A 115343-nucleotide genomic window follows, 5' to 3' on the forward strand; every position below is an offset into this window, starting at 1 on the left:
ACGAGGTAGATCGGTCCGGGGTGGAAGTGCAGCAATGCATGGAGCTGACGGATACGAATCGGTCGACCCCTTAACCATAGAGGAGCAATCTTCGCTCTTTCCTGATCCGGTTTTGAGGGAATAGCCGCCGGTGTAGCTCAAGTGGTAGAGCAACTGACTTGTAATCAGTAGGTTGGGGGTTCAAGTCCTCTCGCCGGCACCACCTGCTCATTCCGCAGTAGCTCAATGGTAGAGCAACCGGCTGTTAACCGGTAGGTTACAGGTTCGAGTCCTGTCTGCGGAGCCATAAAAAAGCTGACGGACGAGATTCCTTTGTAATGGCCCGTTGGTCAAGTGGTTAAGACACCGCCCTTTCACGGCGGTAACAGGGGTTCGAATCCCCTACGGGTCACCATTTTCACGGACGATTAGCTCAGTGGGAGAGCGCTTGCTTCACACGCAAGAGGTCGACGGTTCGAAACCGCCATCGTCCACCATCTTTTTTTCTTTATAAGGCTTTTTTCAATGAGAGATGCCCTCCTATTTGCAAGGTGGGGAATTCCGATACTTGAAATTAGACAGATTGTGGTGCTGTGGTGTAGGGGTCAACATGCCGGTCTGTCACACCGGAGATCGCGGGTTCAAATCCCGTCAGCACCGCCATGTTTAAATCCATGAGCCATTAGCTCAGTAGGTAGAGCACCTGACTTTTAATCAGGGTGTCACAGGTTCGAATCCTGTATGGCTCACCATATCATGCGGGTGTGGCGGAATTGGCAGACGCACTAGACTTAGGATCTAGCGCCTCGTGCGTGGGGGTTCAAGTCCCTCCACCCGCACCATCAAAAGCCTTGATAAATAAGGCTTTTTTATTTTGTCTTTTTTCACTCTAGTGGGACATGGTTCTAATTGGGAGCAGTTTGGGGGTAGTCAGCTAGATGGGGGCAGGCGATATTTCCGATAGTGTCAAGGCACCGAAAACATGCATCTTCATTTTGCCCCCAATTTGCGCCTTCAACAACCATGAGTACATAAAAATCTTTTCATTTAAAAGTGTTTCATTGAGTTTTTTTCCGTTTATGACTTCTGTTAAAAGTTGATCACAGTCTAAAAATAATAGTGTACCGTCAAGTGATGAAAATTACATTCGATTCTTACTACGTAACATTTTAAGTTTTGGAATTAAATATCTTAGCCCATAAGGGCTTTCACTGCTGTTAGAGTTAGAAACTTCGTTTACGATCTCTAACAAAAGGCAAAACTTATTTCTGCAGTATCGTCCCTTGTGCTAACAAAAGATGTTCATTTCAAGTTAACTTGGCCATCGATTCAAGATTAAATATCTCCGGATACACTCCATTCACATGCTTTCTGACATGAGGCTCCACCCACTTCAAAGTTTAATAGGATGTAAATCAAAAATTTTTTTGAAAAAGAAGGAAAAAGCTGATAAATATCGAAATATAAAATATAACTAGTTGAAACTGGTAAAATGTAAAATATCATATGTCGTTTAGAAGGAGAAAAACTCAGTTGGCACATCGTCATTACGTCTTTTTTACGTCTAAAGTCATCTTATGGTCTTTATTTAAGACCAACTATAGTTGAGTGGATGATAGGAAAAACATTTGAACCTCAATGATTTGAATGAGATTGCTCGTTATTTTGGCAATTACTATGTGCATGATCGCATTTCCCTTTCTATCAAGGATAGAGATTCATTTTATGCCGAACATGCTGTCATTCACTGGTAGATTGCTGAGGGGAACTAAGGTGGGAATGAAAAATGGAAAATTTCTATGCTCATACACCTTCTGAAGAAGGGCGGAAGTGGCACGATCTCAACGATCATTTGCTGAACGTCGCCCGTTTGGCGCGTGATTTTGCCAATCCCTATCAGGGTGGAGATGCAGCATATTTGTGTGGGCTTTTGCATGATATTGGCAAGTTTCATCCTGAGTTTCAGGAATATTTGGAGAAGCAGGCAAAGGGAGAGAATGGGATGAGTGTGCCGCATGCCATATGGGGAGCAGCTTTGGCATATCAAATTATTTGGAGAAAGATGAGGCATCCCGAGCTATGGAAACCTTTTGCGCTTCCTGTTGCCGGTCACCACGCTGGATTAAATTCATCGGGCAGCTTATCTCTCATTTTGGAGGAGCGGATCGAGAAGCAGAAGTCGCATTTTCTTGAAGTATTAAAACATGCCGAGCCTTTTTTGCGCGAGTATGTGTTTCCGTACATACAAAAGGAATGGGAGCTGCCGGCGTTGGCCAAAACGGAACGGGAGATGTGGATCCGGATGGTGTTTTCAGCTCTTGTCGATGCCGATTACCTGGATACGGAACGTCATTTTCAGCCCACACTTGCTTTGGCGCGACGACAGCTAAATTCTGTGGAAGATTTATGGAACCGCTTTGCGGCTGATCAGCAACAATTGATTGACAAAGCGGAAAATACGCTCGTCAATCGGGTACGGAAGCAGGTTTATGAGGCGTGTGTCGAATCGGCGGCAAAACCACAAGGCGTGTTCAGGTTGACGGTGCCAACCGGTGGGGGAAAGACACGAAGCGGCCTGGCTTTTGCGCTCAAGCATGTGGCAGAACACCAGTTGGATCGCGTGATCGTGGCAATTCCGTACACCAGCATTATTGAGCAGACGGCAGGTGTGTACCGCGAGATTTTCGGTGACGAAGCGGTGCTTGAGCATCACAGCCAAGTAGATATGGAAGATGACGAGGAGCAAAACGAACATGTGATCAGACAACGTCTTGCGACTGAAAACTGGGATGCACCGCTTGTAGTCACGACAACGATGCAATTATTCGACAGCCTGTTCAGCAATCGCCCCGGAAAAGTGCGCAAATTGCACAATTTATCCCGGAGTGTCATTTTATTGGATGAAGTCCAAACATTACCCCCTGAACTGTTAAGACCGACGCTGGATGCGCTTGCGATGCTGGTGAAGCACTGTCGTTCCACGGTGGTTTTGTCGACTGCCACGCAACCGGTTTTTGAAGAAAGCCGTTTCCTTGAGGCATTCTCCGATTTGGCGGTAGAAGAGATTCTTCCCCAGGAATTGGTGAACGATCACTTTAGACAACTAAGGCGAGTCGAGTATGAGGTATGGAAAGGACCTGCTTTATTGGAGGAATTGGTGGACTTTATTCGTGAGCAGCGCCAGGTTTTGGTGGTATTTAACACGCGAAAGGAAGCAAAGAAATGTGTCGATCTTCTCAAGGAAGATGGGGACGTATTGCATCTTTCATCCCTTCTATGCGGTGCTCATCGCCGCAAAATTCTTGCTGAGGTGCGTTCGCGCCTGACCGAAAACCGTCCTGTGCGATTGATTAGCACACAGGTGGTGGAGGCCGGGGTGGATCTGGATTTTCCGCTTGTTATGCGACAAATCGGACCGCTGGATCGCATGGTTCAGGCGGCTGGCCGCTGCAACCGCGAAGGCAAATTAAACCGAGGCCGGGTGATCATTTTTGAAACGCAGGAGGGTGGAAGTCCGCGCGGACCATACCGGGTGGCACTGGAAGTGGCCCGCGCCATGCTAGCGCGCATACAGGCGGAGGATTTGCACCAGCACCATCTCTTTCGAGACTACTTTCAACAACTTTTTGCTTCGGTTGATCTGGATCAGAGGAAAATTCAGACTGACCGGGAGGTGATGGATTATCCACGTGTGGCAGAGAAGTACAGGTTGATTGATCAGGATACGGTTCCGGTGGTGGTTCCATATGAAGACAGTCAAAAGTACCTGCGTAACTGGGAAAAGGAGCCTTCGCGAAAGAACCTTCGCCTCCTGCAGCCATACATCATCCAATTGTATCAGTGGGAAGTGCAGAAAAAGGAAAGGGAAGGATGGTTGCGATGGGTGTCAGGGAATTTGTATCAGTGGCTGGGGGGATATGACGAGTTGGTGGGGATGACAGAAGAATTTTATGACCCATACGATTTGATGGGGTAAACAAATGTGTGAGTTTTGTAGGGGAATGGAGGGTCAAGATGCAACAACGCGCGCGCGTGCAGGTGAAGATTTGGGGAGAATATGCTTGTTTTACCCGGCCCGAGTTTAAGGTGGAACGGATCAGTTATCCGCTGATCACGCCTAGCGCAGCAAGGGGAGTGCTGGAATCCATCTTTTGGAAGCCCGAATTTCGCTATGAGATCCGTAGAATCGGCGTGCTGCAACTTGGCAAACAGGAAGCCATCTTGCGCAATGAGTTGATGAGCAAGCAAGGCAGAAACCCGATTTTGATAGAAAATGACCGCGCGCAGAGGACAAGCCTGATTCTAAAGGATGTAGCTTATCTGATCACAGCGGATATTGTTCTCAAGCCGCGGGCGGCCGATCCGGTATTTAAATACCGCGATCAGTTCAACCGGAGGGTGGAGCGAGGGCAGTATCATCACACGCCCTATTTGGGAACACGCGAATTTGCCGCTTATTTTTCCCCGGTGGAGGCTGATACCGCAACACAATCAATTGACTTAGACGTGGGAACCATGCTGTTTGATTTTGCTTTCATTGAGGATGAGTCGCGAAGGGAGGTGGATTTCCTACGGCATGATGGAACAGGAACGCGAGTAGCTTCCGGGTTTGCGCAACCGCTGTTTTTCGAGGCGCGGGTCGAAGAGGGCTGGCTGAATGTGCCGCAGGATAAATATATGGAGTTGTACCGATTGGAGGGAAAAGATGCTTTATGAACTGATCGAATTGGCTACAAAACTGCAGAAGGATCAAAAGTTGCCACCCGCCTCTTATAAATCGAAATCAGTAACCTGGGTGATTGATTTGAGCGGGGACAAGCCTTACCTTAAAGGGCCATTTAAGAAAGGAGAGTATCGGAGCGTTGAGGCACCGGATCGTCAGCGCTCAGGAAGAGTATCATTGGATAATTTGAAGCCTTACTTGTTATTAGACGATGCCCGGTACGTGTTGGGCATTCCGGAAAATCCGGAAAATAAAACAAAAGTGGATGAATCGGAGTTGATGCATCAAGGATATGTCCAGCTTCTACAAGAGGCTTATGCCAAAACCGGTGTTGGAGAGCTGGCCAAGATCTTGGAGTTTTTAAACCAACCGCTTCCAGAGGAGTTTCGACAGAAAATCAAGGCAAAAGATATCGTTACATTTCAGACAAACCAAGAGATGCTTCCTTTTGAAAGGCCGGATATACAACGATTTTGGTCGGAATACCTGGCAGAGAATCTGCTTTCCGACGATGAAGCTGAGTGTTCCATCTGTGGTAAGAAAAAGGCATATGTGCGCTATATACCTAATCCTGTTATGGTGTTTGGTCAATCGTGCCAACTGACTTCGTTTAACAGCGCATCTTTTAAATCAATGGGTAAAGACCAGACGAACAATGTGCCTGTCTGTTTTTCCTGTGCCACTCTAACCGTGGACACATTCAATTATTTATTGCGAGAGACTCATCATCACACGGTCCTACTTCGAAATGAAAGAGATCCTTTGCGATCGCAGATCGCGGTGTATTGGTTGAAGCAACCAACAAAAATGGATTGGAACGGGATCGTCGTAGACCAGAAGTTATTGGCAGCCCCGATCCAAAACCTGGTTTTTGACGAAGAAGTAAAGCGGCGGGTTCCTCCACCGGAGCTTGGCCAATTGCAAGAGTTGGTCAAAATTCCTTGGACAAGCCGTGAGCAAGCATTACGAATTGATGAAGCCTCTTTTTATATGGCTATCCTCTCTGCCAACAAGGGCCGCCTTGTGGTCAGGGAATGGATTCATACGTCGGTCTTGCGATTGTTGGACAGCTTGGGTCAATACTTGGACGCGATACGCATCATTCATCCAAATGGGGAGCAGGATAAGTTGCTGCCGTTGCCTGCTATTCTTCAGGCGTTAGAGGTTTCTGACGCCAATCTGGTCAGGCAATTTATGCATACAATTTATCAGGGATACGCCCCTCCAAATCAATTGTTGATTGCCGCTCACCAGCGCTTTCGTTTGCCGCAAGTCTTGACAGATAAAACGGAAACGTGGAGATACCACGCTCTGGCCAGTGTTTTCAAATTGGTACTCACATACGGAAAGGAGGAAGCGAAAACGATGGAATCTCTCAACCCTGGGTATTTGAAACCGTCCTATCTTTGCGGTCGCCTGTTGGCTGTCCTGGAGGAAATCCAACAGAGGGCTTCTGGTTTTAAAGTGGGTTCTACCATTGTCCAACGCTTTTATGGTGCGGCATCCACCGCGCCGGCGTCCACTTTTGGTCCCCTCTTGAGGCTTGCGACAACGGCGCATTTGCCGAAAGTGTCATCCGAAATGGCGCGATTGTTGGAAGAGGTGATCCGGCATCTGGATGAAGCGGGGGGTTTTCCTTCCACGCTCAGTATGAAACAACAGGCGGAATTTGGGCTAGGCTTTTATCATCAACGGGCAGAGTTTAGCAGCAAAAGGAAAAAATAAACTCATAAGCATGGAGGAATCTGTAATGACGAAACATTATTTGGACCCGAAAAAGCGACATGAGTTTGTCTTGTTTTACGATGTCAAGGATGGAAACCCGAATGGCGATCCCGACGCGGGGAACCTGCCGCGCGTAGATCCCGAAACGATGCATGGTATTGTCACCGATGTGGCGATCAAGCGGAAGATACGCGACTATGTGGCCAATGTTCTTAACAGGAAGATCTTTATCCAAAGCCAATCAGCACTAAATTCGCTCATTTTCAAGGCTTATCAAGAAATTGGTGTCGAATTGGCAGAGATATCGCTTAGTGAGGAAGAACAAGAGAATACGTTGCTCATCGAGTGGTTGTTCGGTTTAGAAGAGGCTGGAATTACATTGGAAGAGGATAAATTGATTTATGCGGCTGAAGATGTCAAAGAAAAGGATATCCGGAATAAATTGCTTGAAGGACTTGAAGAGGCAGGCTTTAAGCAGGAGTTAGAATCGATCTTGAAAAATATTGCGAAACGTTTGGCACAGGCAGCCAATAACATGAAAATTGACGAGGAAACACGACGAAACGCACAAAACACATTGTGCAAAAAATACTTTGACATTCGCGTATTTGGGGCTGTTATGTCGACAGGTCTCAACGCGGGACAAGTTCGAGGGCCTGTGCAATTGACTTTTTCCCGATCCATAGATCCGGTTTTCCCTTGGGATTTGACAGTTACCCGGATTGCCATTACCAAAGAGTCGGATCGTCGCAGAAAGAAAACGGAGATGGGGAGAAAGCCTTTGATCCCATACGGATTGTACCGCACCCATGGTTTTTTCAATCCATTTTTGGCGGAGAAAACAGGTGTCACTTCGGAAGACTTGGAGGACTTGTGGGATGCTTTGACAAATTTATTTGATTTTGACCGTTCGGCGGCGCGTGGAGAGATGAATGTGCGCGGGTTGTTTATATTTACACATGAGAATGGAAAAGGAGCTGCTCCGGCACACCAGTTGTTTGAGCTGGTAAAGGCGGAACGTCGTATGGATGTACAAGTACCGCGTTCTTTTGAGGATTACGTGATCCAGGGACCTGTGTCCAAAAGGGAGATTGATGTCCCGTTGGAAGGATTTCCTGGGATAACAGTGACTCGGCTGGTATAGGTTTAAAGCAGAAGGAGAAAAGGGAATGGATTGGGCGGATGATGGGTGGATCATGCTTTCTGCTTTGCAGCATTACGTGTATTGCCCACGACAGTGTGCTTTGATCCATCTGGAACAAACTTTTGAAGAAAATATTTTTACATTGCGGGGCAACCGAGTACATGAGCGGGTAGATACCCCAGACGATGAACAGTTGCCCGACAGGCGAGTTGAGCGTGCGTTGCCGATTTGGTCCGAACGGCTAGGGCTTATCGGCCGTGCCGATTGTGTTGAATTCCTCTCGGATGGAACGCCGTATCCGGTAGAATACAAAATAGGGAAGCGGGCATCCAAACAAGCGGATCAGGTACAACTTTGTGCCCAAGCGCTTTGCCTAGAGGAAATGTTTGGATTACCTGTACCGAAAGGAGCTTTATACTATTACCAGTCAAGACGGCGCTTGGAAGTGGAAATGACAAGAACTCTTCGAAATTTGGTGGAGCAGACAGTCAGCCATGTGCGGGAGATGTTGCAGATGCAGCATCTTCCTCCGCCGGTCAATGATACCAGGTGCCGTGACTGTTCGCTGCAAGAGGTGTGTCTGCCGCAAGTATCTGCTTCCTTGAATATTTCCGCGTGGTTAAGTGAGGACGGATCATGATCAAAACAATACTCAATACCTTATATGTCCAGACACAGGGATCCTATTTGCATCTAGATCATGAAACGGTGATTGTTGAACAAGAAGGAGAAAAAGCATTGCAAGTACCTCTACACCATATTGGTACAATTGTGATGTTCGGAAATGTTTTGATTAGTCCATATTTGCTGGGTAGGTGTACTGATCAAGGTATTAGTGTGATTTGGTATGACGTTTATGGACGTTTTTCCGCTCGTGCGGTTGGGAGAACTAATGGGAATGTGTTGTTAAGACGAGCACAGCATCAGGTTTTGAATGATGAAAAGCGGGCATTAAAACTCGCATCACGTTTTGTTATTGGCAAACTCAGAAACAGTCGGTCAGTAGTGCAACGAGCGATCCGTGATTATCCGGATAGCAAAACGTCGCTAGAGAAAGCAGCTAAGCAGTTGAACCAATGTATACGCGATGTGGACAAGCAGGTTACAATAGACGAATTACGAGGGGTGGAAGGGTACGGTTCTTCTGTTTACTTTGAAGCTTTTTCCTCTTTGCTAAGGACGGATGATGATTTTTTCGTTTTTGAACTTCGCTCTAGACGCCCGCCTCGTGATCCGATCAATGCCTGCTTATCTTTTGCGTATAGCATGTTGACCCAGGATTGTATTTCAGCCTTGGAAGGGGTGGGATTGGATCCTCAGATTGGATATCTGCATACGCTTCGTCCGGGCAGGCCGGCCTTGGCCTTGGATTTAATTGAAGAGTTTCGGGCATATTTGGCAGATCGTTTCGTACTCACTTTGATAAATCGAAAGCAATTGTCAAAAAGTGATTTCGACATGCGCCCTGGTGGCGCTGTACTTTTAAATGAAAAAGGACGCCGAACTTTTTTGGCGGCATATCAAAAGCGTAAACAAGAAGAAATTCATCATCCAATTATCAATCAAAGGGTACCATTGGGGCTTCTTCCTCATGTACATGCTCGTTTGCTTGCAAGGTATTTGCGAGGAGATGTTGCCGATTATGTACCATTTATCATGAGGTGAGTAGCTTGGATATTCTGGTTACTTATGATGTTGAAACCCAGGAGAAAAGTGGACAAAGAAGACTTAGGAAAGTGGCAACTATTTGTCAAAACTATGGACAAAGAGTACAAAAATCGGTGTTTGAGTGTAGGGTCACACAATCGCAACTTGAAGATATGGAGCACCAACTGTTAAAAGTTATTGATAAGGAAAGAGACAGTTTGCGGATCTATCTGCTATATGGGGATCGGAACAGGGTAACCCGAGTCTATGGTAGGGATGACTACATTGATTATGATGCTCCTATTATTTTATAATCGTAAACATTGTAGGAGACTTGTAGAAGATGATTCTTGGCGTTTGGAAATCGACATATGTGCGAACGTGGAGCAATGATGAAAGAAGGGGGGGTTCGCAATGGCGCAAAATACTAGTAATTATGCATTGGTTATTATGCGTGTCTGTTTAGATGCCAACAATATTATGAGCAGAAAATTGAGTTTCGCGTTTTTGTCTTGTAAGTTCCAGACCTGTTAAAGGATTTGAACGCGAGTGTTGCACCCAGCCAACAGGCTGGGTGAGGATTGAAACAGAAAGAGATTAGCTAAACGTTATGATACAATGCAAGTTGCACCCAGCCAACAGGCTGGGTGAGGATTGAAACAGCAGAGTTTGCACCAACAAATACAACAGAACTAACGTTGCACCCAGCCAACAGGCTGGGTGAGGATTGAAACTTCCACTACCGGGAGTGCCCGTATAACACACGATGTTGCACCCAGCCAACAGGCTGGGTGAGGATTGAAACAAAAGGAGATCCTCCCAAACGGTTAGGGAGACAATGTTGCACCCAGCCAACAGGCTGGGTGAGGATTGAAACTTCTATATCTGTTTTAATACTATAGAAACATTTGTCGTTGCACCCAGCCAACAGGCTGGGTGAGGATTGAAACAGTTGCACCAGGATGGTGAGAGGGAATTAATCACGTTGCACCCAGCCAACAGGCTGGGTGAGGATTGAAACCTAAACTGGCTAATAAACGCTCTTGCGGTTGTTGTTGTTGCACCCAGCCAACAGGCTGGGTGAGGATTGAAACAATTAAGGACCTTATCTGACGATCGACCATTCTCGTTGCACCCAGCCAACAGGCTGGGTGAGGATTGAAACAGTTTCAAGGTATTCACGGAGTTTCTTTTTTGATTTGTTGCACCCAGCCAACAGGCTGGGTGAGGATTGAAACCCCATACAGGGTGGAGTATACCACATCCGGTGGGCGTTGCACCCAGCCAACAGGCTGGGTGAGGATTGAAACGTGAGAACCTGGAAGGTGTGCTGCGGGCAAGACGCGTTGCACCCAGCCAACAGGCTGGGTGAGGATTGAAACAGTTAGGCACGCAAGAAGAATGACATCTAGCCTGGTTGCACCCAGCCAACAGGCTGGGTGAGGATTGAAACCGTATACTCCTGAAAGAAGCGTAACTGATTTAAATGTTGCACCCAGCCAACAGGCTGGGTGAGGATTGAAACAATCCGTGTCTAGTAAATCCGCCTGATCAAGAAGGTGTTGCACCCAGCCAACAGGCTGGGTGAGGATTGAAACCATCATCAAGATACCAATCCACTACATCTAATTGGTTGCACCCAGCCAACAGGCTGGGTGAGGATTGAAACACTATATACTAAAGTCAGGAGGTGAAATCAAAGTGTTGCACCCAGCCAACAGGCTGGGTGAGGATTGAAACATCAACAAATCCTTGAGTGCTGCTGGGTGTAAATCTGTTGCACCCAGCCAACAGGCTGGGTGAGGATTGAAACCAGATGGAAAAGTGATGACGGGGAGAAATATCAACGTGTTGCACCCAGCCAACAGGCTGGGTGAGGATTGAAACAGAAGGAAAACGTCTTGCACGACAAAGATAATAAGTTGCACCCAGCCAACAGGCTGGGTGAGGATTGAAACATCACCACCTCACTCATTGGCTGCAAACTCCATGAGTTGCACCCAGCCAACAGGCTGGGTGAGGATTGAAACTTCAATCTCAGTGGACAGCGCTTTTCCGCGAAGGGTTGCACCCAGCCAACAGGCTGGGTGAGGATTGAAACTTCAATCTCAGTGGACAGCGCTTTTCCGCGAAGGGTTGCACCCAGCCAACAGGCTGGGTGAGGATTGAAACAGTTATCAATTGAAAAGGGGTTTTATGGCAAAGAGTTGCACCCAGCCAACAGGCTGGGTGAGGATTGAAACATAATTGGGATGACCTTTAACGATGGTTTCTATGGGTTGCACCCAGCCAACAGGCTGGGTGAGGATTGAAACAATACCAGTCGATTGGCAACCGATGCAGTCGGTTGCGTTGCACCCAGCCAACAGGCTGGGTGAGGATTGAAACATGTATCACGCACAGGATAAGACGATCAACACCCCCGTTGCACCCAGCCAATAGGCTGGGTGAGGATTGAAACTCTAAAAGAAGTGTGGCAGCAGCGGGATCGTATCATTGCACCCAGCCGACTGGGCAGGTTCAATTGTTTCGATTTTTCGTTCAATTATGACTACACATCATGTTATTTTTATACCAAATATTGGTATGCATGAATATTAGGTTTACAGAAACTACCGGGAAAAAGTGATTGCAAAACGATAGAAGTCATGATACAATACCTATCGTCGCCAAAATCCACACCTGAATTACACCATATATTTTGATCAATCATCGAAGATGACTGGTGCCTCCCCAACTTGCGGGCGTAGTTCAATGGTAGAACTCCAGCCTTCCAAGCTGGTAGCGTGGGTTCGATTCCCATCGCCCGCTCCATTTCGATATGTCGGGATTTAGCTCAGCTTGGTAGAGCGCTTGGTTCGGGACCAAGAGGTCGCAGGTTCGAATCCTGTAATCCCGACCATGTTTATGGCGGTGTAGCTCAGCTGGCTAGAGCGTACGGTTCATACCCGTGAGGTCGTGGGTTCGAGCCCCTCCACCGCTACCATCTTAACTGAAGCGTTGACCCACTTCATTTGTCAGGTCACATTTTATGGCTCGGTAGCTCAGTCGGTAGAGCAGAGGACTGAAAATCCTCGTGTCGGCGGTTCGATTCCGTCCCGAGCCACCATCAAAACGACAGATTTTATCCTTTCTGACATCTTGTTTCTGATGTCCGGTTTTATTGGTATTCGGAGGGGTAGCGAAGTGGCTAAACGCGGCAGACTGTAAATCTGTTCCCTCTGGGTTCGGCGGTTCGAATCCGTCCCCCTCCACCATTCCCATGGCGGTCGTGGCGAAGTGGCTAACGCACCGGATTGTGGCTCCGGCATTCGTGGGTTCGATTCCCATCGACCGCCCCATGTAACGAAGGCAGATAAAGATGATATACAAACTGTGCAAGATGTCAGGCAAGAAGAACCTTAATGCGAGGTTCTTTTTTTATGCTCTAAATTGCACATTGGCCCAAACTCCCCAGAAAGAACATTTTATTTGAAGGATAGCGACCAACGAGAAGTACTCCAAGGGAGTTTACGGTTTCTCCAAACCCCGAAGTTCCCCTGAGGATCTTCGGGCTTCTTTATGATTTCTTTAGAATTGCCCTCTATCGTGTGAGTGTAGACGAGATTCAAATATTCACACATGAATGGAGGGGCTGAAAAGGATGCCGGAGGTTATTCTGGAAACGAAAGGCTTGAAAAAATATTATGGGCGTCAGCTTGCGGTGAATCAGGTTTCATTACGAATTCCAAGGGGTTCCATCTATGGACTGCTTGGTCCCAATGGAGCCGGGAAATCAACGATACTAAAGATGCTTACAGGATTGTTACGCCCATCGGGAGGCGAGATCTACGTGTTTGGGGAGCCCTGGCAGCGAAAGCATCTGGAACGAATCGGTGCACTCATCGAGTCCCCGGCCTTGTATGGCAATCTGACGGCGGTTGAGAATCTCCTCGTTCACACCCGATTGATGGGCCTTCCCAAGGAAAGGATTAAGGAAGTTCTGGAGACGGTCGATTTGAAAGATACGGGGAAAAAACCGGCTTCCCGGTTTTCCATGGGCATGAAACAGAGGCTGGGAATCGCCATCGCTCTTCTGGGAAATCCCGAATTATTGATTCTGGATGAGCCCACCAATGGTCTCGATCCCGTAGGGATTCAGGAATTGAGGGAATTGATTCGTTCCTTCCCCGAGCGAGGGATGACCGTCATCTTATCAAGCCATATCTTGTCGGAAGTGTCACAGCTTGCGGACCATATCGGCATCCTCAGCGATGGAGAGCTCAAACATCAGAGCAAAATAAGCCATGATATCAACCTTGAGGAATTATTCATGGACGTGATTAGGGGGGAGAAGAGATGATGAAGATCCTGCGGGCGGAGAGCGTGAAATATAGGCGGACTTTTACCAGACGTCTGGTCTTTTTTGCTCCCCTCTTTTTTATCCTTATCGCATTATTACAAAAATTATTCATGCCGGTGAATTATTTAAAACCATGGCGGCTTCTTCTCGTTCAGGCTTATAATTGGTGGCCGGTTCTATTTATTCCCCTTGGGATCGCGCTCTTTGCCGTCTTGGTGGCGTCCCAGGAAAAAAGGGCGGGCAACTATCGCAATGTAAAAGTGCATCCGCTCTCTCCTTCGCTGATCTGGGCAGGTAAAATGATCATGATGGCCTTTCACACCTTGCTGGCAACCCTGGTACTGATCGCAGCCGTTCTCATCTCCGGTCTGATCACCGCAGAAGGAGAGGTGCCATGGACGGAGGTTTTTGCCGGAGGGTTCATCCTATGGGTTACCTCGCTCGTGCTCATACCGATTCAATTATGGGCGGCTACTTGGAAAGGGACTCTTCTCAGCATGGGCGTCGGATTGATCGGAATGATCGCCGGAGTAGTGGCTGCACCGGAAACGTATTGGATCTATGTCCCATGGAGCTGGCCGACGAGGCTTATGGCTCCGATCATTGGGGTTCATCCCAACGGAGTTCCCTTGGAAGCGTCGGACCCCCTGCGTGATCCTTCCGCCATCCCCATCGGGATCGGTTTGTCATTGGCGGCTTTTATTCTCTTTACGCTTATGACTTCCATGTGGTTTCACAGGAGGGAGATTCGATGATGGAAATCATGATATCGGAGTGGATGAAGACGAAACGAACAACCATACGGTGGCTAACATTTTTACCCCCTTTTCTTTTGTTTGCCTCGTTTTTATGGTATTTTTCTCGAAGGGTGATCACCTTAGAAACGCAAATTTCCATGTTTCAAGCCTTTTTTCAGGTTTGGACCGCTCTGGTGATCCCGCTGGGCGCCGGATTGCTATCCGGGCTTTTGGTCCATCAGGAAGAACTGGCCGGCAGATTCGTCGGCTTTCTCATCAATAAGTATCCGCGACGGGATCTCTACCTTGGGAAGCTCACCTTGATCGTCTTATTGGCATCCGTGAGCACTCTGCTGGCAACATTGATCCTTGTCATGGGATTCGATCTCATATCGGATATACCGATCTCTTATTCACCTTTTTTCGCAGCCGCGATCATGGCGATCATCGGTAGCCTTCCGCTGCTGGCTTTTCATCTATGGGTCAGCTTTGCGTGGGGCATGGGTGCCTCGATCGGAATAGGCGGTGGGGGAATGCTCCTCTCCGCACTGATGGCGACCAATCTGGGCAATTCGATCTGGCCCTATGTGCCTTGGGGATGGCCCATACGGTTAGCGGGTTTAACGGGAGCCTATCTACTCTATGTCCCCGGCATGAAATCCCCGCCTGAAATGATCTCTTCCGGTTTTATACGGGATCAAATGATCAAAGGATTGGTTCCGGCGGTTCTGGTTCTCATCGCGATGGTGGTGGGCGGGGTCATCTGGTTTCAAAGGTGGGAAGGCAGAAAAGCATATGAATAGAGGAAAATTGAAGTGAGCGTGATTCTATGAGTCGGATTCTTATCATCGATGATGAGGAAGATCTGGTCCATTTGTTGAAAGATTCCTTGGAGGGGAAAGGGCATCAGGTATTCACAGCGTACGATGGGGAGACCGGGGTTAAAAAGGCCCGGGTACAACAACCGGATCTCATTATTCTCGACATTATGATGCCCGGCATGGACGGATATGAAGTATGCCGGAAAATAAGGGATGAGGTTCTTTGCCCAATCCTATTTTTAAGCGCAAAACAGTCGGAGGCCGATAAGCTGAGGGGGCTGGCCCTTGGAGGAGACGACTTTTTAATCAAGCCCTTCAGCCTGAAAGAACTGATGGCTAGAATTGAAGCCCATTTAAGAAGAGAGATGAGGGCCATTTTCCTGAATCAATCCCATCAAAGGGTATGGATACACATCGGAAAGCTCTCGGTCGATTTGAAGTCAAGGCAAGCGAAGATCGATGGGAATGACCTGCCGCTCACCAGACGGGAATTTGACATTTTGGAGTTGTTGCTCATGCATCCGGGTCAGGTCTTTTCAAGGGAGCAGATTTATGAGAAGGTGTGGGGATGCGATGCGGAAGGGGATTCATCCACCGTCACCGAACATATGAAAAACTTGAGGGCAAAGATTGCGGCTTTTGATCCCGATACGGAGTATATCTCCACGGTGTGGGGCATTGGGTATCGATTTGAGAAGGTGATGGGATGATTGTATACAAAATCAGGTATGTTGCGGGTGAATCATCATGTTGGAAAAAATGTCGCTCAAGTCCCAATTTATCCTCTCATTTGTTTTAATCATGACATTAAGCCTCATCGCCACCATCGTCACGTATTTTGGGGGCTATCTTCTTTTTTTAAAATTGCAATATGAAAAAATCTATCCGGCCAACTACTATGAGAAGCAAATCCCCGCCATGGAAGAGGAGATCAAGAAAAAAGGAGTATCCCTTTTCAATGAAACGGAAAAACCATCCCTGGAAATGCTGATCCCTTCCGAAGGAGTTTTGTATCAGATTATGGATGAAAATGGAAGTCGGCTTTATGGGACAGAGGAGGGAAAACTGATAAAGAGCAAAGAGGATCTCTATGATAAAATCAACACGACCTTTGCGATGAACGGGAGGTATGTGAAAATCGTCCCCATCTTCGATTCCCAGGGTACGTTAAAGGGAGCCGCCTCCTTTTCCTACACGTTAACCCCTCACTACGCAAGGGAACAGGATAAAATGTGGATCATGCCTCTCTTTATTCTCATCGCGTTTTCTCCGTTCCTTTATATCCTCCTCTTTACATGGCTCTTTTCCAAAAAATTATCCGAAAATATCCGCAAACCGGTGATGATGCTGATCGATGCCTCCCGAAAAGTGAGGGAAAAAGATCTCGACTTCCACATCGAGTATACGGCAAATAATGAAGTGGGCAGGCTTTGCCAATCGTTTAATGAGATGAAAAACGAGCTTAAAAACTCTTTACTCGCCCAATGGAGAGCGGAGCAGGAAAGGCAGGAGATGGTTCAGGCACTCGCCCATGATTTGAAAACCCCGCTCTCGGTCATCCAGGGTTATGCGGAATCCCTTCTTGATGAACCCTCCGGGGACTTACGGAAGAGGGAGAAATATTTGCGGATCATAACGGATCATGCAAGGAAAGGGTTGAAGCTGATCCAAGAGATGCTTTACGCATCTGAGATGGAAAGGCCCACGGCAACCCTTCGCATCACCCCCGTAGACCTCTCCTCTTTTTTAATGGAGAAGAAGGAGAGTTATGAGATGATCGGAAAAGGGAAAGAGATCCATTTCAACGTGGAGGTCGTCTATGAAAAACCGGATCAGGCGATCTGCCCGGTTGATGTGGAGAAACTGGATCGCATTTTGGACAATATTGTGGGGAACAGCATTCGGTACACGCCGGAAGGTGGAACGATTACCATTCGTGCCCAGGTTACCCATGATCATGTCCGATTTACGATTTGTGATACAGGAAAGGGGTTCAGTAAGAAAGATCTTTCCAATCTCTTTCAGAAATTTTACCGAGGCGATCAATCCCGTTCTACCAAGGAAGGGCATGCGGGCCTCGGTCTTTATGTGGCCAAGAAAATGGTCGAAATGCACGGGGGGAATATGACCGCCTTTAATGCAGACAAAGGAGGGGCATGCGTCGAATTCGAACTGTATTTTAACGGGGGGCTATACACAAGCAAAAAGTTGCCGAAGACATGACGAACATAACGAATGCGGGTATAATGGGCGGAGGGAGTATTCACCATGATGGGATCATACGAATCAGAGCAATGGAAGGGTGTGAGAGGATGAACCGATGGGAGGAGAGGGCTTTAGAATTGGCGAAAAGATGGGGGGAAAGGGCGGGGGAGTATGACCGCACCGGTTCTTTCCCCTTTCAGAATTTTGAGGAACTGAAAAAGGAAGGTTTCCTTACCCTTACCGTTCCGAAAGAATATGGCGGGGAAGATTTCTCCCTGTCGCAATTGATTCGGATTCTGGAAATATTGGCCCAAGGGGATGCCTCCACCGCCCTTGGGCTGGGTTGGCATTTGGGAATCATCATGAAACTGAGGGATTCCCGCCTGTGGCCGGAAGAGAAATTTCAGCGGCTTTGTCATGAAGTGGTAGAATCCGGTGCGATGATCAATTCCATCGCCACCGAACCGGCGACGGGCAGCCCCAGCCGGGGAGGAAAGCCAACCACCAAGGCGGTGAAGGATGAAGGGGGATGGCGGATTATCGGGCATAAAACCTGGGGAACCTTAAGCCCCATCCTTACCTATTTCATCATTACCGCCTCCATTGAAGGAGAAGAGGAGGTGGGAGAATTTCTCGTTCATCGGGACCGGGAGGGATTGATGATTGAAGAGACCTGGGATAGCTTAGGCATGCGGGCGACAGGTAGCCATGACCTCTTCTTCCGGAACCTTTTTCTTCCCGATGAGGACCTCGTGTTCCGTAAAGGACCGAATCGTCCTTCCCCAGGAAGAGAGGATTACGGGGGATGGCTTTTGCACATACCGGCTACGTACTTGGGAATTGCGGAAGCAGCCCGGAATTTCATCCTTCAATATGTTAAGGAATATAGACCGAACAGCATCGGTCAGCCGATTGCAACGCTCCCATCCGTCAGGGAGAAAATCGGAGAGATGGAGCTTAAGCTCTTTACGGCCCGGACGGTTCTTTATGCCACGGCCCGGGAATGGGATGAGAATCCGGAAGAAAGGAAAGGACTGGTAGGGAGGCTTTCCGCCACGAAGATGGTTGTTACCAACGCGGCCATCGAAGGGGTCGATTTGGCGATGCGGATCATGGGGGGGCATTCCCTCTTGAAGAAATACCCCTTGGAGAGGTATTATCGGGATGTCCGGGCAGGATTGCATAATCCTCCCATGGATGATTCGACGATTCGGTTATTGGCCCAGGAGGCATTGGGGGATTAGGCAATTTTTAAAAAGACTGTTTAGCTGAGAACCCAAGGAGGGATAGAACGTGAGCTTGTTATTTACCCCGTTTGCCATAAGGAATGTGACGTTAAAGAACCGCATCGTGATGTCCCCCATGTGCATGTATTCCTGCTATGCGAAGGATGGGAAGGTGACGCCGTTTCACATCACCCATTATGTGAGCCGAGCCGTGGGACAGGTGGGACTCATCGTGCAAGAGGCGACCGCCGTACTTCCGGAAGGGAGAATTTCTGAGGAGGATTTGGGGATTTGGGAGGAGGATCAACTGCCGGGCCTCACCCAATTGGTAGAAGAGATTCACCGATATGGAGCAAAGGCAGGAATTCAGCTTGCCCATGCCGGGAGAAAGGCGGAGGTCAGGGGGACCATCTATGCCCCCTCGGCGATTCGTTTTAATGAGAGATATGCCGTTCCCGAGGCGTTAACCCTTGAGGGGATTCAAAAGGTGATTGATGCGTTCCGGGCAGGAGCGGAGCGAGCGAAGAGGGTAGGCTATGATGTGATCGAGATTCATGCCGCCCACGGGTATCTGCTCAATCAATTTCTTTCCCCGTTAGCCAATCGTCGGGAGGACGAATACGGGGGAAGCGCGGAAAACCGCTTCCGCCTCCTCGGAGAGGTGATTACGGCGGTGCGTGACGTATGGCAAGGTCCCCTTTTCGTCCGCGTCTCCGCCGACGAGTATCATGAAAAGGGAAACCGGGTGAAAGATTGGGTCCGTTTCAGCGGCTGGATGAAGGAGAAAGGGGTTGACCTGATCGACGTAAGCTCCGGAGGGGTGATTCCCGGAAACGAGGCGAAACCGATTCCCCTAGGCCCCGGGTATCAGGTGCCTTATGCCAGGGAAATCAGGGAGAAAGGGGAGATTCCCACAGGGGCGGTGGGACTCATCACCTCGGGCCGGCAGGCGGAGGAGATTTTGGAGAAGGGAGAGGCCGATCTTATTTTCATCGCCCGGGAGCTTTTACGGGATCCCTATTTCCCCCGGAGAGCGGCCCTCGAGTTGGGGGAGAGCATTGAAGCGCCTGTGCAGTATAGGCGGGGCTGGAACTTTTAAAGGCAACCGCTTCGTTTTCCTCGGGATAAGGGACACCGATTCTGAAAATGGCCGTCCCTTGGGGTGGCACTTACATCGGTTCGACTTTTTTGCTCGCGGCAAAAGCGGGCTCCATGGGGTTTTTGGCATGACGTGTGGCCATGCCATAGGCCTTGGCAGGACACTGGACCTACAGCGTGTTATAGATGAAGGGGATTGGACAAGGGGGCTTACCGACCGGTCCGCCCCTTCTTTTTTCTTTTTCGTTTAGAGGTAGACGGAATGCCCAGCTCCTCCCGGTATTTTGTGATGGTCCTCCGGGAAATCTCAATCCCTTCCGATGCCAATTGATCCGCAATGTGTTGGTCGGAGAGGGGTTTTTCTTTATTTTCTTTCTCGATCAGTTCCTTGATCTTTTTCTTTACAGAGTCGCTGGTCAGAGCAATCCCTTCTTTGCTCGTAAAACCGGAAGGGAAGAAGTATTTCAGCTCAAAGGTTCCAAAGGGGGTCTCCACATACTTCCCCTGAGTCGCCCGGCTTACGGTGGACTCATGAACACCGATCTCTTCCGCAATCTCTTTTAGGGTGAGGGGGATTAGGTTTCGCCCTTCGAAGAAGGCGGACTGACGGGAGAGAATCGCCTTCATGACCGCATAGAGGGTGGTTTTTCGCTGCTCCAGGCTGCGGATAATCCCCTGAGCTTCCTGGAGCATCGTCGAGAGATAACGTCCCGTCTCCGGATCGGGTATGCCTTCGTGGAGAAGTTTTTCATATTCCCGATTGAGGTGTATCCGGGGAAAGAGTCTCTCGTTTATCTGAAGGACCCATTCTCCTTCGATCCTTTGAAGGAAAAGGTCCGGATAGATGTAATGGGGAGGTTCGGCGTAAGCCCCCGTCAAGGGGCGGGGACTTAGGTTTTCTTGGATATATTTGGACCACTCTTCGATTCTTCGAACAGGTAGATGCAGAGATTGGGCGATCTCCTCATACGCGTGCTGAGCCAAGTCTTCCAGATGTTCGGAAACCAAGCGGTAAAGGCCCTCTTCCTCCACGCCCAAACGCTTTAGCTGAAGGAGGAGGGATTCTTTTAGATTCCTGGCCCCTACCCCCGGAGGCTCCAAGCTCTTAAGGAGGATTACCGCTTCTTCCACCTTTTCTTCCTCAATCCCCAGGCGGGAGGCGATCTCATCTGGTTCTAAACGAAGATAGCCCCCTTCTTCCAAATTGCCGATCAGATAGAAAAGGATCTTCTCTTTTTCAGGAGGAAGACGCAGGAAACGTACTTGCTCCATGAGATCGAACAAAGGGGAGTACTCTCTTTCGGGAATCCTTTCCCATACGGGGACTTTCTCTTCGTCCCATGCAGCGTGTGAACGAAGCTTCCTTTCAGGAGATCGAAGGGGAATCTCGATTCCACTCACCCAGTGCTCCACCTCAAGCAGGGGATTCTCCGCCGCCTTTTGGGATAGATATTGAATCATCTCAACCGCAGGGATTTGCAGGAGGTTGATGGTGGTGAGGATCTGGGGAGATAACGTCTGTTTTTGGGCAGGAATTTGGCTCAATCCTTGTTGATAGCGCATACATGACTCCCTCCCTCCCCTCTTTTCTTTATATCTTATCATATGGCGGAGAGATCGTGGAGCTTCCCCAGTTTTGTAAAAAGGACAAAGGGGATGACAAATTGACATGCCTATGCGTTCGAAAAATGACAAAAACCATCCGAACGCGCGCGAGGAACGCTTTCATAGGAGAAGATTTGTGTTTTGGCATGAAACTTGCATGGGAGAGGGGTGAGAGAAAAATGATGGCAAGGGAGGATCCGTGATGAAATGGGAATTGTCGAAAGAGGAGCATAAAATCAGTCGAAGGCAATTCTTAAAAGTTTCGGGGGTGATCGGCTCACTCAGTATCTTCGGCTTGGGATTGGGGAAGGTGGTGACCGACAAAACTTTCTCCCCCCTTTCCCGGCGGGTTGAAAACTCTACGAAGACGAGCCAGGAGCCGGAGGCCCGGGTGGATCTGGTCACCGGGAAGGTGGAACAAAACCCGAACTATGTGATGCGGAACAGCGTCTGCCTAGGCTGCTTTAGCAACTGCGGGAATCGGCTTAAGATCGACAAGAGAACGGGGAAGATTGTGAAAGTATTTGGCAACCCTTATCATCCCAATTCGGCCCAGGAGCCCCTTCCCTATGAAACCCCTCTCCTTGAAGCTTATCTTGCCGGAAGCCGTTATCAGGATAAAGGCATAACCCATCGGGCCACCGTCTGTCCCCGTGGAAACAGCGCCTTTGAGACCACCTACGATCCCCAGCGCATCCTGGTTCCCTTAAAGAGAAACGGAGAGCGGGGTTCGGGGAAATGGAAACCGATCTCCTATGAGGATCTTCTGAACGAAACCGTAAATGGGGGCGTGCTGTTTAAGGAGTTGGGAGAAGAGCAGGTGATCGAAGGATTTAAGCAGGTGCATGATGTAAAAAACCTCATCGATCCCACCCGGCCAGAACTGGGGCCGAAGGCAAACCAACTTGTGGTGCTTAGCGGAAGATATGACGGGAGAACGGAATTCCTGAAGCGGTTTCCCTCTGCCTTCGGAACGGTCAACCTATACGGCCATACAGGGATCTGCGGGGGATCGAGAAGGGTGGCCTATCAAGCCTTTACCGACGAGTGGCGGAAGAGTCCCCACATGAAGCCCGACTTTGATGAAGCCGACTTTATCCTCTTTTTTGGGACAGCCCCAGGCCAGGCGGGAAACCCTTATCAACCCATTTCCCGAAAGACGGGAACGGCGGCAGCGGACGGCAATCTGCAATTTGTGGTGATTGATCCCGTCCTTCCCAACCTGGCGGGGACGAAAGGAAAATGGATCCCCATCCGTCCCGGAACCGATGGCGCCCTGGTGATGGGGATGATGCGCTGGATCTTTGAAAAAAAGCGGTATAATGAAGCCTATCTTTCTGCTGCCAATCCGAAGGCGGCCGCTGCCAAAGGCTATCCCAGTTGGACCAATGCCACTTATTTCATCGTGGATGATCCGAAACATCCACTGTACCGTAAGTTCCTGCGGGCCTCCGATGTGGGATTGGGGGGAGAGGAGGAGTACGTCCTTTTGGACAAAACGAGCCACACCCTGACCACTTCCAAGAATGGAAGTGTTGGAGAGATCCTGTATAAGGGGGAGATCGAAGGAGCAAATGGCGCCAAAATCTTGGTGAAAACGGCCCTCATGGCCCTGAAGGAAAATGCGGAAAAGAGGACGTTGAAGGAATATAGCGACATTTCCGGAGTTCCGGTGGAGAAAATGATCTGGCTCGCCGATCAGTTTACCCGCCATGGGACCCGGGTGGGAACCGACCATCACGGCGGGGTGATGCACCCCAACGGCTTTTATACCAGTTACGCGGTGATCCTCCTAAACGCTTTGGTCGGAAATGTGAACAAAAGAGGGGGAATGAGCAAGAGTGCAGGAGGCTATCTAACTTTTGACCCGGGCCCCCGCTATGACCTCCTCAACATCCCGGGCAGTCCCAAAGGGAAAGGGATGCGGATCTCCAGGGACAAATTCGCCTATGAAAAGACGCGGGAGTATAAGGAGAAGGTGGATAGAGGAGAGAATCCTTATCCTGCCGAGGCGCCTTATTATCCCTTCGCCCAAGAGATGATGCAGGAGGTCCTCCCCAACGCGCTAAGAGGGGATCCCTATCGGGTGAAGATTCTCCTGAATCACCAAATGAATCCCCTTTACACCGTCCCGGGTCTTTACCAAAAAGATGTGATCGAAGCACTCAAGGATCCGAAGCGACTTCCCCTCATCATCTCCATTGATGTGGTGATGGGGGAAACGACCTCTTTCGCCGATTATATCCTGCCCGATACCGTCTTTTATGAAAGCTGGGGGATGCCCAGCGTCTGGAACGGGATGGTGAATAAGGTTTCGGCGACCCGCTGGCCGGTGGTTGCTCCCAGGACGCCGAAGCTGGCCGATGGCCGTTATGTCAACATGGAAACCTATCTCATCGATGTGGCCAAACGGTTGGGCCTACCAGGGTATGGGGAAGGGGCCATTCCGGGGAGCGACGGAATGCGTTATCCCCTGCACCGGCAGGAGGATTTCTACCTCCGGGCGGCGGCCAATATCGCTTACGACGGTGAACCGGTTCCCGATGTGGATCCGGCTGAGGTGAAGCTTACCGGCATTGACGAGATGCTTAAGGGAGCAGAGGGGGTTTTATCCCAGGAGGAATGGCGCAAAGTTCTCTATGTCCTGGTGCGGGGTGGAAGGTTTGAACCCAGGGAAGCGGCTTACGTAGGGGATGATCTGAAATATAAATTTCCGCGCATGCTTCACATTTATAACGAAGCGGTGGCGATGACCAAAAACGCCATCACCGGAGAGTTTTTTGAGGGGACGGCCACCTATGTAGAACCGGCCTTTATCGACGGGAAACGGATCACCGACCATTATTCGCCGACGGAGTGGCCCTTTACCCTCATATCCTACAAATCCCGCTACCGGAGCGTCTCTACGCTGGCGAACATCAGTCGGCTTCAAGATCTGAAAGAGGCGAACCATATCGAAATCGCCGGGGAAGATGCCCGCCGCTTGGGAATTAAGGATGACGACCCGGTAAAGCTCATTACCCCCAGCGGCGAGGCGACAGGTCGGGCAAAGGTTCGGGAAGGACTGATGCCCGGAACCGTGGCCATTGCCTTCGGATATGGGCATTGGGAATATGGTGCGAAAGATCGGGAGATTGGCGGGAAGATACTTCCAGGGAATAAGAAAATCGCCGCAGGGATCGCTTTAAATCCCCTCGTCTTCCGGGATCCCCAGGGAAGGATCGTTAACGATCCGGTAAGCGGCGCCGTCTCCAGAAATGATACCCGGGCAAAGCTTGTGAAACTGTGAGAAAGGAGTGGGGGCGGGTGCTGAACCGAAGTGAAATTACGATGCGCGAGGAGATGTATCAATTTTTTGCTTCCTTTTTTTTGAAGGAGCCTAGCGAAGGGTTGTTGGAAGGGCTGCGCATCGTTCTTCCTTCATTGAAGGAAGATTTCCAGGGGGAGGAGGCGATTCTTCAATTGGAGCGATTGCTTACCACCTATACCGAAAAAGGGAGGAGACTGGAGGATTTTCAACAAGACTTTTATGATCTTTTTTTCGTTCCCATATCGGGACGGTATGCCCCTGCGGTAGAGTCGGTGCTACTCCATCATCAGTTTTGGGGTGAAGCGGAAAGGGATCTGGCGGAGAGATATCGGCGGGCTTGGTTTTACCCGGATGATTTGGAGATTTACCCTCCCTTGAAACAATTGGGAATGGCCGATTATCTCGGCTTTGAGCTGGCCTACATGGCGCATCTTTGCAATATGGAGACTTATTCGGGGATGGGGATAAGAAAACGGGTGGAGCAGGAAGAGGCGGAGATCCTGGATCTTCATCTTCTCCTTTTTGTAAACCGGTACCTCCCGAAGCTTCAGGAAGCGGGAGAGGAGACCCTCTATTTTCCCATGCTTCAGCTCTTGCAGCGGTTTATCGAGAAAGATCGACAACTCTTATCATGCGACGGAGGGATGTAGGATGGAAGAAAACGGGACGGAGACCAAAAGGAAGAAACGATATGCCATGGTGATTGACCTCCGGAAATGCATTGGGTGTGGGGCGTGTACCGTGGCATGTAAAGTGGAAAATCAAGTGCCCGATGGGGTTTACCGCACTTGGGTGAAGGAGATGGAGGTGGGTCTATTCCCCGATGTGAAGCGGGTAAAGCTGCCCAGGATGTGCAACCATTGTGAGGAAGCCCCTTGTGTGAAGGTTTGCCCCGTCCAAGCGACATGGCAGGCGGAGGATGGAACGGTCCTCATCGATTATGACCGTTGTATCGGCTGCAAGTATTGTATGGCAGCCTGTCCCTATGAAGCCCGTTATGTTAATCCGGTCACCCGGACGGCCGATAAATGCACCTTCTGCTACCACCGGGTGGAGGAGGGATTGGAACCGGCCTGCGTCGCCACCTGTGTGGGAGGAGCACGAGTATTCGGGGACCTGAACGATCCGAAGAGCTTGGTTCATCAATTGGTCGCCACCTGCAACACCCAGGTTCTGAAGGCGGAGATGGGAACGAAACCGCAAGTTTATTACATCGACGCCGACGGAACCCTCATGAGCAATGATTATGATCTTTTGAAGAGAGGAGAGAAATAGTATGGGTGAATATGTGCCGCTTCACTATCTCTATAACGTCCAACATGAAGTTCCCCTAGGATATCTCATCGCCGTCTATTTCTTCTATACGGGGCTTAGCGCCGGTTCTTTCCTTCTATCCAGCCTAAGTTCCGTCCTGGGCATGAAGAAGTATAAGCCGATTTCCAAGATCGGCACGGTGATGGCCCTTACCCTCCTCGCCATCGCCCCGCTCCACCTCATCGTCGATCTGGAGCAGCCGGCTCGGTTCTGGCACCTTTTCGTATACTTTAATCCCAGTTCCCCCATCACGTACGGGTCGTTTCTCCTCACCCTCTATCCCCTCATGACGGCCATCTACGGTTGGTTCATGTTTCGGAAGGATTTCGCGTTAGGGGCGAAAAGCTTAACCAACTGGCGGGGAAAGCTATACCGTTTTCTCTCCTTCGGATTTCAGGAGACCAGCGAGGAATCCTTTAAGAAGGATGAAAAGAGGGTGAAACAGCTGGGGATGATCACCGTCCCCCTGGCCCTGATGGTGCACGGCTATACCGGTTTCATTCTGGCCAATGTTCAGGCCCGGGGGTTATGGAACACCGCCCTCATGCCCTATATCTTCCTGATGTCGGCGGTGGTCTCCGGGACCGGCCTCCTCCTCATCCTTACCATGATCGCCGAGCGCTTTTTTAGCACCAAGAAGAAAATTACCCCGGAGAGGAAAGCTTTAATCGTAGAGATCGCCGGAATGATGGTCTGGTTTATTTTGATCGATGCGGTTCTCCTGATCACCGCCTTTATTGTCCTCTACTACGCCGGAACCAATGCCCATGAGACGGCTTGGCAAATGCTTTATGGCGAACATCAAATTTCTTTCTTGGTCTATGAGGTTCTGATCGGCCTCCTTCTCCCCTTTATCCTTTTTTCCATCCGCAAGGTACGGGAGAGTTATGCGGGGATTACCATCGCTTCGCTCATGACCCTCTTTGGGGTGATGGCCATGCGGATGAATTTCGTCGTCGGCGGACAGCAGCTGCAATTGGACGGGAACGGATGGACCGAGTATATTCCCAAGGTTTCACATCTCCGGTTTATCTTTGGTTTTGCGCTTCTCGAGATTTTACTCTTGTTCCTCCTCTTCTATCTCTTGCCGGTAACTGATGAAAAGGAGCGCTATTCGTCGGAGAAAAGGGAGGAGTCCTCCATTCTTCAAGGAACACATCCCGTACAGGGGTAAGGAGAGCGGAAAGGGGCTAAGATCGATGCTTACGACACTCTTCCGGTTGGGCATCATCTGGTCGAAGGAGCAAGATCCCATCCTTTTTCATCCGGAGCGATGTACCCATGCCCGCCATCAGGCCTCCACCTGTACCCGCTGCATTGAAAGCTGCCCCCATGGGGCGATTACCCTTGCGGGGAGAGGGGTGGAGATCTCCCCCGCTTGCCGGGACTGCGGATTGTGCGTTTCCTCCTGCCCTGTTGATGCCTTGGAACGAAGAGAAAGGGGACTGGAGCAGTACTACAGCCGCCTAGAGGAATCGTCAAAAGGGAAAAAAGAGCTTCTCTTCGTCTGCTCCCGGGCAAAAAAGGGAGGGGGAGGATTTCCCCTCCAATGCTTGGGGGAATTGGAGGAAGTTGCGATCCATGTGGCGATGGGGGAAGGAGTGTCGGAGTTCCTCTTCCTTGGCGGGACGTGTGAGGGGTGTCCATGGCGGAAAGGGGGAGAGAGGCTGAAGGAGAGAACGAAAGCATGGGAAAAGAAGTATCCGAAGTGCCGTTTTGTCTGGATCGAGGATGCGGAACGTAAAAACGAAGGTGGGAAAGGGGGCGAGTTCGGCAGGGAGAAAAAAGGGCATGATAGGCAGTCGGAAGTAGAACGGATGGACCGGAGAACCTTTTTTAAGCGCATGGCTGCGGGGACGAAAGACCTGGTCCTGAAAAGCATCGCCCCGGAAAAAGAGATTTTCCCGTGGGAAAAGGGGGAACTGAAACGAACGGATCTCGTGCGGTTAAAAGTGAGGAAGGATGAACCGAAGCTTTCCATCACCGAAAAATGCACCTTTTGTGGAATCTGTGAGAAGGTATGCCCTACCGGGGCGATTCAATTGAACCGGGAGCATGGAACGGGGGAAATCAATCCGGCTCTATGCGTAGACTGCCGTCTTTGCCGGGATGTCTGCTACCGGGAGGCGGTGGTGGCAAGGTGAGCTATGTTAAACAATTGTAACAAGTGGCGCTCAAACCCCGTGGTAGAATAGAAGGAGAAGAATTGAAATTTTCGGAGGCGTGATGAAACAAAAACCGGGCTTACTCTTCTTCATAGGACTTCTCCTTCTCTCCCTTTTTTCCTTTTTTTTGCTTTCTTTTCTCTTTAAATCTACCATTCCACAGGGGGAGATGTATCGAATCGGGATCTTATTGAGCGGACCGGAGAGGTTGGATAAGGTTAGAGGATTTATTGATGGGATGAGGGCATTAGGATTCGTAGAGGGTGTAGACTACCGGGTGATTTTGAGAGATTCGCAGAACGACCAGGAAAAGATGAAGGAGGATGCCGACGAACTGGATGGCATGGGGCTTGATCTCATCGCGACCGGCGGGGCGATCGAAACCCAGGCATTTCAAGGGAAAAAAGAGGGGAAGACGCCGATCCTCTTCATGGGTGCAGCCGATGCGGTCCAGCTGAAGTTGGTCGAACGGTATGGGTGCCCGGGGGGAAGGATCACGGGGTTGGAGAACGGCCATGTGGATCTATCCGGGAAACGCCTGCAGCTTCTAAAACTTCTCCTTCCCTCCGTACGGCGGGTCGTCGTCCTCTATGATAAACGGGTTGATGCGAGTCTTCTTGCCCTCAAAAAGGTACAAGAGGTGGCGGAACGGGAAAGCATTCCCCTCTTCCCCATTTCCATTTCTAACGAACAACAGTTAAAACGTTTCCAAGATGACACGTTCAAAAATGGAGATGCTCTTCTCCTCTTACCCAGCTACTATTTGGAGGAGATCAGCCCGCAATTGGCGGAAATCGCCCTGAAGAAAGGTCTTCCCCTCTTTGGCCTCTACGAGAACGACGTGAGAAACGGCTTTCTTCTCTCCTACGGCATCTCCTATTACGATCAAGGGTACCAATGTGCCAGGATGGCGAGCCAGCTCCTTCATGGCCAAGATCCGTCCACCCTCCCGGTGGAGACTCCGGAGACGGTGAAACTTTTGGTCAATCCGGAGACGGAACAAGCTCTCCATCTCACCTTTTCCCCAGCCGGGGAGGCTTTCGTAGAGCGAATCCGGATGGATCAGGAAAAGGGAGGGGAGTAGATGGCTTGGTGGAACCGCATTAAAATCCGACTCCTCCTTTTCGGGGTAACGATGTCGATCCTCCCGATTTTGATCATCGGCTGGTATAACGTAAGCGTGGTAAAGGGATGGTTAGAGGAAGGGGTGAAAGAGAAAGAGGTTACGATCGTGGAACGGGCGGCCGGGGAAGTGGAGCGGAGGATCGAGGGTCTGATGCAACGAATGAAATTCCTGAGCGATTTAAACGGAAGAATAGGCGAGGAACCCTTAAATCTCTCCCGCTGGGAAGTGGCCTTTTACGCCTTTCTAAAGCAGAATCAGGAAGTGGAGAATCTCTATCTCTTTGATCTAAAGGGAAGGGTACTCCTTCATGCCCAACGGTTTGAAGTGATACCTCCCCAGGAGATCTCCCCTATTCTTCTCCAGCGACTTCGAGAAAGCCGCTCGGAGGAACCTCAAATCGGCAGTCTCCACTATGCCAAGGATGGGACTCCTTATCTCTATGTCGCTCTTCCTTACTTTTCTAAAACAGGGGCATTCACCGGGGGATTCCTGGTAGAAGTAAATTTCAAAGGTACTTTTAGTCGGATTTCCGCCATCCATATGGGGGAGACAGGCTATCTTTATCTGATCGACGGTGATCGCCATCTCCTGGCCCATACGGAACATAGCCAGGTTTTGCAGAAAAGGGAAGTGATACAGGCGAAAGCGCTGCAAGACATGGTGAATAAACGCTGCAACATTCCTGTTCCTGCCGTTTATACCAGCTATACCGGAGAAAAGGTCATTGGCGTATATGCTCCCATCTCCATCTCCAGTTGGGGGGTGGTGGTGGAGCAACCCCTGCAGGAGGTGTATACCCCCATCCGGCGTCTCCTCCAACGCCTTCTTTTGGTGATGCTCATGATCATGGGCGCGGTGGCGGGAACCAGCATTTTCTTCGGCATCCGGTTTACTCGCCCCATCGAGAAGATGGAAAGGGCGGTTCGGAAAGTAACGGATGGAGAGCTAACGACGAAGATCGAGCATCCCTCCTCCGATGAATTTGGGCGATTGGCCAAAGCCTTTAACCGCATGATGGAACAGCTGAAAGAGAATCAAGAACGGTTGGAACAGGAAAAGGAAAGGCTGGATACCATCATCAATGGGAGCGGAGCAGGATTTGCCCTGGTTCGGGATGATTTCTCCGTCACCTGGATGAATGATCGGTTAAAAGAATGGCTTGGAAGGGATGAGGGGACCTTCCCTTGTTATCATCTTTTCGCCGGGGGAAACTTACCTTGCCAGGATTGTCCCCTTCTCCCCGGAGAGATCGTTCCGAAGCAGAATGAAGTTGTCACCAAGTTGGAGAAGGGAAGAGAGACCTCCATTTATCGCCATCGCATCTATCCTCTGGAGAGGGTGATGGAAGGGGACCCCCAATTCCTGGTGGTGGTAGAGGATATTACGGAACAGAAGAAGATGGAGGAGATGGTGATCCAAGCGGATAAGCTTTCCGCATTGGGGATGATGGCTTCCGGGTTTGCCCATGAGGTGAATAACCCCCTCGCCTCCATCAGCGCCTATGCGGAAGACCTGAAAGAGCGATTGGAGTCTGAAGGGGAAGGGGCCATTTCCTCACAAGAGGTGGGTAGATATCTTGGGATCATCCAGCAAAATGTGGCCCGCTGCAAGAAGATTATCGACTCCCTTCTCCATTTTTCCAGGAAGTCCTCCTTGGAACAGGGAGAGGTTGATCTGGAAGAGCTCATTCAGGAGAGCCTCCTTCTCATGGGACATGTGCTGAAACGAAAAGAGATTAAGGTGGTGAATCGGGTGGAGGAGGTCCCCCTGCTTCAGGGGGATCCCCTTCAGATTCAACAGGTTTTCATGAACATTTTCCAGAATGCCGTTGATGCCATGGAACCGGGAAAGAAACTTCTCCTTCAATCTGATCTCGATGGGGAGCACCTGAAGATCCAGGTGATCGATGAGGGGACGGGGATGAGTGAAGAAGAAATGAGCCGGGCTTTCGATCCTTTCTATACCACGAAGCCTGTGGGGAAGGGAACAGGATTGGGGCTCTATATCGCGTATCAGGTGATGAAGAAGATGGGCGGGGAGATTCGATTGGCCAGCAAAAAGGGAGAAGGGACGACGGTTACTCTTCTTTTCCCCTTGTTTAAAAGCGGTGAGAAAGAGGAGGGCACAGGATGAATGAGGAAGCCCATGTCTTGATCGTAGACGATGAAACGGATCTCTTAGGCCTGTTGGTGGAACGTTTGCAGAGAAAGAAATACCGGGTGGAAGGCTATGCGTCCCCTTTGGAAGCCCTGGAGAAAGCCGATCTCTCCTCTTGTGATGTGGGGATATTCGACATTAAGATGCCTGGGATGGATGGGATTGCCCTCTTAAAGGAAGCGAAGCGGCGAAATCCTCTCATGGAGATTATCATGCTTACAGGTCACGGAACGATAGAAACGGCGATCGAGGCGATGAAGGGGGGAGCCTATGATTATTTGACGAAGCCTTATCACTTGCAGGAACTGGAGGTCATCCTGCAAAAGGCGATGGAGAAAAAACGCCTTTTCGAGGAAAATCAGAGATTAAGAGAAGCCTTGCAGATGGAAGGGGCTCAGTTCCAAATCATCGGCGAAGATCCGGCCATGAAACGGATTCTCCACATGACGAGGCGGGTGGCGCAAAGCCAGGCTTCCGTCCTTATCGAGGGGGAGAGCGGGACAGGGAAAGAGTTGATCGCCCGGGCGATTCATGCTTGGAGTGATCGGAATGGGCAACCTTTTATTGCCATCAACTCCGGTTCCTTGATGGAGAGCTTACTGGAGAGTGAACTCTTCGGCCATTCGAAGGGGGCCTTTACAGGAGCGACGTCGGAGAAAAAGGGATTGGTTGAGATGGCGCATAAGGGAACCCTCTTCCTCGATGAGATCGGGGAAATGCCTTTCTCGCTGCAAGTTAAGCTTCTCCGCTTTTTGGAAAGCGGGGAGTTTCGTAGAGTGGGGGAAACGAAGCTTCGCACCGTCGATGTCCGGGTGGTGGCCGCCACCAACCGGAACCTGGAGGAGGAGATTGGAAAAGGAAATTTCCGGGAGGATCTCTATTACCGCTTAAATGTATTGAAGCTCACCGTTCCTCCCCTTCGCGAACGCCTCTCCGATATCCCGCTCCTTGCCCAATATTTTCTGGATCGCTTTCAAGCCAGCTATGGAAAGAAATCATTCACCGAGGAGGCCTTCCACCTTCTCCTCTCCCATTCTTATCCTGGAAATGTCCGTGAATTGGCCCATATCGTGGAGCGGGGAGTTCTCCTCTCCCAAGGCGAGTGGATCCGGGGCGAGGACCTCTTTCCCCAGGGGATTTCCTCCATCGGATCGGCTCAACGGAAGACGGGAGGAGAGAAGATGGGAGAGAAAGAGAGTGGAGGGAGAAAGAGGGAAGAAGGGACCGGGTTGGGAGGAGAAAAGGTGCCTAAGGAGGAAGAAGAGTTGGAAGAGAGAGGGGAGGGAAGCGCAATCGGAGAGGGTGGAGCGAAGGAAGAGGAGGTAGGAAAGAAAAGAGAACCGGAAGAGCATGCAGGGGAAGATCTTCTCCTCCCCTTGGAGGAGATGGAAAAACGACATATCCTCCGCGTTTTAAAAGAGTGCCGCGGGAATAAAAGCAAGGCGGCCCAGATCCTCCGCATCAGCCTGCGAAATCTTTATCGGAAGTTGGAGGCTTATGGGGTGAAGGAGGAGAGGTGAATCTCCTCACCCCCATTTCATGATCCGTATATCCCCATTGAGATTCCCTTTTGACGTGGAGAGGGAATAGGAGAGACGATGGGTCAGGTCCACCAGAGTAAGACGTAAGCCGTGCTTAGCCCCGGTATCGATTCCCAATTTTCCAGGGACATGCCACAACTCCCCCGGTAGAGCTCCCAGATGATGGGTAGGCGTATGGCCAAAGACCACGGTATAGGGCATGTGCTCTGAGCTGTTCCAGAAATCCTCTCGAATTCCCGTTAAATCGGAGATCCTCTGATTTTCCAACGAGATTCCAGGTCTGATCCCGGCGTGGACAAATAAATAGGAATCTTGCAGAAGGTAGAAAGGTAACGATTTTAGAAAGTTAAGATCAGCCTGTGAAATGAAGGAAGAATTCACCTTGTCCAATTTATTTATCAGCCAAAGTTCCATATTTCCCGCAATTGCTTTGGCGCCATGCTGAAACAAATCCCGGATGTATGTGATTCCTTCCCAGGTGGAGGGAGAATAATCAATAAAGTCTCCTAACAGATATAAATCATCGGTTCCAGGGAGATACCCTGCTTTTTCCAGCAGGATACGCACTCCTTCTGAAAACCCATGAATATCGGAAATGACTAAGATGCGTCTCATAAAATCGACCTTTCATCATCAAGGGAATAGAGAAATGCGTTTTTTGGTGGGATCCATATCCACCCCTTCTGCTCCGTTTCTAAGGGATGGAGATGGAAAAAGGAAAGGGACTGCCCATCTAGGGTTTCGGCGAGGATCCGATAACGGCTCCCTTCGAAAGCGCTCAAGACCACCCGAACGGGTAATCGATTACTATTCAAGGGCTCTCCGCCAAAAGATGCGTTCTCTTTTCCCTCCTCCACCCAGACGACATCGTCAGGGCGAAAGAGAAGCTGAAGGGAGCGGGGAGACATGTTTCCGTTTAAACCGGGCATCTTCCCAAGAATGGTTTCCTCTCCGACACGGATTCCGGTTCCTTCATGGAGGGATACTCTCCGACCGGTGAGGTGATTGCTCGCTCCCAGGAGAGAAGCGATGGAAGGTGTGGATGGGTTTGCATAACAAATCTCCGGGCGATCCATCTGATCGATTTTTCCTTGGCCCATGATGATGAGCCGGTTTGCCATGGCGAAGGCTTCCGCAGGGTCATGGGTGACATGTAACACGGTGGTTTGCAGCTTACGGAACAGATAGGCCATCTCTGTTCGCATCTCGATGCGAAGGCGCATATCCAAATTGGATAGGGGTTCATCCAGCAAGATGAGATCCGGTTGAGTGGCCAAAGCTCTGGCGATGGCGACCCGTTGTTGTTGCCCGCCGGATAATTGTGAAGGAAGCCTGTTCTCCAGTCCATCGAGATGAAGCAGGGAGACCAATTCGGAAACTCTTTTTTTCATCTCGAGAGGGGAGACCTTTTGCCGACGCAGTCCATAGGCAATATTCTCATACACATTCATATGCGGCCAAAGGGCGTAGTCCTGGAACACCATATTGATTCTCCGCTTTTCGGGAGGGATAAAACGAGAGGGCGAGGAAACGACCTCTCCCCGAAAGCGAATGGAACCGGCATCTGGTTGTTGCAATCCGGCGATCAGTTGTAGTAGCGTAGATTTTCCACAACCGGAAGGGCCAAGGACGCTGATGATTTCCCCCGCATGAACCGAGAAACTTACCCCTTTTAATGCGTGAAAAGAACCGTATGACTTATGAAGATCTTCAACCTCTAAGAAAGGATTCATTCCATTCCCCTTCCTCCGTGGAACCTATTTTCTTTGAAAATGAGTTGAACGATAAGGATGATGAGGATGACCAATCCTCCCCCCGTTAACGTCACTGCGGAGGCATATCCGAATTGTAAATTTTCAAAGGCTTTATTGATCGATACCGGTAATGTGATGAAGTTAGGGGGATAAAGTATGGAAGTGATCGCAAGATCAAAAACAGTGGTTCCAAAGGCTGCCAGGACGGAAGAAAGAAATGCTGCTCTTAAAAGCGGAAAAAGGATGGAAACCATACGTTGAATGCCCCCTGCTCCCTGAACCTGTGCCGCATGGAGCAATGTTTTAGGAATTTTGGCCATCCCTCCGACCATGATTCGAGTGGTGATCGGAATCGCACCGGCAATACCGGCTAAAACAAGGATCCAGGGAGTGCCGTAGAGAAGAAGTCCCACGGATTTAAGCCACGCTTGGTTCCAGATAAAAATATATCCAATTCCAAGGACAACACCGGGTACAGCGAAGGAGATCAAGGAGATCACATCGATCACCTGTCGGTACGGAAATAGGGAATAGGTTAATACGTAAGCCACAAGAAAACCTAAAATTACGCCCACAAGAGCTGCGATCGAAGCGATGCCTATGGAATGTTGAATGCTTTCCAAAAGAGGGCCTCCGTTTCGGAACAACTGTTCATAATGCTGTAGAGTGAGCCCTTTTATGCCGGATGTCGTCGTTGAATCGGACAAAGACATCAGCAGATTAGATCCAAATGGGATGCCCAATACAATCGCCAGGAAAAAAAGATTTCCGGTAGTGAGCAGCATGGCGAACCGTTTTGGTTTTTGCGGTTCGTATCGGGTTGCCCGAGCGGTTAAAAAATCGTAGCGGGATTTACGCAATACATAGAATTGCAAACCCATTGCCAGAGCAATCAGGAGAACCAGATAAAAGGATAAAACGCCTGCCATATCGAAGCGAATCGGCGAGGTATAAAGGGCCGTGTAAATCGAATAGGGAAGCGTAGGGAAGCGAAATACCGCCGCAATCGAAGCGGGCATACCAAAGTCTCCGACCGTATCCATGAAGATGAGCAGGGCGCCGGAGAAATAAGCGGGAAGAAGTAAGGGCATATCCACGGTCCTTAATACCGCCCAAGCTGAACCCCCATTGAGCCGAGCCGCATCATGTAAACGCTTCTCCTTCCATTCCAAGGCGGCATAGACCGTTAAATAGGCGAGTGGGAACTTACTCAGCGTCATGATGGCAATAAGGCCTAGAGGATTAAAAACCAGGGAATGGAACCATCCCCAACCGAACCACTCCGCAGCAATTCCTCCGGAGGAGGCGAACATCACCCACCCTTGAGCCAAAATGAAGGAGGGGGTGATGATCAGTAACCAATTGGCCACATCAAGCCATCTTGCGGTGGGAAAAGACCACTTGGCTCGTACCATGGCCAATGCACCGCCCAATAACGCGGCGAATAAAGTGGTGCCGATCCCAAGCAATAGGGAATTTTTAAGGGATAATAACCAAAGGGGTCTGCGAAAGACCTCGAACAGAAGGGAAAGATCACCTACCGTCAGTTTCCCAAAGAAGATTCCAGGCAATAAAACTTGGAGGATCACTGCAGCCAAGGGAAGAAGAATAAGAAGGAACAGGATGGCCAGCACAAACCAGCCCATCCTATCCTCTTTTCCGGATACTCTACACATGGCATTACTTCACCGCTTGATCGGCAAACCATTGTTTGATTTCTGCTTCATGCTGTGCGGCCCAATCGGCTTCCGCCACGACCAGCTTGGCTTGACCGGCCCGATCTTTTTTAGGCGTTGCCCCTTTTGCTGAGGGCTCGAAGTAAGCTTCTTCTCCTTGGTCGATCAGTTTTTGTTGCGTTTTTGGGTCGAGGAGAAATTCAACGAAGGCTTTGGCCGCCTCCAAATGCTTCGTTTGTTTTTGAATGGCCACCACCCGAACGGATGCCGGTGCGCCTTCTTCCGGCCAGACGATCTCCACCGGTTCATTTTGATTTTTTAGGGTATAGGCGTTGCTTTCTTGAAGAGCCGCCACTTTAATCTCCCCGCCGGTTAAAGCCTTAGCAACATTGGGGTTTTTCGGATAAACTTTGGCACCATTCTTAAAAAGGGCATCGAAATATGCTTTTCCACCGTCCATTCCTTTGTTTTGAAAAAACCAGGCCACGAACGGGTAAGCCGGGGCAGCGACCGCTGGGTCGGCCATGCCAAGACTTCCCTTAAACGCAGGTTTTGTTAAGTCATCCCACGATTTAGGCGCCGTTTCACGGGTAAAGGCTTTTGTGTTGTAAACCAGAACGGCTGCGGCATGGGCACCGGTCGGATAATAGGAATGATTTTCCGGAACGAAGGCTTTGGCGAAGTCGGTTAAGTTTTCATAGTTTTTCGGGATCCAACCCTCCAACAATTGTCCGGATTTACCCAATTGATGAATGGAGGGCATCGCATCCATCCAAACCACATCCCAATGCGGATTTCCCTTTTCCGCCTCGATGCGGGACATGATCTCGGCGCCGTTTCCGGTGACGAGTTCCAGCTTATACCCGGTGGCTTCTTCAAACAAGGGTTTGATCATTTCATCAAAGTCATTCAGGTAAACCACAAGAGGCTCGTCCGATTGGGGTTTATCCTTAGTAGACCCGTCAAGTGACGTTGTCTGCCCGGATTGGCCGGTTCCGGTGGACCGGGCCGGCGTGGCTTCAGAACTCGAATTCTTTCCACAGCCGACGGTAAGAAACAAGAGACTTAGAACCAGAGCGAACAGCATAAACAGATTCCGGCTTCTATTGATCATCCATACACCCTCCCAATTTCAATTTGTACATTTTCTATTCTAAGGGAGGATTGTGAGAGGAACGTAAACCGGGAGTAAAGGTTATGTTAAATAATTTATATAATTATTGATGTTTATATAGATAAAATCTATAGTTGAAAGGGGGGGATGTTGGGATGAATCTTCAACAATTGCGCGTTTTCGTAACCCTGGCACGGAAGAGATCATTGACGGCGGTTGCCGCCGAGTTACATTTGAGACAACCAACCGTGAGCTTCCATGTAAAAAAATTGGAGGAAGAACTGGGCGTCGCATTGTTTCAGAGAAAGAACCGCTATTTTCGCCTGACGGATGCGGGAGAGGACTTGCTTCCTTACGCCCGGCGGATGATCGCTTTGGAGGAGGAAGCGGAACAACGGATGAAAGAGTATCGGGAGCAAGGGAGGGGAAAATTAAAGATCGGGGCAAGTTATACTCCGGCTACCTATTTCTTACCCACCTATTTAGAGTCCTTTCAGAAACAATTTCCAAACATTCTTCCTTTGCTAACGGTGAAAAAGGCGGGAACGATTCTGGAGATGTTGAAGGAGTATGAGGTCGATGTGGCCGTAATCTCGCTTTCGGATGAAAAGAGGGAAGGAATGGAAATCATTCCCCTCATTGAGGACGAATTGAAGCTCCTTCTATCAACTCAACATCCTTTGGCAGAGAAAGAAAAGATCACTATAGAAGATTTGCAGGATGAGTCGTTCTTAATTCATGAAAAAGGCTCTACATCCCGAGAACTTTCCGAAGCTTGGGCCAAGGAGAATGGGCTTCAATGGAACGTTCGCATGGAATTAGGAGCCATTGAAACGATCAAAGAATCGGTAAAACATAACATAGGCATTGGGATTCTGCCCAAGCGAAGCGTGGAGCGTGACATCGCCCTGGGTGAATTGGTGATGCGGGATCTTCCCGGCTATGTGAATCGACGTTATATTAGTCTGGCCTATCGTAAAGGAGATGAAACGGTCTTTCCTGCGAAGAAATTTATAGAGTTTTTGAAAAAAAGTGTGGAGAACGGAACCTTCTCGCCTTGACAAGGGGAAGAGGGGAAGGATATCCTTTTAGTGCAAATACCCAAGCTGGTATGATGGATGAATCGATTTGAACGGGACAATATTAGGAGTAAAGGAGGAAGGATGAGATGATTGACTACACGGTGACCACCACGAAGACGGTGGATGAAGCGGTCAACGCCTTGGCGGAAAGCTTAAAGAAGCGGAAGTTCGGTGTGCTCTGGGATCTCAACATGACGGAGACCCTGCGGAATAAAGGGGTGGAATTTGAACACCCATACCGGATTTTGGAGGTATGTAACCCTCAGGAGGCGAAGAGGGTTCTCGGCGAAACCCTGATGGTGGGTTATTTCCTTCCCTGCAAAATCGTGGTCTATGAAAAAGATGGGATGACCCATATCGGAATGCCGAAGCCGACGGAAATCATGAAGATGATCGGAAATGAGCGGATTGCGGAGACAGCGGCAAAGGTTGAGGCCGAACTAGTGGCTGCCATCCAAGAGGCGAAATCGTAAATCGGGGAGACGTTCCACCACTTATATGCGCCGCCGGTAGCAGAGGGAGGATCATGATCCGTTTCATCCATTTAGGATAAAGTAAATAGAAAAAGAGCGGATCAAACGGTTTAGGCGTTTATCCTGAAAAGAAAATGTCCATAATTGTGCTAGACGAGCCCAGATCCACCAGCATAAGAGGCATGTATGGAAAGGGGGGAAAGAAGTGAACAAAAGCGAATTGGTCGCACGCGTAGCCGAGATGACGGGATTTACGAAAAAGGATTCCTCAAAGGCTGTAGATGCGGTTTTAGATGCGATCACCGATGCGCTAAAAACCGGAGAGAAGGTCCAACTGATCGGTTTCGGGAATTTTGAGATTCGGGAGCGCTCCGCCAGGAAAGGGCGGAACCCCCAGACCGGCGAGGAAATCATGATCTCAGCTTCTAAAGTTCCTGCCTTTAGACCGGGAAAGGGTTTGAAAGAACAGATTTATCGCAGGACAGTGAGATAAGATATTTGCTCCATCCGGAAGATGAATGGGAAAGACAATTTTGAGGAAGGCGCCTGAAGAGGAAGTCGGCAGCCTTCCTTTTCTGTTGCCGATGCCGTGGTTTGTATGGAATGATGAGGGGCGGTATACTTTAAGGGGAGCCCATATCCCTTTCCAAAACATAAAATGGGCGAGAAAAAAAGGGATACGACGGGGACCGAAAGCATTGGGCACGAACATGAGAAAAAAGAGAGGAGAAGTAGACTATGGAGAGACTCCGTTCCATTCTCACCCGCATCGATGGGAGAGGGTACAAAGCCTATAAAGAGATGGAAGGAAGATATGAGGGAAAGGGATATACCCTCTTGATTGACCACGTACAGGGGGATCCTTTCGCCGCTCCTTCCCGCATCCGACTCCTTCTCCCTCGGGAGCGGGCCAGGCTATCCAAGGAGATGGATCAAACCCCCTGGAGGAAAGTTGCCCTCGCCGATTTTCTCAACCGCTCCGTTCTCATGGCTATACGCCAAGTGGGAAAGAGGAGGGGATCGGGTCGCAGCGGTCTGATCCGGATCGATACTCCCGGACAGGAGATGCTCATGCGGACGGCGGTTCGGCTCACGGAGGAGCAGGTTGAATTCCGGCTCTCCGTGGGTCTTCCGGCCCGGGGAAGGACGGTGCTGGGGAGGGAAGCGATCGAGATGTTCCTGGAGGATCTGCCGGAGATTCTTCAAAAAGGCGTATTGGAGAGAGATGAGGCGGCCCTTCGCCGCCAACTGGAATTGTCGGATCAGCAAGAAGCCATTTATCGCTATCTCGAAGCCCATAAGCTCGTTGCCTTCGTCGGAGACGGAGCCGTTCTTCCCCGGGAGAGCGGGATTAGCGACAGACCGATGCAAGGGAAAGGAGTGATCCCTTTTTACTCCCCTCCCTCTCTAGCGGTGGAAATTCCGATCCCCCATCGGGAGAAACCGATTCGTGGCATGGGAATTCCCCAGGGAGTCACCTTAATCGTAGGGGGAGGGTATCACGGGAAAAGCACCCTTCTTAAGGCGATTGAGCGTGGCGTTTATCCCCACATCCCCGGAGATGGGCGGGAGTACGTCCTCACAGACACTACCGCCGTAAAGATTAGGGCGGAAGATGGGCGTAAGATCACCGGAGTCAATCTGACTCCCTTTATCCACCAACTTCCATATGGGAAGGAGACCACCTTCTTTACCACGGAAGATGCTTCGGGGAGCACGTCCCAAGCAGCCAATATCCTGGAGATGCTGGAGGTAGGGGCACGTCTCCTCCTCATCGATGAAGATACAAGTGCCACCAATTTCATGATCCGGGATGCCCGGATGCAGGCTCTGGTAGAGAAAGAGAAGGAACCGATCACTCCCTTCATTGACCGAGTTCGAGAGCTTTACGAGGAACAAGGGGTCTCTACCCTTCTCGTCGTAGGCGGAACCGGTGATTATCTCGATGTGGCTGATACGGTCATCTTGATGGACGAGTACAAAGCGTATGATGTGACACAGAAGGCAAAAGAGGTGGCGGGACGGTTAAAGAGTACTCGTAAACCGGAGACAACCTCCCCTCTCCATCTCACTCCCCGCATCCCTCTCCCAGAAAGTTTCTCTGCTTTAAGGAAAGGGAGGGAGAAGGCGGAGGCAAAGGGCATTTTTACAATTCTCCTGGGAGAGGAGAGGATTGACCTCTCTTACTGTGAGCAGTTGGTGGATGAAAGCCAGACCCGAGCCATCGCCAACCTTCTTAGGCTGCTGGGGGAAGAGAGGGAGGTGGGCAGGTGGGAGATGAACCGGCTCCTCGTAGAGGTGGAAAAAAGGCTTCAGGAGAAGGGTTTAGAAGTTCTCTCTCCCTATCCGCCGGGAAAACATCCCGGCGATATGGCCCTTCCCCGTCGTTTCGAGATCGCGATGGCGGTCAACCGACTCCGCTCTCTTCGCATAAAAAATCCTTAATGAGCGATTGACAACATTTGCTACTCCTTTTACAATAATTGATGAAATAGGATATATTTCGAACCGATTCGACTTTTTTTGTTTATTCCTCAATCGTAATCCGGGTCAGTAGGCTTTTACAGAAGAAACGGGGGAGGGGAGAGGGATCATGGGTTCATCTGAGGTTGAGGAGAAACTTCCTGCTCTCATTCTGGACCATTTGGAAGAAGGGGTTCTTCTCACCAATCCCAAAGCAGAAATCATCTATGTAAACACGCATTTTACTCGCGTGACGGGATATGGGAAGGAAGAAGTAACGGGCAAAAACCCGAACATCTTAAGCTCCGGGATTCATGGAGAAGATTTTTATCGCCAGATGTGGCAAAAGATTCTCACCCTTGGAAGATGGGAAGGGGAGATTTGGAATCGAAGGAAAAATGGCGAGCTTTATCTGGAAGGAGCCATGATTCAATCGATCCAGGATATGGAGGGAAATCCCCGCTATTTTATGGCTGTCTTTCGGGACATCACCGAAAAGAAACGACTGGAAGAGAAGATTCACCAATTGGCCCATTACGACCCGGTCACTCATCTACCCAATGAATCTTTTTTAACGATGACCTTAGATCGTCTCATTCAGGAAAGAAAGGATACCGGGCAGAAGATCGCTATCGTCCATCTCAGCGTTCTCCAGTTTAAACAAATTGCCGAATCGCTGGGCCGTATATCCGGGAATAAGCTCCTCCGCACGATTGCGGACCAATTAAAGGAAATCATCGGCCAGGAAGGTTTTCTGGGGAAGTGGAACGGATCGCAATTTATTCTTCTTCTTCCTATCTCCGATTATGATGAGGTGATTTCCCTCGTTCAAAAAGTATTGGGGGAGTTTCATCGCCATTTTAGTCTCGATCATCATCATTTTTACCTCACCCTTCGAGCGGGAATCAGTCTTTATCCCCAGGATGGAGAAGAACCTGAGCTCTTGTTTCAAAAGGCGGAACAAGCTTCTTCCTTCACCAGAGAAGTTCGAGTCCCTTACCTTCTCTACTCCTCCCAGTTTGAGGAGAAGATCCACATCCGTTTGACGGTCAGAGAGTACCTCAGGAGGGCTTTGGAAGAAAAACAGTTCTACCTGCATTATCAACCCATTGTTGATTTGCATACAGGGAAATGGATGGGGGCAGAAGCTTTGGTCCGCTGGAACCACCCTGTCTTAGGTCCTTTGGCTCCGGGTATCTTTATTCCTGTGGCTGAAGAAATGGAGTTCATCGGCCTTCTCGATGAAGAGGTAATGCGTTTGGCTTGCTTAAAACTGAGGGAGTGGGAGGAGAGGGTTCCTCCCTCTTTCCGGATGGCGATCAATCTCTCTGTTCAGGAATTTCAGGTGCGGGATCTGGTGGCGAGCGTCGATCGGATTCTTCAGGAGACCGGAGTAAGCGGTGAACAGATCGATTTGGAGATCACAGAAAGCGCCTTAATGCAGGATGCGGAGAGCTCTTTACAAAAGCTTCATGCTTTGAAGGAGCGGGGGATCCGCATCAGCCTCGATGATTTCGGCACCGGTTACTCCTCTCTCCAATATCTGCATCGTCTACCACTGGACAAGCTAAAAATCGACCGATCTTTTCTTAAGAATATTAACGGGGATGATCGGGATCGGACGATTGTCAAATCGGTTATTGATCTGGGCCATAATCTGGGATTAAAGGTACTGGCAGAGGGAATAGAGGAGGAAGAGCAGTTCCAACTCCTTAAGCGGCTTGGAAGCGATGAGGGGCAGGGAAACCTCTTTAGCCCTCCCATCCCCGGTGAAGAATGGGAAACCCGTTTCATGCGCCGGTAAGGCTCCAAAGCCACTTTAACCTTAAAAGGTGCTGTTCCATAAGTCATCATAAAATATTGCACAAAAACATACATCCCGTTCCACTTTGATGGTGGTTCGGGATGTTTTTTTATAAAAATTGGGATCGGTTATTCGATTATACTCTTTTGAGACAGTCCTTTTTCCGATGATCGGTCAATTTCTAAGTTTTGCCGTGAAGAACCATTCGTTTCCTACAGGATGGTTTCATTCAGGAGAGATGTTGAATTCGTGGCCGTCTCCGAAACTTTCTCCACCTTTACGGCGCAGGCTTTATACTGGGCTGTTCCCGAAATGGGGTCATATTCATTTAACGTAAGTTGGTTGGTAGGAACCTCGCGCCAATGGAAGCTCATGAAGAGAAGACCAGGCGCCGATTTCTCGGTAATCTGGGCTTTTACCCTAACCGATCCCCGACGGGAGGAGACCTGTACGAGATCGCCATCCTGAATACCGAGGCGAGACGCGTCTTCAGGGTGAATATCCAGGCGCTCCTCCGTCTGTTTTAATTTCACGCCGCTCGCATAATGACGGGTCTGAGTGTGGGTGTTGTATTGTTCATATCGCCTCCCCGTGGTAAGGATGAAGGGATACTCTTCGTCGGCAGGTTCCGGAGGGGGAAGATAATCGACGGGGACGAACTTTCCTTTCATTCCGGTAAAAGTTTCCTGATGGAACCGTTCATGGAGATAGCCGGTGCCTGGATGATCCTCCGTAGGGCAGGGGTATTGAAGCCCCCCCTCCCGATCCAGACGTTCATAGCTCATCCCTCCATACATCTCCGGAACAAGGGAACGGATTTCATTCCAAATCTCTTCGGCATGGGTGTAATGCATCGGATATCCCAGACGGGTGGAGAGGTCACAGAGGATCTCCCAATCTTCCCGCGTTCCCGGGGCGGCCTCCACCGCTTTTCGTACCCGCTGCACTCGACGTTCCGTGTTGATAAATGTACCTTCGCTTTCCGCCCAGGAACGGGCAGGCAGCACCACATGGGCTAATTCAGCCGTCTCATGCATGAAAATATCTTGTACCACGAGAAGCTCTAATTGTTCAAAGAGGTGCCTTGTATGGCTCTTGTAAACATCGGCCTGAATGGGATTTTCTCCGATGATATAGACGGCCTTCACCGTCCCTTCTTCAATGCGCTGGAAGGTGCGGGTCTGGGTATCTCCCACGTGGGGATTAAGCCTTACTCCCCATCTCTCTTCAAACCGTTTTCTCACCGTCTCGTCATAGAGGGGTAACCCCCCGGTCAACATATTGGGTAAGGCCCCCATATCCCCGGCCCCTTGCACATTATTCTGTCCCCTTAAGGGCATGATTCCGTTGCCGGGTTTTCCGATATGGCCTGTGAGAAGGGCGAGATTGGCGATGTCGAAAACATTATTCACCCCATGTACATGTTCTGTGATCCCGAGGGTATAGGCGATCATCCCGTTTTCTGCGGTGGCGAAGGCACGAGCCGTTTCAATGATTTTCTCCTCCGGGATTCCGCAGATCTCAGAGACATGGTTAGGGGTATAAGCCGCCACCTTTTTCTTTAATTCTTCAAACCCCGTCGTCCGTTCGGCGATGAAGGTGGGGTTGTAGAGCCCCTCTTCGATGATGACATGAATCATCCCGTTGATGAGGGCGATGTCGCTTCCGACACGGATTTGAAGGTGATCTGCCGCCACCTTGGTCATCTCAATCTTTCGCGGATCGACGACGATGATCTTAAGACCTTTTTTCACCGCTGCTTTCATGCGATTCGCGATGATGGGATGAGCCTCCGTCGTATTGGAACCCATGAGGAGTAGGAGGTTTGCTTTCTCAAAATCGGCGATGGATCCTGTGGGGAATCCGCTGCCCAACACGGTCGCCAGACCGGCGACGCTGGGAGCGTGTCAAGTCCGATTACAGCCGTCGATATGGTTGCTGCCTATGGCTGCCCGCAGGAATTTCTGGGAAATATAGTTGGTTTCATTGGTTGACCGGGCGCTGGCAAAAAGGGAGATCGCATCGGCCCCCCAGCGTTCTTTGATGCTCTTTAGTTTCGTCGTGACATAATCCATCGCTTCTTGCCATGAAACCGGAACCAATTTTCCCGCTTTGCGGAGGAGGGGTTCTTTCAGTCGATTCTCCGCATGGACGTAGGTGTAGGCAAAGGCCCCTTTAACGCAAGTTTGTCCTCGGTTTACCGGAGCTTCACGGTCTCCTCGGACTTTCACGATGCGGTTATTTTCCACCTCTAGAACAAGACCGCATCCTGTCCCGCAATAGCCGCAGATCGTTTTCACTTCCGTGGGCATCGATCATTCCCCCTTTGTAAATTGTAAACTTTCTCTGCAAGTCTTATGACTCGTCTCTCCTTTGCAACGGCCACTATATCCATTTTACTCCATACTCCCCATGTTGTCATAGGTGAAACGGTTTGAAGGTCCATTTCCCGGTTCAGTGGATGCAAGAAACGGGGGATACGAAGGAATTCTCAGTGGATGGGCTCATTTGGATTGAGTTTGCAAGGGAGGCAAGACTTCCTCCTTCTTTTTTTCAAAGGAGTTCCGAATTTCCAGTGACCTTTTCCAAGCAGAAAGGACGGCTCCTTTTACCGCCTCTTGAAATTTGGACTGATTTAAGAATTCGATGCCTGCGACCGTTGTTCCACCGGGAGACATGATTTTAGTACGCAGGATCGAAGGTTCTTCACCGGTTTCGATCAACATGTGGGCGGCTCCCAGGAGCGTCTTTAGGGTGAGTTCCCGGGAGATTTGCGGACTAAGGCCTACCTCTATCCCTGCTTGTTCCATGGCTTCAACCAAATAATAAATGTAGGCGGGGCCGCTGCCGGAGAGAGCCGTGACGGCATCCAGATCCTCTTCCTTCACCCATGTAACGGAACCAATGGCTTTAAAGATCTCCTCCGCATCTTCCACATTCTCTTGGCTGCAATGGGGGCCTACGGCGATGGCGGTGGCAGACAAGCCGATGGCGGAAGAAGTATTCGGCATGGTCCGGATGATCGGTAAACGGAAACCCACCAGTCGAAGGAGGTAATCCATCGATACCCCTGCCATCATGGAGATCATGAGTTGCTTCCGATGGAGATATGCCTTAATAGGAAAGAGTGCTTCCGCCGCATCTTTCGGTTTTATGGCCAGGATGAGGATATCCATCTCCTTCAACACGGAGTTATCCGTAACGGGCTCAATTCCATACCTGTCGGACAACTCTTTTAGCCTCTCCTTTCGGGAGCGGTTCGTGACATGGATTTGCCGGGGAGAGACCTTCCCCTCCTTAACCAGACCTTGAATGAGCGCCTCCGCCATCGACCCTGCACCGATCATGCCGATTTTCTTTTGACGGACCATGGTGATCCTCCTTCCTCTCAAGGAATTTTTCCATACATATGGAGTTTAAATTGAAAGAAATAAAAAAGCCTTCCATCCTCGAAGGACGAAAGGCTTGCTTCCGTGGTACCACCTTACATGACTGCGGGAGCAGTCACTCATTCTCCTTTTTTAGCACGCTAAAAAAGGTTCTCCAAGATAACAGGGGGGTCTCCCTGGCCAAGTCATCCCTGGCAGTTCATGGGTGGGTTCAGAAAGGGTTGGGGCGAAGCTTCCAGCCAAGGCTTCGTTCTCTAGAACCTCATTCCTCTCCTACTCTTCCCAATCATCACTACATAAACATCCATTTTATGTTCCTTATTATGCATCGTGGGGAGGCCGTTGTCAAGAGATCAACGTGTTTATTTCAACATGATCCGTAAAAAGGCGGCTTATTTTACCAGAAAGATGGATATGAATCTATGCTATGATGGGTCCAAGGGGAGAAACCAAAAAAGGAGAGTGATGAAATGCATTTAAGGAATCGAAAGAATCCCTTCGTTGTTGCTTTAACCCTGATGCTATTCGCCGCTTCTTTTCTCATTCCGGTGCATGCTCCCTCGGCTGCCCCATTATCGAAAGCAGATCAGGTCGTCCAGGTGGCCAAAAGCCTTTTGGGGAAGCCATATAAAGCGGGCGCAACCGGCCCGTATGCCTTTGATAACTGGGCGTTTACCAAAGAAGTTTTTTCCCGCGTGGGCATTTTATTAAACGACTCCGTTACGGCTCAAGCAAAACAAGGGATCCTAATTCCAAAGGGAATATCCCCGAAACCAGGGGATCTCGTCTTCTTTGGATACGGCCCATCCCGTGTGATCCACGTAGGGATCTACATGGGAAATAACCAATTGATTGACGCCTATCAATACAGCGGTAAGGTGGCCGTTCACGATGCAACGGGGATCTACAAAAAATATTATCTTGGCGCAAGACGAGTCATTCAGGAAGAAAATCCTTCCTCCGACTCCCGCGCCCAAGTGGCAGCCCGAGTGGTGGAGGATGCAAAAAAATATTTAGGGGTGGACTACAAGCTGGGGGCTGATTACGACAAAGACGGCAGCTACAAATTTGATTGCAGCAGCTTCACTCAGAAGGTCTTCGCCGATGTGGGGATTAAACTTCCCCGAACCGCAACACAGCAGCGAAATGTTACCCGGCTTCTTTCCCCTGGAGAGACGCTCCAAATCGGGGATCTGGTTTTCTTCGATACCGATTTAAGCGGAGGGATGAACCACGTGGGCATTTACATCGGAAACCAGGAATTTATTCATGCTTCCACCGCAAAGGGCGGCAAGGTTCAGATCAGCCGTTTGGACCGCCCCTACTGGAAAAAAGTATATCTTTATGCAACACGGGTGTTTTAGGGAGGAATAGAAAAAAGGTGTTAAACTCCGACGATCTTCCGACAGAGGAAAAGGTGGTACTCAATGGGCTTTCTGACCGCTTCCTGATAGGCCTCCCGCTGACCTGTTCGCAGAAAAATTTTACGGTCCGGTTTCGAATTGGCTTCGATCAACCGGAAACTGCCATCGGACAGGATGCCAAGATCCAAACCAAACTCAACAAAGGACCCATACCGTTCTTCCAATTTTTTTGCAATGAGCAGCGAAATCTTCCGGATCTTTTGGAGAATGGGTTCCGGGTCCCGATGAAGATATGAACGAACAAATTCTTCCGAGCGAATCGCATTTGCTCCTTTGGCTAAATTGGAGACCACTCGGTGGCTTTTTCCGATTCTTGTTCCCATTCCTGTGAAGCTCCATTCCCCCTTGCCGTCCTTTTGTACCAATACCCGGGTATCGCAGGTTTTCCCTCCATATTCAATGGGGATTTTTCGTTGAATCAAGTATCGTTCCCGATTGAGATGGGGGAGGATAACTTGCCTCAGCTCTTCCATTCCTACTATTTTATGGTCCAACCATCTTCCCTCCCGCGTTCTGCCGCTTAAGAGATACCGATTCCCTTTTTTTTCAAGAGCGAAGATATCCCGGCCCCCTGTTCCGTTGATCGGTTTTAGGATGGATGGGCCGCGTTTAAGAAAACGGGGGATCTCCTCGATACGGGTGAGGGGAATGGTCTCCGGAATGTACTCGTTTAGTTCCGGGAGGGAAGAGAGGTATTCCATCACGCCCAGTTTGTGAGAATATCCATGATATGAAAAAGGGATGATTCCTGATTTTCGAAATTCTACATAACGCTTAAATTGTTTCGTAGGATGGTATCGGACATGGTCGTAGACCAAATGGGGGAAAAAAACCCACCTTCTTTCCCACTTCTTTTGCTTCAGATCATAGCAGAGGGCGCGAATCCGTTCCTTTTTATGATCCACATCATCGACCCCAAAGGCAAAGAGTTCCACCGGGTAGTTTTGAGCCGCTTTAGTTAAAGCGGCGATATAACTCATTTGGCTGTAGCGGTCCTTGCCCGTTTGATAGGTGAGGACCCCGATTCGGTAAGATTTCACGTCACATCTTCCTTCTTCCATTGTCCGATTCCCAACCAGAGGGTAGGTTTGCCGGTAGGTCCTTCGATTAATTTAAATCCGACCATACCAATGCCAAGGCACATTTTCAGGCTTGGCAGGTTGTCTAAAGCGACCCGCCCGTAGAGTGTACCCAGGCTCTCGATTGCCCTTTTCAGCATTTCCTTTCCCAGATTCCGATTCCGGTGCTTTGGATGGACCGCAATCAATGATTCCTTGAGGCCAAAATCGGAAACGGCGAACAGGCCAATTAATTTTTTTGCCTCCGTTGCGATCAAGATCAGGGTTCCCTTCTCTTCCAATTCCTTTCCTTCCATGTTTTTTAACCAGCGGATGGCGCGGTGGGTAATATGCCCCCCACCAAACCGGCGAAGAAAGTGAAGCAGGAAAGGGCGGTATGGGTGGAGCTCGTCAGGAGTAAGGGTACGGAATTCCATCGGTTTTCCTCGTTTCTTCTGGAATTTATCATCGCCGGGAACCTATTCATTCCAGACCGACAAGGTATGCGCAATAGTCCCAGCGCCGCTTTAGGGATCGAGCTTGGATGGAAGGTTCATCAAATTTCATCGGTTTGGCATTTGCCTCAAAGAACCAGATTTTTTTATCCGGAGAAAGGCCTAAATCCATGGACATTTCACCCAGGACCGAACCATATCCTTCGTCAATCGATTGGGCTAACCTTAAGGAGACCTCTTCGATGTTTCCATATTCCCTTTTTCTCTCGTTTCTGGTGAAGTAGAGGCTTAACGCCTCTTCCAGGGAGAGGATACTTCCCCCTTGAGGGACGTGTGTGGTAATCCGATCCAGACCGGCGAGGCGGACGCCGATTCCCGTTACTCCCCATCTTCCTTTTTCCCCCTTTTGCACGAGCACCCGCAGGTCGAAAGGCCGTCCGGCGAAGGTGAGACGGGGAATTGCTTTTTGAATCAGATAAGACCTGCCGATGATGAAAGGAGCGAGGCGCCTCCACATTTCGGAATAACCAACCGCGTCCGCGCTTTGATCCTCTCCGTCGGTGGAACGGAGGCGGTATCGAGTCTCTTCTTTGTTTCCACGGACCGGTTCGACATAAAAGATCCCCTCCCCTGCTTTCCCGTCGGTCGGCTTGATATAGAGGGGAGTTTCGAGGGAGAGGGCCTCTCTAAGCGTTTTTTCACTTTTGAAGTGGTAGGTAGGGGGGAGATGTTCCTTCCAAGGGGAGCGGGAGAGAAGTTCATAAAGCTTCCCCTTGTCAAAAAAAGAGGGATTGAAGAATTTTGGGCCAAATGCGGCGCTCAAACGGTTGATGGTTTCGGCGATCGGGGGGAGGGCTTCCCATTTCCGGTTGGGAATGCGGTTATAGACCACATCCGGCCATGGAGAACTCATCTCTTGCCATTCATTCTTTTCAGGAAGATAGTGGAGTCCTCGGATTCTTTGGCCGATCCAATCGATGCCGCCGGGGGTGAAGACGAATACCTTCCCTCCCTGTTGGTCCGCTGTTTTTGTAAAAGCTTTAAAGAGGGGGAGATTTCCCAAGATACGCCCACGGTGACTTACGGTAAGGATCCCGATCAACGGGGTGGCTCTCTCCATCTGCTCTAAATTCTTTTTTCTCTTTTTCTCCATCTGATTTCCTCTCCCTCCTGTTCTTTTTCCATAAAACTAACGAAATCTCGCCAAATAGGTCATATATTCGGTGAGAAGATGGATGGGTTTCAAGCTGATTGCTTTTAATTCGTCTATTTTTTCGAAGATGGAACGCCCCGGCTTTGAATTGGCTTCAAAGAGCCAAATCTTCCCGTTACGATCGATGCCGAGATCAAGACCCAATTCCCCGATCGGTTTTTGGAACGATCGTTCCAAGGCTTCTCCTACCGCGACGGAGATTCGCCCCAGTTTTCGATAAAACTCTTCCCCTTGATCGAGGAAAAGATGATCTAAAACTTGCCGAGCGGCCAGGGCTTTTCCCCCCGCCCGTATGTGGGTCGTTACGCTTCCTTTCCCTGCTTTTTTGGCGCCGATCCCCGTCACAATCCATCGGTTATCCTTATCTTTATTTAAGTGAACACGGAAGTCGACGGGATCTTCTCCCAAACGCATCAGGGATATTCCTTGCTGCACGAGGTATTTCTTCCTTTTCCGTTCAGGGAACTCCCTTTTCAGCAAAGAGGCGACGGAGGGATAGATGCGGGAAAGATTTCGATCGTGCAGGCGATAGCGAACCAGTAATCCTTTCGCTTGCCGCAACACTTGGTAGATGCCTAACCCGAGAAACCCATCGCTCGGTTTCAGATAGACCATGGGATACTTTTTGAGCATCTCTTCGATTCGTTCAACGGTGGGGTAAGGATAGGTTTCGGGAATGAGGTCTTTTAATTGCTCAAATGTCATAAGGCGCTGGTAGATGTCCCATTTTTGGAAATAGGATTCATTAAAGATCTGGGCATGGGTATGGGCATAAAGAAGGTTGAAAAAGCGCATCACCTCAGGGGATTCCTCTTTCCTGCGGGAGAGAATCTTATTGTAGATCACGTCCGGGAAGGGAACCTTCTTCGTTTCCCATACCGCCTTACTCCCTTGAAGACGATAGAAATATCCCTTTACGGTCAGTTCTTCCCAATCGACATCTTGGAAGTCAAAGAGAAAGTAGAGTCCACCCGGATGGCCCGGACGGTTTGGGTTTAACAGGGTGCGAAAGGTCCGAAGGAATCTTCGCTTCTGCAGATGATCCGGGTCCTCGTAGAGGCCGAAGGTGAGGATCCCAACCAGAGGCCCTAAGATGATCTTCCCTTTTTCGAGGCGAAGGAGGAGCGGATCCGTATAGGGGATGAATAAATTCTCAAGCAAAGGGTCACTCACTCGAATTTCCCGGAGAGATCCGGAATGGAAACGAAGTTTAGCTTTGACCTCCCGATGGCCAAATTGTACAAAGGGCGTTGTATTTCCTGCAAATTTTTCCCTCCATCTTCTAGGGAGCGCGATGAGAGGATCTTCTCTCCCCGACATACGTTTTATTCTCATGGTTTGCGACTGCATCGCCCTTTTCCCCCTTTTTCAGTTTCAAAAGATAGAGTGCATAGCGGACCGGACCAGAATAAACCCATTTCATTCCCTCCAAGTCTCCCAATTGGGCGAAGATATCCCTTCCCGGTTTCCCGTTCACTTCGAGAATCCATATCCGGTTTTGCCGATCGATCCCGATATCAATTCCCATTTCAAAAAGGGGTGAATATTCTTTTTCCAGGGTGGCGGCCACTTCAATCCCTAAAGGGGTTAGGATTTGATCCAGATTCTCCCCGATCCGTCCTTTTTCCCACTCTTTGAACCGGTCGAGGGATAGGGTTATCCCTCCCCCATGCAGGTTGGAGGTAAGATGATGGGGCTTGCCGATGCGTACTCCCAGGCCTGCCCGACGCCATACCCCTTCTTCATCTTTCTGCATAAAGAGGCGGATGTCGAAGGGCCGGTCCTCCAGGGTGGTTAACGAAAGATAGCGCTGAATCAGGTATCGGGAGGTGAGGCGGGGAACGACGAGACGGAAAGCTTTTTCAGATGAGGGAAACGTTTTACGAAAGTAGCGATTCTCCCTCGTTCGCCCTTCCAAGAGGGCGGGCGTACCGGGAACGAGATGCAAAACACCCTGACCAAATCCCCCGGAGAGGGGTTTTAAGATCACTTCTCCTTCTTGTGCCCATTTTCGCAGTTGCTCCCCATTTGCATATCTCTCTTGAGGGGGGAGGTGCTGTACCAAGCGGGGATTTTTCCTCAGGCACCAAAATTGTTTCCATTTGTCGGGTAGCCCCCGGTTGAGAAAAGTTGTACCCGGCTGATTCCGTAAGTCGGCTACTTTCCAACGCGTTCTGTTTAAGGAAGAAGCGGTATAGAAAACCCTGTCGTAAACGAAGGTCGGATACGGAAAGATTCCCTTCTTCCATTTCCCTTCGTGCCAAACGAACCCATTGATTTTTCTAGAATAGGGATTGATCTCTTCGGGGAAAAAGGTAAAGACCATAAGGCCTTTCTCCTTTCCTATGCGAGCCAATTCAGCATAAAATTTCTCCTCCGGGAAAGGGGAGAAGCGGGGAGAGCGGGTGGTCATAATCCCTAACGAAATTCTTTCGTTCATCCGACTCCCTTCCCTCCCTCTTTTTGATGAAGCGAAAAATGAAGGTAGTAAAATAGCGTATCAAAAAGGTGCTGCACGGAAGGGCGGGGGCCCGTCACCGGGGTGAGGGTCGCCTCTTCTTTTTTCGAAGGCTTTGAGTTTACCTCGATGAGCCAAACTTCCCCTGCTTGGCTAACGCCCAGATCGATGCCGAATTCCCCATAATAACCGCTTAATTTTCCATCCAATCTTCGAGCCACTTCTCTAGCCAGGGCTTTTAACCGGTGAATGGTTGGAAGAGCGGGGTGGCTTTCGCGAAGTTCCGAGAGAATGTGAGAGGCTCTTTCCATCCTTCCCCCCTGTGCCACATTGGAAACGAAGGCGCCCGGCTTGCCAATCCGGGCCACTAGGGAGACCACTTTCCATTCTCCATTTCTTCCTTTTTGGACGAGGACTCTAAAATCGGTCGTTCTCCTTTCCACTTCAAGGAGAGGAATGCCCTTCTGCAGGAGATACCGTTTCCGTTTGATTTTTTGCCTCAAACTGTGCAACAATGAGGGGAGAGTCGAGTAGAATTTTGTCTCCATTTGTTCACCGATCATCTCATCGGTCAAATAACCATCTCCCGTTTTCCGCACGCGGATGATTCCTGTTCCTTCACTCCCGTGAAGAGGTTTAAGGAAAAGGACAGACGTGTGAACGAGCATCTCTTTAATCATGGAAAGTTTTACCGCAGGCAGACTGAGGGGAAGATGCGGGAGAAGGTCTACTTCCCCTTGGAGGAGCTCGACCACCTCCCATTTATTTAGAAATTTATCATTAAAGAGGACTCCGTTTTTCTCCCGCAGCGATTGTTGCAAGGAGGAGAAAAGAGGAGAGCGTTCCTGACTTCGAACGGAGAGGCGATTGTAAAGAATGGTTGGGATCGGCATGGGATACGGTCTCCATCCCTCTTTCTCCTTCACCCACCCCTCCACCCGGTTTTCCTTTACCATTAGGCTCCGGAAAGGGATCACATAGCAGAGAACGTTGAAAGAACGGGAAAGGGCCCAAGCTTCCTCACAAAACCGGGTATAAAGACCGAAGGGATCCTCCTTTTCCCCCTTTACTCCAGAGAGGAGGATACCAAAGGTAGGCCCAAAGAGGATCTCTTTTTCCGGGGTAAGCCACCCATAAATCTTTACCGGGAAGGGAAGAAGCAGGCGGTTTGCAAACCTTTTTCTCATGCGAAGCAATCCTTTTTTATGCGCTTCCCCCCCGATGTTCCCGATCTCCCTCTTTAGGCCAAGCCGGATCGGCAAGGAAGTGCCGGGAGGGAGATTCCACTTGGTTAGTACTTCATGATGGAAGAGGAGATCGATTCCCGGAGGGAAGTGCACCTCTTCCTCAATGCGAATCTCAAAAGGGGTCGCTTTCATCTTCGTCCCTACTTCAATGGTTTGGTTATACCCGTCTTTCACATCGTATGTACAGTGGGGCACCTGTGTGAAGAGAAGGGGCTTGACTGCCCATAGAGTTTCGCCCACCGCATAAAGGAGGAACCCCTGTGGTTTTCACATTATTGGGTATGATTTTTATCGGCGCCGTTATCGGCAGCTTTACCAACTATATTGCGATTAAAATGCTCTTCCGCCCTTACCGCTCCATCACATGGGGTCCCTTTCATCTTCCCTTTACTCCTGGGCTGATCCCGAAGCGAAAGGAGGAGATCGCCCATCAGTTCGGGAGAATGGTGGAGGAATATCTCATGACGGAAAAAACGGTGAAGGAAGCTTTCCTCTCTCCCCGGATGGAGAGGGAACTTCGGGTTCGGATGCGCATCACTCTACGTCGAATGTTAAAGAGCAAAGAGAGTCCGGCTCAATTGGGGAGTTCCCTCGGTCTACCGGAGTGGGAAGCGTGGGTAGAGAAGTTAACTACACCCCATTTGGATGAAAATAGGCTGGTTCGCCTGATCGCCGAACAGATGGATCGGTATCGGGGGATCCCCATCGGCCACTTCCTTCATCTACCTTCCGAATCGCTCGATCGGTTCAGCTCTTACCTGGCCGGTGAAATGGTGAATGAGCTTCATGCTTTCCTCCTTTCATCCCAGGGGAGAAGGTGGGTGATGGAGGCCCTTGACCGGATTTTGGCGGGGAGAAATCCCATGTGGCAGTGGGCGGCGGCTCTCTTTGTGAGGGAGGATCGGATCGAGGAGATGCTTATTCTTCCCCTCGCACGCTACCTGGGAAGCCCTCATGTGGCCAAAGAATGGGAGGGGAAGATCAAGGGATATTTGGAAGGGTTTCTGGGAAAAAGCCTTCAGGAATTAACCGGGACAGAAACCTCGATTCCTTTGGCCTCTTTTTTGGTCAAAACCTTAGGCCTTCAGGAAGGGGTTTTCCGGATTTTTCATCGTCCGGCGGGGGACTGGGGGAAACGCCTCTACACCTTCCTTCTTCCTTTACTACCGAAGGTGAGCCAATGGATCCTGAGGCAACTGAACGAAGAAATCAGCGCCATCTACCGCTCCTTACACATATCCCGGTTGGTGGAAAAGGAGGTAGCCTCTTTTCCGCTGCCGAAGCTGGAACAGATGATCCTGGAAGTGACGCGCAGGGAACTGAAGGCCATCACTCTTCTGGGCGGTCTATTGGGAGGGTTGATCGGCCTGTTTCAGTTTTTGATTATGGGCTGATTCCCCCTTTAGCCCCTTGCCCATTTTTGGTAAGATGATAAGTAGGGATCAAGGATTTTTTTAGAAGGAGGTACGTATGGAATATTCGTTGGCCTATTCATTGGCGAGAAAGATTGAAGAGAGCGAGGAATATCGCGCCTTAAAGGAAGCGTATGAAGAGATCGGGAAAGATCCGGAAGCGAAGCGGATGCTCCTCGATTTTAGACAGAGGGAGCGGGAGTTGCAGGAGAAGCAATTGGCAGGGGAGGAACCGGACAACGAAGAGGTGGAGAAGTTGCAGCGCCTCTTTGATACCATCCGTCTCCATCAGGGGATAAGCCGTCTCATGGAACAGGAATCCCGCCTCATGCTCCTATATGAAGACATCCAAAGGATCTTGGCGGAACCTTTGGGAAAATTGGCGGACATCATCGAGTAGGGACTTTATACCGATGGTGAGCTGCATCTTCACATCATAACGGAAGGAGAGATCCGAATGAAAGTTACGTATCACGGACATGCGACCGTCATGGTGGAAACGGGGGGGAAAAAGATTCTCTTCGATCCCTTTTTCACGGGAAATCCGAAAGCGGACGTGAAGGCGGAGGATGTGCGGCCCGATTATATTCTTCTTACCCACGGACATGGGGATCACACCGCCGACGCGGTAAGCATCGCGAAGCGGACGGGAGCCACCATCGTCGCCGTCTATGAATTGGCCACCCTCCTAGGATGGCGGGGGGCGAGGACCCATGGCGTAGGATTGGGGGGATCTTACGACATGGGGGGCATCAAGGCGAAGTTTACCCTTGCCTTCCATAGTTCATCCCTGGAAGATCAGGAACACCGCACCCTCCACTATGCGGGCATGCCGGCAGGGATTCTTCTCATGGCGGAGGGAAAAACGATCTATCATGCCGGAGATACCGCCCTCTTCTCCGATATGAAGGTGATCGGGGAGCGGCATCGCCCCGATCTCGCCCTCCTTCCCATCGGCGACAATTTCACCATGGGTCCGGAGGATGCACTTTTAGCGGCCGAATGGCTCAAAGCGAAGCAGGTGGTCCCCATCCACTATAACACCTTCCCCCTGATCGCCCAGGATGGGGATGCGTTCGTGGCGAAACTGAAGGAAAGAGGGATTGGGGGCGCCGCCTTAAAACCGGGAGAGTCCATTGAGGTTTAACTCCGTTCCTTTCACTGGTTGGGATGATGAGAGTCTTAAGTAACATCCCCCCCCTGGAGGATGAGGTCAGGCGGGATGATGACTTTTCCATTCAGTTCGCAAGTGAAAAAAGAAATGACCCCGGAATGTACCCGGGGTCTGTCTTTGTGTCCAATGATTTCACTTTTTCCCGTTTTCCGCAAAATTCCGTATGGAAGTCCACAATTTTGCATGGTAAAATGAAGAAAGGGAAGAAAATATTACGATCTACAGATTCGTATTGAGTCGCGTTAGAGAAGCATGATGTGAACGAATGGGGATCGAATGATAGAAACAAGGGAGCGAGAAGAATGAAAAAGATATCTATGGTACTTTCGCTGGTTCTGATTTTCCTTTTTATGCCCATTGGTTTAATAGCAAGTTCAAACGAGGTTCAAAATCCTCAACTAACGTATGGGGATGGGGTGATTGAGTTTGTTTTAAAAAATCGGTCGATGTATCTAGGGAAAAATAGGGATGGTACGATCTTTGTAAAGCGTGCGATTTATGGGATAAATGCGTCGTCGGAGGCCATAAGGGACTTTTTAAAATCCGTTTCAAAACTTAATGAAGGGGTAAAGCGAGGGATCATTTATTTTGATGAGAATTTAATTCCCCACGCCGTAGATCGATCAAAATCACATGGGATAAACACTCACCTTCCATGATGTACAATCTCTGAGGAGTATAATGGCCCCAGTCTCAAATCGCCTCAGAATATGGAATGCACGTAAATCAACTTCGGCAATGGCGTGACAAAAGCGGCCAAGCCTCTTTTATGTACCTGTCGGCCCTTCCTAAAAAAATGTCTTGACAATGGGGTCCACTTTCAGATCTCTTAACTACTCCTCTCGATATCGATGAGGATTTTTCTTGCTTAAGGAGTGATCGATTATGGGCGAGAGTGGAAAAAGTTCTTTTCCTTTGCTTTTGGGCGGCTGTTTACTTCCAATCCTTATTCCTGTACTCATCATTATCTTTATCATTCTAAATAATACCTTTTCGATTCCCAGCATTCCCAGAGGGGAACTTTTATTTACATCAAATTCTCCCAACAATACATACACCTTGGAAATATATAGGATGAATGGCGGAGCAACGACCTCGTATGCGATCCGTGGAGAAATCATTAACCACAAAACAGGAATAAGAAAAAAGATCTATTATCAATATCGTGAAGGGGCAGCCACGGTTTCATGGATCGATGAACACACGGTGATGATCAACGGTAAAAAATTGGACGTGCGAAAAGATGTTTTTGATTCAAGAAAAGAGGGTTCGAGTAAAAAAGAATGAAGGGAAAATCCGGCGGGATATCAATTTTTCCGTTTTCCTCTCGATTAGTCCCCACTTTGACGAGACCCTGCGACAAAATCCCAAAAGAGGTGCGCGATAAAAGAAGGGAAAGGGCCGTTCCGACGAACGATGTGCAAGGGGCGATCGTGAGATGAGGGTTGCGTATGGATTCGGATCAGGCTTCCATCCCGTAACTCCTTCTCAATGGTACGCCGTGGGAGAAGGCCAACGCCTAATCCGTTCTTAATGCTTTGTTTCAAGAGGTGATTATTATTCATCGATAGAATATGAAGGCGTTCGACGGGTAAACCAATGGTTTGGATAAAGGATTCGGCATGCAGGCGCATCATGCATCCTTCTTCTCTCATCACCCAAGTAGCTTCTGCGAGCTCTACGAGCGTCGCATTTTGGGTGAGAGGATAGGTGGAGGCTGCGACCGGCAGCATCTCATCTTGGGCAAACACAGCATAGGTGAAAACCGGATCACTTACCTTTCCTTCGATCAGAGCGATGTCACATTCTCCCTTCTCGACGGAGTCGAGCGCTTCCTTTGTCGTCATGACGCGTGCATTTAAGCGATCGTAGGGAAGACGTTCTTGGGATAAAAAACTGCGAATGAGATCGGCCAGCATATATTCACCGATGGTATTGCTGGCTGCGATGGAGAGGGGGGGCTTATCCTCTCTTAACGAAAAGGATTCCAATTCTTGATAAAGTTCTAACAGCTTTTCTACCCGAGGAAGGAGCCTCTCCGAGAAAGGAGTTAATAGAATCTCGCGGGGGCGCCGATCAAAGAGAGGTGCTTTAAAATAGTCCTCCAATGAATGTATATGATGGCTAATGGCGGGCTGAGACAAATGCAGGATTTTCGCAGCCCGAGAAAAATGACGGGTTCGCGCGACGGTGACGAATGTACGTAAATGGTCGATATTCAAAGTGACCCCTCCTATCGCCATAGAACCAACCTCCCGGGATAACGAGACGGTATGAATCCTCATTACCCCCCGCCGTATCTATTTTAAAAGAAATGCGTAGTCGGCGCAATTCTTTCTTCCATTTACCCTATTAACACGATAAAAAAGGTAGATATCATTCGGCCATTCTTTAAATTTATCGAGGCGATTAATAATAAGAATTAGAATAAATAAAAAATGGGTGGTATAGTATAGCTGCAATATCGATGACTTCCTTATGCTATGAGGTGAAACATGATGGGAAAGAAACCAAAACCGCTTCTTTATCTTAGTCTTCTTGCTCTCATCGTTCTCTTTTATTTAGGATGGAAAGCGCTTGCATATCCGGTTCAAACCGTCCCAGTTATATCACAGTTGGACAGCATGCCGCCGGTACCCGGCATGGAGGAGGTACCCCAAGGTCCGGAAGGGGATTTGATTAAAAAGGGATACCTGTATATGGTGGATACGGCCAATCAACTGCCACAATATGTGGGGAATAAACTCTCCTGCTCCAGTTGTCATGCCGATGGAGGAACGGGAGCCAATCTGAACCTGGTGGGGGTGAATCGCATCTTTCCCCAGTATAATTCCAGGTCGGGGCAGAATATCGTCCTGGAAGATCGAATCCAACAATGTTTCGAACGGAGCATGGCCGGTACCGCCCCGGCAAAAGACAGCGAAGAGATGAAGGCGATGGTGGCTTATATCAATTATATCTCGAAGAATGTGCCGGAAGGGACGAAAAAACGGCCATGGGTGGTAGCACCCGCCATCAAAGGGCAGCTCCCCAGCCCAAATCTGGCGAATGGGGAGAAATTGTACCAATTGGGGTGTGCATCCTGCCATGGAGTGGACGGGGCGGGGAATGGCGGAGGCCCTACGGTGGGTCCTGCACTATGGGGTGAGGATTCCTTTAATATCGGTGCCGGAATGGGGCGCATCAGAACGGCTGCAGGTTACATTCAGCGGTATATGCCGAAAATTCAAATGGGGGTTCATGCGCCCGGTACGCTTACCACCCAGGAGGCCGTCGATCTCGCTGCCTATATTCTTTCAAAACCGCGGCCCGATCTGGCAAAGAAAGAGAAGGATTGGCCGAAGAACGAACAACCCGATGATGTGGCTTACATGACCTTGGCCATGAGAAAAGCGGGCATGGATGAGAAGTCGTTACCTTGGTATACCGCTTACGCGGAGCGGGCGATGAAGAAAGCGGCCCAACCTGTCGATTCACCCTCCTCAGATTCAGAAAGCCCGCAAAAGTAGATGAATGCGGGTGAGAGATTCTTAAGAACGATAAGTGGTCGATGGAAGGGCGGTTCCTAGAATGAGAGAGGTCGAATCGCCGTAAACGGAGATCTTTAGATTGATCGGTGATCGCATGATCGAAGGAGGTTGTGATCTGTGCTGGATATTTTGGGGTTTTATCCGCAGTGGTACGTACCCAACTTTGGGTCCGGTTATGTGGTTGCGTTAATCGCCTCCACGCACGTCCTGTTTTCCCATATTTCCGTGGGTGCTTCATTCTTACTAGCCTATTTGCTTTATAAAGCGTATCGGGGGAATCATGAGGAACTTTATGGTTATGTAAAAAAATATCTGTTCACGCTTCTTCTCACCTCGTATATTATGGGGTCGCTCACGGGGCCGGGCATCTGGTTTTCTACGACCGTTTCGAACCCGCGTGGAATCTCTACCCTCATCCATAATTTCGTTTGGGTTTGGGCGTCGGAATGGGTCTGGTTTGTGACGGAAGTGGCGATGGTTTATATTTTATATTACATCTTCGACAAAATTGACCGACGCACCTATATGCATCTCTCTTGGATCTTTGCCATGGTCTCTTGGGGAACGCTTCTTCTCATCGTCGGCATTCTTGCTTTCATGATGTCTCCCGGCAGTGAGAAATGGTTTACCACCGGCAACGTGATGGATGCCTTCTTTAATCCGAACTACTTCCCCCAGGTGGGGGTCAGAACCGCCTTTACCGTGGCGCTGGCTGCTCTGATGGGTCTTGCCGTGGCGACACGGGTCAAGGAAGAGGGCTTAAGAAAAGATTTGGTGCAAACCCTCTCCCTCTGGGGGATCGGTGGGCTTATTTTCGGCGGCATGTTCTTGCTCTGGTACCTGAACACGCTTCCCATACGAGCCCTCACAACATTAGACTTCGCTATTCCCATGAACTTTAAGCTAACCATTTTTGCTTCAATTCTGCTTCTGATTTTCGTTTTCGCTTTCTTTTATATGCTCCCCAAAAGAAATAAGTATGTCTCCTTTACCATCCTGCTCATGGTTGTCGTTTTAGGACTTACCATCTATCCGCAGGAGCGCATTCGCGAATGGATGCGCAAGCCGTATATCGCCGGAGATTTTGTCTATGTAAATCAAATCATCGCACGAGATGTACCGGGGAAGGGGATTCAAAGTGAGATTCCCACGATCGACCGGCAGGGATTTTTAAAAAGCCATCCTTTTGTCCCCGATAAAGTCCGCACCATTACTCCGGAGAATGAGCTGGAAGCGGGACGTGCCATGGCCATGGTCTCCTGTGCTGCTTGCCACAGCCTGGATCCCAATGGTCCTCGTCCTCTCGTGAAAAAGATGGAGGGCGTCACCCGTCCGGAGTTAATCTATCAGTTTCTGATTACCCGCATGAGCGGTGATCCTGCGAAGGGGGCTTCCCCCTATATGCCGAAGTTAGCCGGAACCGAGGAAGAGAAACGGGCTCTTGCCCTCTATCTGGCGGAACTGAATAAAGAGTATTTGGCTTCGATCCATCGAGATCAACCCATACAGCAAACCCAAGGAAAGTAGAAAAGGAGGATGAAGGATGGGAATCGATGTGACACAGCTCCTGGACCAATTGCGTTACCCCAGCGGAACCGACTTTTTTCCCATCGTGACGCAAATCTTAATGGTCGTCACCTGGGCAATACACATGTTTTTTGTGAACCTTGTCATCGGCGGCATGATTCTCAGCATTTACGGGTACTTGAAAAAAGAGTTGCGCTGGAGGCGTGCCTCTCAGACGTTGGCCAATGTCGCGAAAATATCCTTGTCCCTTGCGATCGTTTTTGGGGTGGCCCCTCTCTTATTTACCCAAACCATCTATGATAATCTCTGGTATACCGCCAATAACCTGTCTGCCTTCTGGGTGGTTTTGTTCGTCCCGGTAGCCATTGTCGCCTATTATCTACTTTACTTCTACTATTTCCGCAATAAAGAAAGAAGCGGAAAATGGGTTCTCTTCTTGGGGATTCCCTCCGTTCTGCTCATCTTGCTGGCAGGGGCAATCATGCACATTTTATCGTATCAACAGCTCTTTCCGGATCAATGGGTGAAATGGTACACCAACAATGGAACGACGATGAACACGGATGGATGGCATGTTTATGCCTTCAATATCCCGCGCTATCTTCTCTTTATCCTGTTATCTTTCTTCGTGACCGGGATCTACATGATGCTCTACGCCTGGTATTTTCGCCAACGCCAAGATAAAGATCAGGGAGAGCTTGCTTGGTTTAAAGAGGTGGGAAGAAAGGCAGCGCTTTTTTTCGGGGGATTCCTCATCCTCGATGTGATCCTCTATAATGCCCTCCAGGGAAGCCTGTTGAACCCCATCATATGGGTGATCGTCGCTTTCTTGCTCCTGAGCTGGTTTCTTTTGATGTTGCTGGGGAAATCGCCTCACGATGGAGCGGTCCCCACCCTGATCACCTTCGCATTTCTCTCCGTTTTGGCGGTGGGGGTCATGCGGGAAGCAATACGAATGTTTGAACTAAGGAAATTTCAGTATTCCGTTTACAATTATCCTCTACGCCTTGATCTCTTTGGTCCTTCCTTTTTCTTTGCCACCCTCTTGGTGGGCATTGCCGTCTTTGTCTTTGTTCTTTACATGCTCTATCAAGCGGGGAAGAAAGAAGGCCATTACGATGCGCACCAGAATCAAACGATCGTCTCCCTATGGAAATTTTCTTTCTATGCGCTGGTGATGTGGCTGATCGTCTTCTGGGGGACCGGTGCCATCGTGGTGGCAAACATCAACCATTTTTAGGGAGTCGACACAAATCATTTCATTTCGCCCTGGGTTGATTCATGAAGAGAAACCCAGGGTTTCTTTTTGTCGATTTCGCTTTTTCATTGGCCTGCAGAGATAAAGATGATAAAATAAGATTGGAAATAATTTGAACGAACGTCAGGTACGAAGTGGATCGGAAGTGGCTTTTCGCAGTGATATAGAGAAGATTAAACCGAATGGACGGATGGAGGTGTATAGTATGTCCAAGAATCTGATGGTGGTTGGCACCGCCTCCAATGTGGGAAAGAGCATCTTGGTTACGGCACTCTGCCGGATTTTTGCGCAAGACGGGTTTCGAGTAGCCCCTTTTAAGGCACAAAATATGTCGCTTAATTCCGCCGCGACCCCCTCCGGACGTGAGATCGGGCGTGCGCAAGCGGCGCAGGCGGAAGCGGCGGGCGTTTTAGCCAATGAACATATGAATCCGGTTCTCCTTAAACCGATGCATGGAATGCGTACTCAGATCATTCTTCAGGGGCGTCTTTATGAGACGGTCACAGCTCGGGATTACTTTCATAACCAAAAGCAAGCGCTATGGGAGGCGGTTGTCGATTCGTTCCGATTCTTAAGCGAACGTTATGAAATAATTGTGATGGAAGGGGCGGGCAGCCCTGTAGAAATGAATTTGAAACCCTATGAAATTGCAAATATGCGTGCCGCGGAGATGGCCGATGCCGCCGTCATTCTCGTAGCAGATATTGAGAGAGGGGGAGTGTTTGCCTCTGTCGTAGGCACATTGCACTTGTTGGAACCTTATGAACGGGCGAGGGTAAGAGGAATCGTGATCAATAAATTCCGCGGAGACCCTGCCCTTTTTGACGATGGGGTGCGTTGGCTTGAAAAATTTACCGGCATACCGATTCTTGGAGTTCTGCCGTACATTGAGAATTTAGGGATCGATGAGGAAGATTCGATGGGATTGGAATCTACACGGTACAAAAACTTAAAGATGGAAAAACACCGCCAACAAGAGCTGGTACAAATCGCGATCGTCCAGCTTCCCCACATGGCCAATTTCACCGACTTTGATCCGCTCTTTCTGGAAGAGGGGGTACATGTTTACTTTTGCGAAAAACCGCAGGAGATAAAACAGGCGCATGCCGTTATCCTCCCGGGGACCAAGAATACGATGGTCGATCTTCTCTGGCTTAAAGAAAACGGGTGGGTGACCCCTCTTTTGGATGCGCGCAGGGAGGGGAAACTTATGGTAGGAATCTGTGGAGGCTATCAAATGCTTGGACAGAAGATCTTAGATCCGGATCATCGGGAATCGGAGATCAGCGAGATGGATGGGTTGGGCTTTTTCGATACCATCACAAAGATCTGCGCTGAAAAGCGAACGGTTTTGGTCGAGGGAACTCTCTTAGGAAAATACGAGGGTCTTGATGTCGCAGGGTATGAGATTCATATGGGAATCACGGAGTATGGATTGGAGTCGCAGCCCTTTGCCCACGTTAAAGAGTGGAATGAGAAGAAGTTGCGGACGGAGGGAAATCTCTCCCGTGATGGTCTGGTCATCGGAACCTACCTGCATGGGATACTACATAACGATCGCTTTCGGAACGCCTTGCTTTCCGAGATACGAGAAAGGCATCGTCTTCCTCCGCAAGCATCGACTGGGTCGATGGCGCAGATTCGAGCGGACAGTTACGACCGTTTGGCGGAGATCGTCCGCCGACATCTCGACCTGAGGAAGATCTATCACATGCTGGGGATACGTACCGACTTGCGCGACGGTATTAGATGAGAGCAAATTGAACACTTGCCTACTTGCAAAAATTTTACTATAATTAATCTTGAATTTAAATTGCATACACTCTTTTAGGTCACTTAGTCCAGTGACTACGTGTTAATAGGGAAGTCCGGTGAAAAGCCGGCGCGGTCCCGCCACTGTAAGCAGCGAGAGATGTTCACGCCGAAAGGCAACCACTGTGTACGTTGTGCATGGGAAGGGGAACAGATCGAGGAACTGCAAGCCAGGAGACCTGCCTAAGAGAGAGCAAGCTCCCTTCGAGGAAAAGGGCAACGGCAGATTCGGATGCGATGAAACGTTGAGATGTCTATCCACATATCCGTTTGCACGAGAGGTTTCCTTAAAGGAGATCTCTTTTTTTGGTGTCAAATCTGGGGAAAGTAGAATAGATAAACAGACGCTTCATCCCTATAAGCGGTCTTTAAAGAATTAGATCATGGTTGTGCCGTTTCCCCATCCACAGGAAAGGTTGAAAAAATAGATGGAAGAGGTGTTTTTGGATGAGTACGCGTTCACGGATTGAAGGGGCGATCGCTCAGATCCCGGATCTGAACCGGGAAGCGATGGAGCTGGTGGCGGCGCACCTGGATCAGTTGACCAAACCCCCCGGAAGCTTGGGAAAGTTAGAGGAAATTGCCATCCGATTGGCAGGAATGACCGGGATGGAGCGCCCGGAATTCCCCGACAAACGGATCATCATCATGGCGGCAGACCACGGAATTGCAGCGGAGGGGGTTTCCGCCTTTCCGCAAGAGGTGACGCGGCAGATGGTGGTCAACTTCCTGCATGGAGGAGCAGCGATCAACGTAATTTCCCGTCAGGTGGGAGCTCAAGTCATCTGTGTCGATGTGGGGGTAGCAGCGGAATTATCTCTTCCCGGTTTAGTTCAGAAGAAAATCGCCTTCGGCACGAAGAATTTCCTACGGGAACAGGCGATGAGTGAAGAGGAAGCAGTGCAGGCGGTCTGGGCCGGAATTGAGGTGGCACATTGGGCGGCGGATTCAGGGGCTAACCTGCTGGCTACAGGGGAGATGGGGATCGGCAATACGACGGCTAGTTCCGCATTGCTCGCTGCACTAACCGGCCTTCCTGTAAAAGAGGTCATCGGTGCAGGCACAGGGGTTTCCCAGGGACGTCTGAGGCATAAAGAACATGTGATCGAAACGGCATTAAGGCTTCATCAACCCGATCCACAGGATCCGTTTGATGTTCTGCGTAAAGTGGGGGGACTTGAGATTGCTGCCTTGGCAGGTCTAATCATCGGAGCGGCTGGAAGGAGAATTCCCGTGGTGGTGGATGGTTTCATCTCAACGGTAGCTGCCCTGATCGCGGTGAGAATGGCACCCAAGGCAAAACCGTTCTTACTTGCTTCACATCTTTCACAAGAACCGGGACATGCGGTGGCGCTACGGCATCTTGGCCTTGATCCGATCTTTCAGATGGAGATGCGTTTGGGAGAAGGGACAGGAGCTGCACTCCTCTTCCCGGTGATTGATACGGTCATGCACATTCTGCGTGAGATGGCCACCTTCGCATCAGCAGGTGTGGCAGAGAAGAGGAATAACGAATGAACAAACCTGGGTGGTCGTCTCCGATGAGGGTGGTCTGGGAGGAGTGGCTCTCTCCACTCGGGAGTTGGTAAGCCGATCTTTTCGGAGATCTAAAACAGACTAAAAGGGGGGGATACGAGATGAAATCCTTCTGGCTGGCTCTTTCATTCTTAACCACGATTCCTACGCCTACATTTTCGGCAAACGAGCGTGAGGCAAGCGGAAGCGTTCGTTATTATCCGCTCGTGGGGTTACTCCTCGGTCTGCTGCTCTGGGGGATCGCGGTCTTGTTTTCACTGTTCTTACCCACTTTACCAACTCTCCTTTCCAGCCTTCTTCTCCTTACATTCTGGGTTTATCTTACAGGGGGGTTGCACCTGGACGGATTGATGGATTTAGCGGACGGGTTAGGCAGTCATCGCAGCAGAGATCGAATTCTAGAGATTATGAAAGATTCGCGCGTGGGAGCGATGGGAGTGATCGCCGGTATACTCCTCATATTCATTAAAACAGTCTCTATTTATGAAGTGTTCAATGGGCTACCGCTGGAGCTCCTTATTCTTGTACCGATGCTTGCTCGTGTGGGGCTTCTCTTTCCAATTTATTTCTATCCTTATCTGACGGAACGGGGGATGGGAGCGGGACTGAAACAAGGAGTGACGCGTTGGCTTTTACTTCTTTGGCCGGTTGTCTTGTTCGTTTTGACCGTACTTCTCTTGGGCTTTTCCACCATGATTTGGATTCTTTTCGCCTTGGCGTTTGCTGCGCTCTTCATTCATCGTGTTGCCAAGAAACTTGGCGGACTGACGGGGGATGCCTACGGGGCCTATATCGAGGTAACGGAGACCCTTGCCCTATTGCTGTTTAACATTGGTCATGCGATTTACGATAGAATCTAATCGTTAGAATCGTCCCGTATCTTAACGAATACCTTCTTGATCGTGAATGCTCCTATGCTGATGGAATCGCACCTGCAGAAAGAAGAGAAAGGTTTCCTTTTACGGGGGTTCATCTTCGGTGAACGGGAACTTCGTTTGGATATGATGGGCATCCCATGCGGGGGAGGGTAGATGTAGAATGCGCTGGATTTGGGTGAGACATGGACGAACCGCAGCCAATGTGATGAAACGGTACATCGGTCATCTGGATGAACCTCTTGATGAAGTGGGCGTGGATCAAGCCGATCGTCTAGCGGAAGCCTTTCGTGATTTTCCCATTACGCGTATTTACTCAAGTGATTTGCGCAGAGCGCAAGCAACCGCTTCGGCTATCGCACAGGTTCATCAACAGAATCCCATTCTTACCCCGGCACTCCGCGAGCTGAATTTTGGCGATTGGGAAGGAAAGAGTTACGAGGAGATTGCACATAGCGATGCCTTATTGCTTTCCCGATGGCTCGCGAATCCCTGTGAAATCGCACCACCCAATGGGGAACGTCTAGAAGAACTGGGTGCGCGTTTCGATCGGTGGTTACGTTCAGAACTGGGACAAATGCAGGAGGAGGGGACCTATCTTTTCGTCACTCATGGCGGACCCATCCGATGGTTCCTTTCTCAATATGCCATCCCTAAGCGATCCTTTTGGGATGTGACGGTTCCTACGCATGGGGATAGTCTTGTATTGGACGTCATATGTACGGAAGAGGGATTCCGCTATTTAAGCCAAGACAACTGGATCGCTCCGTCTATGTGATGCGACCTTTGAACATCAATTCAGAGATAACGTTCAAATCGATTGTATCCAAAGATACACTCCTTCGATTCTATGGTATTTGTTCATTATAGTACTTTAATTTGTATCTTACATCTCTAAGGTAAATCCATTGCTTTGACTGAGGGTGTTAAATTTGCTTGATTCATTTTATCCAAAAATCCTGGTTGTTTTAGGTGTTTTAGGGTTATTTTAACGCCTTGCCCGATAGCTCTTTTGGATTCGTTCAAATTCCTTCTGGATTGTTAACTCGCCGTTGATGATCCCTGTTAATCATTAAAATTGACGAAACTTTCATAGTTATCTTAAGTAAAATATATATAAAAAGGAAATCGTGATGGGTGGTGATGTCTTGAAACAGTTATTCTCCAAGGACACAGAGGAACTGGTTAAGGAATATTCATAGAAGGGAGAAAATGATGAACAGAAAGTTGAGAAAACTGTTCAATCAGAAGGAGGAAAAGGATGAAAACATGGTATAAAATCATCCCTGTTCTTATGGTTCTGAACGTATTGCTATTAAGCGGCTGTGTGGACACCCTAACAGTTACGAAAGATTCTTTCGCTCAAGAAGAGGAATGGCAAGAGAGCGCCGTTATTGAATATCCCACCACGGTTACGGAAGATGGCCAAAAGGGGACCGTTCTTTTTCGCCTAGGAAACAACGGGCGTTTTGCATGGCTGGAATCTCCGCTCGATCCTTTTAAAGTTGGCAATGCGCCGAAAATCATGTGGCTTTTCTGGGGGAAGGAAGAGGAGTTAAAAGGTGTTGTCAGGGTGGAGGCCGTTCAAAAGGGAACAAATAAGAAGATGACGGTGTTTACCACGTCGAATAAACCGGAAACCTTACACCCCTTCTATGGAGCAAACCATTCATTAATGTCTAATGTACGAATGCCCGATGAAGGAGGGTTATGGAGGTTTGAGGTTTATATTGACGGCAAACCGTTTGGGTACGTCGTGGTAAATGTTCAGGAATAAGCGAACGGGAAACATCAATGTTTTTCATTTTTCCGTGATGCACTCTTCACAACAACGAACCATTTCCGCCCGTGTCCTAAACCTTCCCCTTCTGAATAGAATAGAGTAAAGCAAACTCGGAGGGGGATCGATCCACATGAAGAGAATGCGTTCTTTTTTTTATATGGTGATTTCTTTCACCCTTTTGCTGTATGGTGTTCCTCGCTTTCATTTAAACGGCATCCAATCCATCGAAGAAGGGTTTGCCATCCTCTGGACCTTTTTCGCCCTCCTCGTGATTGGAGCCCACCTTTTTCGATGGCTGGAAGAACCTGGTGAACCCCAAGCTCCGGGGAAATACCCGGAGATGAAGAGAATCCGTTCTTTTCAACGCAGGTAAAGATCTTTGCTTTTGATCCCTATTCGTGATGTATCGTGTTAAACAGCTTTCGCCATGAGGGGTCCAAAAGAGGGCGGCGTACCCTTGTAACAGATGAGGAACTGTATTATGATAATTCCATCCACTGTATCAGAGAGGATGGAGGGGTAAGATGGCGACCAAACATGAACAGATCCTCGATTACATCCGCAATTTGCAGGTGGGAGATAAAATCTCGGTTCGGGCCATCGCCAAAGAGATCGGGGTTAGCGAGGGAACCGCTTACCGGGCGATCAAAGAGGCGGAGAACCAGGGATTGGTGAGCACCATCGAACGGGTGGGCACCATCCGCATCGAAAAAAAGAACAGAGAAAAGATGGAGAACCTCACCTTTGCCGAGGTGGTATCGATCGTAGAAGGTCAAGTGTTGGGGGGGCGAGACGGCCTTCACAAACGACTGAATAAATTTGTGATCGGGGCCATGAGGCTGGAAGACATGATGAAATATGTGGAGGCGGGAAATCTCCTTATCGTGGGGAATCGGGACGAAGCCCACCGCTTAGCCTTGTTGCAAGGAGCGGCTGTCCTCATCACAGGGGGATTTGATGCCAGGGAGGAGACGAAGCGATTAGCCGATGAACTCTCCCTTCCGCTCATCTCCTGCAGCTACGATACTTTCACGGTGGCTTCTACGATCAATCGGGCCATCTACGACAATCTCATCAAAAAAGAGATTCTCCTCGTCGAAGATATCCTCATCCCGAAGGAGGAGGCGGTCACCCTTTCCGTTCATGATACGGTGAGGGATCTGGAGAACCTCTCCCAAACGTCCGGACATCACCATTTTCCCATCATTGATGACGAGGGAGTGGTGGTCGGAGTCATCACGGTGAAGGATGTGATCGGCCAGGAGGAAACCACTCCGGTGGGAAAACTGATCTCCCGTCCGCCCATTACCACCCGACCGCAGACGACGGTGGCTGCAGCCGCTCACCTGATGATCTGGGAAGGGATTCACCTGATCCCGGTGATCGACAGTTCCAGGAAATTGCAAGGGGTGCTTACCCGGAAAGATGTTCTAAAAGCGATGCAGATTATGCAGAGACAGCCGCAAATCGGCAATACCTTCGATGACCTGATCTTTTCCCAACTTCAAATGGAAAAAATGGAGGGAGATATCATCTTCCGGGGAAAGGTTGTCCCCCAGATGACCAACTTATATGGTTCCCTTTCCAGCGGGGTGCTCATGTCGATGATGGCGGAATCGAGCAGGCAAGCCCTCAGGGAATGGAAGCGGGGCGATTACGTCATTGAAACCACCTCCATATATTTTCTGAAACCGGTGCAGATCGATATGGACCTCATGATCCGTCCTCGGATCATTGATCTCGGGAGAAAAGAGGGAAAAGTGGATGTGGAGGTATACTCTCAGGGAAAATTGGCGGCGAAAGCGCTTCTCACCGCTCAGGTGTGGGAAGGACCCTAAGAAAAGAAAAGAACCTATTGGTGGAAATAGGTTCTTTTCTCAATCTTAGTGGGTGTAATTTTCCATCGAGTCTTCGTAGGGGAAGGGGGAGAAGTTCTCATGGTTTAATCCTTCATCCTCACGGATGGGGATATACCAGGTGCCGATAGGAGTTCGGTCTACCACCACTCTGAATCCGATGCGCGCAATCTCCTTATCCAACATGCGGGACACGGTTTCCGTTTCACAATAGGCGGAGTACCCGGACAAAAGACCTTCCAGCTTCATGCGGACGATCTCTTTCCGATCAATCACCATGGTAACCCACCTCCCATAAAATATTTTCTGTAAATTCAGTATACCATCCCGTGCATAGAAATACAAGAACGGTCCTCCCTTGTCACAAAACGTTTATAAATTTGATGACAATATTGTTGCAAAAGGATCTTTCCCCTTCACAGGTTCTTACATGGTCCTTGCGAGCATCAGATATAGATGAACCTTTTTCCCGATCACCAGGCTTTTTAGCGTCACTTTATAAGGCTTCTGATCGATCATGTAGATTTTCGGAGAAAAAACCTGGAAGAGGGATTCATAGGTCTCTTCCAGACTATCCAGTTTTTTACCGATTAAATAGCGGGTTTGGGTTACTATGCGTCGCTCAATTTCGTCCTTAATTCCTTCACTTACGCTGCTTCCCTCGAAGTGGATCACCACATCGTGCACCTTCCCCTCATGGTTCCAACGGGTGAGTTCTTCCTCAATCCGTTTATTTTTCTCCTCCAGATCCAATTTTTCAAAGCGAAGTTTCTTTACTTCCAGATAGAGGCGGTTTAACTCCCCTCCTGTGTAGAGGAGCATCCAGAGGATCCCAACGCAAATCCCGAAAAAGAAAAGGAGAAGATTTCGAATTCTTTCGGGATGGGTTCGGAAATTAGGGATCTTCATCAACCCATTCCCTTCCCGTTTAACAGGGTGAGGAGCATGTAAGAGGCCGTATTTGCACCGAAAAAAGCGCTCAGAATATAGAGGATCTGTCGGAATAGGGCGGAGATATGACCGATGAGGACCCCTTCATGGAGTCCTTTTAGGGCTTCGAAGGTGCCGCCGATCGCAGCGATGATGGCCCAAAACTTCAGATCCTCGGAAACCTGAGCCATGAAATCAAAGGGGGGTTGACGGGTGATCAGCGCAGCCACCCCTGCCATCAAAGCGCCCCCCAGGACGATTCCAAACGCGACGAAAAAGACGGAGATCACCCGTACCATGTCAAATCCCCTTTCGCATTTCCGGGACTAGTTCATCTTATGAACGGAAAGCGGAGATCATGCTATAATAAAAGAAGCATGGAAGGGGGGATGAAGATGAGCCGCTATTGCCATTTGCATGTCCACTCGGAATACAGCTTGTTAAAAAGTGCCGCCCGCATCGAGGAGCTGGCCTCCCAGGCTGCCCGGATGGGGATGAAGGCATTGGCCCTTACAGATTTTGATGCGATGTATGGCATCATCCCTTTCTACCAGGCATGTAAGCGGGTGGGTGTAAAGCCGATTCTTGGATTGGAAATTTCAATGTCTCGAAAGGGAGGAGAGAAAGAATCGATTTTTCCTCTTGTCCTTTTGGCAGAGACTTATGAAGGATATCAAAACTTGATGCGTTTATCTACCCTGGCCCATTTAAAGGAAGAGGCTCCTCCCTTTCTTCACTTGGAGGAACTGAAAGCTCATTCCCGGGGAATCATCGCCTTGAGCGGCTCTGTGAGAGGGGAGATCCCACAGCTACTCCTCGCAGGCAAATTTACAGAGGCGTTCATGGCCGCTTTAGAATTGATGGAGCTTTTCGGGAAAGGAAATTTTTATCTCTCTCTGGAGGATCATGATCTTCCGCCGGAGAAGAAGGCGAACCATTTGCTCATTCAGCTTTCCCAAAGGACAGGCATCCCTATGGTGGTGGCCCATGAAGCTTATTATGTACATAAAAGAGAAGCGAAGGTGCAGGATGTATTGAGCGCCATCGGAACCGGCAAGAAACTGACCGATCCCAGCCGGGAACGCCTTCTGACCGAACAATATGATTTAAAAAGTGAAGAGGAGATGGTGGAACGTTTCAGTTGGGTGAAAGAAGGACTGGAGAACAGTGTAAAGATTGCGGAACGGTGCCGGGTGGAGATTCCTTTCGGGAAATCAATCCTCCCTTCCTTTCCCTATCCGCCGGGGAAAGACGGCCCTGAAACCCTTCGCTCCCTCTGTATGGAGGGGGTGAGAGAACGATACGGAGACCCTCCTCCTGCCCGGGTGATGGATCGTCTAACCTATGAACTCTCGATCATTGAGCAGATGGGGTTTACCGATTATTTCCTTATCGTTTGGGATTTTATGAAATATGCTCATGAGAAGGGAATCCCAACAGGTCCCGGGAGGGGATCGGCGGCAGGGAGCCTGGTCGCCTATGTGTTAAAGATTACAAATATTGATCCGCTGAGGTATAATCTCTTCTTTGAACGGTTTCTCAATCCGGAGCGGATCTCCATGCCGGATATCGACATCGATTTTGCGGACGATCGCAGGGATGAGATGATTGAGTACGTTTCGAAGAAATATGGAGCGGACCGGGTGGCCCAGATCATCACGTTTGGGACGATGGCGGCGAGGGGAGCCGTGCGGGATGTAGGCCGGGTGATGAATTTTCCGTATACCATGGTGGATCAGGTGGCAAAGTTAATTCCCGCCTCCCTGAATATGACGTTGGAGAGAGCGCTGGAAGAGAGCGAGGAGTTGCGGGAATGGGTGAAGCGGGATGATCAGGTAAGGCTTCTCATCGAGATCGCCCGCTCCATCGAAGGGCTTCCCCGCCACGCTTCCACCCACGCCGCGGGGATCGTCATCGCCAAAGAACCGTTGACCCACTATGTACCCCTTCAGAAAGGAAGCGAAGGGGGAACCCAAACCCAATACCCCATGGAAGTTCTGGAAGAGCTTGGACTCTTAAAGATGGATTTTTTGGGTTTACGGAATCTCACCATTATCCAACAGACCGTAGAGGAGATCTTTCATCTCACCGGGAAGAGGGTCGATCCTTCCGTATTTCCAAAAAATGATCCAAAAACGTATGAACTTTGCTCCCGGGGAGAGACCACCGGCGTCTTCCAATTGGAGTCGGTGGGAATGAGAAATGTGTTGAGGGAACTTAAACCTAGCCGATTCGAGGATTTGGTCGCTGTTCTCGCCCTTTACCGCCCGGGCCCCATGGAGAATATCCCCCTTTACATCAAAGGGAAACAAGGGGAGATCCCGGTTACCTATCCACACCCTTCCTTGGAAGAGATTTTAAAGGAAACCTATGGGGTGATCGTTTATCAGGAGCAAATTATGCAGATCGCTTCCACCATGGCGGGTTACACCTTAGGAGAGGCAGACCTTCTCCGCCGCGGGGTGGGGAAGAAGAAGAAGGAGATCCTGGATGCGGAGAGGGATCGTTTTGTAAAGGGGGCGATTATGAAAGGATATGAGGAGGAGACGGCCTTATCTGTCTATGACCTGATCGTTCGCTTTGCCAATTATGGCTTTAATAAAAGCCACTCCGTCGCCTATGCCGAGGTCGCTTACCAAATGGCGTATCTAAAAGCAAACTATCCCCTTCCCTTCATGGCTGCCCTGTTGGCCAGTGTGATGGGAAATCACGTAAAAATCTCCGAGTATGTGGAGGAGTGTGGGCGGATGGGAATAAAGGCCCTTCCTCCCCATATCAATAAAAGCAAAATGAGCTTTACGGTGGAGGAAGGGGGGATCCGTTTCGGATTGATTGCCATAAAGAATGTGGGGTTGCAGGCCATCCGTAACATTTTAGAAGCAAGGGAAGAAGGTGGTGATTTTTCGGACCTTTATGATCTGATTCGCCGGACCGATCCACGCACGGTAAACCGGCGGGTCTTAGAGTCCCTCATCCAAGCAGGGACGCTTGATCCCCTTCCCGGGCACCGTGCCCAGAAATTAGCCGCTTTGGATGAACTCATCGAGTTTGCTCACGGAGAGAAAAGGGAAAAAGAAGAGTTTACTCTTTTTTCAGGAGATGAGCCCCTTCTCCCGCCTCCCCTTCCGGAGATCGAACCTTTTACGAAAGATGAGCTTCTCTCGCTGGAGAGGGAATATTTAGGGCTTTCCCTATCAGGACATCCCCTGGATGAATTTGGGCCGATTCTATCCCATCCTAAAGTAACGCCGATCGCACAACTTCCTTTTGCCGATTCAAAGGAAAAGGTTTTCGTCGCCGGTGTGATGCGGGGATTGAAGCCGATCTCCACCCGCAAGGGGGAACCGATGGCTTTTGCACGCTTAGAGGATAAGAGCGGCAGTGTGGATGTCATTTTTTTCCCAAAAATTTACGCAGGAATTCGTTTTACGGTAAAGGAAGAAGCGCTTCTTCTGGTGGAGGGAAGGGTTCAAAAGGAGGAGGAAAGTGTAAAGCTGGTCGGTGAGCGAATATGGAAATTAAAAGATCTCCTTCCGAAATTTTTGGAAGGTAGGGGAGGAGGAGATCTTTTCCCGGGGCGCAGGGTTTATATCAAGATCACGAAAGCCCATAAAGTAACCCATAAGGTGGAAAAACTTGAACGGCTCCTTCTCACCTATCCAGGGGATACCCCCATTCTGCTTTATGACGAGGAAGAGAAAGTGACGAAACAGTTATCGGCCAAATATAACGTAACCCCATCCCTCGCCTTGATCCGAGAAGTGGGGAATCTATTGGGCCCACAAAGCATTGTTGTCAAAGAGAATTAGCATGTTATAATGAAGGAGTCATGATGGAGAACGTGTAAAGATAAGGGTTGAGATGAGGATGAGAGAAGGAGTGAGGGGTTGTGGCTAATCTTCGCCTTGAGGCACTTAGGTTGCATCGGATTCATCAAGGGAAAATGGAGGTTACTTCCAAGGTCGAGTTAAAGACCGCAAGGGACTTAAGTCTCGCTTATTCTCCCTGGGTGGCGGAGCCTTGCAAGGAGATTTATGAAGATAAAGAAAAAATGTATGAATACACCATTAAAGGGAATTTGGTTGCGGTGGTTTCCAATGGGACCGCGGTTCTTGGTCTTGGGAATATCGGCCCGGAAGCGGCGATGCCGGTGATGGAAGGGAAAGCCCTCCTCTTCAAAAACTTTGCCGGGGTGGACGCCTTTCCTATCCTGCTTAATTCGAATGACGTAGATGAAATCGTACGGACGGTGAAGATACTGGAGCCTACGTTTGGCGGCGTCAATCTGGAAGATATCGCTGCGCCAAAATGCTTTGAAATCGAAGAACGGTTAAAAAGGGAATGTAACATCCCTATTTTTCATGATGATCAACATGGAACCGCGATCGTTACTTTGGCGGGATTGATCAATGCCCTGAAGGTGGTTGGAAAGTCCCTGACCGACATTCGGGTGGTGGCTAATGGAGCCGGGGCAGCCGGGGTGGCCATCGTTAAGCTCCTCTACAAGGTGGGGGTGAGGGATATCATCATGTGCGATACAAAAGGGATCATCTATGAAGGGCGCCAGGAAGGAATGAATCCTGTCAAAGAAGAGATTGCCCGTCTAACCAATCGGGAGAAAATGAAGGGGACGCTTGCCGACGCGATGAAAGGAGCAGATCTCTTCGTAGGCGTCTCTGTGGCCGGGGCGGTTACCAAGGAGATGGTGGCCTCCATGAACCGAGATCCGATCATCTTCGCCATGGCCAATCCGGTGCCGGAAATCATGCCGGAGGAAGCGAAGGAGGCAGGAGCAGCCGTCATTGGAACCGGGAGGTCGGACTATCCGAACCAGGTAAATAATGTACTCGCCTTTCCGGGTATTTTCCGGGGGGCATTAGATGTCCATGCGACGAATATAAATGAAGAGATGAAGTTGGCGGCGGCTTATGCCATTGCAGAGTTAATCAAACCGGAAGAACGATCCCCTGATTATGTCATCCCCAATCCTTTGGACCCGAGGGTGGCGGCCAATGTAGCGGAGGCCGTGGCGAAGGCAGCGATGGAAAGCGGTGTCGCAAGGAGAACGGTGGATCCTGAGGAGATCCGAAAACGTACGCTTCATCTATCCCGTGTTGCGAAGGAATAAGGGTTTCATGTAATCTTCATCTATCCGGAAGGAGATAATTTTTAATGGCCCTGAAGGATTTTTTCGGTAAAAAGAGATATGCCACCATTCCTTCACCCCAGGTGAAGAAAGAGGTACCTGAGGGGATTATGGTGAAATGCAAAAAATGCGGCGCCATTATATATAATAAAGAACTGGAGCTAAATCTTAACGTTTGCCCAAAATGCCAATACCATTTCCCCATATCAGCCCAGGAAAGAATTCGAATCACCTTAGATGACGGCCATTTTTTTGAATATGATTCGGACATGCGTTCCTCAGATCCCCTTCATTTCCCCGATTATCCGCAAAAGATTGCGGCTGCCATGGAAATGACGGGATTAAATGAAGCGGTCCTTACAGGGGAAGGCACCATCAAAGGCTTCCCCGTCGTCATGGCGGTGATGGATTCACGCTTTATTATGGCGAGCATGGGTTCGGTCGTCGGGGAAAAAATAGCCCGGGCGTTAGAAAATGCGGCCATGAAAAAGTACCCGCTCCTCATTTTCTCCGCTTCCGGAGGAGCACGGATGCAGGAGGGGATGTTTAGCCTGATGCAAATGGCGAAAACCACCGCCGCTCTTCACCATTTTCAGCAAGGGGGTGGGTTATACATCTCGGTGATGACCCATCCTACCACGGGGGGAGTATCCGCCAGTTTCGCCATGCTGGGCGATTACAATTTTGCCGAACCGGGTGCTTTAATCGGCTTTGCGGGCCGCAGAATTATTGAACAGACCATTCGCCAGGAACTGCCGGAGGATTTCCAAACCGCAGAATTTCTTTTAAAACACGGACAATTGGACCGCGTTATTCCCCGCCGGGAAATGAGAGAAACTTTGGCAAAGATCCTGGAAATCCATGCGGTAAGGAGGAGATAAAATGGCGGTTTACCTTCCTTTCGAAAAGCCTTTGGCCGATCTCAAGGCAAAGATCGAGGAATTAAAACATTTTTCCCGGGAGAAGGATCTTAACCTCTCCGAGGAGATCGCACGGCTGGAGGAGAAGGCGGCACGCCTCACCCAGGAGATTTATGGAAACCTCACTCCTTGGCAACGCGTTCAGATTGCCCGCCATCCTGAACGTCCTTCCACGTTGGAGATTATCCATGCCCTCTTTACCCACTTCGTAGAGTTGCACGGTGATCGGTTTTACGGGGATGACCCCGCCATGATCGGAGGGATTGCCCTCTTCGAAGGTGAACCGGTAACCGTGATTGGCCACCAGAAAGGAAGGGATACCAAGGAGAACCTTCGCCGCAATTTCGGCATGCCCCATCCCGAGGGATACCGGAAAGCGCTTCGACTCATGGAACAGGCCGAGAAGTTTGGACGGCCGATCATCACTTTTCTCAACACACCGGGAGCTTACCCGGGGATGGCGGCTGAAGAACGGGGGCAGAGTGAAGCCATTGCCCGGAATCTTTGGAAAATGGCCGGTTTCCATGTGCCCATTCTGACCATCGTTACCGGAGAAGGGGCGAGCGGGGGCGCATTGGGGATCGGAGTGGGGAATCTTCTCTACATGCTGGAAAATGCTTGGTATTCCGTCATCTCCCCGGAGGGAGCCGCCGCCCTCTTATGGAAGGATGCGGGCCAAGCTCAACGGGCGGCGGAGACCATGAAAATTACCGCCCAAGATCTTTTCGACTTGGGCATTTGTGACCGCATCATTCCCGAGCCGATGGGAGGCAGCCACAAGGACCCGTCTTGGCAATTTGAAGCCATCCGGGAAGCGATTCGGGAGGGCTTATCGATCCTCCGCTCCTATTCGGGAGATGAATTGGTCCGGCACCGATATGAGAAATATAAGCGGATTGGGCATAACCTCTCCCTTTTTCCTCAGGGAATCAATGAGTGAAATATTTCACATAGTTGTCAAAGCCGTTGACGGCAAATCGTGCTACCCTTAAGCAGGGAGCTTTTTTATAAACCGAGTTAGGGGCCCCCGAAACCGAAAAGCTTCAAAGATGATCCTGTCATGGATTATGTTTTCATGAGAAAGAAACCATACTTTTAAAAGAGGTGGAAGAGAGATGACGATGAAAAGAATTGGCGTGCTTACGAGCGGCGGGGATGCCCCCGGGATGAATGCGGCGGTTCGAGCGGTGGTGAGGAAAGGGATTTACCATGGTTTAGAAGTTTATGGAATTTACCATGGATATCAGGGGCTGATGGAAGGAAAGATTAAGAAGATGGATGTGGGTTCCGTTGGAGATATTATTCAACGGGGTGGAACGATCCTTCAAACCGCCCGGAGCGAGGAGTTTAAGACACCGGAAGGGCAGAAAAAGGCGATTCAAAGACTGGAGGAATTTGGGATTGAGGGACTGGTCGTCATTGGAGGCGATGGTTCGTTTAGGGGAGCTCAAAAACTCTCCCATCAGGGGATAAAAACGATTGGGATCCCCGGAACCATCGACAATGATATTGCATTTACCGATTTTACCATCGGATTTGACACGGCCATCAATACCGTGATTCAGGCGATTGATAAAATCAGGGATACGGCCACTTCCCATGAACGCACCTTCGTGATCGAGGTGATGGGAAGGGATGCAGGGGATATTGCCCTCTGGGCCGGTCTTGCAGGGGGAGCGGAATCCATCATCATACCGGAGGATCCTTTTAACATGGATGAGATTGTCGATCGCCTCTTAAAGGCAAAGGAGCGGGGCAAGAAACATAGTATTATTGTGATCGCCGAAGGTGTGATGAGCGGGGTCGAGTTTGCGAAAAAGATCCAAGCTTTGACCGGTTTTGAGACGAGAGCCTCTGTTCTTGGTCATATCCAGCGGGGTGGAAGTCCCACCGTTTTTGACCGGGTTTTAGCAAGCCGACTGGGAGGGTATGCGGTGGAACTTCTTCTGGAGGGCGTTACTGGCCACATGGTAGGCATTCAAAGCAATCGATTAATTCATGAAGATTTTGATATTGCCCTCGCCCAATCCCACCGCGTTGATCCCGGGATGGTCCAGTTGGCAAAAGAGATCTCTTTATAAGGAGTGGATGGAATGAGGAAAACGAAAATCGTATGCACGATCGGCCCTGCCAGTGAAAAACCTGAGGTTTTAAGGGATCTCATTACACTCGGTTTAGATGTGGCCCGCCTTAATTTTTCCCATGGCACGTACGAGGAACATGGGGCAAGGATTAAATTAATTCGAGAAATCTCAAAAGAATTAGGGAAAGATGTAGCGATTCTCCTCGATACGAAGGGGCCGGAGATTCGGACCATCGATGTAGAAAATGGAGCGGTGGAGCTTATCCCTGGTGAAGAGATCATTCTTACCACGGAAGAGATCCTGGGAAACGCCAAACGGGTCTCCATTACATATAAGGGCTTGCCGGACGATGTGGAGGCAGGCAGCAGAATACTGATTGATGATGGTACTTTGGAATTGGTTGTGGAAAAAGTGGTAGGCGGCGAGATTTATTGTCGAATCATCACGGGGGGGATTCTTAAGAACCACAAAGGTGTCAATGTGCCGGGTGTGAAGGTTCGCCTGCCGGGGATTACGGAGAAGGATGCGGAAGATATCCGCTTCGGCATTGAACAGGGGGTTGATTTTATCGCCGCCTCATTCGTGAGGAAGGCGGCGGATATCTACGATATTCGTAAAATCCTGGAGGAGCATGGCGCCGATATTGAGATCATCGCAAAGATCGAGAGTGAAGAAGGGGTACAAAATGCAGAGGAGATCTTGGCCGTCTCCGATGGACTCATGGTCGCTCGGGGGGATCTTGGGGTGGAGATCCCTGCTGAAGATGTGCCCCTTATACAGAAGCGGCTGATCGCCATGTGCAACGCGGCAGGGAAGCCGGTCATTACCGCCACCCAAATGCTCGATTCCATGCAGCGGAATCCCCGACCCACCAGGGCGGAAGCGAGTGATGTGGCCAACGCGATTCTGGATGGGACCGATGCCATCATGCTCTCCGGGGAAACCGCGGCCGGGAAATACCCCCGTGAGTCGGTTCGTACCATGGCGCGAATTGCGGAACGGACCGAATCTGCTTACGGGCGTGAACTGGCGGTGCGGGAAAGGGGAAAAAATGCTTCCATGGTTACCATCACCGGCGTAATAAGCGAAGCGGTGGCCAGAGCAGCCGTAGATCTTCAAGCGGCAGCGATTCTTGCCCCGACCGAAAGCGGTTATACCGCCCGCATGATTTCGAAAAACCGTCCCAATCTCCCGATTCTCGCCGTAACGCCCCATGGAAAAGTGATTCGTAAGCTGAAGCTGGTCTGGGGCGTATATCCCATTCGCTATCAAAATGAGCAGAAGAGCACCGATGAAATGATGGAACAAGCAGTGGAGTTGGCTTTGGAGAGCGGGATGGTGAAGCGGGGAGATCTCATCGTGATAACCGCCGGAGTTCCATTAAGGGAACCGGGCACGACAAATCTCATGAAAATCCATGTGATCGGTGACGTGATTGGTAAAGGCCAGGGCATCGGAAACCAAATCGTTACCGGGAAAGTGGTCACCATCACCGATCCTAAGGATTTGAAAGGAAAAGAGACGGAAGGAACCATTCTCGTTACAAAGGCCACCGACCAGGATATGATGGAGATTATCGGAAAGGTAAAAGCCATCGTTACCGAAGAAGGAGGGTTAACATCCCATGCGGCCATTGTAGGAGTTAGCATGGGAATTCCGGTCATCGTGGGCGTGGAGAAAGCGACGGAGATCCTAAAAGATGGGTTGGAAGTTACGGTAGATGCCTCCCATGGTCATATCTATATCGGACAAGCCAAGGTGCTGTAAATGACGGGAATCGTAAATGTTCAGGAGTGTACATGGGGCAAAAGGAACGATTGGACTTTCATTTATAGGGGGGAGGATAGATGAGGCGGGAAGAAACGAAGATCCGGGTTCGCTATGGGGAGACCGACCAGATGGGGGTTGCCTACCACGCCAATTATTTAACCTGGTGTGAGATCGGCCGAACGGAATGGATTCGGTCTTTAGGCTACCCCTATTCCGAATTTGAGAAGAGAGGCGTGTTACTTCCCGTCTTAGAAGCCCATCTTTCTTACCTTCTCCCTGCGCGATACGATGACGAGGTGACCGTCGATACCTGGCTCTCCTTCTACACAGGGGTTCGTTTAACGTTTTCCTATGAAATTTTCCGGAAGGAGATGAGCGGAGAGAAAATTCTCCTTGCATCAGGGTATACGAAACATGGGTGGGTAAATCGGGATTTCCGCCCCGTCCCTCTAAAAAAGATCTGGCCTGAGGTGGATGCTGTGCTCAGAGCGTTATGACCCGTTCGTTGCTAAAACTTTGGTTCCTCCATGAGGTGAACGATTAGATTTTCTCCTGGATATAATTCCATAGATCATGAAAGAAGCCCGCCCGATATAGGGAAATCAGAAGGATCAGGACGAAGGGTGCCAAGAGAAAGCCAAGAAAGCCAAACCACTGAAACCCTAAAAAGAGGGCCATCATGGTAAGGATGGGGGCAAGTCCCAGGGAATTTGCGACAAGCCTGGGTTCCAGGAACTGCCGCAGGAAGGTGATGAGGATAAACAAGGCGGCAAGACCGATGACCAAGGAATGGCTGCCGGTAAGGAAAAGATAAAATAACCAGGGGAGAAAAAGGGTGCCTACCCCGACAAAGGGGATCAGATCGAAGAAACCGGCGATGATTCCTAAGAGAAAAGCATATTTTAGCTGAAGAAGAAGGAGCCCCAACGTAGTCGCAAGAGCGGTCAGGGTTGCGAGAAGTAGTTGAGCTTTTCCATATTCCAATACACCTTCTTTCAGCACCCTTCCCAACTCCTTCATGCGGATTCGGAAGGCCCGTGGGGTTCTTTCTTTCAACCACCCGATCCATTGAGGAAGATCAAGGCTGATGAAAAAAGAGGCGAGGAGGGAAAGAAAAAAGGCGGCAGCAGTCTGTGGAAGACGGAGGAGAAGGGAAAGAAATCCTTCCAGGAAGCGTTGAATCAAAGAGAGCATATATTCTTCTCCCCGGTTGGCCCAATCGGCCAGCTTTCTTTTTATCTCTTCTTCTCCGGCCGGGTGAAAAGTGGAATACCAAGAGATCAGATCATCGTAGAAGCGTTGCCAACGTTCTTCGGGGAAGAGGGAGAAAAGAAGGCGTATAAAGCGGTCTATGTCACGGGGAACCTCCACCGCAAAGATCAATAACTCAGAAGTGATACGGCCGATGAGATAGGTGATCCCACTCCCCAGCAGCAAGAGAAAGAGAAGGAGGATGATGAAAACAGATAACCAACGTGGTAAATGTGTATATATCACTACTCTTTTCACAATTGGTTCAAACAAAATAGAAAGGATCGCCCCGAATAAAAAGGGAAATAAGTATTGAACAAAAACGATAATTAGCAATGCCGCAAGGAATAAGGCCCCTGCAAGGATCCCTAACCTTTTCAAAGAGATTCTCATCGGCCCCCCTCTTTTCGTTTCATTCTGCGAACCTCTTTTTTAAAATTTCCTTCACAAAATCGTAAGAATCATTTATTATATAGGTAGTAAATAAGTATTCTACTTTGTCCAACAATATGAAGAAGGAGTGATCCAATTGACGACCACCAAGGGACTTGAAGGAGTAGTCGCCGCTACCTCCGAAATTAGCTCGATCATTGACGGTGTTCTTACCTATCGCGGGATTAACATTGATGATTTGGCTGAACACGCAGAATTTGAAGAAGTGATCTACCTCCTATGGCATGGGAAATTGCCGAATCGTACACAACTGGATGAACTTAAGAAGGCGCTGAATGAAAACGCACCCATCCCGAACGAAGTGATTCAGATGATGAAACTCTCTCCAAAAGAGGTTCATCCCATGGCTCTCTTGCGAACCGCGTTATCTGCCCTCTCCCTTTATGATGAAGAAGCCCAGGACATGAGTGAAGCAGCCAATCTGCGCAAGGCCACCAAGCTGGTTGCCAAGATGCCCACCCTGGTGGCTGCCTGGGGTAGAATACGCAATGGAGAAGAACCGATCGCTCCCCGGCCTGATTTTGGTTACGTCCAAAACTTTTTGTATATGTTAAGTGGAAAAGAGCCGGATGAAGTAGCCATCCGTGCCTTTAATACGGCGATGGTACTTCATGCCGACCATGAGTTTAATGCCTCCACCTTTGCCGCCCGCGTGACGGTCGCCACCCTCTCCGATATTTATTCAGGCGTCGTTGCGGCCATGGGTGCACTGAAAGGACCTCTCCACGGAGGAGCGAATGAGCAGGTGATGGCGATGTTGGAGGAGATTAAAATTCCTGAGCGGGTAGAGGAATATATTACCAATAAATTGAACAATAAAGAGAAAGTGATGGGATTCGGTCACAGGGTTTACAAGGATGGAGATCCTCGTGCAAAACATCTCCGCAGGATGTCCGAAAACTTGGCCCAATTGACCGGCGATTACAAATGGTACCGGATGTCGGTCATGATCGAAAAGCTTGTCTACGATTTGAAAGGTCTCAAACCCAATGTAGACTTCTACTCCGCTTCGGTTTACCATAGCTTGGGGCTTCCACGGGATCTCTTCACCCCCATCTTCGCCATCAGTCGTATGTCCGGATGGACAGCCCATATTTTGGAGCAATATCGAGATAATCGCCTCATTCGTCCCCGGGCCGAATACACCGGACCCGTCAATGTGAAATATATCCCCGTCGAACAACGGGCTTAAGTCGTGTTCCCCTCCACTTTTTATGTCATAAGGGAATCGCTTGCGAAGGAGGAATTTTAGAAAATGTTCCAGTACCTAGAAGAACCAAGGGCAGGAGAACGTATTACCATTGAAGGGGGCAAGCTTAAGGTTCCTAACCACCCCATTATCCCCTTTATCGAGGGTGACGGAACGGGCCCGGATATTTGGCGCGCAGCAGTACGCGTTCTTGATGCGGCTGTTGAGAATGCCTATCGGGGAGAAAGAAAGATTCACTGGTTTGAAGTTTATGCCGGGGAGAAAGCCTATCATCGGTTTGGGGAATGGCTCCCGGAGGATACCTTGCAGGCTATCCGCCATTACCTGGTAGCCATCAAGGGACCCTTAACCACTCCCATCGGCGGGGGCATCCGTTCCCTTAATGTGGCGTTGCGGCAGGAACTGGACCTGTACGTCTGCTTGCGTCCTGTTCAATATTTTGACGGGGTCCCCTCGCCCGTTCGCCATCCGGAATTGGTTGACATGGTCATCTTCCGTGAGAATACGGAAGATATTTATGCCGGAATCGAATGGAAGGCCGGAACGGAAGAGGTCCGGAAGGTGATCCGCTTTCTCCAAGAAGAAATGGGCGTAAAGAAAATCCGTTTCCCTGAGACTTCCGGAATCGGGATCAAACCGGTTTCCGAGGAAGGAACGAAGCGATTGGTGCGGGCGGCCATCCGATACGCATTGGAAAATGGACGCAAAAGCGTTACCCTCGTCCACAAAGGAAACATCATGAAGTTTACGGAAGGGGCATTTAAGAATTGGGGGTATGAAGTGGCGGAGCAGGAATTTGGGGATCATGTATTTACTTGGGCACAATATGATCGAATCAAAGAAGAGCAAGGAGTCGATGCGGCGAATACGGCACAGAAAGAGGCCGTTTCATCGGGCAAACTGATCATCAAAGATACGATCGCCGATATCTTCCTCCAGCAGGTCCTTACCCGTCCGGAAGAATTTGATGTGGTGGCCACGATGAACTTAAACGGAGATTATATGTCCGATGCCTTGGCTGCCCAAGTGGGGGGGATCGGGATCGCTCCGGGAGCCAATATCAATTATGTGACGGGACATGCCATCTTCGAAGCCACGCATGGAACGGCGCCGAAATATGCCAATTTGGACAAAGTAAATCCTTCCTCCGTCATTCTCTCGGGAGAGATGATGTTGCGCTACATGGGGTGGACGGAAGCAGCCGATCTCATCATTTCGGCGATGAAGAAGACCATTTCTCAAAAAACGGTAACTTATGATTTCGCCCGCCTGATGGAAGGGGCCCAAGAGGTTAAAACTTCCCAATTCGGGGATGCCTTGATTCAAAACATGTAATCTTTAACGTTTAAACGCGGTATTACCAGTTCGTGACGGAAATCATCCGCCCTCCGGGCTGATTCATAATAGAAAGGATGAGAGAAGAAATGGCGCGTAAAAAAATTACCGTCGTAGGAGCCGGTTTTACCGGTGCGACAACCGCTTTGATGCTGGCACAAAAGGAATTGGGAGATGTCGTCCTGGTTGATATCCCCAACATGGAGAATCCGACCAAGGGAAAAGCCCTCGACATGTTTGAGGCTACGCCTGTCATCGGAGTGGACAGCCGGATCATAGGGACCTCCAGCTATGAGGAGACGAAGGATTCGGACCTCGTCATCATCACCGCCGGAGTTGCCCGGAAACCGGGGATGAGCAGGGATGATCTGGTGAACATCAATGCAAAAATCGTCGCCTCCGTTTCCGAGCAAGTTGCGAAGTACTCCCCCAACACGTTTGTTCTGGTACTCTCCAACCCCGTGGATGCCATGACCTATGTTGCCTACAAGACGACGGGATTTCCGAAGAATCGGGTTTTCGGCCAATCCGGGGTGCTCGATACCGCCCGTTTCCGGTCCTTCGTCGCCGAAGCCCTGCAGGTATCCGTCCAAGATGTGACGGGATTTGTTCTGGGGGGCCATGGGGATGATATGGTGCCCCTCGTCCGTTACTCTTATGTGGGCGGTGTACCCTTAGAAAAATGGATGCCCAAAGAGAAGATCGACGCGATCGTAGAACGCACCCGTAAAGGTGGCGGGGAAATCGTCAACCTTTTAGGAAATGGGAGTGCTTACTATGCACCTGCCGCTTCTCTCGTAGAGATGGCGGAAGCCGTTCTCAAGGACAAGAGGAGGATTCTCCCCACGGTCACCTATCTGGAAGGTGAATACGGGTATCATGATCTCTTCTTAGGGGTTCCGGTCATTCTGGGCGGGAACGGGGTAGAAAAGGTGATCGAACTCGAACTGAATCGGGAAGAAAAAGAAGCCCTTGACCGCTCCGTCTCTTCTGTTCAAAAGGTTTTAGCCGTATTAGCTTAAGAGAAAGTACTCACATGCACAAGAACAGGAACAAAAGGGTCTGTCCCACCGGGCAGGCCCTGCTTGTACATAACCGGAAATGCTGAATAGGTCTTTTCCCTTGTCTAGCAGAATGAGAGACTTTATAATAAAAAATGAAAAAAATGAAGTAAAAGAAATGTGGGAGAAAGGATGACTTCGGTGAAGAAGATCCTAGCGGTAGACGATGAGCCTTCCATCCTTACGCTGCTTAAGTTTAACCTCGAAAAAGCCGGCTTTGAAGTGATTACGACGGAAGATGGGTGGGAGGCCATCTCTTTGATCCAAACGGAAAAACCCGATCTTGTCCTTCTTGACCTCATGCTGCCGAGCATCGACGGAATGGAGATCCTGAAGAAGATACGTCAGGAAAAAAATAATGTTCCTGTTGTCATGCTGACGGCCAGGGGAGAGGACTTGGACCGGATTTTAGGTTTAGAGCTGGGAGCCGATGATTACATCACCAAACCCTTTCTGATACGGGAAGTGGTAGCCCGGGTGAAGGCCATTCTTCGCCGCACGATAGGCAATGTTTATTCGGAAGAGGACGAAACGATCCAAATCGGCGATCTTTTAATTCATACGGAACGATACGAAGTTTACCTGAAAGGGGAACCGATCGAACTCACCCCGAAAGAATTTGAGCTCCTTCTTTACCTGGCCAAAAACAGGGGCAGGGTCTTAACCCGGGAGCAGCTTCTCAATAAGGTATGGAATTACGATTTCATGGGAGATTCCCGCATCGTGGATGTCCATATTAGCCATCTCAGGGAAAAAATAGAGGAAGACCCCAAACAGCCCCGTCATATCCGCACCGTTCGGGGATTAGGCTATAAATTTGAAGATCGAAACGAGGAGCAATCTCTATGAAGAGCTTACGATTTCGCCTCACCGCAGGCTTAATCCTGATGATCGGCCTGTTGCTCTTCGCCCTTGCCATTTACAATGGGAGAGTGTTGGAAGAGACCGTGATGAATCAATTGGAGGTTCGGTTGGAAAAGGAGGCGAATCTCTTAGCAAAGAGCGTCGATTGGCCGGCGCTCTTTCTCCGTTTAGATACCCTCAATTCGGAGCTGAGGCGGTTCTCATCGGCCGACGATGTTCGCATTACCCTGATCTCTCCAACCGGGGAGGTGTTGGGGGATTCCCATGCGGATTACAAAAAAATGGGCAACCATGCGAATCGGGAAGAGATCCTACAGGCAAAAGAGAGCGGATTAGGGAAATCGATCCGATGGAGCGATACGATGGGGGAGCGATTGATCTATGTGGCAATCCCCCTGGAGCGGGGGGGAGAGAGGATCGGTTATCTCCGCCTTGCCTATTCCGTAGAGCAGATCAAAAGAGTGGTTTATCGGGGTTGGATCGCCCAAGGAGTGGTTTTTCTCGTCGCCCTCTCTCTTTTCTCGCTTCTTAGCTCCCGTCTGGCTGGAAACATAAGCAGGCCGATCGAAAAAATGACGAAAGTGGCTAGGGATATTATGAAGCGTAAATTTGGGACCACCGTCCAAGTGGAGGGAACCGGAGAAATCGCCGATCTTTCCAGGGCCATTAACTTTATGTCGGTCAGTCTGGAACAGCAAGTGAAAAAGATATCGGAAGATGAAAAACGCTTTAATGATGTGATGAGAAACATGGTGAGCGGTGTCATCCTGGTCAACGAAAAAGGGAGGATTCGGCTTGCCAACCGGGCGGTTTCCATTATGCTGGGGATCGAGGAGGAGGAGATGATCGGCCACCTCCACATTGAGGCGATTAAGAACTTCGCATTAAGCCAGTTGATTGATCGGGTTTTCGAAAAAAAAGAGAAAGTCCGGGGAGAAATCAATATCTATTACCCGGAAGAGAGGGTATTAGACATCAATATTGCCCCTCTTTTTAGCGACGATGAGCATTTAAGCGGTGCCGTGCTGGTTCTCCATGATATTACCGACATCCGGCGTCTGGAGCGGGTTCGTAGTGAATTCGTGGCCAACGCATCCCATGAGTTAAAGACGCCGGTCACCTCCATCAAAGGATTTGCAGAGACCCTTTTGGATGGGGCGATGTATGAAGAAGAGAGTTTAAAGTCTTTTCTTACGATTATTTATAACGAAAGCGAGAGACTGCAAAGGCTGATCCAGGATATCCTTGATCTTTCGAAAATTGAACAAAAAAAATTGCCGTTGGAGTTGAAAAAATTCTCCATTTATAGTTTAATCGAAGAAATAGTTCCTAATGTGCGAAGGGAGATCGAAAAGAAAGGAATTAAATTCCGGAATGAAATCCCACCCCATCTCCTGATAGAAGCAGATTTTGATCGGACAAAGCAGATCTTTTTAAATCTCATCCAGAACGCAATTCAGTACACGCCGGATGGGGGGGAGATCTCGGTGACTGCCGTGGAAGGGAAGGAAGGGGTAACGGTTCAAGTGGCGGACACCGGAATCGGAATTCCTGCGAAGGATCTCTCCCGCATCTTTGAACGCTTTTATCGTGTGGATAAAGCGCGCTCCCGTCACTCGGGAGGAACGGGTTTGGGTCTTGCCATAGTGAAGCATCTGGTAGAATCTCACCAAGGAAAAATCTGGGTGGAAAGCGAAGAAGGAAAGGGGTCAAGGTTTTACGTATTATTTCCCGGGAAAAGAGAAGAGCAACACCTGCCTATTTTTCCCTGAATAAAATCCTCTTTTCTCTCATACGTTAATACATGTTTTGCGTTAGGGTGAAGTCAGAAGAAGGAGTGAAAAACGATGGTAAGGAGAAGACAATTTGATGAACAATTGGAAGACCTTCATCGGGATCTTGTAGCGATGGGGACACTGGTGGAAGAGGCGATCCATAAATCTCTCAAATCGGTGATCGAAAAGGATATCGCTCTCGCAGAGCGCGTGATTGCAGATGATGCCCGGATTAATGACCTGGAATTAAAGATAGAAAAGGGATGTTTCTCCACCATCGCACTTCAGCAGCCCTTAGGCAGCGATCTGCGCCGGATCGGAACCATGTTAAAAGTGTCAACCGATATTGAACGGATGGGAGATCATGCGGTAACCATTGCAAAGGCGGCGATTCGCTTGCAGCGGGAAATCTATGTGAAACCGCTGGTAGATATTCCGAAACTGGGAGAGCTGGTAAAAAAGATGGTGCGTGAAGCGTTGACCGCTTATATTTCAGGAGATGTAGAGGAGGCGAGAAGAATCGCCAAGGGGGATGACGAGGTAGACCATCTCTACCGGCTCATCATCACAGATGCCATCGACATCATGTCAAGCAATGAAAAACTTGCCAACCAAGGATCCCAATTCCTCTTTATCGCCCAGGCGCTGGAGCGAATTGCCGATCATGTCACCAATGTATGTGAATGGATCAATTACATGAAAACCGGAGAAATCAAGGAGTTCAATAATTGATGGAACTTCTTTAAAGAACATTCCATGGAGCAGAAAGAGAAGCCGAACGGCTTCTTTATTTTTGTCCACTTCATTCTTCTCATGGGAAATGGTAAGATAATGGGAGAGAAGAAAAAGAGGTGTATCGATGAAAAAATTGATTTTGATGGATGGAAACAGCATAGCCAATCGTGCTTTTTATGCCCTCCCTCCCTTAACCAACGGGAAGGGAGAATATACCCATGCCGTCTACGGGTTTACCATGATGCTTCTCCGCGTTCTGGAAGAAGAAAAACCGACGCACCTTCTTATCGCATTTGACGCAGGGAAGGAAGTATTTCGTCATCAAACCTATGAAGCCTATAAAGGAACAAGGCAAAAGAGTCCCGATGAACTGAAGGAACAGTTTCCACGGTTAAAAGAGATCGTCGATGCCTTTCGTATCCGGCGCCTGGAGAAAGAAGGATATGAAGCCGATGATCTGATTGGAACCATCAGCCTTCTCGCCGAGAGGGAAGGACTTTCCACCAAAATTTTAACCGGAGATAAAGATTTCTTGCAGCTTATTTCCGATCATATAGAGGTAGGGCTTACCAGGAAAGGAATTTCGGAGATTGAGTGGTTTAATAGGGAAAGCTTGCGTGAGAAGATGGGGCTAACCCCCGCCCAGATCATTGATCTCAAAGGGTTGATGGGAGACTCCTCCGACAATATTCCCGGCATTCCCGGCGTAGGGGAAAAGACAGCCCTTAAATTTCTACAGCAGTATGGGAGCGTAGAAGGTTTATTGGACCACCTTCATGAATTAAAGGGAAAGATGAAAGAGAAAGTAGAGGAAAATCGCCAATTAGCCTTGCTCAGCAAAGATCTGGCCACCATACGTCGAGATGTTCCGATCGAAATCGACGTCAATGAGCTCGCTTGGTCAGGATACGATTATTCCGCAGTACGGGCGCTTTTTCTGGAACTCGATTTCCGTTCCCTGCTGGATCGGATTCACCCCTCCGTCATGGCATATGAAAGACCTGCTCCGGAAGGGAATCTTTTCATTTCGGCAGCGCAAGGGGATGAAGGAGGGGGAGAAGAGAACGATGCGACGGGGTACCATCTGTTGCAGGCGGAGAAATTACAGGAAGGGGAAGCTTACCTCACCCCTAAAGCGGCGCTCCACGTCGAATTGGATGGCCCCAATCCCCATCGGTCCAACGTCTTGGCCATATCGATCGCCTCAGAGAAAGGGGTTCTTCTCGTTCCTCCCTCTCTCGCGAAGAGATGGGAACCCTTTCGGCGTTGGCTTGAAGATGAAAAGATGGAGAAATGGCTCTTTGATGGTAAGCAAGGGGAGATCGCCCTGGCTTACCTCGGATTCTTTATGAAGGGGATCACCTACGATGCCCTCCTTGCCGCTTATCTTTTAGATCCCACCTCACCTCCGACGGAAGTGGCCGGTATTGCGAGAAAGGGAGGATTACACCTCCCGGAGGATGAAGAGATTTATGGCAAAGGGGCGAAATGGAGACTTCCGGAAGAACAAGTTCTTTATAAGCATGCCGCAGAGAAAGCCTCCGTCCTATGGAAGACCCATGACCTAATCATCCAGGAGCTACATGAAAAGGACCTCCTCTCCCTCTATCTTCAGTTGGAACTCCCCTTAAGCCGGGTCTTGGCCAAGATGGAGTGGATAGGGATTCGGGTGGATCGTGAACGGTTATGGTCGATGGGGGAAGAGTTGGATCAGGAACTGGAAAAAACCACGAAAGAAATTTACCGCCTCGCCGGGACGGAGTTTAACATTAATTCCACCAAACAACTGGGAGAAATCCTTTATGAAAAATTAGGTCTTCCACCGTTAAAGAAAACGAAAACGGGTTACTCCACCGATGCGGATACCCTGGAGAAGCTCCAAGATTACCATGAGATCATCCCGATCCTCCTCCATTACCGGATGTTGGGGAAACTGAAGTTTACCTACATTGAGGGGCTGATGAAGGAGATTGACGAACGGGACGGGAAGATTCATACCACGTTTAACCAGGCCTTAACCGCGACGGGGCGCCTTTCCAGCAACGAACCAAATTTGCAAAATATACCTATTCGGGTGGAAGAAGGAAGGAGAATCCGGCAGGCTTTTATCCCTTCGGAGCCGGGTTGGAAGATCCTTTCCTCCGATTATTCACAAATAGAGCTCAGGGTTTTGGCGCACATCTCCCAGGACGAGAATCTGATCGCAGCTTTCCAGAAAGGCCTTGATATCCATACGGCAACGGCAATGGAGGTTTTTGGCGTGGGGGAGGGAGAGGTGACGCCCAGGATGCGCCGGCAGGCGAAAGCGGTTAATTTCGGCATCGTATATGGAATTAGCGATTATGGTCTCTCGCAAAACCTGAACATCTCGAGGAAAGAGGCTGCCGATTTCATCGAGAGGTACTTCTCCGTCTACCGGGGAGTAAAACGTTATATGGAGGAGATCGTAGCCCAGGCGAGGAAGCAAGGTTATGTGACGACGCTTTTAAATCGGCGCCGGGAACTCCCTGAAATTTTGGACAGGAATTTTAACCGTCGCAGTTTCGCCGAGCGGACCGCGATGAATACTCCCATTCAGGGAACGGCCGCCGATATTATTAAGAAGGCGATGATCCTCCTGGATGAGGAGATGAAACGTCAGCGGGTACGGAGCAGGATGCTTCTACAGGTGCATGATGAATTGGTCTTCGAAGTGCCGGAGGAAGAACTGGAACAGATGACGGAGATGGTGAGGAGAATTATGGAGAACGCCATGGAGTTATCCGTTCCCTTAAGGGTCGATATTCATCATGGTTTGACTTGGTATGATGCGAAATAAAAGAGAAATAAGCATGAAACGATCGAGGAGTGTTATTGCCCAAATGCCGGAATTGCCGGAAGTGGAAACCATAAGAAGAATTTTAAGAGAAAGAATTGTAGGGGAAACCATTCAAGGGGTGGATCTATCCCTGCCAAGGTTGATTCGCACGCCCTCCGAAATCGAGGAGTTTCGTCAAATCCTCACCGGATTAACCTTTCAAGATGTAACCCGAAGAGGGAAATATCTTCTCTTTCACCTTTCTCCTTTCCTGCTCATCTCCCACTTGCGCATGGAGGGAAAATATTCATTGCACCCTATGGATGATCCGGTGGAGAAGCATACCCACCTCATCTTTCGTTTAACCTCCGGAAAGGAATTGCGTTATCAAGATGTCCGCCAATTCGGCACGTTTGACTTAATTCCGGAAGGAGAGATCGAGAGGATACCGGGGTTAGCCCGATTGGGAATCGAACCCCTCACCCCTGCCTTTACCCTGGATGCTTTTAAGGAATTGCTCATGTTGCCATCGAAGAGAAGCATTAAGGCTTTTCTTCTCGACCAAAAGAAGGTGGCGGGGCTTGGAAATATCTATGCCGATGAAGCCCTCTTTCATGCGGGGATTGACCCGGAACGTCCGATTCGAGATCTAACGGCAGAAGAGATCGAGAAGCTCTACACAAGTATTGAAGATGTGATTCAAAAGGGGATTCAAGCCGGCGGAGCTACGGTTCGTACCTATCGGAACTCGGACGGAGAGATGGGGTATTTTCAGCTGCAGATCTCTGTTTACGGGCGAGAAGGAAAACCCTGCCCATCCTGTGGCAGCCCTATTGTAAAGAAAGTGGTGGCCGGCAGGGGGACTCACTATTGTCCCGGTTGTCAGAAATAAGGACTTTTAGGCCCATCGGTGGAAAACGGTGAAAGAAGGTTTGAAACCACCCCTTCGTGAGGAGGAGGCGAAAAATTCAGATGGGGAGCGAAAATGCGATGATCATTGGACTTACAGGGGGAATTGCTACCGGAAAGAGTACGGTATCTGCCCTGCTCGCCTCACGGGGGGCCTATCTCATCGACAGTGACCAGATTGCCAGGCAGGTGGTTGAGCGGGGAGAGCCTGCCTACGAGGAGATCGTCAAGCATTTTGGGAAGCAAGTCCTCCTTCCCGATGGACAGATCGACCGAAAAGAATTGGGTCGAATCGTCTTTGCTAATCCGGAAGAACGGGCAATCCTTGAAAAAATCACCCACCCCCATATTTTCAGGGAGATCAAAAAGAGGATTGAAGTGGCGAAGGCGGAAGGGAAAAAATTGATATTTCTCGATGTTCCGCTTCTCTTCGAAACAGGACTTGATCGGCAGGTGGATCTCACCCTCCTCATTGATACCGATGAGAGAATTCAGTTGGAAAGGCTCATCAAAAGAGACCAACTCTCTCGGGAAGAAGCAGAAAGAAGAATTGAAGCGCAAATGCCGATGGGGGAAAAGAGGAAGAAAGCCGACTATATCCTGTCGAATCGTGGGAGTATAAAGGAATTGGAAGAAGAAGTGGAAAGATTTTTAAAATGGGTGGAGGAAAAGAGAGGATGAAAGCATATCTATGGAAACCGGCCCTTCTTCTTCTCCTCTTCCTCCTTATGTTCACTTTTCAATCCCAGGGAATCTGGAGATGGATGTATCCCATTTATTATCCGGGAGAGGTTAGGCAGGCCGCCGAAAAATATCGGATCAATCCCAATTTGATCATCGCCATCATCCAGACGGAAAGCCGGTTCCTCCATGGGAGAAATTCTGCAAAAGGGGCGGTCGGCCTTATGCAATTGATGAAGGAGACGGCCGATTGGATCGTGGATCAGGGAGGATTTGAGAATAGGAAAAAGGATTTTCTCAACGATCCTAAGGTAAACATTGAATTGGGAAGTTGGTATCTACGATACCTCCTGAACCTTTATGGTGGAAATCTGGTGCTTACCATAGCCGCTTATAACGCGGGTCCAGGAACTGTTTCCAATTGGCTTCAAATGGGCATCTGGAATGGAGAATATGCCACCATTAGCCGAATTCCTTATGGGGAAACACGTCATTATATCCAACGGGTTCTCTATATCTTTGAACGGTACGAACAGACCTATAATCAAAATTTTTGGGACAGCGTAGAGTACAAGTAATTTTTTTTTTGAAATAAGCGTTGTATAATTGAAAATAATGTTATACTTATTATAATATAAGTACTAATAAGTATGTAATAAATCGGGGGAGTGAGAGATTAAGAATGACCAAATTGGCGATTAACGGATTTGGCCGCATTGGTCGCATGGTCTTTAGAAGGTTGGCTGGAGAAGAGAATTTTGAAGTGGTTGCCATCAATGCCAGCTATCCTCCTGAAACGTTGGCCCACCTGCTTAAATATGATTCCGTTCATGGCACTCTGGCTGCGGACGTGGAAACAGGGGAAGATTGGATTTCGGTAAACGGAAAAAAGACGAAAATCATCGGGGAACGAAATCCTGCCTTTCTCCCATGGAAAGAGTTTGGAGTGGAAATCGTGGTTGAGGCAACCGGGAAATTTAATCATCGGGAAGGTGCCTCTTTGCATTTGGAAGCGGGTGCGGAGAAAGTGATTCTTACGGCACCGGGAAAGGACGAGGATGTCACCATCGTCATGGGTGTTAACGAAGGGATGTATAACCCAAAAATTCACCGCATTATTTCCAACGCCTCCTGTACCACAAACGCCCTGGCTCCCGTAGTAAAGGTGATTCACGAAACGTTTGGAATCCACTCGGGGATGATGACGACGGTTCATTCCTATACCAATGACCAGAGGAACCTGGATAATCCCCATAAAGATCTGCGCAGGGCTCGAGCGAGCGGATTATCCATCATCCCAACCACTACAGGAGCTGCCAAAGCGATTGGAAAAGTACTTCCGGAATTAAAGGGAAAATTAAATGGGATCGCCCTGCGGGTTCCCACTCCCAATGTCTCTTTGGTCGATTTGGTGGCAGAAGTTGATCGCGAGGTGACTCCGGAAGAAGTGAATGAAGCCCTGCGCGTCGCTTCCGAAGGGGAGTTAAAAGGGATTTTGCAAGTGAGCTTTGAACCCCTCGTCTCCAGCGATTATAATGGGAATTCCCATTCCGCCATTGTGGATGCTTTATCCACCATGGTTTTAGGCAAGAGTGTGAAAATTTTCGCATGGTATGACAACGAGTGGGGCTATTCTTGCAGGGTCGTAGACTTGCTTAACTATATCGATCGCTTTTTTCGCTCTCCCCGGCAAAGAACGGACGAAGTTTATCACCTGTTGCAGGCTGGGGGAGAATCGGCTTAAGGGATCAAACAAGCGCTGAAAAGGCGGACTTCCTCGTGTCCGCCTTTTTTACGTTAATAAATCGGAAAATGAAGGGAAAAATACGATAAACTTGTAGTGGCGCTTGTCGAACTTTACAATATCTTAACATTTGCTTCATATCAAATTGACAATTCTCAAGTATAGTATCACATGTGAGGCAATCTTGAGCCTTAAAAATCAAGGAGGTCAGTTTGAAATGCAAAATTGGAAAAAAGGCTTCATGTTTGTTGTTGTTATGGTATTAGCATTCTCCCTAATCGTTGGTTGTGGTTCCGGGAATCAGACACAAGGCGGAACCACCACGGATAACAACCAACCGGCCGACAATGCTCAAACGACCATCGAAGGTTCCATCACCGCTGTGGGTTCATCCGCACTTCAACCCCTCGTTGAAAAAGCGGCCCAAGATTTCATGGCGAAAAATCCCAAGGCGAAGATTCAAGTGCAAGGCGGCGGCAGCGGGACCGGGCTTTCCCAAGTCGCTCAGGGGGGAGCCGACATTGGGAACTCCGATATCTTCGCTGAAGAAAAGAGCGGAATTCCTGCCGATCAGTTGGTAGATCACAAGGTAGCCGTTGTAGGGATGGCGGCTGTGGCCAATCCGGATGTAGGCGTGGATAACCTGACCACCCAACAATTGGTGGATATCTTCACAGGAAAGATCACCAACTGGAAAGAGGTAGGAGGAAAAGACCAGGCCATTACCCTCGTAAATCGTCCGGCCAGCTCCGGTACGCGTGCTACGTTTAAGAAATATGCCCTTGGTGGTGTGGAAGAGGCGAAAGGGATTGAAGAAGATTCCTCCGGTACGGTTCGCAAAATTATCGCTGAAACCCCCGGCGCGATTGGGTACTTAGCCTTCTCATACCTGGATGGCTCCGTCAAACCGCTAAAATTGGATGGGGTAGAACCGACCAAAGAAAATGTGGTGACCAATGACTATAAGGTTTGGGCGTATGAGCATATGTATACCAAAGGTGAACCCCAGGGATTGGCGAAGGCCTTCTTAGAATATATCCTCTCCGATGAGGTGCAAAAGGGAGCTGTCGTCGATGGGGGGTATATTCCTGTAACCGATATGAAAGTGGAGCGGGATGCCCAAGGAAATGTGACACAAAAATAAATTGTCTACCGATGGCGAAAGAGATATAATAATATCGAATCAATTGAGGGGTAGGCGCCCCGTGGGCGCTACCCCTACCCTTATGTATATGGAAGGAAGTGTCATATGGAAGATAAGGTACAGGGCATCGACCTTACCAAAAAACGGGGGAGCATCGTTTTTTTCGACAAATTGGGCTTTTCTCTCACCTTTATCAGCGCTATTATCCTGATCATCACCACCGCATCCATTTACATCTTTGTCGCCTCAAAAGGATTTGCCACGTTCTTCGTAAACGGTGTGAATATCATCGATTTTCTCACCGGAACGGAGTGGAATCCTCTCCGCACTGCGGAGGAAGGAGGTCCCCTCTACGGCACTTTTCCTTTTATCTTCGGATCTTTTGCCGTAACTTTCATGGCGGCGCTTATAAGCGCTCCGTTGGGAATTGGAGCGGCCGTTTTTATGACCGAGATTGCTCCATCCTGGGGACAGAAAATTTTACAACCTGTGATTGAATTACTCGTCGGGATCCCCTCCGTGGTTTATGGGTTTATCGGATTAACCTTGGTCGTCCCTTTTATCCGAAACTACGTGGGTGGATTGGGTTTCGGACTTTTGGCGGGAACCATCGTCCTAGCCGTCATGATTCTTCCTACCATCACTAGCATTTCCGTTGATACCCTTCGTGCCGTCCCCCGGGAGATGAAGGAGGGTTCTTACGCCCTGGGAGCGACACGCTGGCAAACCATCTACAGGATCCTCTTCCGCGCCAGCATCCCCGGTTTTATCACCGCCGTCGTCTTCGGCATGGCCCGGGCATTCGGAGAGGCTTTGGCGGTACAAATGGTATTAGGGAATGCGCCCCTCATTCCGAAGGATTTAGTCTCTCCAGCCTCAACCATCACCAGCATCATCACCATCAACATGGGACACACGGTGAGCGGATCTGCAGAGAATAACGTGCTCTGGTCCCTCGCGCTGCTTCTTTTGGCCATGTCGGCACTCTTTATCTTTGTCATCCGTATGATTGCCAAAAGGAGGAGGTTTACCTCATGACGGCAAAAATGGCCGACCGCATTGCTACCGTTCTATTTGTTCTCATCGCATTGATCATCGTCCTTCTTCTCGCGGGATTATTGGGATACATTTTGGTGAAGGGACTGGCGGTCATCAATTGGAAGTTCATCACCACCCCTCCTAAATTTATGCAGGCCGGTGGCGGTGTAGGGCCGCAATTATACAATTCGATTTATCTGCTTATTTTGACGACCATCATTACAACCCCCGTTGGAATGGGGGCAGGGATCTATTTGGCCGAGTATGCCAAACCGGGACGACTCACTCATTTTTTGCGCACCAGCATCGAGATTCTCTCCTCGCTTCCGTCTATCGTGGTCGGTTTATTCGGACTCTTGCTTTTTGTCAACTACACAGGATGGGGATATACCCTCATGGGCGGTGCGTTAGCCTTATCCATTTTTAATCTTCCTCTCATGGTCCGCATTACGGAAGATGCCATCTCCGCCGTTCCCAGGGAACAGAAGGAAGCTGCTTTAGCTTTAGGCCTTACCCACTGGACCACCATCACGAAGGTGCTTATTCCCTCCGCTCTTCCCGGGATTATTACCGGAACGATTTTGGCGTCGGGGAGAGTTTTTGGCGAAGCTGCAGCCCTCTTATATACCTCCGGAATGAGCACCCCTGCCCTTGATTTTTCCAATTGGAACCCATTCTCTCCGGATTCGCCGTTAAATCCGTTCCGCCCCGGTGAGACCTTGGCGGTCAACATTTGGAAGATCAACAGCGAGGGACTGGTCCCCGATGTGAAAGAGATCGCAAGCGGCGCCTCCGCTCTTCTTGTTTTGGCAATCTTGGCCTTCAATCTTTTGGCCAGGGCGTTAGGCAGCTTCCTCTACCGAAAGATGACCTCGGTAAAGTAAACGTTGGCAGAATATATATAGACGGGTGATTTCATGACGGACCACCAAGAAACCATACGCTATCCCATCGAGACCCGGGATTTACATGTTTATTACGGAGAAAATCACGCGGTGAAGGGGATTAGCCTCCAATTTCAAAAAAATAAAGTAACTGCCCTGATCGGTCCTTCCGGATGTGGGAAATCTACTTACATCCGCTCACTCAATCGGATGAATGATGTGATTCCCACCGTACGAACCGAAGGGGAGATCTTGGTTGACGGGATCAACCTGAACCGCCCCGACATTGATGTGAGCAATCTGCGAAAGAAAGTTGGAATGGTTTGGCAGAAGCCAAACCCTTTTAACAAATCGATTTACGAGAATATCGCGTTGGCTCCACGCTTCCACGGGGTGAAAGGAAGAAAGAAGCTAGATGAGATCGTGGAGCGAAGTTTGGTAAAAGCCGCCCTTTGGAATGAAGTAAAAGATCGCCTTCATGAATCGGCCCTCTCTCTCTCCGGGGGGCAACAGCAGCGGTTATGCATCGCCCGTGCTCTCGCCATAGAACCGGAAATTTTACTCCTTGATGAACCTGCTTCCGCTCTGGATCCCATTTCCACCAGTAAAATTGAAGAGCTGATCTATGAATTGAAGAGAAATTATACCATCATTATCGTCACCCACAATATGCAACAAGCAGCTCGCATTTCCGATTATACCGCCTTCTTTTTAAACGGGACGCTCGTGGAATATAATCGGACGGATCAAATCTTTACCAACCCGCAAAAGAAAGAAACAGAGGATTATGTGACAGGACGATTTGGTTAATCCTTAAGATCTGAGATGAGGGGATAATGAGGGATGACCTTGACGACGGAGAAGAAAACGATCATTAAAGTGAATCATCTAAACCTTTTTTACGGCACCAACCAGGCTCTCTTCGATATTACGATGGATATGGAAGAAAAACAGGTGGTCGCTCTTATCGGACCGTCCGGCTGCGGGAAATCCACCTTTTTGCGGACGTTAAACCGGATGAACGACTTAATCCCCAATGTCCATATTGAAGGCGATGTCGTCATCCACGACTTGAACATTTATGGCCCTCAAGTGGATGTCGTCGACCTGAGAAAGAGGGTGGGAATGGTTTTCCAGCGTCCCAATCCTTTTCCCTTATCGATCTTCGATAACGTCGCCTATGGCCCCCGGATCCATGGGCTTAAGGATAAAAAGAGATTAAGTGAGATTGTGGAACGAAGCTTAAGGCAAGCCTTTTTGTGGGAAGAGGTGAAAGACCGTCTTCATGCACCGGCCACAGGGCTGTCCGGCGGTCAACAGCAGAGACTGGTCATCGCCAGGGTTCTGGCCGTTGAACCGGAGATTGTCCTGATGGATGAACCCACCTCCGCCTTAGATCCGATCTCCACAGCGAAGATTGAGGAATTGTTGCAGGATCTAAAGAAAGATTACACCATCGTCATCGTCACTCATAATATGCAACAGGCTGCCCGCATCTCCGACCGGACCGCTTTCTTCCTAAACGGCGTCCTCATTGAGTATGATACGACGGAGGAAATTTTTCAGAATCCTAAGCAACAAAAAACGGAGGAGTATATTACAGGAAGATTTGGATGAGCTGACGCAAATCCATCGTTTCATCTAAAACGGCAAAAAGGGGGGACCTGGGTGTGGCTCCAAGGACGGCCTTTGAAGGAAATTTAAAGGATATGAAGGAAAAATTGCTCACGATGAGCGGTTTGGTAGAACAAATGTTGACAGAGGCTTTTGATTCTTTAAACCGGGGAGACCTGGAATTGGCGGAAAAAGTTCTCCTAAAGGATCGGGAGATTAACCAACTGGATGATGAGATTAATAATGAAGCGATCCATCTTTTCGCCACACAGCAACCGGTGGCAAAAGACTTGCGTAAATTGCTGACGGCTATAAAAATTTCCACCGAATTGGAAAGAATGGGCGATTATTCCGTGGATATCGCCAAGATCGCCATCCGGCTAAATGGAGAGCGTCTTATCAAACCGCTGATCGACCTCAAGAAAATGATGGATATCTCCATCGGAATGGTAAAGGATGGGATTGAAGCCTATCTTTACGAAGATGTGGAAAAGGCTCGGAATATGGCGGAACGGGATAATGAAGTGGACCGCCTCTTTGGAACGATCGTTCCGGAATTGCACCTCCTCGTCGGCGAAAACAAGGCCTACGTGGATCAGACCACCTCACTCGCCTTTGTTGCCCGCTATATCGAGCGGATTGCCGATCATGCAACCAATATTGGGGAGATGGTCGTTTATCTGGTTACGGCACATAAGCCGGATTTAAATTAGGGGGGAGCATTTCTCTCCATCATCATCGTAAGGAAAAGAGCCGCTAGGGAGCGGCTTTTTTCACATCGATCGAGAAGACGCCCGTGATCCGGTCCCCACCTGAACTTCTCTTCTTCGGTGTTAAACTCCCTCAAGGAGGGAGAGATCTCTTATACCGTACTCCCATCACCTCTTATGCCTATTTTCCGGTTTTCTATGTCTTTTCCTTCACTTGATCGAGATCAACTTTTCTCCCTTTCTTTAAGGTCTTTACGGGGAACTTTTACCCTGATCCCCCAAAAACTTTCTCATGGTTTTAGAGTCAAGGAACTTCACCTCTCCAAGCGGGAGTATGATATAATAAGATCGACAAAATATAGAGGAGTTTGCCGATGCGTTGCCCTTTTTGTGATCATCCGGATTCCCGCGTTCTTGACTCCCGGCCGGCCGACGAGGGTAGGTCGATCCGCCGCCGGCGGGAATGTACGGCCTGCCTCAGGAGATTTACCACCTTTGAGCGGGTGGAAGAGATCCCGCTGATGGTGATCAAAAAGGATGGAAGCCGGGAAGAATTTAGCAAGGAGAAGATCATCCACGGGTTGATTCGGGCCTGCGAAAAACGGCCTGTCTCCATGGACACCCTTCAACATATTGCCGACGAGGTAGAACGGGAGATGCGCAATACCGGTCTCTCTGAAGTGGAGAGCAGACGAATCGGGGAGGCGGTGATGGAGCGCCTCATCGAGGTGGATGAGGTGGCGTATGTACGCTTTGCCAGCGTCTATCGCCAGTTTAAAGATATCAGCGTCTTCCTGAAGGAATTAAACCAGCTATTACAAAAATAAGGAGAGAGACCATGGCAGTGCAGCGAAAGAACCTCCTCCTCCTCTTCGCACTTTTTTTTCTCCTCTTATCCGGATGTACGGTTGGTTCATACCGTCTTGACGAAGAGAAAAACCCCTCGAATCAACGGGTAGGTGTGAATACAGAGCCGGTAATCGGTGGTGAGTTGCTCTACCAAGCCCTCGCTTTGCCTGAATGGAATCCCTTAAAATGGCTTGAAGCGACGGATCAACTGAATTTTGCCGAGCGACTCGTCTATCGTGGTCTTTTTACCTATACCGCCGAGGGCGATTGGAAGGGAGACCTGGTGGATCAGTTTTCACTGGAAGAAAACGGAGAGAAAAAAATTCTCCATTTTACACTGAAAAAGGACGCGAAGTGGCAGGATGGTTCTCCCGTCACCTTCGCAGACGTCCAATTTACACTGGAGACCTATTTAAACCCTTTCTTCTACGGAGCGTGGAAACAGGATCTTTCATATATTGACGGGACCTCCCTTTATCGAAGCGGCAAGACGGCCCATATTGGCGGCATCCGCCAAGGAAAGGATGGGGAGATCCTGATTGACGTGACCTCGCCAACCTCTTCCTTCTACCATGCTTTAACCGCTCCCCTCTTGCCGGCCAAGAGTCTCTCCGGAAAAAGCCCCGAGGAGATTCAGGAGATGGCCCAAAAGGGAAAGGTGATGGGGACAGGACCGTTTAAGGCGGTTTCCATCGGTGCAGGGGAATACCGGTTTGAACGCGCATTTTCGTACAAAGAAGGGGGCCCTTATTTAGACCGGATTGTGATTCATCCCTCCCAGGGAAGTGGGAAGAGTGAGTGGGCAGGGATTGATTTGATGGAAGTTCCCCCCTCTCCTGACGCAAAAGCGCCCGAGGGATATAAGGAAATGAGGATTCCGGCTCGTCTTTATGATTATCTTGGATTTAATCTCCAGTCTCCTTCTCTCCGTCCGGAGGTGCGAACAGCCATCTCCTTAAGGATGGATCGGGAAGCGATGGTAAACCAGGCTCTCTTTGGGCAAGGCGTGCCCGCATCCGGTCTTCTTCCCCCCGGATATGGAGGGACCGATGGCTCTCCCACCCCCGATGAAAAGAAGGCCGTCGCGGTGATGGAAGCTTTGGGTTATTCCACGGATAAGCCGCTTACGCTAACCCTCACGTATCCTCAGGATCCCCCTCTGATGGAAAGGCTGGCAGAGGAATTACGAAGAGAATTACAGACGATTCATATCCAACTCAATGAAAAACCCATGCCGAAGGATCAATTTTACGCCTCCCTCTTCTCCGGAGAAAAGATGGAGCTTTTCCTCCATTCTTGGCCCTATGTGGAAGATCTGGGGCTTTGGTGGAAAATGTTCGGAAGGGAGCATGATGTGGAAAATCTGGGGTTGAACGTTTACCACTATGGGGATGCTGAGGTCAGTACCCTTTTGCAAACGATCTATCGGACCGCTCCCTTCGCCCTCTCAAAAGAAAAGGTAAAGGAGGCGGCAGCAAAATTGGAGAAGGCGGAATTTCTTCTTCCCCTCTTTACTCCTGTGCAAAAGTTTTGGGTGAATGGAGCCCTCCATGGAGTGAAGATCGATGGGGACGGGAATTTCCTGCAGGTAGAGACGTGGTGGAAAGAGAAGTGAGGAGGAAAAGAGAATGATCGTCAAGGAGCTTCTTCCCCAAACGGTCTATCGATTACGGATGCTTCGCCCTTTGGCAGAGAGCGAACTAAGAGTTATCACCCAATTTTATCTTCCCATCATTCAACAGGAGGCGTACAGCCTCTATCTTTTCTTTTATCATTCGCTCTCTCCCGATCGTGGGGTGGGAGAAGAACAGACGCATCTTTATATATTCCAGATGATGGGAATGGAACTTCCACGTTTTCTGAAAGCGCGAAAACGTTTGGAAGGGGTGGGCCTCCTCTCCACTTATCGGGTTATTGAAAAAGAGGCATATGAATACTTGCTCCGTCCTCCCCTAACCCCTTACGAATTCGTGCAAAGCGATGTGCTCGCTCTTTCTCTATTAAATCGCTTGGGAAAAGAAGGGTACCGGAAACTGAGGGAGAGGTTCCAACTCTCCCCATCCCTCTCCTGGGATTTTGAAGAGAAGAAAGAAGAGGTGACGATCTCCTTTAAAGAGGTGGCTCAGGAACTGATGATGAGCGATACTCCTCCTCAAGTCTCTTCAGAGTCGGTTCAATTTCTGCGCCGATTTGAAGAAGGGCGTAAACTCCCCCCCCTCTCCTCGACGGGGGAACCCCTCTCACCGAAGATCGACTTAGATTTTGAGTACCTGGCCGGATTTTATCCCAGAGAGGAGCGGGATTTCCTCTTTTCGGAGGAGAATAAGGGAAGATTCCTCCGCTATGCGCTTCTTTATGGGCTTGACTCCATGGAGATGGGCCTCCTCCTGAAAGATTCTTACCTGGATGGGAAGAGGGGCTGGGATTTGGTCCGCTTTGAGGAATTGGCCAAAAAGATGAAGAGGAGGGATCAAGGAGCGATGGGTTCCTCCTCGATAAGAGATGCTCATCCCCGGGTGAGTGGGGAGACTCGACCTGTTCAGAGGGAGATGAGGGAACCGAAAAGTGTCGAAGAACACCTTCGCAATTTAAAGTCGATTACTCCCTATCAATTGCTCCGCAATTACCAGGATGGCGGGGAGATTTCCCAACCGGATCAAAAATTGTTAGACTATCTTCTTCACGATCTTGCCCTTCCAAGCGAGGTTGTAAATGTCCTGATCGATTTTATCCTTCTTACCAATGACAACAAACTACCGGGGGCTTATACGGAGAAAATCGCCGGCAGTTGGAAACGGAAAGGTTTTAAAACGGCCGAAGAAGCTTTTACCTTCGCCAGGCAGGAATATTGGCGGAACATGGCGAAGCAATCAGGGATCGCTTCTCCGACGAACGGCAAAGAAACGAAGGAGAATAAAGCGAGGAGAAAAGGGGAGAAAAGGCGTGAGGTTCCCCGATACATTTGGTTGCAGGCCGAACAGGATGCAAAGGCGGAAAAAGAGAGAGAAGAAATGCAACGGGAGGCAACGGTCAATTTGGAAGAGGTGAAACAGTTGATCGATGAACTGGAAGAGAAGGGATGATTGAATGTTTCGCACAATTGGGGAGACATTAAAACTTAATCCGGAAATGGTACGCAGGGTTAAGCAGTCCTACCAGGAAAGACGGGAGGTCCTCTTCGCCCATCCGAAAGTGAAGGAGTGGATGGAGAAGGAAGGGATCTCCCGAGAGCAGGCGCTCTTTTCCCTGTCGGAAATCCTCCACTGGGTGAAGGAAGAGGAGCATTGTGCCTCTTGTCCGGGATATGATGCATGTCCCAATATGTTTAGAGGACATCGCTCCCTGCCCCAGGTGGAGAATGGGCACCTCTACTTCTTATACCGTCCGTGTCCATTACAGCTCCAACAGGAACGGGCGGAGCGGCAGAAACGCCTATTCCGCAGCCACCTCATTCCCCACGATATGCTTTCCGTCAGTTTTAAGGATCTGGAGATGGATGAAGGGAATGGGGAAGCGATTCGGGCCGCCGTTCTTTTCTGCCGTCAATTTTCGGAGAGGAAGGGGAGGGGGCTTTACTTTTATGGAGAGTTTGGAGTAGGGAAGAGCTATCTCATGGGAGCGGTCGCCAATCGATTGGTGGAAGAGGGGTATTCCGTCTATTTTGTCCATGTTCCTACGTTCTTCAGGGAGATTAAGCAGTCGTTGGCGGATCAATCCTTCACCGAAAAGATGAGAGAATTAGAAACATGTGATTGCCTGATCCTTGACGATATCGGAGCGGAAAATTTTACGCCGTGGCTGCGGGATGAGGTATTAGGCCCCCTCCTCCAGTATCGGATCCAGAATGAGAAACCTATTCTTTATACCTCCAATTTAAGTTATGAGAAGCTGGCTGAGCATATGGCCAGTACCGGAAAAGGGGAGATGGATGAGATGAAGTCCCTCCGCATTCTGGAACGGATCCGTTCCTATACCGATGCTTACCTGATGTACGGGAAGAACCGTCGGCGAAAATAAGGCTACAGTTTAGCGATGCGGATCCAGTCATCGTGGTATAGATCATAGGAGAGGTAGAGCCGGTTTCCGAACATCACCTTGATCCAACAATATTCCTTAAGTTCAGGATCATACCCCTGATACAAGATCCCATCCGTTTCCTGACCATAATAGGCAGGCCGGGTGATCCAGGGAATCTTTTCTTTGATCCGTATCGCCATTTTTTCCTTTTCATCCATACGCCCCACCCTCTGCTTCAGATTTCTTTCAACATTAATCTGGATGCCCAGAGGGAAAATCATGACTGGGAGATGGAGGAGAGCTAGGCAATAGAAGTAAGAATGTGATACCATAAACATAATTCAGGAGAGGGGGAGAGGGAGACATGACGAAGATTGATGCCATATTAGAACGGGCCCTCAGAGGGGAGCGGCTTACCTTTGAAGATGGGCTTATGCTGTATGAAAGCGACGAGGTGGAGAAGATCGGCGCAGCCGCCCACCAAATCATGTTGAAGAATCATCCTGAATTTCCGATTACCACCTTTGTCATCGGAAGGAACATCAATTATTCCAATATCTGTGATACGTTCTGCCGTTTTTGCGCCTTTTACCGTCCTTCAGGACATCAAGAAGGATATCTTTTGTCCGATGAAGAGATCCTGCAGAAGATCAAGGAAACGATCGACGTGGGCGGGACGGAGATCCTGATGCAGGGAGGGACGCATCCAAACCTCCCTTTCCAATATTACTTAGACCTGCTGCGAAAGATTAAGTCCCATTTTCCCCAGATCACCATGCACTCCTTCTCGGTGGCCGAGATCTTAAAGATGAAGGAAGTATCTGGGTTGCCCCTGGAGGAAGTGATCCGCCGGCTCCATGAGGCAGGCCTTGATTCCCTACCCGGTGCCGGAGCGGAGATCCTGGATGACCGGACCCGCATGAAGATAAGCCGGCGCAAAGGATCCTGGACCGAATGGATCCATGTGATGGAGATGGCCCATCGGTTGGGGATTTCCACCACCGCCACGATGGTGATCGGCTTCGGAGAGAGCATGGAGGAGCGTGTCCTGCATCTCCTTCGCATCCGGGAATCCCAGGATAAGGCTGTGGCCAGCGGAAAGGTGGGTTACCTCGCCTTTATCCCTTGGACCTTCCAGCCGGAGAATACCCATCTATCCGTGGAAAAGGTGGGACCGGAAGAATACCTGAAAAACCTAGCCATCTCCCGCCTCATGCTGGATAACGTGAAGAATTTCCAATCCTCCTGGGTTACGATGGGACCGGAGGTAGGAAAGCTTTCTTTAAGCTACGGTTGCAATGATTTCGGCTCTACGATGATGGAGGAAAATGTGGTCTCGGCGGCAGCTTGTACCTATAAAGTAAATACCAATCTTATTCTGGACCTCATTCGGCAAGCGGGAAGGGTTCCTGCCCAGCGAAATACCCGATATGAGATCCTCCGCATTTTTGAGGAACATGAACGGGCGGAGAACGATTTCGTGATGCAGAACTAGGAAAACATAATTTGATCCCCTTTTCCATATCCTATCAATAGAGCGAGAGCGATATGGAGGGGGTTTTGTGTTTACCATTTATGTGGAGAAAAATAGGGCCTCCCTGTTGGAAGATCATCTCTCCGGATATCGGCCCGCCGTCCAGGGAGAATGGGCCTATATAAAAGTAAGGGAGTTAAATCATGGGCTTTTTGACGGGTTAACACGGTTGGTGGAGAACGGGTATGAAAAGGTAGAATATCGCGAGATTCTCAAAAAGCAATTTCACTTTGAGAAGGAGATGGAGATCGAAGCCATTCTTAGGTTTCTGGACTCCTTCCTTCAGGGGGAAGATGGGGGAGAAGAAACGAGAAGGACAAGGATGGCGGAGGAGATCGCTCAACTTCTTACGGAGCGGCTTTCCATCCATATGGGAGGGTACTACCGTTTTCGCTGGAGGAAAAGGGTGGAGGCGGAGATCGATTTGCTGGAGCGGGCCATCGATGAATATCTCATGGATCGGGAGTATCAGGAATACGTGGATTTTCTCAGGGAATATACCGAAGGGCGGGAAGCGAAGAGGGAGGAAATTCACCTGGTTCATCGAGGCAGCCGCCATTTCCTTCTCCTTCATCACGACGGCACCCCGATTCAGTTAAAACGGGAGGACGGGGCAGAAGGGGAAAAAGAGGGTTTCGATGAAGAGGATCAGGTTTTTACCGATCTGCTGAACCTATCCCCGAAGCGGATCATTCTTCATACCCGGGAGAGGGATTTTCACTTGGTCCGCACCATCGCCCAGGTATTCCCGGAACGGATTACCTATTGTAACGGTTGTTTTATGTGCGAGGCGGATTGGAATCGTATGCGAACGTAAACCGTCCGGGAATACGATGGGACGTTTTTTATTCACTTTGGGCGTGAATGATCGGAATTGAGTTAAATATTTTCACTAAATCCTCCAACGGCATAGGAAGCGAGCCGGAAATCAATCCATAGTCCTTCTTAGTCCACCAAAAAATCATCCAATTTTCATTTTTCTTAGTAGCGACCGCATAAATGTCCTCATTATTAAGCAATACTTTAGAAACAACCTCTTCTCCTTCATTTGAGAAGATGACTCGATTGGTCCCCGGTTTCTTAAATTTATCAAATTGCTCGTTTGTTAATTCGGTTTTTCGTTGTGTAACGTTATATTGTATCCAATTCGATTCATTGTTTACAAAATAGTTCAATTGATAAGAGGTTCCCCAGGGATTGTTCATGACTGTAACAAGATCTTTAGAAGAAGGCATGGCAGAGGTAGGGATCAGTTCTTCGATTTCCTCTTCCACCTTTGAATAGGAGACCCTCTTTGCCTGATCGACCGGAAGATGATAAACGGCATCAATCTTCCCATTCTGTTCGTTTAAAAGGGTAACACCCGTATCCTCAACAGCATGACTGTGAGTCCCCCCGATCAGAAAGGCGAAAACGAAGCCGAAGGCAGCCAAAGAAGCAATAGATCTTATGAAACGACTCCTCATTCCCAAAAAAACCACGAAAGTAGCCTCCTTTTTTAGCAGGGATCCCCTGTATTTTCATAGTAATCATATAAGAATGTTCTTGAAATGACCTCCTCTCGAATGATATTCCCGTTGTCGTCATAGTACACTTTTAATTCTACCCAATACACTTTGAAGTGATTAAAAATATTACGTTCTCCAGTATATACGTTTCCAATTCTGCACTCGCTTCCTACATAGACGAATTCCTCAACCGTTACATAGTCAACATACGAATCTGGAGTAATAATAGTTTTTCCCGCTAAATTCTTTAGGTCCATTGCAAATGAAGAGACAGGAAAAAGAAGTAACAACAAAAAAACAAATAGTACGAGAGGTAAAAAACGTTTACTTTTCATTTCTCCGGATGCGGTCGAGGAGATCGGTATTTTTGCCGAACTTGCATAGAGCACCTCCTTTCATTGCAATATGGTGTAAAAAACGATGCATAATCTAACACTATTATATAGGCACATCTTCTCTTTTTCAAGATGTTTTTAATATATTTAAATAAATGTAATAATCAAAATATATTTTCTTTATAAGCAATTTGACTTGACGAACGCTTATTGACTTGCGGCATGCGAAAGATTATAATAAGGCAAACGGAACGTCATGTGAAGAAAACGATGAACAGGACATGAGGATGGAACAGGATTCATGAGAGAGTAAGGGTCACAGGCTGAGAGCCCTTATTGAATCTTTCCTTTCTTACCCCCTGGGAGTTGCAGGAATGAACCGATCGTAGTTCCTGCCGGTTAAACCGTTATCTCGTATGAGGGCAGAAGGAGAGCTCTTAAAGAGAGACTCTATTTTCTATTTTTCCTTTTGCCGAAGTTGGGTGGAACCACGGGTAGAATCGCTCGTCCCTTTTGGGGACGGGTTTTTTTATTTCTTAAAAATAGAAAGAAGAAAAAAGGAGTGGAAACAGATGAGCGTATCGGTAAAATTGCCCGACGGGCAGGAGCGTATCTTTGAACAGGAAATCACGTTACAAGATTTGGCCGCCTCCATCAGCCCGGGGCTGGCGAAAAAGGCGGTGGCGGGCATGATTAACGGGCAGATGGCCGACCTAAGCCGAAAAATCCCCGATGGGGCGGAGGTGAGAATCCTGACCCTCACAGATCCGGAAGGGGTAGAGGTTTTGCGCCACAGCACGGCCCATCTCATGGCCCAGGCATTAAAGCGCCTCTACCCAGGGATCAAATTGGGAATCGGTCCCGTCATCGAAAATGGATTCTACTACGACGTGGATCCCCCCGAGCCGATCAAAGCGCAGGATCTCCCTCGCATCGAGGAGGAGATGAAGAAGATTGTAGCGGAGAATCTCCCCATCTCACGCCATGTGGTTCGACGGGAAGAAGCTCTTCAGATCTACGAAAAGGAAGGGGATCACCTGAAGCTGGAACTGATTCGAGAATTGCCTGAAGGGGAGGAGATCAGCATCTATGAGCAGGGCGAATTCTTTGATCTCTGCCGGGGCCCCCATCTCCCCTCCACCGGCAAGATGAAGCATTTTGCGCTCCTAAGCGTAGCCGGAGCTTATTGGCGGGGGGATTCTTCCCGGCCAATGTTAACCCGAATCTATGGAACGGCTTGGCCTACCGAAGAGGAGCTCGAGAACTATCTCCATCAGTTGGAGGAGGCGAAGGAACGGGATCATCGCAAGATCGGGAGAGAGCTGAAGATCTTCACTCTCTCCCAAGAGGTGGGGCAAGGACTCCCCCTTTGGCTTCCCAATGGGGCCAAGGTGCGCCGCATCATCGAACGGTACATCGTGGATCTGGAGGAAAGCCTCGGATATCTTCATGTCTATACCCCTCATTTGGCCAATGTGGAACTTTATAAGATCTCGGGCCATTGGGATCATTACCATGAAGACATGTATCCGCCCATGAAGATCGACAATGAAGAACTGGTGCTTCGACCGATGAACTGTCCCCATCACATGATGGTTTATAAGTTTGAACTTCACAGCTATCGGGAGCTCCCCTTGAGGATCGCGGAATTGGGAATGATGCACCGCTATGAGGCTTCCGGTGCGTTGGCAGGGCTGCAGCGCGTCCGGGTGATGACGCTTAACGATGCCCACATCTTCGTCCGCCCCGATCAGATCAAAGGAGAGTTTGCCAATGTGGTAAACCTCATCCTCCGGGTTTACAAAGATTTCGGCATTAAGGATTACTGGTTCCGCCTCTCCCTCCGGGATCCCCTCGATAAGGAGAAATATGTTCAGAACGACGAGATGTGGGATAAGGCGGAGGGGATGCTTCGAGAAGCCTTGCAAGAGCTTCACCTCCCCTTCGTGGAAGCGAAGGGAGAAGCCGCCTTCTACGGGCCCAAACTGGACGTGCAGGTAAAAACGGCGTTAGGAAAAGATGAGACCCTCTCCACCATCCAGCTTGATTTCCACCTTCCCAACCGCTTTGAGCTGGAGTATATGGGAGAAGATGGGAAACCCCATCGCCCCGTCGTCATCCACCGGGGGATCGTGGGAACGATGGAACGCTTTGTCGCTTTTCTTCTGGAATATTATAAAGGGGCTCTTCCCCTGTGGCTTGCACCGGTACAAGCGGTGGTCATCCCTGTGACCTCTGCCCATGCCGCCTATGCGGAGAAGGTAGCGTCTTCTTTGCGGGAGAAGGGGATGCGGGTTGAGGTAGATTCCAGGAATGAGAAGATGGGCTATCGCATCCGGGAAGCCCAGGTGAATAAGATTCCGTATGCCCTCGTCGTAGGAGATAAAGAGGTGGCCGAAGAGGCGGTGGCGGTGAGGAAAAGGAGCGAAGGCGATCTCGGAGTGGAAAAGGTGGACGCCTTCATCGATCGTGCATTAAAAGAGATACGGGAGAAAAGGTAAAGGCGCTTTTCCATCTTGCTTTATGATTCCTTTTGAACAAATGTATAAAATTGAAGGGACCGGCTTAAGTAGGCCGGTCTTTTTGTGATTTAATTATACTTTATTTACTAATAAAGGTAAATCGAGGAATATACCAGCGAAAAAGGAGCAAACTAATGGGAAAGGAAAAGGAGAGGAAAAGATGGGACTTCTCAATAAAGTAAAGGGATTATTTTCCCCCAGGAAGGATAAGGAAGAGAAGATCGGGCAAGACCTTTCCAGACCCTATCCCCATGAGGTTTTGGAGAAATATAAAAAGATCAAGGTGAACGGCGATCTGGAAAGGATGACCACCCTCATCGAAGAGATGCTCGGCCAAAGCGATGATTTCGTCCTTCGGCGCTTCCGCATCTCGGGTACCTATTCGGCCGTCCTCTTCTATTTCTCCAACATGGTCCAGCAGAAGAACATTAATGAGGACGTTTTAAAACCTTTAATGTCCCCCTCTCCCCATCTGGTGAAACGGATTCGGAGGGAGGGGATGAGTCGCGTTCTCCTTCAGGATATCCTTTATCATACGGAAGGGCAGGAGGAAACCCGTCTCGACCAGGTCATCGAGGCGATTCTCAGGGGAGAGACCGCCGTCCTCGTTCAAGGGATGGAGTCCGCCCTCCTCATTGGAACTCGGAGCATTGAGAAACGGGCGGTGGATCAACCCTCGACGGAGCAGGTGATCCGGGGATCCAGAGATGGCTTCATCGAGCAGATCGGGACCAACATTGCCCTCATCCGCTATAGACTTCAGTCCCCCGATTTCCGCATCAAAGCGCTTCAGATTGGCAGGCTCTCCAAGACGAAGGTGGTGCTCTGCTATATTGAAGGAGTCGCCAATCCGGACCTGATAAAAGAGGTGGAGGACCGGATCAAGGCCATCGACATCGCCTCCTTGCAAGATCCCGGATTTATCGAACAATATATCGAGGACAATCATATGTCTCCTTTTCCCCAGGTGCAGATCACGGAGCGATCGGAAAAACTGATCTCTTCTTTAGTGGAAGGGAGAGTAGGGATCCTCTGCGACGGCTCCCCCTTTGCCCTCATTGTCCCTGCCGTTTTCTCCCAATTCTATCAGACGAGCGAGGATTATACGGAACGCTTCTTGATGGCGTCCATGGTTCGTTTGATCCGCCTTCTCGCCATCCTCTTTTCCCTTTTCTTTCCTTCTCTTTACGTCTCCGTCGTCTCCTTCAACCCGGAACTGATTCCCACCAAGTTCGCCGTGGCGGTGGCGAGCAGCCGCTACGGTGTTCCTTTCCCTGCCATCGTTGAAGTATTTGTGATGGAAGCCACCATGGAGGTGCTCCGGGAGGCCACGATTCGCCTACCCCAGCAGATCGGCGGCGCCCTCTCCATCGTCGGTGTACTGGTCATCGGCCAGGCGGCGGTGTCGGCCGGATTTGTCAGTCCCATTACCGTGGTGATCATCGCCATGGCCACCATCGGCTCCTTTGCCACACCGGCCTATAACGCAGCCATCGCCTTTCGCATGCTCCGCTTCCCCATCCTCATCCTCTCCGGGGTTTTCGGACTTTTCGGAGTGATGGCGGGTTTCATCTTCATCACCAATCACCTTCTCTCCTTGAAATCCTTTGGTGTTCCTTACTTAAGCCCCTTAGTTCCCATTGATTTGAAGGGATGGAGGGACCTCCTCATTCGGGCTCCCATTTGGACCATGAAGGAGCGCCCCTCCCACCTCCATTCCCCTAACCGCATACGCGTTGGGGAGTCTAGCGAGGAAGAGGATAAGCAGCCCCCCAGCAACACGCTGGATCCGGAGAAGGTAGGCAACAGGAGGTGGAACGGTTCAGATGGAGAGAAGAAAAGAAATCACCCCTTTCCAAGTAGGAAACATCCTCATTAGTTCCATAATCGGGCCGGGACTTCTCCCCTTTCCCCGCTACGCAGCCGAAGCTGCTGGAACGGCGGCGCCTCTCGTCACCGTTCTTGGCATCTTCATGACCTTGGTAGGCGTGTTGGCCGTCGCTTTTCTCAATATTCACTATCCTGAGCAAACTTTCTTCCGCTACAGCGAAAGAATCGTCGGCAGGTGGATTGCGCTTCCCCTAAATCTGATCATCATTTTTATCTTTTTATTTCTCACTGCTTTCATGGCTCGGGAGTTTGGAAAGGTGGTGATTACCTCCGTCCTGGAGAATACCCCTGTGGAGGCCAGTCTTATTATCATGCTTCTCATGGCTTCCCTCTCCTCCCGGAATGACTTCACCACCTTTTCGTATATCCATCAATTTTATACCCCTCTCATCCTT

Annotated in this window: 97 protein-coding genes, 13 tRNA genes, 1 CRISPR repeat array and 1 riboswitch (1 of these 112 only partly in view); of the genes, 89 read left to right on the forward strand and 21 right to left on the reverse strand. The window is 49.5% G+C overall.

Going from position 1 to position 115343, the window contains the following annotated elements; translation table 11 throughout:
* Positions 1-126: 126 nt before the first annotated feature.
* The 27 genes from THEAE_RS0102005 (at position 127) to namA (ending at position 19648) form a co-directional block, all read left to right on the forward strand.
* Positions 127-202: transfer RNA gene (locus tag THEAE_RS0102005), tRNA-Thr, on the forward strand.
* A gap of 9 nt (positions 203-211) precedes the next feature.
* Positions 212-286: transfer RNA gene (locus tag THEAE_RS0102010), tRNA-Asn, on the forward strand.
* A gap of 33 nt (positions 287-319) precedes the next feature.
* A tRNA-Glu gene (locus THEAE_RS0102015) sits at positions 320-394 on the forward strand.
* A gap of 7 nt (positions 395-401) precedes the next feature.
* Positions 402-476, forward strand: a tRNA-Val gene (locus THEAE_RS0102020).
* A gap of 90 nt (positions 477-566) precedes the next feature.
* A tRNA-Asp gene (locus tag THEAE_RS0102025) sits at positions 567-642 on the forward strand.
* 13 nt (positions 643-655) lie between these two features.
* Positions 656-731 (forward strand) — tRNA-Lys (locus tag THEAE_RS0102030).
* Between the two features lie 6 nt (positions 732-737).
* Positions 738-821 (forward strand) — tRNA-Leu (locus THEAE_RS0102035).
* 944 nt (positions 822-1765) lie between these two features.
* Positions 1766-3955: a CRISPR-associated helicase/endonuclease Cas3 gene (locus THEAE_RS0102040; RefSeq protein ID WP_028986359.1), complete on the forward strand. Its 2190-nt coding sequence runs from the start codon at positions 1766-1768 to the stop codon at positions 3953-3955.
* A 38-nt stretch (positions 3956-3993) separates the two neighbouring features.
* Positions 3994-4695, forward strand: a complete 702-nt coding sequence (gene cas5c / locus THEAE_RS0102045) for a type I-C CRISPR-associated protein Cas5c (RefSeq protein ID WP_028986360.1) — start codon at positions 3994-3996, stop codon at positions 4693-4695.
* On the forward strand, positions 4685-6427 hold the full coding sequence (cas8c, locus tag THEAE_RS0102050) for a type I-C CRISPR-associated protein Cas8c/Csd1 (RefSeq protein ID WP_028986361.1): 1743 nt from the start codon (positions 4685-4687) through the stop codon (positions 6425-6427). The genes cas5c and cas8c overlap by 11 nt, the downstream gene beginning before the upstream one ends.
* A gap of 40 nt (positions 6428-6467) precedes the next feature.
* Positions 6468-7571, forward strand: a complete 1104-nt coding sequence (cas7c, locus tag THEAE_RS0102055) for a type I-C CRISPR-associated protein Cas7/Csd2 (protein WP_245605513.1) — start codon at positions 6468-6470, stop codon at positions 7569-7571.
* A 25-nt stretch (positions 7572-7596) separates the two neighbouring features.
* The gene (gene cas4, locus THEAE_RS0102060) at positions 7597-8211 is read left to right on the forward strand and encodes a CRISPR-associated protein Cas4 (protein WP_028986363.1); all 615 of its coding nucleotides are present in this window, start codon (positions 7597-7599) and stop codon (positions 8209-8211) included.
* On the forward strand, positions 8208-9236 hold the full coding sequence (gene cas1c, locus THEAE_RS0102065; RefSeq protein WP_028986364.1) for a type I-C CRISPR-associated endonuclease Cas1c: 1029 nt from the start codon (positions 8208-8210) through the stop codon (positions 9234-9236). The genes cas4 and cas1c overlap by 4 nt, the downstream gene beginning before the upstream one ends.
* A complete protein-coding gene (gene cas2 / locus THEAE_RS0102070) occupies positions 9233-9532 on the forward strand; it encodes a CRISPR-associated endonuclease Cas2 (protein ID WP_005582657.1) in 300 nt (99 codons plus the stop codon). The genes cas1c and cas2 overlap by 4 nt, the downstream gene beginning before the upstream one ends.
* A 237-nt stretch (positions 9533-9769) precedes the next feature.
* A CRISPR array of direct repeats spans positions 9770-11679; the repeat unit is 37 nt; unit sequence GTTGCACCCAGCCAACAGGCTGGGTGAGGATTGAAAC.
* Between the two features lie 279 nt (positions 11680-11958).
* Positions 11959-12032: transfer RNA gene (locus THEAE_RS0102075), tRNA-Gly, on the forward strand.
* A gap of 11 nt (positions 12033-12043) precedes the next feature.
* Positions 12044-12120, forward strand: a tRNA-Pro gene (locus THEAE_RS0102080).
* Between the two features lie 7 nt (positions 12121-12127).
* Positions 12128-12204: transfer RNA gene (locus THEAE_RS0102085), tRNA-Met, on the forward strand.
* A 47-nt stretch (positions 12205-12251) separates the two neighbouring features.
* Positions 12252-12327: transfer RNA gene (locus tag THEAE_RS0102090), tRNA-Phe, on the forward strand.
* A 63-nt stretch (positions 12328-12390) separates the two neighbouring features.
* Positions 12391-12475 (forward strand) — tRNA-Tyr (locus tag THEAE_RS0102095).
* Positions 12476-12483: 8 nt separating this feature from the next.
* Positions 12484-12559 (forward strand) — tRNA-His (locus THEAE_RS0102100).
* Between the two features lie 302 nt (positions 12560-12861).
* Positions 12862-13560, forward strand: coding sequence for a lantibiotic protection ABC transporter ATP-binding protein (locus THEAE_RS0102105; RefSeq protein ID WP_005588020.1), 699 nt, complete (start codon positions 12862-12864; stop codon positions 13558-13560).
* Positions 13557-14315, forward strand: a complete 759-nt coding sequence (locus tag THEAE_RS0102110) for a lantibiotic immunity ABC transporter MutE/EpiE family permease subunit (RefSeq protein WP_005588022.1) — start codon at positions 13557-13559, stop codon at positions 14313-14315. Before THEAE_RS0102105 ends, THEAE_RS0102110 begins: the two co-directional genes overlap by 4 nt.
* Positions 14312-15100: a lantibiotic immunity ABC transporter MutG family permease subunit gene (locus tag THEAE_RS0102115; RefSeq protein WP_028986366.1), complete on the forward strand. Its 789-nt coding sequence runs from the start codon at positions 14312-14314 to the stop codon at positions 15098-15100. Before THEAE_RS0102110 ends, THEAE_RS0102115 begins: the two co-directional genes overlap by 4 nt.
* Before the next feature lie 26 nt (positions 15101-15126).
* Complete coding sequence (locus tag THEAE_RS0102120; RefSeq protein WP_028986367.1) at positions 15127-15828, forward strand: response regulator transcription factor; 702 nt, start codon at positions 15127-15129, stop codon at positions 15826-15828.
* Positions 15829-15865: 37 nt separating this feature from the next.
* Complete coding sequence (locus THEAE_RS19715) at positions 15866-17341, forward strand: sensor histidine kinase (RefSeq protein WP_211233464.1); 1476 nt, start codon at positions 15866-15868, stop codon at positions 17339-17341.
* Between the two features lie 89 nt (positions 17342-17430).
* Entirely contained in the window at positions 17431-18567 is a 1137-nt protein-coding gene (locus tag THEAE_RS0102130) for an acyl-CoA dehydrogenase family protein (RefSeq protein WP_245605514.1), read from the forward strand.
* Positions 18568-18616: 49 nt separating this feature from the next.
* Complete coding sequence (gene namA, locus THEAE_RS0102135; RefSeq protein WP_028986369.1) at positions 18617-19648, forward strand: NADPH dehydrogenase NamA; 1032 nt, start codon at positions 18617-18619, stop codon at positions 19646-19648.
* 209 nt (positions 19649-19857) lie between these two features.
* Here the strand turns inward: namA and rpoN are convergent, their stop codons facing one another.
* Positions 19858-21210, reverse strand: coding sequence for an RNA polymerase factor sigma-54 (gene rpoN / locus THEAE_RS0102140; protein WP_028986370.1), 1353 nt, complete (start codon positions 21208-21210; stop codon positions 19858-19860).
* 244 nt (positions 21211-21454) lie between these two features.
* Here rpoN and THEAE_RS0102150 point away from each other — a divergent pair, with 244 nt between their 5' ends.
* The 8 genes from THEAE_RS0102150 to THEAE_RS0102185 all read left to right on the forward strand — a co-directional run bounded on the left by THEAE_RS0102150 (position 21455) and on the right by THEAE_RS0102185 (position 32844).
* Entirely contained in the window at positions 21455-24541 is a 3087-nt protein-coding gene (locus THEAE_RS0102150) for a molybdopterin-dependent oxidoreductase (RefSeq protein ID WP_052329698.1), read from the forward strand.
* Between the two features lie 17 nt (positions 24542-24558).
* Positions 24559-25212 carry a TorD/DmsD family molecular chaperone gene (locus tag THEAE_RS21840; RefSeq protein ID WP_028986373.1) on the forward strand — a complete coding sequence of 218 codons (654 nt, stop codon included), beginning with the start codon at positions 24559-24561 and terminating at the stop codon, positions 25210-25212.
* Between the two features lies 1 nt (position 25213).
* Positions 25214-25837 (forward strand): sulfate reduction electron transfer complex DsrMKJOP subunit DsrO, encoded by a 624-nt coding sequence (dsrO, locus tag THEAE_RS0102160; RefSeq protein WP_005588036.1) that lies wholly within the window; start codon positions 25214-25216, stop codon positions 25835-25837.
* 1 nt (position 25838) lies between these two features.
* Complete coding sequence (nrfD, locus tag THEAE_RS0102165; protein WP_084213415.1) at positions 25839-27050, forward strand: NrfD/PsrC family molybdoenzyme membrane anchor subunit; 1212 nt, start codon at positions 25839-25841, stop codon at positions 27048-27050.
* A 25-nt stretch (positions 27051-27075) separates the two neighbouring features.
* Positions 27076-28020, forward strand: a complete 945-nt coding sequence (locus tag THEAE_RS0102170) for a 4Fe-4S binding protein (RefSeq protein WP_028986375.1) — start codon at positions 27076-27078, stop codon at positions 28018-28020.
* Between the two features lie 82 nt (positions 28021-28102).
* The gene (locus THEAE_RS0102175) at positions 28103-29125 is read left to right on the forward strand and encodes an ABC transporter substrate-binding protein (protein WP_028986376.1); all 1023 of its coding nucleotides are present in this window, start codon (positions 28103-28105) and stop codon (positions 29123-29125) included.
* Entirely contained in the window at positions 29126-31300 is a 2175-nt protein-coding gene (locus tag THEAE_RS0102180) for a PAS domain-containing sensor histidine kinase (RefSeq protein ID WP_028986377.1), read from the forward strand.
* Positions 31297-32844 (forward strand): sigma-54-dependent transcriptional regulator, encoded by a 1548-nt coding sequence (locus THEAE_RS0102185; RefSeq protein ID WP_028986378.1) that lies wholly within the window; start codon positions 31297-31299, stop codon positions 32842-32844. The genes THEAE_RS0102180 and THEAE_RS0102185 overlap by 4 nt, the downstream gene beginning before the upstream one ends.
* A 6-nt stretch (positions 32845-32850) precedes the next feature.
* Here THEAE_RS0102185 and THEAE_RS19725 read toward each other — a convergent pair whose 3' ends face one another.
* Genes THEAE_RS19725 through THEAE_RS0102205 form a run of 4 tightly spaced genes read right to left on the reverse strand, consistent with a single transcriptional unit; the run spans position 32851 to position 37409 of the window.
* Positions 32851-33480, reverse strand: coding sequence for a metallophosphoesterase (locus THEAE_RS19725; protein ID WP_052329700.1), 630 nt, complete (start codon positions 33478-33480; stop codon positions 32851-32853).
* Complete coding sequence (locus THEAE_RS0102195; RefSeq protein ID WP_028986379.1) at positions 33477-34598, reverse strand: ABC transporter ATP-binding protein; 1122 nt, start codon at positions 34596-34598, stop codon at positions 33477-33479. The genes THEAE_RS19725 and THEAE_RS0102195 overlap by 4 nt, the downstream gene beginning before the upstream one ends.
* On the reverse strand, positions 34595-36265 hold the full coding sequence (locus THEAE_RS0102200; RefSeq protein WP_245605515.1) for an ABC transporter permease: 1671 nt from the start codon (positions 36263-36265) through the stop codon (positions 34595-34597). Before THEAE_RS0102200 ends, THEAE_RS0102195 begins: the two co-directional genes overlap by 4 nt.
* Positions 36266-36299: 34 nt before the next feature.
* Positions 36300-37409 carry an ABC transporter substrate-binding protein gene (locus tag THEAE_RS0102205; protein ID WP_028986381.1) on the reverse strand — a complete coding sequence of 370 codons (1110 nt, stop codon included), beginning with the start codon at positions 37407-37409 and terminating at the stop codon, positions 36300-36302.
* Between the two features lie 155 nt (positions 37410-37564).
* Between THEAE_RS0102205 and THEAE_RS0102210 the strand changes: the two genes are divergently transcribed.
* The 5 genes from THEAE_RS0102210 (at position 37565) to THEAE_RS19730 (ending at position 43231) form a co-directional block, all read left to right on the forward strand.
* Positions 37565-38470 (forward strand): LysR family transcriptional regulator, encoded by a 906-nt coding sequence (locus tag THEAE_RS0102210; RefSeq protein ID WP_028986382.1) that lies wholly within the window; start codon positions 37565-37567, stop codon positions 38468-38470.
* Between the two features lie 107 nt (positions 38471-38577).
* Positions 38578-38964, forward strand: a complete 387-nt coding sequence (locus tag THEAE_RS0102215) for a DUF302 domain-containing protein (RefSeq protein ID WP_005588047.1) — start codon at positions 38578-38580, stop codon at positions 38962-38964.
* Between the two features lie 205 nt (positions 38965-39169).
* Positions 39170-39457 (forward strand): HU family DNA-binding protein, encoded by a 288-nt coding sequence (locus THEAE_RS0102220; RefSeq protein ID WP_028986383.1) that lies wholly within the window; start codon positions 39170-39172, stop codon positions 39455-39457.
* A 245-nt stretch (positions 39458-39702) separates the two neighbouring features.
* Positions 39703-41409, forward strand: coding sequence for an ABC-ATPase domain-containing protein (locus tag THEAE_RS0102225; RefSeq protein WP_028986384.1), 1707 nt, complete (start codon positions 39703-39705; stop codon positions 41407-41409).
* A gap of 148 nt (positions 41410-41557) precedes the next feature.
* A complete protein-coding gene (locus THEAE_RS19730; RefSeq protein WP_005588050.1) occupies positions 41558-43231 on the forward strand; it encodes a putative bifunctional diguanylate cyclase/phosphodiesterase in 1674 nt (557 codons plus the stop codon).
* 212 nt (positions 43232-43443) lie between these two features.
* Here the strand turns inward: THEAE_RS19730 and fdhF are convergent, their stop codons facing one another.
* Positions 43444-45543 (reverse strand): formate dehydrogenase subunit alpha, encoded by a 2100-nt coding sequence (gene fdhF / locus THEAE_RS19735; protein ID WP_245605516.1) that lies wholly within the window; start codon positions 45541-45543, stop codon positions 43444-43446.
* A gap of 192 nt (positions 45544-45735) precedes the next feature.
* On the reverse strand, positions 45736-46602 hold the full coding sequence (gene proC, locus THEAE_RS0102245; protein WP_028986386.1) for a pyrroline-5-carboxylate reductase: 867 nt from the start codon (positions 46600-46602) through the stop codon (positions 45736-45738).
* Between the two features lie 488 nt (positions 46603-47090).
* Here proC and THEAE_RS0102255 point away from each other — a divergent pair, with 488 nt between their 5' ends.
* Positions 47091-47984, forward strand: coding sequence for a C40 family peptidase (locus tag THEAE_RS0102255; protein ID WP_028986387.1), 894 nt, complete (start codon positions 47091-47093; stop codon positions 47982-47984).
* Between the two features lie 20 nt (positions 47985-48004).
* On the opposite strand, the gene THEAE_RS0102260 is transcribed toward THEAE_RS0102255, so the two are convergent.
* From THEAE_RS0102260 to THEAE_RS21845, 6 genes are read right to left on the reverse strand one after another with little or no spacing between them, the layout of a single operon-like run.
* Entirely contained in the window at positions 48005-49084 is a 1080-nt protein-coding gene (locus tag THEAE_RS0102260) for a YheC/YheD family endospore coat-associated protein (protein WP_005588055.1), read from the reverse strand.
* Complete coding sequence (locus THEAE_RS0102265) at positions 49081-49539, reverse strand: GNAT family N-acetyltransferase (RefSeq protein WP_028986388.1); 459 nt, start codon at positions 49537-49539, stop codon at positions 49081-49083. Before THEAE_RS0102265 ends, THEAE_RS0102260 begins: the two co-directional genes overlap by 4 nt.
* A gap of 46 nt (positions 49540-49585) precedes the next feature.
* The gene (locus tag THEAE_RS19745) at positions 49586-50710 is read right to left on the reverse strand and encodes a YheC/YheD family endospore coat-associated protein (RefSeq protein ID WP_052329702.1); all 1125 of its coding nucleotides are present in this window, start codon (positions 50708-50710) and stop codon (positions 49586-49588) included.
* 36 nt (positions 50711-50746) lie between these two features.
* On the reverse strand, positions 50747-52120 hold the full coding sequence (locus THEAE_RS19750) for a YheC/YheD family endospore coat-associated protein (RefSeq protein ID WP_084213419.1): 1374 nt from the start codon (positions 52118-52120) through the stop codon (positions 50747-50749).
* Positions 52053-53210: a YheC/YheD family endospore coat-associated protein gene (locus THEAE_RS0102280; protein WP_028986389.1), complete on the reverse strand. Its 1158-nt coding sequence runs from the start codon at positions 53208-53210 to the stop codon at positions 52053-52055. Before THEAE_RS0102280 ends, THEAE_RS19750 begins: the two co-directional genes overlap by 68 nt.
* Positions 53207-54715, reverse strand: a complete 1509-nt coding sequence (locus THEAE_RS21845) for a YheC/YheD family endospore coat-associated protein (protein ID WP_052329706.1) — start codon at positions 54713-54715, stop codon at positions 53207-53209. The genes THEAE_RS0102280 and THEAE_RS21845 overlap by 4 nt, the downstream gene beginning before the upstream one ends.
* A gap of 20 nt (positions 54716-54735) precedes the next feature.
* Between THEAE_RS21845 and THEAE_RS0102290 the strand changes: the two genes are divergently transcribed.
* The 4 genes from THEAE_RS0102290 (at position 54736) to THEAE_RS0102310 (ending at position 57720) form a co-directional block, all read left to right on the forward strand.
* Positions 54736-55869, forward strand: a complete 1134-nt coding sequence (locus THEAE_RS0102290) for a DUF445 family protein (protein WP_028986390.1) — start codon at positions 54736-54738, stop codon at positions 55867-55869.
* Positions 55870-55945: 76 nt separating this feature from the next.
* Positions 55946-56287, forward strand: coding sequence for a YlbF family regulator (locus THEAE_RS0102295; RefSeq protein ID WP_005588068.1), 342 nt, complete (start codon positions 55946-55948; stop codon positions 56285-56287).
* A gap of 57 nt (positions 56288-56344) precedes the next feature.
* Positions 56345-57034, forward strand: a complete 690-nt coding sequence (locus THEAE_RS0102300) for a metal-dependent hydrolase (RefSeq protein WP_028986391.1) — start codon at positions 56345-56347, stop codon at positions 57032-57034.
* A gap of 329 nt (positions 57035-57363) precedes the next feature.
* The gene (locus tag THEAE_RS0102310; RefSeq protein ID WP_005588071.1) at positions 57364-57720 is read left to right on the forward strand and encodes a hypothetical protein; all 357 of its coding nucleotides are present in this window, start codon (positions 57364-57366) and stop codon (positions 57718-57720) included.
* Between the two features lie 174 nt (positions 57721-57894).
* Here the strand turns inward: THEAE_RS0102310 and THEAE_RS23475 are convergent, their stop codons facing one another.
* Positions 57895-58107 carry a hypothetical protein gene (locus THEAE_RS23475; RefSeq protein ID WP_156920528.1) on the reverse strand — a complete coding sequence of 71 codons (213 nt, stop codon included), beginning with the start codon at positions 58105-58107 and terminating at the stop codon, positions 57895-57897.
* Here THEAE_RS23475 and THEAE_RS23215 point away from each other — a divergent pair.
* Entirely contained in the window at positions 58067-58348 is a 282-nt protein-coding gene (locus THEAE_RS23215; protein ID WP_245605596.1) for a DUF5412 family protein, read from the forward strand. The two genes, THEAE_RS23475 and THEAE_RS23215, sit on opposite strands and share 41 nt — an antisense overlap.
* A gap of 44 nt (positions 58349-58392) precedes the next feature.
* Here the strand turns inward: THEAE_RS23215 and THEAE_RS0102320 are convergent, their stop codons facing one another.
* Positions 58393-59304: a LysR family transcriptional regulator gene (locus THEAE_RS0102320; protein ID WP_028986394.1), complete on the reverse strand. Its 912-nt coding sequence runs from the start codon at positions 59302-59304 to the stop codon at positions 58393-58395.
* A gap of 255 nt (positions 59305-59559) precedes the next feature.
* Here THEAE_RS0102320 and THEAE_RS19760 point away from each other — a divergent pair, with 255 nt between their 5' ends.
* The 10 genes from THEAE_RS19760 to THEAE_RS0102380 all read left to right on the forward strand — a co-directional run bounded on the left by THEAE_RS19760 (position 59560) and on the right by THEAE_RS0102380 (position 71220).
* Complete coding sequence (locus THEAE_RS19760; protein WP_211233465.1) at positions 59560-60570, forward strand: c-type cytochrome; 1011 nt, start codon at positions 59560-59562, stop codon at positions 60568-60570.
* A gap of 138 nt (positions 60571-60708) precedes the next feature.
* Entirely contained in the window at positions 60709-62118 is a 1410-nt protein-coding gene (locus THEAE_RS0102335) for a c-type cytochrome (protein WP_005588080.1), read from the forward strand.
* Positions 62119-62134: 16 nt separating this feature from the next.
* On the forward strand, positions 62135-63358 hold the full coding sequence (locus THEAE_RS0102340; RefSeq protein WP_005588082.1) for a hypothetical protein: 1224 nt from the start codon (positions 62135-62137) through the stop codon (positions 63356-63358).
* Positions 63359-63581: 223 nt separating this feature from the next.
* Positions 63582-65129: a cobyric acid synthase gene (locus THEAE_RS0102345; RefSeq protein ID WP_039944206.1), complete on the forward strand. Its 1548-nt coding sequence runs from the start codon at positions 63582-63584 to the stop codon at positions 65127-65129.
* Between the two features lie 59 nt (positions 65130-65188).
* Positions 65189-65389: riboswitch (cobalamin riboswitch) on the forward strand.
* A 246-nt stretch (positions 65390-65635) separates the two neighbouring features.
* Entirely contained in the window at positions 65636-66706 is a 1071-nt protein-coding gene (gene cobT / locus THEAE_RS0102350; protein WP_028986396.1) for a nicotinate-nucleotide--dimethylbenzimidazole phosphoribosyltransferase, read from the forward strand.
* Between the two features lie 119 nt (positions 66707-66825).
* Positions 66826-67584, forward strand: coding sequence for an adenosylcobinamide-GDP ribazoletransferase (gene cobS / locus THEAE_RS0102355; RefSeq protein WP_028986397.1), 759 nt, complete (start codon positions 66826-66828; stop codon positions 67582-67584).
* A 178-nt stretch (positions 67585-67762) separates the two neighbouring features.
* Entirely contained in the window at positions 67763-68377 is a 615-nt protein-coding gene (locus THEAE_RS19765; RefSeq protein WP_052329707.1) for a histidine phosphatase family protein, read from the forward strand.
* Positions 68378-68860: 483 nt separating this feature from the next.
* On the forward strand, positions 68861-69376 hold the full coding sequence (locus tag THEAE_RS21850) for a hypothetical protein (RefSeq protein ID WP_052329709.1): 516 nt from the start codon (positions 68861-68863) through the stop codon (positions 69374-69376).
* Between the two features lie 136 nt (positions 69377-69512).
* The gene (locus THEAE_RS19775) at positions 69513-69755 is read left to right on the forward strand and encodes a hypothetical protein (protein WP_039944207.1); all 243 of its coding nucleotides are present in this window, start codon (positions 69513-69515) and stop codon (positions 69753-69755) included.
* Between the two features lie 151 nt (positions 69756-69906).
* Positions 69907-71220 carry a DRTGG domain-containing protein gene (locus THEAE_RS0102380; RefSeq protein WP_005588091.1) on the forward strand — a complete coding sequence of 438 codons (1314 nt, stop codon included), beginning with the start codon at positions 69907-69909 and terminating at the stop codon, positions 71218-71220.
* A 45-nt stretch (positions 71221-71265) separates the two neighbouring features.
* Here THEAE_RS0102380 and THEAE_RS19780 read toward each other — a convergent pair whose 3' ends face one another.
* From THEAE_RS19780 to THEAE_RS0102395, 3 genes are all read right to left on the reverse strand, one after another.
* Positions 71266-71517: a YtzJ family protein gene (locus THEAE_RS19780; RefSeq protein ID WP_005588092.1), complete on the reverse strand. Its 252-nt coding sequence runs from the start codon at positions 71515-71517 to the stop codon at positions 71266-71268.
* A gap of 147 nt (positions 71518-71664) precedes the next feature.
* Positions 71665-72147 carry a sporulation membrane protein YtrI gene (locus THEAE_RS0102390; RefSeq protein ID WP_028986398.1) on the reverse strand — a complete coding sequence of 161 codons (483 nt, stop codon included), beginning with the start codon at positions 72145-72147 and terminating at the stop codon, positions 71665-71667.
* Positions 72147-72467, reverse strand: coding sequence for a YtrH family sporulation protein (locus tag THEAE_RS0102395; protein WP_005588094.1), 321 nt, complete (start codon positions 72465-72467; stop codon positions 72147-72149). Before THEAE_RS0102395 ends, THEAE_RS0102390 begins: the two co-directional genes overlap by 1 nt.
* Positions 72468-72563: 96 nt before the next feature.
* On the opposite strand from THEAE_RS0102395, the gene THEAE_RS0102400 reads away from it, so the two are divergent.
* From THEAE_RS0102400 to THEAE_RS0102430, 7 genes are all read left to right on the forward strand, one after another.
* Complete coding sequence (locus tag THEAE_RS0102400) at positions 72564-75977, forward strand: DNA polymerase III subunit alpha (RefSeq protein WP_028986399.1); 3414 nt, start codon at positions 72564-72566, stop codon at positions 75975-75977.
* Positions 75978-76057: 80 nt separating this feature from the next.
* Complete coding sequence (ystJ, locus tag THEAE_RS0102405) at positions 76058-77296, forward strand: NADP-dependent malic enzyme (protein ID WP_028986400.1); 1239 nt, start codon at positions 76058-76060, stop codon at positions 77294-77296.
* 44 nt (positions 77297-77340) lie between these two features.
* A complete protein-coding gene (gene accD / locus THEAE_RS0102410) occupies positions 77341-78195 on the forward strand; it encodes an acetyl-CoA carboxylase, carboxyltransferase subunit beta (protein WP_028986401.1) in 855 nt (284 codons plus the stop codon).
* 1 nt (position 78196) lies between these two features.
* Positions 78197-79174: an acetyl-CoA carboxylase carboxyltransferase subunit alpha gene (locus tag THEAE_RS0102415; RefSeq protein WP_005588099.1), complete on the forward strand. Its 978-nt coding sequence runs from the start codon at positions 78197-78199 to the stop codon at positions 79172-79174.
* A 181-nt stretch (positions 79175-79355) separates the two neighbouring features.
* Positions 79356-80315, forward strand: a complete 960-nt coding sequence (gene pfkA, locus THEAE_RS0102420; RefSeq protein ID WP_028986402.1) for a 6-phosphofructokinase — start codon at positions 79356-79358, stop codon at positions 80313-80315.
* A 12-nt stretch (positions 80316-80327) separates the two neighbouring features.
* The gene (gene pyk / locus THEAE_RS0102425; protein WP_028986403.1) at positions 80328-82085 is read left to right on the forward strand and encodes a pyruvate kinase; all 1758 of its coding nucleotides are present in this window, start codon (positions 80328-80330) and stop codon (positions 82083-82085) included.
* 80 nt (positions 82086-82165) lie between these two features.
* The gene (locus tag THEAE_RS0102430; protein ID WP_005588102.1) at positions 82166-82585 is read left to right on the forward strand and encodes an acyl-CoA thioesterase; all 420 of its coding nucleotides are present in this window, start codon (positions 82166-82168) and stop codon (positions 82583-82585) included.
* Positions 82586-82628: 43 nt separating this feature from the next.
* Here THEAE_RS0102430 and ytvI read toward each other — a convergent pair whose 3' ends face one another.
* The gene (gene ytvI, locus THEAE_RS0102435) at positions 82629-83732 is read right to left on the reverse strand and encodes a sporulation integral membrane protein YtvI (RefSeq protein WP_028986404.1); all 1104 of its coding nucleotides are present in this window, start codon (positions 83730-83732) and stop codon (positions 82629-82631) included.
* Positions 83733-83868: 136 nt separating this feature from the next.
* Here ytvI and citZ point away from each other — a divergent pair, with 136 nt between their 5' ends.
* From citZ to dnaI, 21 genes are all read left to right on the forward strand, one after another.
* Positions 83869-84984 (forward strand): citrate synthase, encoded by a 1116-nt coding sequence (citZ, locus tag THEAE_RS0102440; protein WP_005588104.1) that lies wholly within the window; start codon positions 83869-83871, stop codon positions 84982-84984.
* 63 nt (positions 84985-85047) lie between these two features.
* Positions 85048-86337 carry an NADP-dependent isocitrate dehydrogenase gene (gene icd / locus THEAE_RS0102445; protein WP_005588105.1) on the forward strand — a complete coding sequence of 430 codons (1290 nt, stop codon included), beginning with the start codon at positions 85048-85050 and terminating at the stop codon, positions 86335-86337.
* Positions 86338-86426: 89 nt separating this feature from the next.
* Positions 86427-87359, forward strand: coding sequence for a malate dehydrogenase (mdh, locus tag THEAE_RS0102450; RefSeq protein WP_005588106.1), 933 nt, complete (start codon positions 86427-86429; stop codon positions 87357-87359).
* A gap of 180 nt (positions 87360-87539) precedes the next feature.
* Positions 87540-88247, forward strand: a complete 708-nt coding sequence (locus THEAE_RS0102455; protein ID WP_028986405.1) for a response regulator transcription factor — start codon at positions 87540-87542, stop codon at positions 88245-88247.
* Positions 88244-90034 (forward strand): two-component system histidine kinase PnpS, encoded by a 1791-nt coding sequence (gene pnpS / locus THEAE_RS0102460; RefSeq protein ID WP_028986406.1) that lies wholly within the window; start codon positions 88244-88246, stop codon positions 90032-90034. Before THEAE_RS0102455 ends, pnpS begins: the two co-directional genes overlap by 4 nt.
* Positions 90035-90109: 75 nt before the next feature.
* Positions 90110-90769 (forward strand): phosphate signaling complex protein PhoU, encoded by a 660-nt coding sequence (phoU, locus tag THEAE_RS0102465; protein WP_005583315.1) that lies wholly within the window; start codon positions 90110-90112, stop codon positions 90767-90769.
* Positions 90770-90896: 127 nt separating this feature from the next.
* Entirely contained in the window at positions 90897-93590 is a 2694-nt protein-coding gene (gene polA / locus THEAE_RS0102470) for a DNA polymerase I (protein ID WP_028986407.1), read from the forward strand.
* A 43-nt stretch (positions 93591-93633) separates the two neighbouring features.
* A complete protein-coding gene (gene mutM, locus THEAE_RS0102475) occupies positions 93634-94461 on the forward strand; it encodes a DNA-formamidopyrimidine glycosylase (RefSeq protein WP_028986408.1) in 828 nt (275 codons plus the stop codon).
* Positions 94462-94541: 80 nt separating this feature from the next.
* Complete coding sequence (coaE, locus tag THEAE_RS0102480; protein ID WP_005583318.1) at positions 94542-95159, forward strand: dephospho-CoA kinase; 618 nt, start codon at positions 94542-94544, stop codon at positions 95157-95159.
* Positions 95156-95737, forward strand: a complete 582-nt coding sequence (locus THEAE_RS0102485) for a lytic transglycosylase domain-containing protein (protein ID WP_005583320.1) — start codon at positions 95156-95158, stop codon at positions 95735-95737. Before coaE ends, THEAE_RS0102485 begins: the two co-directional genes overlap by 4 nt.
* 104 nt (positions 95738-95841) lie before the next feature.
* Positions 95842-96903 (forward strand): glyceraldehyde-3-phosphate dehydrogenase, encoded by a 1062-nt coding sequence (locus tag THEAE_RS0102490; protein ID WP_005583321.1) that lies wholly within the window; start codon positions 95842-95844, stop codon positions 96901-96903.
* Between the two features lie 217 nt (positions 96904-97120).
* The gene (locus THEAE_RS0102495) at positions 97121-98047 is read left to right on the forward strand and encodes a phosphate ABC transporter substrate-binding protein (protein ID WP_005583322.1); all 927 of its coding nucleotides are present in this window, start codon (positions 97121-97123) and stop codon (positions 98045-98047) included.
* Positions 98048-98152: 105 nt separating this feature from the next.
* Positions 98153-99085, forward strand: a complete 933-nt coding sequence (pstC, locus tag THEAE_RS0102500) for a phosphate ABC transporter permease subunit PstC (protein ID WP_005583323.1) — start codon at positions 98153-98155, stop codon at positions 99083-99085.
* Positions 99082-99969, forward strand: a complete 888-nt coding sequence (gene pstA, locus THEAE_RS0102505; protein ID WP_028986410.1) for a phosphate ABC transporter permease PstA — start codon at positions 99082-99084, stop codon at positions 99967-99969. Before pstC ends, pstA begins: the two co-directional genes overlap by 4 nt.
* A gap of 33 nt (positions 99970-100002) precedes the next feature.
* Positions 100003-100779: a phosphate ABC transporter ATP-binding protein PstB gene (gene pstB / locus THEAE_RS0102510; protein ID WP_005583325.1), complete on the forward strand. Its 777-nt coding sequence runs from the start codon at positions 100003-100005 to the stop codon at positions 100777-100779.
* A gap of 33 nt (positions 100780-100812) precedes the next feature.
* Entirely contained in the window at positions 100813-101586 is a 774-nt protein-coding gene (gene pstB, locus THEAE_RS0102515; protein WP_005583326.1) for a phosphate ABC transporter ATP-binding protein PstB, read from the forward strand.
* A gap of 53 nt (positions 101587-101639) precedes the next feature.
* Positions 101640-102296 carry a phosphate signaling complex protein PhoU gene (gene phoU / locus THEAE_RS0102520; protein WP_005584852.1) on the forward strand — a complete coding sequence of 219 codons (657 nt, stop codon included), beginning with the start codon at positions 101640-101642 and terminating at the stop codon, positions 102294-102296.
* 371 nt (positions 102297-102667) lie between these two features.
* Positions 102668-103120 carry a transcriptional regulator NrdR gene (nrdR, locus tag THEAE_RS0102530; protein WP_005584850.1) on the forward strand — a complete coding sequence of 151 codons (453 nt, stop codon included), beginning with the start codon at positions 102668-102670 and terminating at the stop codon, positions 103118-103120.
* Positions 103121-103131: 11 nt separating this feature from the next.
* Positions 103132-104757, forward strand: coding sequence for an ABC transporter substrate-binding protein (locus THEAE_RS0102535; RefSeq protein ID WP_005584848.1), 1626 nt, complete (start codon positions 103132-103134; stop codon positions 104755-104757).
* Positions 104758-104770: 13 nt separating this feature from the next.
* Positions 104771-106225 carry a DnaD domain protein gene (locus tag THEAE_RS0102540; protein WP_028986411.1) on the forward strand — a complete coding sequence of 485 codons (1455 nt, stop codon included), beginning with the start codon at positions 104771-104773 and terminating at the stop codon, positions 106223-106225.
* A 4-nt stretch (positions 106226-106229) separates the two neighbouring features.
* A complete protein-coding gene (gene dnaI, locus THEAE_RS0102545) occupies positions 106230-107159 on the forward strand; it encodes a primosomal protein DnaI (RefSeq protein WP_039944213.1) in 930 nt (309 codons plus the stop codon).
* 2 nt (positions 107160-107161) lie between these two features.
* Here the strand turns inward: dnaI and THEAE_RS0102550 are convergent, their stop codons facing one another.
* Positions 107162-107377 (reverse strand): hypothetical protein, encoded by a 216-nt coding sequence (locus tag THEAE_RS0102550; protein WP_005583895.1) that lies wholly within the window; start codon positions 107375-107377, stop codon positions 107162-107164.
* 146 nt (positions 107378-107523) lie between these two features.
* Between THEAE_RS0102550 and mqnC the strand changes: the two genes are divergently transcribed.
* A complete protein-coding gene (gene mqnC, locus THEAE_RS0102555; protein ID WP_028986413.1) occupies positions 107524-108654 on the forward strand; it encodes a cyclic dehypoxanthinyl futalosine synthase in 1131 nt (376 codons plus the stop codon).
* Positions 108655-108721: 67 nt separating this feature from the next.
* Positions 108722-109510 (forward strand): putative sporulation protein YtxC, encoded by a 789-nt coding sequence (locus tag THEAE_RS0102560; protein ID WP_005583897.1) that lies wholly within the window; start codon positions 108722-108724, stop codon positions 109508-109510.
* Positions 109511-109538: 28 nt separating this feature from the next.
* On the opposite strand, the gene THEAE_RS0102565 is transcribed toward THEAE_RS0102560, so the two are convergent.
* Positions 109539-110174 (reverse strand): hypothetical protein, encoded by a 636-nt coding sequence (locus THEAE_RS0102565; RefSeq protein WP_005583898.1) that lies wholly within the window; start codon positions 110172-110174, stop codon positions 109539-109541.
* Between the two features lie 934 nt (positions 110175-111108).
* On the opposite strand from THEAE_RS0102565, the gene thrS reads away from it, so the two are divergent.
* From thrS to THEAE_RS0102585, 3 genes are all read left to right on the forward strand, one after another.
* Positions 111109-113037 carry a threonine--tRNA ligase gene (gene thrS, locus THEAE_RS0102575; RefSeq protein WP_028986414.1) on the forward strand — a complete coding sequence of 643 codons (1929 nt, stop codon included), beginning with the start codon at positions 111109-111111 and terminating at the stop codon, positions 113035-113037.
* Between the two features lie 181 nt (positions 113038-113218).
* Positions 113219-114937 carry a spore germination protein gene (locus tag THEAE_RS0102580; protein ID WP_028986415.1) on the forward strand — a complete coding sequence of 573 codons (1719 nt, stop codon included), beginning with the start codon at positions 113219-113221 and terminating at the stop codon, positions 114935-114937.
* Positions 114885-115343, forward strand: partial view of a GerAB/ArcD/ProY family transporter gene (locus THEAE_RS0102585; RefSeq protein WP_028986416.1) — the 5' end (the start) only. Its footprint extends 696 nt past the window's final position; the window shows 459 of its 1155 coding nt (coding positions 1-459); the start codon lies at positions 114885-114887; its stop codon lies off the right edge, out of view. The genes THEAE_RS0102580 and THEAE_RS0102585 overlap by 53 nt, the downstream gene beginning before the upstream one ends.

Origin of the sequence: Thermicanus aegyptius DSM 12793 (assembly GCF_000510645.1) — a bacterium.
Lineage (GTDB): Bacteria > Bacillota > Bacilli > Thermicanales > Thermicanaceae > Thermicanus > Thermicanus aegyptius.

Excerpts from the sequence above, each read along its gene's own strand:
- pfkA (WP_028986402.1), top strand. The coding sequence starts at position 79,356 with ATGAAAAGAATTGGCGTGCTTACGAGCGGCGGGGATGCCCCCGGGATG.
- THEAE_RS0102175 (WP_028986376.1), top strand. The coding sequence starts at position 28,103 with ATGAAACAAAAACCGGGCTTACTCTTCTTCATAGGACTTCTCCTTCTC.
- THEAE_RS0102105 (WP_005588020.1), top strand. The coding sequence starts at position 12,862 with ATGCCGGAGGTTATTCTGGAAACGAAAGGCTTGAAAAAATATTATGGG.
- pstC (WP_005583323.1), top strand. The coding sequence starts at position 98,153 with ATGGAAGATAAGGTACAGGGCATCGACCTTACCAAAAAACGGGGGAGC.
- THEAE_RS0102040 (WP_028986359.1), top strand. The coding sequence starts at position 1,766 with ATGGAAAATTTCTATGCTCATACACCTTCTGAAGAAGGGCGGAAGTGG.
- THEAE_RS0102300 (WP_028986391.1), top strand. The coding sequence starts at position 56,345 with ATGAAAGTTACGTATCACGGACATGCGACCGTCATGGTGGAAACGGGG.
- THEAE_RS19775 (WP_039944207.1), top strand. The coding sequence starts at position 69,513 with ATGAAGAGAATGCGTTCTTTTTTTTATATGGTGATTTCTTTCACCCTT.
- THEAE_RS19745 (WP_052329702.1), bottom strand. The coding sequence starts at position 50,710 with ATGGAGAAAAAGAGAAAAAAGAATTTAGAGCAGATGGAGAGAGCCACC.
- dsrO (WP_005588036.1), top strand. The coding sequence starts at position 25,214 with ATGGAAGAAAACGGGACGGAGACCAAAAGGAAGAAACGATATGCCATG.
- THEAE_RS0102400 (WP_028986399.1), top strand. The coding sequence starts at position 72,564 with ATGAGCCGCTATTGCCATTTGCATGTCCACTCGGAATACAGCTTGTTA.
- THEAE_RS19780 (WP_005588092.1), bottom strand. The coding sequence starts at position 71,517 with ATGGTGATTGATCGGAAAGAGATCGTCCGCATGAAGCTGGAAGGTCTT.
- pyk (WP_028986403.1), top strand. The coding sequence starts at position 80,328 with ATGAGGAAAACGAAAATCGTATGCACGATCGGCCCTGCCAGTGAAAAA.
- THEAE_RS0102280 (WP_028986389.1), bottom strand. The coding sequence starts at position 53,210 with ATGAACGAAAGAATTTCGTTAGGGATTATGACCACCCGCTCTCCCCGC.
- thrS (WP_028986414.1), top strand. The coding sequence starts at position 111,109 with ATGAGCGTATCGGTAAAATTGCCCGACGGGCAGGAGCGTATCTTTGAA.
- THEAE_RS0102540 (WP_028986411.1), top strand. The coding sequence starts at position 104,771 with ATGATCGTCAAGGAGCTTCTTCCCCAAACGGTCTATCGATTACGGATG.
- THEAE_RS0102120 (WP_028986367.1), top strand. The coding sequence starts at position 15,127 with ATGAGTCGGATTCTTATCATCGATGATGAGGAAGATCTGGTCCATTTG.
- THEAE_RS21850 (WP_052329709.1), top strand. The coding sequence starts at position 68,861 with ATGAAAACATGGTATAAAATCATCCCTGTTCTTATGGTTCTGAACGTA.
- THEAE_RS0102320 (WP_028986394.1), bottom strand. The coding sequence starts at position 59,304 with ATGGCGATAGGAGGGGTCACTTTGAATATCGACCATTTACGTACATTC.
- mqnC (WP_028986413.1), top strand. The coding sequence starts at position 107,524 with ATGACGAAGATTGATGCCATATTAGAACGGGCCCTCAGAGGGGAGCGG.
- ytvI (WP_028986404.1), bottom strand. The coding sequence starts at position 83,732 with ATGAGAATCTCTTTGAAAAGGTTAGGGATCCTTGCAGGGGCCTTATTC.
- THEAE_RS0102205 (WP_028986381.1), bottom strand. The coding sequence starts at position 37,409 with ATGATCAATAGAAGCCGGAATCTGTTTATGCTGTTCGCTCTGGTTCTA.
- phoU (WP_005583315.1), top strand. The coding sequence starts at position 90,110 with ATGGTAAGGAGAAGACAATTTGATGAACAATTGGAAGACCTTCATCGG.
- THEAE_RS0102380 (WP_005588091.1), top strand. The coding sequence starts at position 69,907 with ATGGCGACCAAACATGAACAGATCCTCGATTACATCCGCAATTTGCAG.
- mutM (WP_028986408.1), top strand. The coding sequence starts at position 93,634 with ATGCCGGAATTGCCGGAAGTGGAAACCATAAGAAGAATTTTAAGAGAA.
- cas4 (WP_028986363.1), top strand. The coding sequence starts at position 7,597 with ATGGATTGGGCGGATGATGGGTGGATCATGCTTTCTGCTTTGCAGCAT.
- THEAE_RS0102490 (WP_005583321.1), top strand. The coding sequence starts at position 95,842 with ATGACCAAATTGGCGATTAACGGATTTGGCCGCATTGGTCGCATGGTC.
- cas5c (WP_028986360.1), top strand. The coding sequence starts at position 3,994 with ATGCAACAACGCGCGCGCGTGCAGGTGAAGATTTGGGGAGAATATGCT.
- THEAE_RS0102495 (WP_005583322.1), top strand. The coding sequence starts at position 97,121 with ATGCAAAATTGGAAAAAAGGCTTCATGTTTGTTGTTGTTATGGTATTA.
- THEAE_RS0102210 (WP_028986382.1), top strand. The coding sequence starts at position 37,565 with ATGAATCTTCAACAATTGCGCGTTTTCGTAACCCTGGCACGGAAGAGA.
- THEAE_RS0102395 (WP_005588094.1), bottom strand. The coding sequence starts at position 72,467 with ATGGTACGGGTGATCTCCGTCTTTTTCGTCGCGTTTGGAATCGTCCTG.
- cas1c (WP_028986364.1), top strand. The coding sequence starts at position 8,208 with ATGATCAAAACAATACTCAATACCTTATATGTCCAGACACAGGGATCC.
- THEAE_RS0102180 (WP_028986377.1), top strand. The coding sequence starts at position 29,126 with ATGGCTTGGTGGAACCGCATTAAAATCCGACTCCTCCTTTTCGGGGTA.
- THEAE_RS0102295 (WP_005588068.1), top strand. The coding sequence starts at position 55,946 with ATGGAATATTCGTTGGCCTATTCATTGGCGAGAAAGATTGAAGAGAGC.
- rpoN (WP_028986370.1), bottom strand. The coding sequence starts at position 21,210 with ATGCGCTATCAACAAGGATTGAGCCAAATTCCTGCCCAAAAACAGACG.
- THEAE_RS0102195 (WP_028986379.1), bottom strand. The coding sequence starts at position 34,598 with ATGAATCCTTTCTTAGAGGTTGAAGATCTTCATAAGTCATACGGTTCT.
- proC (WP_028986386.1), bottom strand. The coding sequence starts at position 46,602 with ATGGTCCGTCAAAAGAAAATCGGCATGATCGGTGCAGGGTCGATGGCG.
- THEAE_RS0102200 (WP_245605515.1), bottom strand. The coding sequence starts at position 36,265 with ATGGGCTGGTTTGTGCTGGCCATCCTGTTCCTTCTTATTCTTCTTCCC.
- THEAE_RS0102310 (WP_005588071.1), top strand. The coding sequence starts at position 57,364 with ATGAAAAAGATATCTATGGTACTTTCGCTGGTTCTGATTTTCCTTTTT.
- THEAE_RS0102170 (WP_028986375.1), top strand. The coding sequence starts at position 27,076 with ATGCTTACGACACTCTTCCGGTTGGGCATCATCTGGTCGAAGGAGCAA.
- cobS (WP_028986397.1), top strand. The coding sequence starts at position 66,826 with ATGAAATCCTTCTGGCTGGCTCTTTCATTCTTAACCACGATTCCTACG.
- THEAE_RS0102535 (WP_005584848.1), top strand. The coding sequence starts at position 103,132 with ATGGCAGTGCAGCGAAAGAACCTCCTCCTCCTCTTCGCACTTTTTTTT.
- pnpS (WP_028986406.1), top strand. The coding sequence starts at position 88,244 with ATGAAGAGCTTACGATTTCGCCTCACCGCAGGCTTAATCCTGATGATC.
- THEAE_RS19730 (WP_005588050.1), top strand. The coding sequence starts at position 41,558 with ATGGGTTCATCTGAGGTTGAGGAGAAACTTCCTGCTCTCATTCTGGAC.
- THEAE_RS0102265 (WP_028986388.1), bottom strand. The coding sequence starts at position 49,539 with ATGGAATTCCGTACCCTTACTCCTGACGAGCTCCACCCATACCGCCCT.
- THEAE_RS19715 (WP_211233464.1), top strand. The coding sequence starts at position 15,866 with ATGTTGGAAAAAATGTCGCTCAAGTCCCAATTTATCCTCTCATTTGTT.
- nrfD (WP_084213415.1), top strand. The coding sequence starts at position 25,839 with ATGGGTGAATATGTGCCGCTTCACTATCTCTATAACGTCCAACATGAA.
- nrdR (WP_005584850.1), top strand. The coding sequence starts at position 102,668 with ATGCGTTGCCCTTTTTGTGATCATCCGGATTCCCGCGTTCTTGACTCC.
- THEAE_RS0102215 (WP_005588047.1), top strand. The coding sequence starts at position 38,578 with ATGATTGACTACACGGTGACCACCACGAAGACGGTGGATGAAGCGGTC.
- cas8c (WP_028986361.1), top strand. The coding sequence starts at position 4,685 with ATGCTTTATGAACTGATCGAATTGGCTACAAAACTGCAGAAGGATCAA.
- mdh (WP_005588106.1), top strand. The coding sequence starts at position 86,427 with ATGGCGCGTAAAAAAATTACCGTCGTAGGAGCCGGTTTTACCGGTGCG.
- pstA (WP_028986410.1), top strand. The coding sequence starts at position 99,082 with ATGACGGCAAAAATGGCCGACCGCATTGCTACCGTTCTATTTGTTCTC.
- polA (WP_028986407.1), top strand. The coding sequence starts at position 90,897 with ATGAAAAAATTGATTTTGATGGATGGAAACAGCATAGCCAATCGTGCT.
- THEAE_RS19750 (WP_084213419.1), bottom strand. The coding sequence starts at position 52,120 with ATGCAGTCGCAAACCATGAGAATAAAACGTATGTCGGGGAGAGAAGAT.
- pstB (WP_005583326.1), top strand. The coding sequence starts at position 100,813 with ATGACCTTGACGACGGAGAAGAAAACGATCATTAAAGTGAATCATCTA.
- THEAE_RS0102485 (WP_005583320.1), top strand. The coding sequence starts at position 95,156 with ATGAAAGCATATCTATGGAAACCGGCCCTTCTTCTTCTCCTCTTCCTC.
- dnaI (WP_039944213.1), top strand. The coding sequence starts at position 106,230 with ATGTTTCGCACAATTGGGGAGACATTAAAACTTAATCCGGAAATGGTA.
- THEAE_RS0102150 (WP_052329698.1), top strand. The coding sequence starts at position 21,455 with ATGAAATGGGAATTGTCGAAAGAGGAGCATAAAATCAGTCGAAGGCAA.
- THEAE_RS0102550 (WP_005583895.1), bottom strand. The coding sequence starts at position 107,377 with ATGGATGAAAAGGAAAAAATGGCGATACGGATCAAAGAAAAGATTCCC.
- cobT (WP_028986396.1), top strand. The coding sequence starts at position 65,636 with ATGAGTACGCGTTCACGGATTGAAGGGGCGATCGCTCAGATCCCGGAT.
- THEAE_RS19725 (WP_052329700.1), bottom strand. The coding sequence starts at position 33,480 with ATGAGACGCATCTTAGTCATTTCCGATATTCATGGGTTTTCAGAAGGA.
- THEAE_RS0102415 (WP_005588099.1), top strand. The coding sequence starts at position 78,197 with ATGGCGGTTTACCTTCCTTTCGAAAAGCCTTTGGCCGATCTCAAGGCA.
- icd (WP_005588105.1), top strand. The coding sequence starts at position 85,048 with ATGTTCCAGTACCTAGAAGAACCAAGGGCAGGAGAACGTATTACCATT.
- THEAE_RS0102580 (WP_028986415.1), top strand. The coding sequence starts at position 113,219 with ATGGGACTTCTCAATAAAGTAAAGGGATTATTTTCCCCCAGGAAGGAT.
- THEAE_RS0102185 (WP_028986378.1), top strand. The coding sequence starts at position 31,297 with ATGAATGAGGAAGCCCATGTCTTGATCGTAGACGATGAAACGGATCTC.
- THEAE_RS0102115 (WP_028986366.1), top strand. The coding sequence starts at position 14,312 with ATGATGGAAATCATGATATCGGAGTGGATGAAGACGAAACGAACAACC.
- THEAE_RS0102390 (WP_028986398.1), bottom strand. The coding sequence starts at position 72,147 with ATGAAGATCCCTAATTTCCGAACCCATCCCGAAAGAATTCGAAATCTT.
- THEAE_RS0102345 (WP_039944206.1), top strand. The coding sequence starts at position 63,582 with ATGTCCAAGAATCTGATGGTGGTTGGCACCGCCTCCAATGTGGGAAAG.
- coaE (WP_005583318.1), top strand. The coding sequence starts at position 94,542 with ATGGGGAGCGAAAATGCGATGATCATTGGACTTACAGGGGGAATTGCT.
- THEAE_RS0102340 (WP_005588082.1), top strand. The coding sequence starts at position 62,135 with ATGGGAATCGATGTGACACAGCTCCTGGACCAATTGCGTTACCCCAGC.
- accD (WP_028986401.1), top strand. The coding sequence starts at position 77,341 with ATGGCCCTGAAGGATTTTTTCGGTAAAAAGAGATATGCCACCATTCCT.
- THEAE_RS0102130 (WP_245605514.1), top strand. The coding sequence starts at position 17,431 with ATGAACCGATGGGAGGAGAGGGCTTTAGAATTGGCGAAAAGATGGGGG.
- THEAE_RS0102255 (WP_028986387.1), top strand. The coding sequence starts at position 47,091 with ATGCATTTAAGGAATCGAAAGAATCCCTTCGTTGTTGCTTTAACCCTG.
- THEAE_RS0102110 (WP_005588022.1), top strand. The coding sequence starts at position 13,557 with ATGATGAAGATCCTGCGGGCGGAGAGCGTGAAATATAGGCGGACTTTT.
- THEAE_RS19765 (WP_052329707.1), top strand. The coding sequence starts at position 67,763 with ATGCGCTGGATTTGGGTGAGACATGGACGAACCGCAGCCAATGTGATG.
- pstB (WP_005583325.1), top strand. The coding sequence starts at position 100,003 with ATGACGGACCACCAAGAAACCATACGCTATCCCATCGAGACCCGGGAT.
- THEAE_RS0102225 (WP_028986384.1), top strand. The coding sequence starts at position 39,703 with ATGGAGAGACTCCGTTCCATTCTCACCCGCATCGATGGGAGAGGGTAC.
- THEAE_RS19760 (WP_211233465.1), top strand. The coding sequence starts at position 59,560 with ATGGGAAAGAAACCAAAACCGCTTCTTTATCTTAGTCTTCTTGCTCTC.
- THEAE_RS0102430 (WP_005588102.1), top strand. The coding sequence starts at position 82,166 with ATGAGGCGGGAAGAAACGAAGATCCGGGTTCGCTATGGGGAGACCGAC.